Raw genomic sequence first — 92,847 nt, 5'->3', positions numbered from 1 at the left:
GCCGGCGGAGCCGTCGCGCAACTGCGCTGAACGCATGACGGGCGGCGTCGCCGCGACTCGATCTGCCTGCAGCGCTTGACTTGCGACGGCTGAGCAGACACGCGCTGAGGCGGTCCTCCTCCTGCGCCGGTGCCGCACCATGCTCGCCGCCCTGCTCGTCGTCCTGCCCGTCTTCGGCCTGATCGCGCTCGGCTATCTGGCGCGCTGGACAAAGCTCCTGCGCGAGACGACGGGCGAGGGCCTCTCCGACTTCGTCTTCGTGCTGGCCGTGCCCTGCCTGCTCTTCCGCACCCTGGCCACCGCCGACGTGCCGCAGACCCAGCCCTGGGGCTACTGGATCGCCTATTTCACCGGCCTCGCCATCGTCTGGGCGCTGGCCATGCTGATCGCGAGCCGCCTCTTCGCCCGCAAAGGGCCGGAACTCGTCGTCTCCGGCTTCGCAGCCGCCCAGTCCAACACGGTCTTCGTCGGCGTCCCGATGATCCTGAAGGCCTATGGCGAGGCCGGCGCCGTGCCGCTCGGCCTGCTGCTGGCGATCCACCTGCCCGTCACGATGACGGTCGCGACGCTGCTGGCGGAAGGTCGCGCGGCCTCTCCCGCGATGATGATCCGGCGACTCTTCACCCACCCCATCATCATCGGCATCATCCTGGGCATGCTGGCGCGTCCGGTCGTCGGGCAATTGCCCGCTCCGTTCTGGACGCTGATCGACCTGATTGCCGGCGCCGCGGTGCCCTGCGCGCTGATCAGCCTCGGCATCAGCATGCGCCGTTACGGGCTGGAGTCCGGGCTCGGGCTGCCGGTGGCGCTGAGCGCGCTCAAGCTCGGCCTGCATCCGCTGATCGTCTATCTTCTGGCGACGAAGGTCTTCGACATGCCGCCGCACTGGTCGGGCGTCGCGGTGCTGTTTGCGGCCTGCCCCTGCGGCATCAATGCCTATCTCTTCGCGGAGCGCTATCGCCAGGGCGTCGCCGACGCCTCCAGCGCGATCACGCTCTCGACGCTGATCTCGCTGTTCACCACGGCCGCCTGGCTGACCTGGCTGGGCGTCGGTTGACGCCGCTCAGCCGAAGCCGAGGTCGTGCCGGATCTGCGCCGCGGTGGCGCCCTCAGCCCTGAGTTCGGCCAGGCTGCGGGAGCCTCGGCTCTTGGCGAGCTTGCGTCCCTCCGCATCCGCCAGCAGGTCGTGGAAATGATAGAGCGGTGTCGGCAGGCCGAGCAGAAGCTGCAGCAGGACATGAATGTCTGTGGCGGCCTCGAGATCGCGCCCGCGCACTACATGCGTCACGCCCTGCAGCGCATCGTCGACGACGACGGAAAGGTGATAGCTCGTTGGGACGTCCTTGCGCGCCAGCACGACATCGCCCCAGCGCCGTGGCTGCGCGACGACATGCGTGACGCCGCCCAAGGCGTCGAAGATGCGATAGGCCAAATCCTCCCCCACCGCCGCCAGCGCGCGCTCCATGTCGAGCCGCAGCAGATGCGGCGCGCCCGAAGCGATCCTGCCCTCCGCCAGCCCCGCATCGAGGCCGCGGCAGCATCCCGGATAGAGCGGCGCACCATCCGGATCGACCGGCCAGGCTTCGCCCGTCTCCTGGGCCCGGGCGGATGCGGCGGCGCGCACCTCCTGCCGCGAGCAGAAACAGGGATAGACCAGGCGACGCCGGCGCAGCTCCTCGAGCGCGACGCGATAATCGCCGAAATGCTCGGACTGCCGCCGGACTTCGCCTGCGAAGGGGACACCCAGCCAATCCAGATCGTCACGCACCCCCTGTTCGAAAATGGGCGTGCAGCGCGCGCGGTCGATATCCTCGATGCGCAGCAGCAGGCGCCCGCCCATCAAGTGGGCGAGGCGCTCATTCGTCAGGGCCGACAGCGCATGCCCGAGATGCAGCCGCCCGTTCGGGCTCGGCGCGAAGCGCAGGACCGGCATTTTGGAGGCAGGAGGCGACGGCGGCATCTGTTCTGTCTAGAAGCACCGGGCGGGGCCGCCAAGCTCGATGGCCGAGCGGCAGGGGTCAGACCATCCTGCTGACAGCCCCGGTCGGCGGTTGCGGGCATCGGGGCAGAATGACGATCATCACCACGACGGCCGATCTCGAAGAGGGCATGGCGGCGCTCTGCGCGCGCGACCCCCGCTGGCTGCCCGTCATCGCGCGCACCGGCATCCCGCCGCTGCGGCGCCGGGAAGGCGGCTTTCCCGGACTGGCCGCCATCATCGTCTCGCAGCAGCTCTCGGTGGCCAGCGCGCGGGCCGTCTGGGCGCGCGTCGAGACGGTGCTGTCGCCACTGACCCCTGAACGCATCCTCGCGGCCGATGACGAGGCGATGCGGCTGTCAGGCCTGTCGCGCCCGAAGCAGAAGGCGATGCGTGCGGTGGCCGCGGCCGTCGTCGAGGGCCGGCTGCGTTTCGACCGGCTGGAGGCCGCGACGGCCGAGGAGGTCCACCGTCATCTCACGGCGGTCCCGGGCATCGGCCCCTGGACGGCCGACATCTATCTGCTGTTCTGCCTCGGCCGTCGCGACGGCTTCGCGCCGGGTGATCTGGCGATCCAGGAAGCCGCCCGGGTCGCCTTCGGCCTGCCGGCGCGGCCGGTTGCCGCCGCGCTCGAGGCGCTGGCCGAGCCGTGGCGGCCGTGGCGCGGCGTCGCCGCGCGGCTGCTCTGGGCCTATTACGCCGTGCTGAAGGCTCGCGAGGGAGTCAACGCCTGAACCCGGGTCAGCGCCCGAGCACCGTGAGCGCGCTCTGCGCCGCGCCGCGCAGGAAGGCCGTATCGCTCATCACCGTGACCAGCCGGGCCCCCATCTCGAGGAACCCCTTGGCGCGCTCGGCCGACTGGGCATAGATCGCGACCGGCTTCCCGACCGACGACGCCCGCGCCACGATATGGCGGATCGCCTCGTCGACCTCGGCCGAGAGCGGATTGACCTCCTTGCCGCCCGAAAGCGCGATCGAGAGGTCGGAGGGACCGACGAAGACGGCATCGATCCCCTCCAGTGCCAGGATGTCGTCGAGGATCGCCATGGCCTCGCGCGTCTCGATCATCGCGAAGGTGAGCGAGAAGCGGTTGGCCTCGCGCAGATAGCCGTTCTGGTCCAGCCCCGAGGCGCCGAGCCCGCCATAGCTGCCCCAGCTCCTCTCGCCCATCGGCGGGTATTTGGCATAGGCGGCGAAGGCGCGGGCATCCGCCATGGTGTTGATCATCGGCGCGATGACGCCCGACACGCCGGCATCGAACAGCCGCGACACGTTCTGGAACTCGCCGACGGGAATGCGCGCCAGGGCCGGCTTGCCGGCGGCGTTGATCAGCGGCACGGCCCGGATGACCTCGCCCAGCGTGATCGGCCCGTGCTGCATGTCGAGGGTGACGGCGTCGAAGCCCTCCTTGGCCAGCACGCCCGCGATCGCGGGGTCCTGAAGCCCGCACCAGGCGGAAACGAGGCTGTCTCCCCGGGCGAGGCGATCGGCGAGGGAGGACAGGACGGTGGGTGTGGCCATGGCGCGTTTCATCCGTTGCGGGCCCCGCTCTTGGCTCGGCCGGCGGGTGCGCCACGTTGGACCGGCCCGGGCCCCAAATGCAAACGGGCGCCCATGCGCCCGCTTCAATCACGCCCTGCGTTTGCGCGGGCTCGGGGGCTCGGGCGCCTCGGGCCCGCGGACCGTTCAGCGACCGGCCTGGATCTCCTCGGCCGCCCGGATCAGCAGTTCGCCCATCACCCGGCGGATCTCGTCGTCGCCGACCGAGACGCCGCCCGCCGCGAAGTCGCCGCTGACCTTGCGCAGCACGTCGTCGTCACCGGCTTCCTCGAAATCGGCCACGACCACCGCCTTCGCATAGGCGTCGGCGTCGGCGCCGTCCTTGCCGAGCTTCTCGGCCGCCCACAGCCCGAGCAGCTTGTTGCGCCGAGCGGTGGCCTTGAAGCGCAGCTCCTCGTCATGGGCGAACTTGTTCTCGAAGGCATCCTTGCGCTGATCGAAGGTCGTCATGCGGTAAAGTCCTTTGCGGGCAGGGCTGGAACGGCTCTGGGAGACACGCCGCCGCCATATAGGATGTCGCGCGGGAACAGACCAGTCCGAATGCGGATGCGGCGTGGCGAGCGCCAGCGGGCGGCGCGAAAAAGCGGCGGCGCGGAGCGGTTTGTTGCGTTTGCGGTGCAGAAGCGCCATATAGCGGGCGCACGGGCGGCCCTGCTGGGCGGCCCGCACATTGAGCCGGCCGGCAGCGCGGTCTACGCTGATTCCAACCTGGTCGGAATCAGCCCGGATTCGAGCTGGACCGGCTGACCAGGGGCCCAGATCCCGCCGCGGGGCGACCCGCGTCCAGAGAAAGGCCGACCTTTGGATTTCCTCAAGCCACGGTATATCCCAATGAATCGCCGCCGTCGCATCTACGAAGGCAAGGCGAAGGTCCTCTATGAGGGACCCGAGCCCGGAACGCTGATCCAGCACTTCAAGGATGACGCCACCGCCTTCAACGCCAAGAAGCATGAAGTCATCGACGGCAAGGGCGTGCTCAACAACCGGATCTGCGAGCACATCTTCTCCCACCTGAACGACATCGGCGTTCCCACGCATTTCATCCGCCGGCTGAACATGCGCGAGCAGCTCATCCGCGAGGTGGAAATCATTCCGCTCGAGGTCGTCGTGCGCAATGTTGCCGCGGGATCGCTCGCGACCCGGCTGGGGCTCGAGGAGGGCACGCAGCTGCCGCGCTCGATCATCGAGTTCTATTACAAGAACGATGCGCTGGGCGACCCGATGGTCTCCGAAGAGCACATCACCGCCTTCGGCTGGGCGACGCCCCAGGAAATCGACGACATCATGGCGCTGGCGATCCGCGTCAACGACTTCCTCTCCGGCCTCTTCCTCGGCGCCGGCATCCGCCTCGTCGACTTCAAGATCGAATGCGGCCGGCTCTGGGAGGGCGAGATGATGCGCATCGTCGTCGCCGACGAGATCAGCCCCGATTCCTGCCGGCTCTGGGACATCAAGTCCAAGGACAAGCTCGACAAGGATCGCTTCCGGCGCGACATGGGCGGCCTCATCGAGGCCTACACCGAAGTCGCCCGCCGCCTCGGCATCCTCGGCGAGAACGAGAAGCCCGGTCCGGCCGGCCCCCGGCTCGTCCAGTAAGCCCGTCGACGGCTGCCATGGATGACGGCTCGCAGCCGCGCCAGATCATCCGACGGGAGCGCCTGCGCTCCCGTTTTCGCATCATGGGCCCGCTCACGGCTGCGCTGATGCTATCCGGCTGCGCAGGCGATTTCGGCACAGGCGTCGCCGAGCTGCCCGCCGCGCAGGGCTGGCAGCCGCTCCCGATCGGCGGCTGGGTGCTGAACGACGGCATCGAGGCGCGCACCATGGTGGTCTGCCCGCGCGAGGCTTGCGCGCAGCAGGGCTTCGCCTCCGTCCTCGCCTTCTCTGGTCGCGAGGCGGACAAGATGGAGCAGGCCCTGCAGGCCGATCCGGAGCGCCTCGCCCGCCTGTTCGCAAAGCCGCCGGCCGATCCCGCGCGAAAGCCGGCCAGGCCGAAGTCCGCCACCGGCAAGGCGGATGCGCGGCCCAAGAGCACGACGCGCGTCAGCCGCTTCGAGGCCGAGGGCGCGAGCGGCCTCCTCGTCGAGATCCGCGCGAGGAAGGCGGGGACCACCGACACCGGCACCAAGAGCGCCGCGACCGCGATCCTGCATGGACGCGAGGGCGACCGGCTCGTGCTCGCCATCGCCGTCTCCGCAGAGGCCGAGAGCGCCCGCCGCGATGCGGTGGCCGCATGGCGCAGCCGCTGATTCACGTGAAACCGGCCATTCCGGTTGAGCCCGGTTCGATTCGCCGTTAAGGCAGCCGCAGAACGCCCTCTGGAGATCGCCATGAAAGCCCGCGTCACCGTCACCCTCAAGACCGGCGTGCTCGATCCGCAGGGCAAGGCGATCGAGGGTGCGCTGAAGTCCCTCGGCATCGACGGCGTCGGCTCGGTCCGCCAGGGCAAGGTCTTCGACATCGAGCTGGCGGGCTCCGACAAGGCCGCCGCCGAAGCGGCACTGAAGACGGCCTGCGAGAAGCTGCTCGCCAACACCGTGATCGAGAATTACCGCGTCGAGATCGGGGCGTGATCCGATGAAAGCCGCCGTCATCACCTTTCCCGGCTCCAACCGCGACGGCGACGTCGCCAAGGCGCTGAAGCAGGCCGGGGCCGAGGTGGTCCATGTCTGGCACGCCGACACCGACCTCCCGGCCGGCACCGATATCGTCGTCCTGCCCGGCGGCTTCTCCTATGGCGACTATCTGCGCACCGGCGCCATCGCCGGCCGTGCCAACATCATGGACGCGACCCGGGCGCACGCCGCCCGCGGCGGCTATGTGCTGGGCATCTGCAACGGCTTCCAGATCGCCTGCGAGGCGGGGCTCCTGCCGGGCATCCTGATGCGCAACGCCGATCTCAAATTCGTGTGCAGGCGCCAGCACCTCAAGGTCGAACGGGCGGACACCGCCTATACCAGCGCCTACGAGCAGGGCCAGGTCATCGACGTCTGCGTCGCCCATGGCGAGGGCAATTATGTCGCCGATCCGGAGACCCTCGCCCGGCTGGAAGGCGAGGGCCTCGTCGCCTTCCGCTATGCCGACGGGGAGGGCAAGGTCACGGCGCAGGCCAATCCCAATGGCTCGCTCAACAACATCGCCGGCATTTATTCGCCCGGCTTCAACGTGCTCGGCCTGATGCCGCACCCCGAGAACCTGATCGATTCGCTGACCGGCGGCACCGATGGGCGCGGCCTGTTCGAAAGCCTGATGGGCGGCAGAAAGGCGGCCTGACCGCGTCATTCCCGGGCGAAGCGGAGCGCAGACCCGGGAATCTCAGGCCGGAAGGCAGAACCGGAGACTTCGCGTCACGTCATGCTCGGGCCAAGCCCGAGCATGACGTCCCTGCTTCACTTGCCCGCCACCGCCCGCGCCAGCAACCGGCCGGCGCTCGCGGCGTCGAGCGGGCCGACATGCTTTTCGAGGATCCGTCCGTCGGCACCGATCACGAAGGTTTCCGGCACGCCATAGACGCCCCATTCGATCGCGGCGCGGCCTGACCGATCGACCCCGACGGCGGAATAGGGATTGCCGAGCGCGCCCAGGAACCGGCGAGCGTTCTCCGCCTCGTCCTTGTAGTTGATGCCGACCACGGCGACGCGCCCCGCCTTGACCTGCGGCGAATCGGCGAGCGCCACCAGGAAGGGATGCTCGACCCGGCAGGGCGCGCACCAGCTCGCGAAGACGTTGACGATGGTCGCGCGGCCGGCCGCGAGCTCGGCCATGCCGAAGGCGGGGACCGGGCGCCCGTCACGCTGCAGCCCCTCCAGCGCGGTGAGCGTCACGGCCGGCGCCGGCTTCCCGATCAGCGCGGAGGGCACCTTGCTGGCGTCGCCGGCGAAGAGTCCGACGAGGAAGACGACCGCCAGCGCGCCGAACAGGACCAGCGGCAGCAGGAACAGCAGCGGCGAGCGGCGGCGCGTCCCCTCCGCCTGGCCCTCGACCTTGTCCTCGGGTCGGCTCCCGGCTTGGCTCTCGAGCTGGCTCATGGCGATTCCCGTTCCGCGCGACGGCCGGCGCCACGTTGCTCGAGCTCGGCCAGCGCCCGCTTCTGGGCCCTGTGATCGAGCAGGACGGACGTCACGAGCCCGCCCAGCACGACTGCGACGGCGGCGTAGGACGCCAGGATGAAGCCGGCATGCGGCCCGAGCCCGCTCATGACCGATCGACCCTCATGCCGGCGCGCTCCCCGCCGCCAGACGGTCGAGCCGCTCGGCCTCCAGGATCGCCAGCGTCCGCACCCGCCGCCGCATGATCTCGGCGCGCATCGCCACCAGATGCAGCGTCAGCGCCATCAGGGTGAAGCCGACCGCCAGGATCAGCAGCGGCCAGAGCATGGAGGCGTGGATCGTCGGCCCGTCCAGGCGCAGCACCGAGGCCGGCTGGTGCAGCGTGTTCCACCAGTCGACCGAGAACTTGATGATCGGCACGTTGACGAAGCCCACCAGCGTCAGGATCGCCACCGCCCGCCCCGCCTGGGACGGTTCGTCCAGCGTCCGCCACAGCGCCATGATGCCGAGATAGATCAGGAGCAGCACCAGCATCGAGGTCAGCCGGGCGTCCCAGACCCAGTAGGTCCCCCACATCGGCTTGCCCCAGAAGGCGCCGGTGAGCAGGCAGATCAGGGCGAAGGCCGCACCGATCGGCGCCGCGGCCTTCTGCGCGACATCCGCCAGCGGATGCCGCCAGACCAGCGTCCCCAGCGCCGAGAGCGTCATCATCGTGTAGAGCATCATGGCGAGCCAGGCGGCCGGCACATGCACGAACATGATGCGGATGGTCTCGCCCTGCTGATAGTCGGCGGGCGCCACGAACCAGGCGAGATAGAAGCCCACCGCCAGCAGCGCCCCCGCCACGCCCGTCGACCAGGGCAGCAGCACGGCGGAGAGGCGCATGAAGCGCGTCGGATTTGCGAGATCGATCAGGCCTGCCATGTCATCGCATCATGCTCGGAGCCTGCCCCCAAAGCGGCCGACGCAGCCTTATCAAGGCGCGCCAGCCGCAGCAATCCGCTTGCCGGCCATGCGACATCGGGACGTCCGGCTCTTCCGACATCCGGCCGTCGGCGCCTGTCGGACGGGCTCGCCCTGTCCCGATGACGCCCCCCGGCGTCCAACCCGGGATCGGCTCAAAAAACCGGCGGCCGTGCCGATCACTCTTCATGCGACGGCTAAGGGACTGAGGCAATTGATATATCGTCGACGCACGGTTGTCCGGTTCTGATCCGGTTGTTAGGCTCGGCCAACGTCGGAAAGGACTGGTCATGACGCGGCACCTGCCGGAGGACATCCTGCGCGAGGTCGAGACGGCGGTTCGTGCCAAGGCAGGCCAGTCGCGCGTGCTCGATGTCGATGCGACGGCGAAAGAGATTATGGGCCGCCATGGCTGGCCGGATCTCGAGATCGGCACCCTCGCCGCCAGTGTCGCGCGCCTCGCCAGCCGGTATGGCTGCGCCGTCCAGCTCGGTGGCCAGCGCGCCGACAGCGGTCGCAACACGGCTTGCTGACGGGCTACTGCGACTGCCGCAGCGCTGCCGCTGCAGCCAGCGTCCCGACCACGATCGCCGCCAGCGACAGCGCGCACAGGATCAGGAACGGCGTCGCGAACGGAATCGTCCCACCCAGCGCCGCGTTCGACGCCGAGACCCCGAAGATCAGCACCGGCACCGTCAGGGGCGCCACCAGCACGGGCAGGATCAGCCCGCCGCGCCGCAGGCTCGCCGTCAGCGCCGCCGCGCCCGCCCCGATGAAGCTGAGCGCCGGCGTGCCGACGAGCAGCGTCGCCGCGACCGGCAGCATCGCCCCGCCCGGCAGCGCCACCAGCAGGCCCAGCAGCGGCGCGGCCAGCGCCAGCGGCAGTCCCGTCGTCAGCCAATGCGCCAGCCCCTTGGCCAGCACGGCGAGTTCCAGCGGCAGCACGGACGCCCGGATCAGGTCGAGCGAGCCATCCTCTTCGTCGCCCTGGAACAGCCGATCGAGCCCGATCAGCATCGACAAGAGCGCACCCAGCCACAGGATGGCGGGGCCGATCCGCGAAAGCAGGTTGAGATCCGGCCCGAGCGCGAAGGGCACGAGCACGACGATCGTCAGGAAGAAGACCAGCGCGAGCTCGCCGCCGCCGCCGGCCCGGGAGGCCAGGGCCAGGTCACGCTTCAGGATGGCGAGGAAGGCGGACGTCATGGCCTCCCTCCCGTCATTGCGAGGAGCGACAGCGACGAAGCAATCCAGGAGCCATGGAGCGCGGCGTCTTCCCGGATTGCTTCGCTACGCTCGCAATGACGGGTGGAGGTAGTCATGGCCCGATCCTCACATCGCGCACACCGTCGAGCCCGAGCGGACCATGCGTCGCGGCCAGGATCGCCCCGCCCTGCGCCAGATGGTCCCGCATCAGGCCGCTCAGCATGGCCTGAGCCGCGGCATCGAGCGCCGACATCGGCTCGTCCAGAAGCCAGATCGGCCGCCTCGCGACGAGGAGCCGGGCGAGCGCGACGCGGCGGCGCTGGCCGGCCGAGAGATAGCCGACCGGCAGCGCCGCGACATGGGGCAGGCCGACCGCGGCCAGCGCCTCCACCGGCGAGAGAGACGCCTCCCCCAGCAGCGCCTGCGCGAAGACCAGGTTCTCCTGCGCCGTCAGCGCCGTCTTGAGCCCGTCGCGATGACCGACGACATGGCTGACCTCGACCGGCGCGACCTCCTCGAATCCCTCGATCTTGATCGTGCCCGCATCCGGCCGCAGCCGCCCGCACAGCATGGCGAGCAGGCTCGACTTGCCGGCCCCGTTGCGCCCCGTCAGCGCGATCGCCTCGCCATTGCCGAGCCGGAAGCCGAGATCGGAAAAGATCAGGCGGCCGCCGCGGCGGCAGGCCAGCCGGTCGACGTCGAGGACGAGGGTGGGATAGGGCGGGCGCGTCAAGACAGGAGCATCTTCCGGAGCGTCAGGATTGCGCAAGAACGCGCTTCGTTCATGTAGCGGGCTTCTTGGAATTGCTCTATAGAGCCCGTGGCTACGCCGCACGCCGATCCGGCGCGGGGCTCGGGCACTCCCGGGGCGGCGCGCGCGACCTGCGCAATAGGCCTTCGATCTGGCGATCCCGCAAGGGTGTCCGCCGGTTCGCGACCGCAACCCCTTGATCAGGATCAGCCCGCATGGCTTCGCTCAACTCCTTCAAATGCCGCCAGACGCTCACCGTCGGCGACAAGACCTATGTCTACTACTCCCTGCCGCTGGCCGAACAGAACGGCCTGCCGGGGATCTCGAAGCTGCCCTTCTCGATGAAGGTGCTGCTGGAGAACCTGCTGCGCTTCGAGGATGGCCGCTCGGTCTTCAAGGCCGACATCGAGGGCTTCGTCGCCTGGCTGTCCGACAGGGGCACCGCCGGCAAGGAGATCGGCTTCCGTCCCGCCCGCGTGCTGATGCAGGACTTCACCGGCGTCCCCGCCGTGGTCGACCTCGCCGCCATGCGTGACGGCGTCGTGGCGCTCGGCGGCGACCCGGCCAAGATCAACCCGCTCGTGCCGGTTGATCTGGTCATCGACCATTCGGTGATCGTCGACGAGTTCGGCACGCCCAAGGCGCTGTCCCAGAACGTCGAGCTCGAATACGAGCGCAACGGCGAGCGCTACCGCTTCCTGAAATGGGGCCAGGGGGCCTTCGACAATTTCCGCGTCGTTCCGCCCGGCACCGGCATCTGCCACCAGGTCAATCTCGAATACCTCGCCCAGACGGTCTGGACCCGCAAGGAGACGATCGACGGCGCCGAGGTCGAGGTCGCCTATCCCGACACCGTCGTCGGCACTGATTCGCACACCACCATGGTCAATGGCCTGGCCGTGCTGGGCTGGGGCGTCGGCGGCATCGAGGCCGAGGCCGCGATGCTCGGCCAGCCGCAGTCGATGCTGCTGCCCGAGGTGATCGGCTTCAAGCTGACCGGCTCGCTCAAGGAAGGCATCACCGCCACCGACCTCGTGCTGACCGTCACGCAGATGCTGCGCAAGAAGGGCGTCGTCGGCAAGTTCGTCGAGTTCTTCGGCCCCGGCCTCTACAACCTGACGCTCGCCGACCGCGCCACCATCGCCAATATGGGCCCGGAATACGGCGCCACCTGCGGCTTCTTCCCGGTCGATGCCGAGACGCTGGAATACCTCACCACGACCGGCCGCAAGACCGACCGGATCGCGCTGGTCGAGGCCTACAGCAAGGCTCAAGGCCTGTTCGCGACGATCGAGACGGCCGATCCGGTCTTCACCGACACGCTGGAGCTCGATCTCTCAACCGTCCAGCCCTCGATGGCGGGCCCCAAGCGCCCCGAAGGCCGCATCGATCTGAACGGCGTCGCCAAGGGCTTCAAGGCGGCGATGGACACCGAATACAAGAAGGGCGGCGAGATTGCCCGCCGCGTCCCGGTCGAGGGCAAGGACTTCGATCTCGGCCATGGCGACGTCGTCATCGCCGCCATCACCTCCTGCACCAACACCTCGAACCCCTCCGTGCTGATGGCGGCGGGCCTGCTCGCCCGCAATGCCGTCGCCAAGGGCCTCACCGTCAAGCCCTGGGTCAAGACCTCGCTGGCGCCTGGCTCGCAGGTCGTCGCCGAATACCTCGCCAAGGCCGGCCTGCAGGCCGATCTCGACAAGCTCGGCTTCAACCTGGTCGGCTTCGGCTGCACCACCTGCATCGGCAATTCCGGCCCGCTGCCGGCGCCGATCTCGAAGGCGATCAACGAACAGGGCCTGATCGCGGGCGCCGTGATCTCCGGTAACCGCAACTTCGAGGGCCGCGTTTCGCCCGACGTGCAGGCGAACTACCTCGCCTCGCCGCCGCTGGTCGTCGCCTATGCGCTGGCGGGTTCCGTCCAGATGGACCTGACGACCGAGCCGCTCGGCACCGGCTCCGACGGCAAGCCGGTCTTCCTGAAGGACATCTGGCCCTCCAACAAGGAGATCCAGGACTTCATCGCCAAGAACGTCACGCGCGCCATCTTCGAGGCGAAATATGCCGACGTCTTCAAGGGCGACGCGCATTGGCAGGCGGTGAAGACCCCGGAAAGCCAGACCTATGCCTGGGAGGACGCCTCGACCTACGTCCAGAACCCGCCCTACTTCCAGGGGATCAGCAAGACGCCGACGCCGGTCACCGATATCAAGGGCGCTCGCATCCTCGGCCTCTTCGGCGACAAGATCACCACCGACCACATTTCACCGGCCGGCTCGATCAAGGCCGCCTCGCCCGCCGGCGCCTATCTCACCGAGCATGGCGTCGCGGTGGCCGACTTCAACCAGTACGGCACGCGCCGCGGCAATCACGAGGTGATGATGCGCGGCACCTTCGCCAATATCCGCATCCGCAACCACATGATGGGCCCCAACGGGCGCGAGGGTGGCTACACCATCCACTATCCGAGCAAGGAAGAGCTGCCGATCTACGACGCGGCGATGCGCTATCAGCAGGAGAAGGTGCCGCTGGTCGTCTTCGCCGGCGTCGAATACGGCAACGGCTCCTCGCGCGACTGGGCGGCCAAGGGCACCAACCTGCTCGGCGTCAAGGCCGTGATCGCGCAGAGCTTCGAGCGCATCCACCGCTCGAACCTCGTCGGCATGGGCGTCGTCCCCTTCACCCTGCAGGAGGGCACGAGCTGGGCCTCGCTCAACCTGAAGGGCGACGAAATCGTCTCGATCAAGGGTCTGGCCACGGTCAAGCCGCGCCAGATGCTCGAGGCCGAGATCACCTATGCCGACGGCTCGGTCAAGAAGGTGCCGATCCTCTGCCGCATCGATACGCTGGACGAGATCGACTACTTCAAGAACGCCGGCATCCTGCACTACGTGCTGCGCGGCCTCGCCGCCTGACGAAAGGCATCGGGTTCCCACTCGGGAGCCCGAACCCTTGGCGAAACTGGATTTTTGTTTCCAGAGATGGCCGGGCTCGCCCGGCCATCGATGCTTGGCGGCCGGCAAGGTTGTCCTCTCCCGTCCCCCGGTGTAAGGGGGCGTCACAGTCATCCTTTGGCGGGGGGCTTGGGGCAGGCGCAGGACGATCGTCCGCGCCCGGATGTCGTCCGCCTCCATCATCACGACGGGAGCACCCGCATGTCCGCCACATTCGAGACGGTCGCCGGAATCATTTCGGAGACCTGCGACATTCCGCGCGAGAAGATCACGCCGGAAAGCCATGCCATCGACGATCTCGGTATCGACTCGCTGGCCTTCCTCGACATCGCCTTCGCGATCGACAAGGCCTTCGGCATCAAGTTGCCGCTCGAGCAGTGGACGCAGGAAGTCAACGAGGGCAAGGCGCCCGCCGAGCAGTATTTCGTGCTCGAGAACCTCTGCAAGCGCATCGACGACCTCGTCGCCGCCAAGGCGGCCTGAGGTCCGTCATCATCATGATCACGGCCCTCATCCCGGGGCGCGGACGCGATGTCCGCGGCGCCTCGGAATGGGGGCCGTCCTGCTTTGTCGAGGGGGCGGCTTGAGCCCTGCCGGCTCAGCGTCTAGAGCAGAGCCGCGTCGAGGCCGGCTTCGACGCCCCGAGACCGACGATCGGAAGCGCATGCGCCTCGAATACTTCGACATGATCGACCGGGTCGTTACCTTCGAGCCCGGCGAGAAGCGGATCGCAACCCGCTCCACCGTGCCCGCAGCCGATGCCAGCCCGGTCTTCGAGGGCCATTTCCCCGGCCACCCGCTGGTGCCCGGCGTGCTCCTGACCGAGACGATGGCACAGGCATCGGGCTATCTGCTGCTCGCCCTCAACGGGCTGACGCAGATGCCCTTCCTGATGACGGTCGACAAGGCCCGCTTCCGCACCTTCGTCGAGCCGGATGCCGTGCTCGACATCGCCGCAGAACTCGTCATCGAGGGCTCGGGCTATGCCGCGACAAAGGCGCGCATCGTCATCGAAGGCAAGCCGATCTGCGATGCCGAACTGCGCTTCCGCCTGATGCCCTTCCCCGCCGACATGCGCAGCCTGATGGAGGCGCGCCTGGCCGCCATCGGCCTCGTTCCGGAACAGGCCCGATCATGAAGCACGACGTCGTCATCACCGGCATCGGCCTCGCCTCCAGCCTGGGCGAGGGCATCGAAGCCCATGCCGACGCACTGGCGACGACGCGGGCTCCCGTCGTCGACGCGACGAGCTTCGCGCCCTATCCGGTCCATCCGCTGAAGGCCCTCGAACTCAACCGGCAGATCCCGAAGAAGTCCGACCAGCGCCAGATGGAGCCCTGGCAGCGGCTCGGCGTCTATGCCGCCGGGCTCGCGCTCGACGGGGCCGGGCTGAAGGACGACGCCGAGGCCAAGGCTGCGCTTCAGGTCATCGTCGCCGCCGGCGGCGGCGAGCGCGACCATGCTGTCGATGGCGCCATCCTCACCGGCCTGCGCGGCGCCAACGCGCCCGGCGCCTTCCTCAACGAGCGGCTGATGGGCGATCTCCGCCCGACCCTGTTCCTCGCGCAGCTCTCGAACCTGCTCGCCGGCAATATCGGCATCGTCCACGGCATCACCGGCGCCTCGCGCACCTTCATGGGCGAGGAGCAGGCCGGGGTCGACGCGGTCCGCACCGCCCATGCCCGCATCGCCGCGGGGCAGGCTGAGGTCATGCTCGTCGGCGGCTCCTACAATGCCGAGCGGCAGGACATGCTGCTGCTGTTCGAGCTCGGCGGCTATCTGCGCCAGGGCGATTTCGCTCCCGTCTTCGAGCGCGAGTCTGCGCCGGGCCTGATCACGGGCAGCGCCTCGGCCTTCCTCGTGCTGGAATCGGCGGAACGCGCCGCCGCCCGCAGCGCCACCGTCCTCGCCCGGCTCGACGCCGTCGTCGCGACCCGTTCGAAGCGCCAGCCCGGCGCGGTCGAGGCGGCGCTGCGCGGCCTGCTCGCCGATCTCGGCCCGGTCGCCCCCGGTGCCCTCGCCGTCTCGGCCGCCACCGGCGTCGCTGGCGTCACCGCCGAGGAGGCGGCCGCGCTGGCGACCCTGCCGCAGGTGCGCCGCGTCGCGGCCGGCGATCTGCTCGGCCACGCGGTCGAGGCCGCATTCCCGGTTTCGGTCGCGCTCGCCGCCGCCGCCCTCTCGAAGGGCCAGGCGCGCGAGGCCATCGTCACCGGCGCCGGCCACTGGCGCGGTGAGGGCGCCGCCCGTCTGGTGGCCCCGTGAGGAACGTGCGATGAGCGAGACGACCCCCTCCAACCCGACTCCCGCCGCCGGCCACCGCGATTCCAGAGGCAGGCCCGTCGTCGCCGTCACCGGCCTCGGCATCGTCACCTCGCTCGGCCAAGGCAAGGACGCGAACTGGGAGGCACTCACCGCCGGCCGCTCGGGCATCCATGCCATCGAGCGCTTCCCGACGCAGGGGCTGCGCACAACGATCGGCGGAACCGTCGATTTCCTCTTCGACGGCCCATTCTCCGCCCCGCAGCTCTCCGAAAGGCTCGCCATGCTGGCCGCCGAGGAGGCTGTCGGCCAGAGCGGCATCGGCCGGGCGGGCGACTTCCCCGGCGAGCTCTTCATGGCGGTCCCCCCCGTCGAGATGGAGTGGCCGCAGAAGCAGGAACTCGCCGCGACGCTGGAGGGCGAGGTCGACTATCGCGGCCTGCTCAGCGCCGCCGCCTCGCAACGCTTCAAGGCGATGCACGAGATGTTCCTGTTCGGCACCGTCGCCGACCATGTCGCCGACGCCTTCGGCACCAAGGGCTCGCCGATCTCGCTCTCGACCGCCTGCTCGTCTGGCGCCACCGCGATCCAGATGGGCGTCGAGGCGATCCGGCGTGGCGATACGCCGGCTGCGCTCTGCATCGGCACCGACGGCTCGATCCATGCCGAAGCGCTGATCCGCTTCTCGCTGCTCTCGGCGCTCTCGACCCAGAACGACCCGCCGGAAGCCGCCGCCAAGCCCTTCTCCAAGAACCGCGACGGCTTCGTCATGGGCGAGGGCGCGGGCGCGCTGGTGCTGGAGGATTACGACCACGCTTTGGCACGCGGGGCGACCATCCTCGGCATCGTCGCCGGCTGCGGCGAGCGCGGCGACGGCTTCCACCGCACCCGCTCCAGCCCGGACGGCAAGCCCGCCATCCTCGCCATGCAGGATGCGCTGGCCGATGCCGGCCTGAGCCCCGACGATGTCGACTACATCAACGCCCACGGCACCTCGACGCCGGAGAACGACAAGATGGAGGCGATGAGCTGCGCCGCCGTCTTCGGCGAGCGCATGGCGCGCCTGCCGATGTCCTCCAACAAGTCGATGATCGGCCACACGCTGACGGCAGCCGGCGCGGTCGAGGCGGTGATCTCCTTCCTCACCATCGCGCATGGTCGCATCCCGCCGACGATCAACTACGTCACGCCCGATCCCGCGATCGCGCTCGATGTGGTGCCCAACGTCGCCCGCGACGCGCGCGTGCGGACGGTGCTGTCGAACTCCTTTGGCTTCGGCGGGCAGAACACCAGCCTCGTCCTGACCGCGGAGCCCAGCCGCTCATGACAAGAGTTCTCGTCACCGGCGGCGCCAAGGGCGTCGGCGCGGCCATCGTCCGGGCGCTCGCCGCGGCCGGCCACGATGTCGACTTCACCTATCGCGCCTCGGCCGAGCAGGCGCAGGCGCTCGCCGCCGAGATCACTGCCGCGCATCCCGGCCGCGCCGTCCAGGCCTTGTCGCTCGATCTCTCCGACAAGGCGGCGCTCGACGCCTTCTGCGAGGAGCGCGAGGGCGAGAGCTATTTCGGCCTCGTCCACAATGCCGGCCAGCCCTATGACTCGCTGGCCGCGATGATGGCGCAGGACAAGGCGGAAGCGGCCATGCAGGTCAATTTCTGGGCCTTCACCCGCCTCGCCAAGAGCCTGATGCGCGCCATGATCCGCGCCCGCGCGGGGCGGATCGTCGCCATCGGCTCGGTCGCGGCTTTGCGCGGCAATCCCGGCAACGCAGCCTACGCCGCCTCCAAGGGCGCGCTGATCTCCTATGCGAAGACGCTCGCGGTCGAGACCGGCAAGCGCGGCGTCACCGTCAACGTCATCGCGCCCGGCTTCGTCGACACCGACATGATGGCGCCCTATGCCGCCTATCGCGACAAGATGCAGGCGCAGATTCCGGCCGGCCGCTTCGCCAGGCCCGACGAGGTCGGCGGCCTCGCCGCCTTCCTGATGAGCGAACCCGCCGCCTACGTCACCGGCACCGTCATCCCGATCGACGGCGGCGTGACCGCGCAGCTCGGCGTCCACCGCTGAGAATCGACTTTCTCCGCCAAGCGACCTATTTTGGTTCGATCCGAACCGGAGTGAACCGCCATGACGGCTGCTTTCACGATTCGCCTCGACGACCAGATGATGGCGAAGCTAGACGCACTTGCCGCCGACACCGACCGTTCGCGCAGCTGGCTCGCTGCCAAAGCGATCGAGAATTACGTCGAACTCAACGCCTGGCAGATCGCCAGGATCAAGGACGGCATCGCCGAGGCCGACCGCGGCGAGTTTGCCAGTGACGAAGAGGTGGAGGCTGTCTTTGCGAAATACCGGGCTCAGCCGGCGTGAAGATCGTCTGGACCCGCCGCTCCTTACGTGAAATCGACGAGGCTTTCGCGTTCGTCGCTCGAGACAGTCCCGCCGCAGCGTCCGCAATGGTCGCCGCAATGGAAGCCGGGGCAGCGGTCTTGGCCGAGCATCCGGAGATCGGGCGTCCGGGGCGAGTGGACGGGACGCGCGAACTCGTCCTGTCGGGCTCTCCCTATATCCTTCCCTATCGCGTCCGCGACGGCTGCATCGAAATCCTGGCCGTGTTCCACACATCGCGAGCCTGGCCCGACCATCTTTGAAAGATTGACCTCACCATGCGTTCACTGCAACTTCACGGCGATCGGGACCTCCGTCTCGAGGAGATCGACCCGCCGCCGCCGCCCGCCGCCGGCGAGGTCCAGATCCGCATCCGCGCCGTCGCGCTGAACTATCTCGACGTCTGGGGCTTCCGCGGCATGGCCTTCGCCAAGCGCAAGATGCCGCAGGCGGCCGGCGTCGAGGCCTCGGGCGAGATCGTCTGCGTCGGCGAGGGTGTCACCGGGCTCGCCGTCGGCGACACCGTCACCGCCTATGGCGCCGAGACCTGCGGCCACTGCAAGGCCTGCCGCGAGGGCCGTGACAATCTCTGCGAGAACGTCGCCGGCATCATGGGCTTCCATATCGACGGCTTCGCCCGCGAATTCCTGAACAAGGCCGCCCGCCTCGTCGTCAAGGCGCCCTCCGGCGTCTCCTTCGAGGACGCGGCCTGCGCGCCGATCGGCTTCGGCACGGTCCAGCACATGCTGTTCGACAACGCCAAGCTCGAACCCGGTGAATCGGTCCTGGTGCATGCCGGCGGCTCCGGCATCGGCACGGCCGCGATCCTGATGGCCAAAGCGATCGGCTGCACGGTCTACACCACCGTCGGTGACGACGAGAAGGGCCGCAAGGCCAAGGAGCTCGGCGCCGATTTCGTCGTCAACTACAAGACCGAGCGCTTCGAGGGCGAGGTCCGCCAACTCACCAAACGCAAGGGCGTCGACGTCGTCTTCGAGCATGTTGGCGCCGACACCTGGAACGGCTCGCTCCTTTGCCTCAAGCGCGGCGGCCGGCTCGTCACCTGCGGCGCGACCTCGGGCGCGTCGGCGACGATCAACCTGATGCAGCTCTTCCAGCAGCAATACCGCATCACCGGCTCCTTCGGCTGCCGCATCGAGAACATCCGACAGTCGCTCGACAAGATGGCCGCCGGCATGAAGCCGGTGATCGATTCGGTGTTTCCGCTCGAGGATTTCGAAAAGGGGCTGGCGCGGCTGGAAGGCCGGCAGGTCTTCGGCAAGGTCGTCGTGACCTTCTGAAAATGCGACCGGTCGGCGCCGGCAAACCGGCGGCTTCGGCTGAAAACTTGACGAAACCGCCGTCCTGCCGCAAGTCGCGGCTCCAGCCCGGCCGTGCAGCCGGAGGGGTGCGAGGGGACCGGGCCGATCTTGAGACGCTTGAAAGCAATCGCCGCACGCGCCGGCGCGGCGGTGATGATCGGCCTGATCAGGGCTCTGTTCGGAGCACTTCGCCTGCTCGGCCCTGAACGCTCGAGCGACCTCGGCGGCTGGCTGCTGCGCACGGCGAGCCCGCTGATCCCGGTCAACCGCGTCGCGCTGGCCAATATCCGCGCGGCCTTTCCCGAGATGGCCGAGCCCGAGGTGCGCCGCATCGCGCGCGGCGCCTGGGAGAATCTCGGCCGCACCGCCGCCGAATACGCCCATCTGAAGACGCTCTTCGACTACGACTACCTCAACCCCGACGCGCCCTCGCGCGTCGAGGTCGAGGGCATCGAGCATTTCATCGCGCTGAAGGACGATGCGAAGCCCGGCCTGATCTTCTCGGCGCATCTCGCCAATTGGGAACTGCCGGCGATCTGCGCCCAGGCCTATGATCTCGACACCACCGCCGTCTTCCGCGCCCCCAACGACCCCGCCATCGCGGCCGTCGTCCACGAGATCCGGTCCGGTGCCATGGGCGGGCTGGCCGCCGCCAAGCAGGGCGCCGCCTTCGCCATGCAGGGCGTGCTCGAGCGCGACGGCCATCTCGGCATGCTCATCGACCAGCACTTCTCCCGGGGCGCCATTGTGCCCTTCATGGGCCGTCCGGCCCTGACCAACCCGATTCTCGGCAAGTTCGCGCGCCGCTTCGAATGCCCGGTGCATGGCGTGCGGGTCATCCGCCTGCCGAACCAGCGCTTCCGGCTGCAGCTGACGCCCCCGCTCAACCTGCCCCGCGATGCGCAGGGTGAGATCGACGTGCAGGGCGCGATGGCGATGATGACGGCCGTGGTCGAGGGCTGGGTCCGCGAACATCCCGAGCAGTGGCTCTGGATGCACCGCCGCTGGCGGCCGAACATGATCTCGGCCGCCGCCGTCGCGGAGGCGCCGGCCGTTGCACCATCGCCTGCTTTCAAGGCAACGTGATTTTGAAGTGAGACGAATGGGGCGCTTTGGTAACGCCTGAGATGTAAGGTCTCGCCGAGTTCAAGCCATGAAACGTTCCGCGCCCCTCCTGTCCGCCGCCGCCGCCCTGCTCGTGCTGGGCGCAGCCCCCGCGCGCGCGCAGGCGCCTGACCTTCAGCCCCGGGCCGTGGTCGAACTCTTCACCAGCCAGGGCTGCTCCTCCTGCCCGCCTGCGGACGCCCTTTTCGTCGAACTCGCGAAGCAGCCGGACGTCATCACCCTGACCCTGCCAGTGACCTACTGGGACTATCTCGGCTGGAAGGATACGCTCGGCAAGGACAGCTTCGCCAAGCGCCAGAAATACTATGCCAAGGCCCGCGGGGACGGACAGGTCTACACTCCCCAGGCCGTGATCAACGGCGCGGTGCATGTGGTTGGGTCCGACCGCGCCGAGATCGAGCGCGCCTCGAAGCATCCTCCCGGCGGCGGCTTCGTCGCGAAGCTCGGCGTCAAGGAAGAGGGCGGGCAGATCGTGATGACGCTCTCGCCCATCGGCGACGCGCAGGAGCGCACGGCCGGCGTCTGGATCGCGACCACGACGAAGATGGTCACGGTGCCGATCGGCCGCGGCGAGAACCAGGGCAAAACGGTTGCCTATGCCAATGTCGTGCGGGGCATGACGCGCATCGGCGACTGGGACGGCCGGCAGGCGACCCTTACTGCGCCGATCGCCGTCACCCAGGGGCCCGAGGTCGACAGCTACGTCGTGCTCGTTCAGGCCGAGCGGCAGGGCAAGTACGGAGCCATGCCGGCTGCGGTGCTCGCGGCGGCGCGCAGTCCGCGCTGAGCGGCGCTCACAGGATCACCACGTTGTTCGGCAGTTCGTCGATGTCGTCGGGCGAGCGCGGGGCATGGTTCGCCAGGACGGCGCCGATCGCGCGCACCGCGGTGACGATCCCCTCGCGCAGCCGGTCTTCGCGGCCCGCGAGCACGACCGCCTCGACGATGCCGTCCCACACTGCCTGCTCAACCCGGCCGTCGATGCCGCTGTCGGCGATGATCTCGGCATAGCGCTCCTGGATCGCGACGTAGAGCAGCACCCCCGTACGCTGCCGCGTGCGGCTCAGGCCCCGCGCCGTGAACTCGCGCAGCGCGACGTCATGGGCGCGTCTGCGCTTGACGAAGCCGGGCACGAAACGCCCGCCGCGGCCATACCAGAGCAGGCTCGCGAGCAGCAGCACGGCGCAGACGAGCTGGATCAGGAAGATCCGCGGCGCACTCGTCTCCGTCATCGCGAGCAGCGGCCAGGGCACCAGCAGCGAAAGCGTCAGCGCCATCGCCACCGGCACCATTCGGTAGCTCGCCGCCGCCCGGTCGATCATGACGACGATCTCTCCCGCCGTCTGGCCCTCGGCCTCGCGCACGGCCTCGGCAATGGCCTCCCGGTCCCGCTCGTCCATCACCAGTCTCCCGAAGCCCCGCCGCCGCCCGATGATCCGCCGCCCCCGGAGAAGCCGCCGCTCGAACCCGAGCCCCCACCGGATCCCGAGCTCCAGCTCCCGCCCGAACTGGTGCTCCAGCCGGAGCTTTGCGGCAGCGTCACCCAGCGCCCATTGCGCAGGCGGTGTCGGCGCGACGCGTCGGTGCCGCCGAACTCCCGGATGAAAGCCGCGACGATGATCAGGACCAGCGCCATCATGACCAGCATCGCGATGATGTCGACCGGCGATGTTTCGTCGCTGCGCACGCTCGCGCGGCGCTGCCACTCCTCGGCATCGCCGGCGAGGATGGTCACGATGGCGTCGACGCCGCCCTCGATGCCGCCGGCGAAGTCGCCCGCCTTGAACTTCGGCGCCACCGCCGTGGTGATGATGACCTTGGACAGCGCGTCGGTCAGCGCTCCTTCCAGCCCATAGCCCACCTCGATGCGGACCTTGCGCTCGCTCGGCGCGACCAGCAGCAGGACGCCGTTATTGGTCTTGGCCTGGCCGAGCTTCCAGAACCGGAACAGGCCGTTGGCATAGTCCTCGACGCTCAGCCCCTGCAGCGATGGCACCGTCGCGACGACGATCTGGTCCGAGGTCTTGTCCTCATGCGCCTTGAGCTTGGTCTCGATCCGCTGGCGCGCCTCGGCCGCGATCAGGTTCGAGCCGTCGACGATGCGGCCGGAGAGCGCGGGGTAGCTCGGGTCGGCGGCCAGCGCGAGCGAACCGAACAAGGCCGTCAGCAGAGCAAGGCACACAGCCGTCATTCTCGGGCGCAGCGAAGCGAAGACCCGAGAATCTCTCCCAAGAGATGCTCGGGTCGAGCCCGAGCATGACGGAGAGGTCAGCAGCATGGCCCGGACCCGTCGAACACCCTCAGAACTTCACAGCCGGCGGCCGCTCCGCTCCCGCCGTCGCGGCAAAGGTCTCCATCGCCTTGGCGCCCCAGAACAGCCGCGCCCAGATCACGCCGGGAAAGGTGCGGATTTCGGTGTTGAAGGCCTGGACCGCCTGGATGTAGTCGCGCCGCGCCACCGTGACCCGGTTCTCGGTGCCTTCGAGTTGGGATTGCAGCGCCAGGAAGTTCTGGTTCGATTTCAGGTCGGGATAGCGCTCGAACCGTGACCAAGAGCCGCCCCAGCGCGCCGCTGAGCTGGTTCTGCGCCTCCTGGTATTCCTTGAACTTGGCGGGATCGGTGATCGTCGAGGCGTCGACCTTGACCTGGCTCGCCTTGGCGCGGGCCTCGACCACGGCGGTCAGCACCTCGCGTTCCTGCGCCGCATAGCCCTTCACTGTCTCGACGAGGTTGGGAATCAGGTCGGCCCGGCGCTGATACTGGTTCTGCACCTCGCTCCAGCTCGCCTTGGCCTTTTCCTCCAGCGTCGGCACATTGTTGACGCCGCAGCCGGCCAGGACCAGCCCGAGCAAGGCCATGGCGACGACGGCCAAAGGCCGGCGGAGATTCGAGACGGACGAAAGCGACATGCCGGGCCCCCTTGGCACGATCGGGAAACAAAGACGTGCGGCGACCTTAACCGCGGCAGGGCAGCACTCCAAGCGACGCGAGGAGATGGCGCGGTCCCGCCGTTGCGCTAGGCTGGCGGCAGCACCCGTCATCGGATGATCGCCCCATGCCCCAGCTTCCCGGCCACCACCCCCGCATTCTGGCCTGCGCCCTGCTCCTGATGATGGCTGCACCGGCCACGGCTCAGCCGCTCGCCCCGGCGCCCGAGGCCGCGACGGGCAAGATCGCGAAAGCCACCGCCACCGCCCAGCGCTTCATGGTGGCCGCCGCCAATCCGCTCGCTGCCGCCGCGGGGCGCGACATCCTGCGCGCCGGCGGCAGCGCGGTCGACGCCGCCATCGCCGTCCAGCTCGTGCTGAACCTGGTCGAGCCGCAGAGTTCCGGCCTCGGCGGCGGCGCCTTCCTCGTTCACTGGGACGAGGCGGCCCGGCGCGTCATCACGCTCGACGGGCGCGAGACGGCGCCCGCCGCAGCGAAACCCGACCGCTTCATCGGGAAAGACGGCAAGCCGATGCGCTTCGTCGAGGCGGTCGTCGGCGGGCGTTCGGTCGGAGTTCCCGGCACGCCGAAGCTGCTGGAGGAGGCGCATCGCCGCTGGGGGAAACTGCCCTGGGCGCAGGTGCTCGCCCCGGCGATCAGGCTGGCGGAAGACGGCTTTGCGATCTCGCCGCGCCTGAACGGGCTTCTGTCCGGCGAAAAGAACCTGGCGAAGGACGCCCGCGCCGCCGCCTATTTCTACGAGGCTGACGGCCAGGCGAAGGCGGTCGGCACGATCCTTCGCAACCCGGCCTTCGCCGCAACGCTGCGCGCGCTGGCCGAACGCGGCGCGGGCGCCTTCTACGAGGGCGAGATCGCGCGCGACATCGTCGCGACCGTGACCGGCCACGCGACCAATCCCGGCGACATGACGGCAGCCGATCTCGCCGCCTACCGGGTCGAGGAGCGCGAGCCCGTCTGCGGCGCCTACCGCGTCTGGCGGATCTGCGGCATGGGCCCGCCGAGTTCGGGCGCGGTCGCCGTGCAGCAGATGCTCGGCATTCTCGAAACCCGCGAGCTCGGGCGGATGGGTCCCGGCGCGGAGGCCGCGCACTGGTTTTCGGAGGCCGGCCGCCTCGCCTTCGCCGACCGCAACCTCTATCTCGCCGATCCCGCCTTCGTCGGCGTCCCGCTGCCCGGGCTGATCGACCGCGATTACATCCGCTCGCGCGCCGGGCTGATCAGCCCCGAACGCTCGATGGGCCGCGCCAAGGCCGGCGAGCCGCCCAACAAGCGGGCGCAGCTGCTGGCCCCCTCGGAGGGCATCGAGAACGGCACCAGCCACATCTCGGTCATCGACGGCGATGGCAACGCCGTTTCGATGACCACCACCATTGAAGACGGTTTCGGCGCGCGGCTGATGACGGCGGGCGGCTTCCTGCTCAACAACGAGCTGACGGATTTCTCGTTCGTGCCGGAGGAGGATGGCAAGCCGGTCGCCAACCGCGTCGAGCCGGGCAAGCGTCCGCGCTCCTCGATGGCGCCGACGCTGGTCTTCGACGCCTTCGGCCGGCTCTATGCCGTCGTCGGCTCGCCCGGCGGCAGCCAGATCATCGGCTATGTCGCCAGGACGCTGGTCGCCCTGCTCGACTGGAGGATGGACCCGCAGGCCGCCGTCGACCTCGGCAATTTTGGCAGCCGCAACGGCCCCACCGAACTGGAAAAGGGCACCGAAGCGGAAGCCTGGAAGGCGGCGCTCGAGGCGAAGGGCCATGAGGTCCGCCTGCTGGCGATGACCTCGGGCATCCAGGCGATCGTCAAGACGCCGGAAGGCTTCGTCGGCGGAGCGGATGGGCGCCGGGAGGGTGTGGCGATCGGGGATTAGCGAGGGGCTGTGTTGCCTGAAACGCGCATCATGCTGGACGCAGCTAAGCCGAGATTCGGCACGACCGGGCGATCTCGCTGGAAAAACAGCATGCTAGCGAAGCGGTAGCGCCTGGTCATGCCCGGTCTGACCGGGTCAGACCCTGCCGGTCAGACCGGCACGCGCCGCTCGCCGCCCGCGCTGCGCCCCGCGATCAGCCAGTAGACGAAGCCCGTCGCGGCGCCGACCAGCACGAGCCCGCCGAGCACCTGCACCTCGGCCCCGGTCGGTGCACGCGCCAGCCCGAGCATGCCGAGCGGCAGCAGCGCCGCGAGCAGGCCGGTCAGCCCGCTCTGGATCAGGCCGCTGCGCAGCGAGAACAGCTCGCAGGCGACGGCGACCAGGACGACCGGCGCGACGATGATCGCGAAGCCCAGCCGGCCGAGCAGCACGAAGGCGGCCTCGGCGGTCGGTCCCGGATCGATCCCCATGTCAGCCAGCCCGAACAGCGCGTCGAGCAGGCGCTCGAATCCGCCGCCGATCAGCAGCGCGAGGCCCGGCGAAACGACGCTCGCCATCATCATCGCCAGGAGGCCGGCGACCATCGCCATCACCAGCGCGAACGGAATCAGCAGGAGCCAGCGCAGCATCGGATCAACCGGCGCTCGCCGCGGCCGCCTCGTCCTGGTCCAGCATCAGCCGGGCCCGGGCGGAGAGCTTCTCGGTCTCGCTCTTGAGCTGGCCGCAGGCGGCGAGGATGTCGCGCCCGCGCGGCGTGCGCACCGGCGAGGCATAGCCGGCGCGGAACACGATCTCGGAAAAGCGCTCGATCCGGTCCCAGTCCGAGCATTCGTATTTGGTGCCGGGCCAGGGATTGAACGGGATCAGATTGATCTTGGCGGGGATGCCCTTGAGCAGCCGCACCAGCTCACGCGCCTCGGCGTCAGAATCGTTGACGCCCTTGAGCATGACGTATTCGAAGGTGATGCGCTTCGCGTTCGACACGCCCGGATAGGTCCGGCAGGCCTCGAGCAGATCGGCGATCGGGTATTTTTTGTTCAGCGGCACGAGCTCGTTACGCAGATCGTCGCGCACCGCATGCAGCGAGATCGCCAGCATCGTGCCCATCTCATGGCCGAGCGGGCCGATCTGGGGCACGACGCCCGAGGTCGAGACGGTGATGCGCCGGCGCCCGAGCGAGAGCCCCTCATTGTCGGAGATGACGTCGATCGCGTCGCGGACCCCGTCGAAATTGTAGAGCGGCTCGCCCATGCCCATGAAGACGATGTTGGAGACGAAGCGCCCGCCATCCTTGGGCACGAAGGCGCCGCCCGGCGCACTCCGATTCGGGAAATCGCCGAGCCGATCGCGCGCCACCATCAGCTGCGCCACGATCTCCTCGGTGGTGAGGTTGCGCACCAGGCGCTGCGTGCCGGTGTGGCAGAAGGTGCAGGTCAGCGTGCAGCCGACCTGGCTGGAGACGCAGAGCGTGCCGCGGTCGACCTCGGGGATGTAGACGCATTCGATCTCGGCGCCGCGGTCGCGCGGGCCGGTCGGCGCCATCCGGATCAGCCATTTGCGGGTGCCGTCCGTCGAGATCTGCTCGGCGGTCACCTCGGGCAAGTCGAGCGTGAAGCGCTCGGCCAGGGCGCCGCGAAGCCCCTTGCCGATCGTCGTCATCTCCGCGAAATCGCGCACGCCGTAGTGATAGATCCAGTTCCAGAGCTGGCCGACGCGCATGCGCCGTTCCTTCTCGGGGATTCCGATCTCGGCCAGCGCCGCGGCCAGCCCGGCGCGCGTGCGCCCGACCAGCGAGGGCCGCTGCAAAACGGGTTCGGCCGCTGGCGCGGCGGGCTCTAGAACGGAAACGGTCATCGGAACTCTGGCTCGGGGCAGGCGGTCGCGGCCCGCATTGGGCCGGGCTCATAGCACGAGAACGCGCGCCAGAGAAATCGCCGGCCTATTTGCAGGCGTCTTCGGCGCGCTTCACCGTCTGGCTCATGCCGGCGAGCGAATACTTGTCGGAGGTCGGATTGCCGCGCTTCGACGTGCCCTTCACCTCGAGCCCGGCACCCTTGCGCAGCGAATCGAGCATGCGCGGCTCCTCGGCTGGATTCTTCAGCCACATGTTCTTGCCCTTGGCGACCAGCGCGAAACGCTCGGAACCGATGATCGCCTGGTGTTCGACATCTTCCTTGAGATCGAAATTCATCACGAAGCTGATCTCGTTGCGCACGCCCTCGGCCGGGCGCGTGGCGACGAAGAGCAGGCCATCGACATCCTTGAGGTTGGCCGGCATGCGGCTTTCGGCCTTCGACAGGGCGTAGCAGACCTTGGAACGGCCCTGCTGCGACGAGAAGGCCTGCCACTTGCCGGCCGTCTCCAGCAGCATCGCCTGGCCCTGGCCGGCGGCGGCGGGCGCAGCCGCGGCGGCCGCGGGGCGGCCGCGCTGCTGCTGGGCCTGGGCGGCCGGGGCGAGGAGTGCGGCACCGAGGCAGCCCGCGAGCAGCGTCGGCAGGAGGAGGACACGGCGCGAGGCGGGAACGCCGGAACGGAAAAACGAACTGATCATGGCCGCCATCAATCATTAAAAATCTTAACACTGCCTTTACCACCCGTTGACGGGCGCGATGGCTGGGGCAGGCGGATAGAGTGCCACGATCCTGGCGAAAATGCGAATGGCGACGCCGGCCGCATCCGCATTTCGAACACTCCTGTCCCATGGCACAATCCTGCGAGAGGGCCGCGAGCCCCACCCGAGGTGGAGAACGATGAAGGCATTGCTCTGCGAGACGCACGGCCCGGCCGAGACGCTGGTCATCCGCGACATCCCCGAGCCTCAACCGGGCCCGGGCGAGATCGCGATCGCGGTCAGGGCGGCCGCGCTCAACTTCTTCGACACGCTGATCATCGAGAATCGCTACCAGACCAAGCCCGCGCTGCCGTTCTCGCCGAGCGCGGAATGCGCCGGCACGGTCGTCGCGCTGGGCGAGGGCGTCGCCGGCTGGCAGGTTGGCGACCGGGTCGCCGCCTGGCTCGGCTATGGGGCAGCCCGCGAGCGTGTCGTCGTCCCGGCCGAAAACGTCATTCCCATTCCCGACGGCCTCTCTGATGCACAGGCGGCGGGCCTCTTCGTCACCTATGGCACGGCCCTGCACGGGCTGATCCAGCGTGCGGGGCTGAAGCCTGGGGAGACGCTGGCGGTGCTCGGCGCAGCCGGCGGGGCGGGGCTCGCCGCCGTCGAAATCGGCGCTCTGCTCGGGGCCCGCGTGATCGGCTGCGCCTCCTCACAGGATAAGCTCGCCCTGGCGCGACGGCACGGTGCCGCCGAGGGCATCGACTATGGCCGCGAGGATATCCGCGCCGCGCTGCGCCGCCTGACTGAGGGCCGCGGCGTCGACGTGCTCTACGACACGGTCGGAGGCGATCTCGCCGAGCTGGCGCTGCGCTCGATGGGCTGGGAGGGGCGCTATCTCGTCGTCGGCTTCGCCGGCGGCGGCATTCCGAAAATCCCCCTCAACCTGCTGCTGCTGAAGGGCTGCGACCTGCGCGGTGTCTTCTGGGGCGATTTCGTGCGGCGTCAACCGGACGCCCAGCGCGCCAATATGGAGCGGCTGCTGGGCTGGGTCGCGGAGGGTCGGATCCGCGCCCATGTCCATGCCGAGATTCCGCTCGAACGCTGGACGGAGGCCTATGCGCTGATCGGCGACCGCAGAGCCCAGGGCAAGATCGTCCTGACGCTGTGACGCAGCCTCAAAGCTCCGCCATCGCCTGCTTCGCCTTATCGCGATGCGCGGGCGTGATCGAACTCGCGACCGCCGCCAGCGCCGCCGCGATCACCGCCGCATCGTCGGTGAAGCCGAGCAGCGGCATGATGTCGGGCAAAGCATCGAGCGGCAGCACGAAATAGCCGAGCGCCGCGAGCAGCGTCATCCGCACGCGCCGCGGCGTCGCCGGGTCGCGGGCGCAGATCCAAGCCGCCAGCAGATCCTCCGCGAAGGGGATGCGCCGGGCGACGCGCTTCAGCCGGCCGAAGAACTCCGCGCCGAAGCGGGCCTCGTCACGCAGGCTCTTGCGGATCTCCGCCATTTCCTCAGGGGAGAAGCGGGAGGTGAAACCGTCGGTCATCGGGCCCCTCCTCAGGGCGCTTGCAGAACCCCACCATGCCGCTACGCGGCGGGTCCTGCCATGTCGAAAGATGTGGCCCCATCGCAGCCGGCTGCAAGAGGTCTGCCCAGCGGGCGGTGCAAAGAAACAGCCTTGGAGGATGTCTCCTCGGCCATTAACGCTGGAACCGTCGCATCAGATCCGGGAATACGCCATGCAGATCGATCCCTCCGTCGCCGCGATCGTCACCGGCGGGGCCTCGGGCCTCGGCGAGGCCACGGCCCGCATGCTCGCCGCGCAGGGCGCCCGCGTCGCGCTGTTCGACCTCAACGCCGAGCGGGGAAAAAAGATCGCCACCGAGATCGGCGGCCTCTTCGTCCCCTGCGACGTCACCAGCGAAGTCTCGGTCGACGAGGCGCTGGCCACGGCGCGAGCGGCCCAGGGCGTGGCCCGCATCCTGGTCAACTGTGCCGGCATCGCGCCCGGGCGCCGGATCGTCTCGAAGAAGCGCGAGACCGGCGAACTCGTCGCCCATGACACGGCCCTGTTCGAGAAGGCGCTCGCCATCAACCTGACCGGTACCTTCCGGATGCTCGCAAAATCGGCGGCGGCCCTCGCCGGGCTCGACCCGGTTACGGCCGATGGTGGCCGCGGCGTCTTCATCTGCACCGCCTCCATCGCCGCCGAGGACGGCCAGATCGGCCAGGCCGCCTATGCTGCCTCGAAAGCCGGTGTCGCCGGCATGACGCTGCCGATCGCGCGCGAACTCGCCGCCTCCGGCATCCGCATCATGACGATCATGCCCGGCCTGTTCGAGACACCGATGTTCGACGGTCTGCCCGAGGAAGCCCGCGCCTCGCTCGCGATCTCCGTCCCGCACCCCTCGCGGCTTGGCAAGCCGGCGGAATATGCGGCCTTAGTGAAGAGCATCATCGAGAACGACATGCTCAACGGCAGCGCGATCAGGCTGGACGGAGCGCTCAGGCTGGCTCCGCGATGAAGCAATCCTGGAGAAATGTGGGGCCGGGCAAATCCGCGCCTGCTGGGGCTTCACCGAGGCCGTAAAGGCTTTCAAAGGCGGCCGCATCGAACAAGGCCGCGGGTGCGTCGAGCGCCAGCTTGCCGTCGCGGAGCGCAACGACACGATCCGCGAAACGGCGAGCATATTCGACCTGATGGAGAGCGCACAGCACGGCGATCCCATGCTCCGCTGCGATGTCGCGCAAAGAGCCCAGCACACTTTCGGCCGAGCGGGGATCGAGGCTGGAGACGGGCTCATCGGCAAGCAGGATGGTCGATTCCTGAGCCAGGACACGTGCGATCGCGACGCGTTGCTGCTGGCCGCCGGACAATGAGTCCGCGCGCTGGTAAGCCTGTGCGAGCATTCCGACACGGTTGAGGCACGACAAGGCGCGCTGTCTTTCAGACGCGGGAAAACGACGCGCCACGACACGCCAGGTCGCGACGTGGCCGAGGCGTCCCGCCAGCACGTTGTCGATGGCCGACATCCGGCCGATCAGATTGAATTGCTGAAAGATCAACCCGATATTGCGGCGCAGCCTGCGCAATTCACGGCCTCGCAGGTCGGCAAGATCACGACCGGCAACCATCACGGAACCGGATTCGGGCGATACCAGCTTCGAGAGACAGCGAAAGACCGTCGATTTGCCGGCACCCGACGGCCCCAGCAGCGCGACGAATTCGCCGGGCTGAAGCGAGAACGAGACAGCATCGAGCGCCAGCATGCTGCCATAGCGCTTGGTGACGGAATCAAGCGCCAGAGCAGGCGTCGAACCGGTCATACAAGCCTCCGGCGCGCAATGGTGGAAATCTGGTCGATGACCGTGACCATGACGAGCACGATGACCGACAGCGTCAGCAGCTTCTGAAAATCGAGCAGGTCGATCGCAGCCTTGATCTCGATTCCAATGCCGCCGGCGCCGACGATTCCGAGGATGGTCGAGGTCCGGACATTGGCTTCCCAGACATAAAGCGCGACCGAGGCAAGGTTGGGTAGCACCGACGGCAAGACCGCATAGCTCACGACCTTGACCTGATTGGCTCCCGAAAGCGCGGCCGCTTCCAACGGAGCGCGCGGTAAAGTCTCGATGGCCTCGGCATTGAGCTTGGCGATGACGCCGATCGAATGGACGATCATCCCGAGAACGCCGGCAAACGGCCCCAAACCCACGGCGGCGACGAACAGGATCGCAAAAACGACCGTGTCGATACCGCGGCAGGCATTGATCAGCCAACGGATCGGCATTGCCAATCTCGGAAAGGGTGTGACGTTCGACGCGATGAAAATCGAAAGCGGGAAAGCCAACGCGGTCGCGACCACCGTACCGACGGTGGCGATCGCCACCGTCTCGAAAGCCCGCATCAGGAAGGCGTCCCAGTCGGTCAGATAGGGCGGCCAGGCTGTCGCAGCCCAGGCCCAAAGCCGCGGCAGGCCGCGCGCCAGTGCGACGGGATCGATCTCGGCGACCCGCACGCATAATGCGAAGAAGCCGAGCAGGCCGAGCCCGAGCGCGGTCCGGCCGATCATCGGCCATGTCCACAGCACCAACGGCGGCTCGCCGTAAGTGCCGTCGCTCAAGCGGACGGGTTGGGCTACCTGCGCCATGGCCAAATCCGCACGCGATGCCGCTCAGGACGCCCGGATCGCGCCGAGTTCGCGACCCATCGTTTCGAGACCCTGATAGGCAGCGTGGGTTGCGGAGACGAAGCCGTTATAGGGCCAGGGCAGCAAGGCTTTTTCTGCCTCCGTCAACCCACTCAGAGCAGCCTGAAACTGCTTGGCCCGTTCTTCCGCAAAGCCGCGCGAGACCACGACGCATTCATTGGGCAGTGGCTCGGATTCCCAGACGACCGTGTTCGACGTGTCCTTGATCGTGCCGTTGCGGATCATGGTGTTGCGATGCGTGTCCCACCCGGTAGCGAGATCGACCTGGCCGTTGATCGTCGCCATTTGCGCGGCGGCTGCGGAGGCGCCTTCGGCGTAGCGGCCAAAAAAGCTGCGCGGATCGATACCGCGTCCCTTCAGAAAATGGGTTGGCACCAGCCAGCCGGAGGTCGATCCGACATCCAGCATCTGCATCGACAGGCCCTTGGCATCATCCGGGAATTTGCTGAGGGCCAGCCCGGGGCGCGCCACGATGATGGCCTTATAGGTCGGCAGACCATTGACCAGCATCGTATTGATGATGCGCGCCTCGCCGCGAACCTTCGCGATGACATACCCCCAGGGTCCCATCTGGGCGATGTCGATCTGCTCATTGGCCAGGGCGGTTGCAATGCCGGCCCAGTCATTGGCGACCGTCAGTTGCAGATCGGCCCCGATCTTGTCGGCGACCAGCTTGTAGATGGGCTCCCAGACCCGCCGGGTATCCGACTGCGTGGGCTGCTGCGGACCGAGACCCACCTTCAGCACAGGGCGTGACTGGCTGACGGCACGAGATGCGAGCGCCGGAACGGCCATCAGGGAAGCGGCGGCGAGCAGGGCATGACGACGGGAGATGTTTGGCATGGGACGACCTCGATCGACGGGTGAGCACGCGCAAGATTATGCTCGGCTCAATGTCAAATGAATGACAATTGAGTTTAGCTCAAAAATTTGCTAAAGCTCGGCTGTGGCGCGACAGGTTGGCGCCACAGCAAAGGAGCAAAGGTGGATTCACCACTCGCCCGTTTGAACGCGTCGCTCCAGCACTTGCCGCGCACGGCCCGGCGCATCGCGAGCGTAATTATCAGCGATCCCGACAGGGTCATCACCATGACCGTCAGCGAACTTGCCGAGGCGGCGGAAGCCAGCGAAGGCAGCGTGATCGGCCTGTGCCAGCAGATCGGTGCTGGAGGGTTTCAGGATCTCAAGATTGCGCTGGCCAAGGACATCGCCGCAGGCCGCTCGCTACTCCACGAGGATATCAGCCCGGGGGAGAGCAGCGATGATGTTCTGCGCAAGATCGCAGCCAGCCACATCATGGCGATCCAGGACAGCATCGCGGTATTGGATACGGCCGCGATCGACTGCGCAGTCGATCTGCTGGCCGGTGCGGAGCGTATCGAATTCTATGGCATCGGCACAGCCGCCCCGATTGCTGACGATGCGGCCGGCCGCTTCCTGCATCTTGGACTCCCAGCCAAGAGCGTGACCGATTCACATATGCAGGCGGTCAGCGCCGGCTTTGCCGGTCCGAAGGTGACGACCGTCACGATCTCTCATTCCGGGCGCACGCGCGACACGCTGGATGCAACGCGGATTGCGCGAACAGCCGGGGCGCGCACCATCGGCATCACGAATTATGGCCGCTCTCCGCTCCAAGCCTGGTGCGAAGTTTGCCTTTTCACGGCCTCCAAGGAAACACACTACCGGATGGAGGCGCGATCAAGCCGCATCGCGCAGATGCTGGTGATCGATGTGCTGTATGCGCGCCTCGCACTGCGGAACTGGGACCATTCGCTGAAAGCGATTGCGCGCTCCTACGATACGCTGGCGACGAAGCGTCTGCCGCCGGGTTAGACTGATCCGGAGCGGCTTTTATTCGCCCGCCTTCGCCGCCTTGATCTCGTGCTTCAGGATCAGTGGCGTCTGGGCGAGCGCAAAGACCATGGTCAGCGGCATCACGCCCCAGACCTTGAAGGCGACCCAGAAATCCTGCGTCTGCGTGCGCCAGACGATCTCGTTCAACGCCGCCAGAACGAAGAAGAACAGGCCCCAGCGCAGCGTCAGCTTGCGCCAGCCCTCCTCATCGAGCTGCATCACCGATTCGAGCACCAGCGCCAGCAGCGAGCGGCCGAAATACAGGCCCCCCAGCAGCACGCAGCCGAACAGCGCGTTCACGATGGTCGGCTTGACCTTGATGAAGAAGGCGTCGTCCAGCGCGATGGTGAGCCCGCCGAAGACGGTGACCACAACCGCGTTCACGATCGCCATGCGCGGCAGATAGCCCATCAGGATGCGCGACACCGCCAGCGCCACCAGCGAGGCGACGATGAAGATGCCGGTCGCGACGAAGATGCGCCGGTCAGAGGCCACGCCGAAGAGCCGGTCGCCATAGGAATTGGCGAAGAAGAAGATCGCGAGCGGCCCGAATTCCAGCGCCAGCTTGAGCAGAGGATTGATCGGCCTGCCCTTCGCCGCGGGGGGCTGCGCCATGCTGTCGCTCATCTCGTCCTGCCTGTCTGCACCGGCGGCGTCATGCCGCGAGCTGTCACGCCGCTTCGTCCAGTCCCGACACCGCGCGGGCGAAATCGCGCGCCGAGAACGGCTCCAGATCCTCGACGCCCTCGCCGACGCCGATGAAATGCACCGGCAGGCCGAATTTCGCCGCCAGCGCCACCAGGATGCCGCCGCGCGCCGTGCCGTCGAGCTTGGTCATCACCAGCCCGGTCACCCCGGCCGTATCGCCGAAGGCCTCGACCTGGCTGAGCGCGTTCTGGCCGACGGTGGCGTCGAGCACGAGCAGCGCTGCATGGGGAGCCTCCGGATCGAGCTTGCGGATGACGCGGACCACCTTGGCGAGTTCGTCCATCAGCCCCGTCTTGTTCTGCAGCCGTCCGGCCGTGTCGACCAGCAGCACGTCGGTGCCGGTGGCCTTCGCCTTCTGCAGCGCCTCGAAAGCGAGCCCCGAGGCGTCCGCCCCCTGGTTGCCGGAGACGACCTCCGCCCCCGTGCGCTCACCCCAGACCTTGAGCTGCTCAATCGCCGCCGCGCGGAAGGTGTCCCCCGCCGCCAGCATGACCGACCGGCCCTCCGCCCGGAATTTGGCCGCCAGCTTGCCGATCGTCGTCGTCTTGCCGGAGCCGTTGACGCCGACCATCAGGATCACGAACGGCTTTTTCGTGGCGTCGATCACCAGCGGCTGGGCCACCGGCGACAGGATCGCCTCGACCTCGCGCGCCAGGATCGCCTTCACTTCGGAGGGCTCGATCTGCCGGTCGTAGCGTCCATCGCCGACGGCCTTGGCGACACGGGCGGCGGTGGCCAGCCCGAGATCGGCCTGGATCAGGATGTCCTCGAGGTCTTCCAGCGTGCCCGCATCGAGCCTGCGCTTGGTGAAGAGGTCGGTGATGCCGGTGGTCAGCGCCGAGGAGGTCCGCGACAGACCCTCGGTCAGGCGCCGCCACCAGCTCCGCTTGGGCTCGGGTGCAACCATTGGCGCAGGGACCGGCGCGCTCAGGACGGGCGCAGCCTGGACGGGAGCCGGCTCCGGCATTGCGAGCGGCAGCGGCGCGGCCTCGCCGGTCAGCAGTTCGGGCGCGATCGCCGCCTCCGCGAGCGGAGCCTCCGGCGGCGCCGCATCCGGCGTCGGGGGGGACGCGGCCGGCTCCGGCTCGCTGCCGAACAGCCTGGAAAAGAAGCCACGCTTCTTCGGTTCGTTCTCGCTCATCATTCTTCCCGTGGCCTTGTCGCGCAGCGGCTCGTGCTTGCGCGACAGGATGGCCTTCGCTAGCGCAATGCCATGACCACGCCCGACCGACCAGAAATTTCGCAAGCGAGCCCGGGCGCGCACCATCCCGAATCGCCGCGTGACGAGCCGCCGCTGCCCTTTCCGCTGCTCTACCGCGACGCGATGATGCTGGTCATCGACAAGCCGGCTGGCCTGCCCTCGCATCGCGGCCCCCAGGCCAAACGCCGTGTGATCCCCGTCCTGACCGACCATCTCGACGCGCTGCGCTTCGGCCTGCCGCGCCGGCCCGAAGCCGCGCACCGGCTCGACAAGGACACCTCGGGCTGCCTGATCCTCGGCCGCCATCCCCGCGCCATGGCCGAGCTCAACCAGATGTTCCGCGACGGCGGGATCGCCAAGAGCTACTGGGCGATCGTTCAGGGCGGTCCGGCCGCCGAGTCCGGGCTGATCGACCTCGCGCTCGCCAAGCGGGCACCGGATCGTGGCTGGTGGATGAAGGTCGATCCCGACGGCCTGCCCTCGCAGACGCGCTACCGGGTGATGGGGCGCGGACTGGGCGAAGCCGGCCCGCTCGCCTGGCTCGAGCTGGAGCCGCTGACCGGCCGCACCCATCAGTTGCGGGTCCATTGTGCGGAATCGGGCTGGCCGATGCTGGGCGACGAGATCTATGGCGAGGCCCCGCGCGAAGGCGGGCCGGGCCTGCAGCTTCACGCCCGCTCCGTCACCGTGCCGCTCTATCGCAAGAAGCCGCCGATCCGGGTCGAGGCGCCGCCGCCCCCGCACATGCTGGCCGCGCTGCGGGCCTGCGGCTGGAGCGGATAGCGCCTGAAGCTACTGCCGCAGCGCATCCATCGCATGGGCGAGGCGGACGTCGAGTTCCGTCAACCCGCCCGCATCATGCGTCGCCAGCGTCACCTCCACGGTGCGGTAGACGTTGAACCATTCGGGATGGTGACCCATCGCCTCGGCCAGCAGCGCGACCCGCGTCATCCAGCCGAAGGCTTCGCTGAAATCGCGGAAGACATAGCGCTTGGTCATGGCTTCCCGCCCTTCGACGAGTTTCCACCCGGTCAGCGTCGTCAGCGCCTCCTGCAGGGCATCGGGACCAAGGCGCTTGGGCATGGTCATCTCCGCTGATGGTCTGCCCGCATCGGCCGGTTCGGATAGGACGGGCCGAGCGGATAGGCCGCCTCCAGCACATAGGGCCCGCCGCCGACCGAATCGCGCGACGACATCAGGGCGAGACGCCGCGCCGTGAAGCTGATCGGCCGCACGATCGGGTGCAGGCTGAGGAAATGCGCGACGTCGAGCGGGGAGGTGTCGCGCAGCCGCGCCAGCGTGACATGCGGCACGAATTTGCGGGCCTCCGCCGGCAGGCCGAGACGGCGCATCAGCCGCTCGAGATCGGCCTGGAGCTCGGTCAGCCGCGGCGTCGGCTGGACCCGCGCATAGACCGCGCGCGGCTTGTCGCCGCCGAAGGTGCCCAGCGCGTCCAGCGTGACCTCGAAGGGATAGGACTGGATGTCGCCGAGGAAGGCGTCGACATCATTGGCGGTGCGCCGGTCGACATCGCCCAGGAAGCGCAACGTGATGTGGTAATCGGCCGGATCGATCCAGCGCGCCCCGGACAGCCCGCCCCGATGCGGCGTCAGCGCCGAAGCGACCTCGGCGGGAATCTCAAGCGCTGTGAACAGCCTCGGCATGCCGAATCAGTGCCAGTTTTTTGTGACTCTGGCGAGACGAAATGCCGGGCAGGCGCTACCCGACAGGGCAGCGCCTATGAAACCGCTCAGGGGCAGGGATTGCCGACGAGCTGGTGGATCGCGTCGATCCCGGCCTCGACCTCCGGCGACAGCCTGACCGCGATCGAGGCGATGTCGGTCTTGAGCTGCTCCATCGAGGTCGCGCCGATGATGTTTGCGGCGACGAAGCTGCGCGAATTGACGAAAGCCAGCGCCATCTGCGCCGGGTCGAGCCCGTGCTCCCGCGCCAGCGCCATGTAGCGCTTGATCGCCTCCTCCGCGCCCGCAGTCTGGTAGCGCTGGCCGCGATCGAACAGCGTCGTGCGCGCACCGGCCGGCCGGGCTCCGTCGAGATATTTGCCGGTCAGGAAGCCCTGGCCGAGCGGCGAATAGGCGAGCAGCCCGACATCCTCCCGGATCGCGATCTCGGCCAGTGCCGTCTCGAAGGTGCGGTTGAGCAGGTTGTAGGCATTCTGGATCGACTGCACGCGCGGCCCGCCGCGCGTTTCGGCGTCGCGCACGAAACTCATCGTGCCCCAGGCGCTCTCGTTGGAGAGGCCGAGATGCCGGATCTTGCCCTCCTTCACGATCTCCGCGAAGGCGTCGAGCTGCTCGGCGATCGGCGTCTCGTCCGCCGGACGCTCGAAGGCGGCCTTCGAGAACCGCGTCGGGTTCGAGCCCCAGGGCATCGGCCGCTCGGGGAAATGGATCTGGTAGAGGTCGATATAGTCGGTCTGCAGCCGCTTCAGGCTCTTCTCGACCGCCTCGCGGATCTGCTTGCGCGTGACACGCGTCGGGCTCTTGTCGTCGCGGAACCAGGTGTTGGCGCCGCGCCCGCAGATTTTAGAGGCGAGGATGACCTTGTCGCGGTTGCCGCGTGCCTTGAACCAACTGCCGAGGATACGCTCCGTCGAGCCTTGGGTCTCCGCCTTGGGCGGAATCGAATAGAGCTCGGCCGTGTCGAAGAAGTTCACGCCCTGGTCGAGCGCGTAATCCATCTGCGCATGGCCCTCGGCCTCGGTGTTCTGTTCGCCATAGGTCATGGTTCCCAGGCAGATCACCGAGACCTCGAGATCGGTGCGGCCGAGACGGCGATATTCCATGGCGAAGCAACTCCGGAAGCGGCGGGCGAAGGACGCGCGTCGAGCAGATGGGGAAGGCGGTCGGACGGGCGAACGGCCCGCGGGAGGTCAGGACTTGGCCGGCAGCGTCGCGAGGAAGCGCTCGACCGTCGGCAGGATGTTGCGGACGATGACGCGGACGCCCTCGGCCGTGGGGTGGAGCAGATCGGGCTGGTTGAGCACACGGTCGCCCGCGATGCCCTCCAGGAAGAAGGGGTAGAGCACCAGCCCGTGGGCCTTCGCAAGCTCGGGATAGATGCTGTCGAAGCGCGCTGCATACTCCGTGCCGAGATTGCGCGGGGCATACATGCCGGCGAGCAGCACCGGGATGCCGCGCGCCTTCAGCCGGGTGATGATCGCCTCCAGGCCCTTGCGCGTCGTCGCCGGATCGAGCCCGCGCAGGGCGTCGTTGGCGCCGAGTTCGAGGATGACGCCGTCAGTGCCATCCGGCACCGACCAGTCGACCCGATCGAGCCCGCCCTGGACGGTGTCGCCGGAGACGCCGGCGTTCACGATCTCGACAGCGTGCCCCTTCGCCCGCAGCGCCTGCTCCAGCACGGGCGGGAAGGCGGCACTGGCCGGCAGATTGTAGCCGGCGGTCAGACTGTCGCCGAGAGCGACCAGTTTGAGCGTGCGCGCCGCGGCGGAACCGGGGCTCGGGGGCGGAGTCTGGGCCATGGTCGCGACCGGCAGCAGGGAGAGACAGAGCAGAAAAGCGGCGCAGAGAGATTGGATAAGCGCGAGACGGCGCCCATATCGCGGCTCTGGGGCACGACATGACGGCTTGCCCGGCTCGGGCCGTGTTTGGCTGCGAGCAGGGTCGCTGATGGATATCGAAGTCAGGATCATTGGATGATGAGCGATACGCGCGTCCCGCCGACGGATCAGCCGGCGATCGAATTGCGGGATGTCGAGCTTAGTTTGGGGCGTGCGGCCGCCCGCGTCCATATCCTCAAGGGTGTTTCTTTGTCGCTGGCCTCCGGCCAGGCGACCGGGCTCGTCGGCCCCTCCGGCTCCGGCAAGTCGACCCTGCTGATGACGATGGCGGGTCTGGAGCGTCCCGACAGCGGCATGGTCAAGGTCGCCGGCCAGGATCTCGGCGCCCTCGACGAGGACGGGCTCGCCGTCTTCCGCGGCCGCCATATCGGCATCGTCTTCCAGTCCTTCCACCTCGTCCCGACCATGACGGCGCGCGAGAACGTCGCTTTGCCGCTGGAACTCGCCGGCGTCGGCGACGCCTTCGCCCGGGCCGAGGCCGAGCTGCGCAATGTCGGCCTCGGCGACCGCATGCACCACTACCCGGCCCAGCTGTCGGGCGGCGAGCAGCAGCGCGTCGCCATCGCGCGGGCCGTCGCGCCGGACCCCGCCATTCTCGTCGCCGACGAGCCGACCGGCAATCTCGACGAGAGCACCGGCCGTTCGATCGTCGATCTGATCTTCGCCCTGCGGCGCGAGCGCGGCGCGACGCTGGTGCTCGTCACGCACGACCTCTCCCTGGCCGCACTCTGCGACCGCACGGTGCGGCTGCGTGCCGGCCGGATCGAATCGACCGGCCCCGCCCCGGCCGCTGCGGATGTGGCGGCGCTCTGAGATGCACGGCACCGTCAAGCCTCTCCCGGCGTCCCCGTCCGGCGCCCCGCTGATCGCACTCGCGCTGCGCCTCGCCTGGCGCGATCTGCGTGGGGGCTTTCGCGGCTTCGGCGTCTTCATCGCCTGCCTCGCGCTGGGCGTGATGACGATCGCCGCCGTCGCCTCGGCCTCGCGCGGCCTGACCGAGGGCCTCTCCCGCGAGGGCCGACGCATCCTCGGCGGCGACGCCGCCTTCGGGCTGATCCACCGCGAGGCGACGCCGCAGGAACTGGCTTTCCTCACCGGTCGCGGCACGGTCTCGACCATCGCCACCATGCGCGGCATGGCCAATGCCGGCGACAAGGGGGCGGCGCTCGTCGAGATCAAGGCCGTGGATGCAGGCTATCCCGGCATCGGCGAGTTGGTCACCGAGCCGAAAGCACCCGTCGCCGATCTGCTCGCGGCGCGCGACGGCGTCTACGGCGCCGTCGCCGATCCCGTCCTGTTCGGCCGTCTTGATCTGAAGCCGGGCGACACCGTCCTGGTCGGCTCGGCGCGCGTGCAGCTTCGCGCCAATCTCGTCTCGGAGCCCGACAAGATCGCCGCCGGCGTCGGCTTCGGCCCGCGGTTGCTGATCTCGCAGGAGGCGCTGCGCGCCACCGGCCTGCTCCAGCCCGGCAGCCTCGTGCGCTGGACCTACCGCGTCGCCCTGCCGCCACAGGCCTCGGGCGATGCCGATCTCGCGGCCCTGATGGCCGATGCCGGCACGCGACAGCGCGACGCCGGCTGGGAGATCCGCTCCCGCGCCAATGCCAATCCCGGCTTCCAGCGCAATCTCGAACGCTTCACCCAGTTCCTGACGCTCGTCGGCCTGACCGCCCTGCTGGTCGGCGGGGTCGGCGTCGCCAATGCGGTGCGCCGCTTCGTCGAGGCCAAGAAGCTCGATTTCGCCACCATGAAGGCGGTCGGCGCCACCGGCGGCCGCGTCGTGGCGATCCACCTGACCGAGGTGATGCTGGTCGCGGCGCTCGGCACCGCCATCGGCCTGGCTCTGGGCGCCGCCGCCCCGTTCGCGCTCGGCGCCGCACTGACCTCCGTCCTGCCGGTTCCCTTCGAACCGACACTGGCGCCCGGCGAACTCGGCGTCGCCGCGTTGTACGGGCTGCTCACGGCGCTGGTCTTCGCCATCCTGCCGCTCGGGCGCGCCCATGACGTCCCGGTCTCGGCGCTGTTTCGCGACCAGATCGCGCCCGATGCCCGCCGCCCGCGCGCGATCTATCTCGCCATCTGCCTGCTCGCGGTCGCCGGGCTCGTCGGCGTCGCGCTGCTCTTCGCCTATGACCGGCGCGTCGCGCTGATCTACATCGCCGTGATGACGGGCATCTTCCTGCTGCTGCGCGGCGTCTCCTGGGGGCTGATGGCGCTGGCGCGCAGGCTGCCGCGGCCGAAGAACCCCTCGCTGCGCATGGCGCTGGCCAACAGCCACCGCCCCGGCGCGCTCACCCCGTCGCTCGTGCTCTCGCTCGGACTGGGCGTCGCCCTGCTCTCGGCGCTCGCCTTCATCGACAACAGCCTGACCCGGCAGCTGACACAAGCGCTGCCGGAGAAGGCGCCAAGCTTCTTCTTCCTCGATATCCCGAACGCCGAGTCCAGTCGATTTGACGCGCTGCTGCATCAGGAGCGGCCGGGCGCCACGCTGACCCGCGTGCCGATGATGCGCGGCCGCATCGTCTCGATCAACGGCGTCCGCGCCGAGGACATCAAGGCGAGCGAACAGGCCGCCTGGATCCTCGATGGCGACCGCGGCATCACCTATGCGCAGGCGATCCCCGAGGGTTCCCGGGTCGCGCAGGGAGAGTGGTGGCCGGCCGATTATCGCGGCGAGCCGCTCGTGTCCTTCGACGCTCAGATCGCCGCCGGCATCGGCCTGAAGATCGGCGACAGCCTCACCGTCAATGTGCTCGGCCGCAACATCACGGCCCGCGTCGCCAATCTGCGCACCGTCGAATGGCGCTCGCTCGGTATCAATTTCGTGATGCTGTTCTCGCCCAACACCTTCGCCGGGGCACCGCATACCAACCTCGCCACGATCACGCCCGCGGCCGACAGCGCCGCCTCGTCCGCCGGAACCGACGCCACGCTCCTGCGCCGGCTGGCCGTGGAATTCCCCACCGTGACCGCCGTGCGGGTGAAGGACGCGCTGGAGGCGGTCAACACCATCGTCGCCCAGCTCGCCACCGCGATTCGCGGCGCATCCGGGCTCGCCATCGCTGCCAGCCTGCTGGTCCTGGGCGGCGCGCTCGCGGCCGGCCAGAGGGCGCGACTTTACGACGCCATGATCCTGAAGACGCTGGGCGCCACGCGGCGCTTCATACTTTCGTCGTACGCCCTTGAATACGCGGCCATCGGCCTCGTCTCGGCGCTGTTCGGCGTTGTCGCAGGCGCTCTCGCCGGCTGGGGCGTCGTGACGCAAGTGATGAAGATCGAATTCGTCAGTGACCCGACCGGCGCGTTACTGGCCGCGACTGCCGCGGTCGGCGTCACCGTCCTGTTCGGGCTCACAGGCACGCTGAAAATACTGTCCAAAGCGCCGGCTTCTCACCTGCGCAATTTGTGATGACTAGCTGAGAAAGACTCACGATAAACATTACGGGCCTGTCAATTTGCATGAAGGGTGCGGCGCGTTTCTATGGAGGCCGCCGTTTAACCATGGTGCCCCCTTGTAAGAACAGGCGAAGCCCCTCATATTCCCGGCATCGCCACCGTTGTGCGCGACGACCGGCTTCCGCCCAGGCGGCGCCGGTCCGGAATCAACGTCAGGGGAAACTCGCTCCATGAGCAACTTCGACCGCAATGCTCCAGTCTGGGGTGCCGGCCGCGCACAGCAGACCAGCGCCGTCGAGATGGATCAGGGCCTGCGCTCGTTCATGCTCGGCGTCTACAACAACATGTCGATCGGTCTGGCCATCACCGGCCTCGCCGCGATCGGCATCTCCATGCTGGCGATCGCCGGCGTCTCGCCGACCGGCAAGGTCACGGCGCTGACTCCGCTCGGCCAGGCGCTCTATCTCAGCCCGCTGAAGTGGGTCGTGATGCTCGCCCCGCTCGCCTTCATCCTGTTCTTCTCGTTCAAGGCGGAGAGCATGAGCTCCTCGTCCGCGCGTGCCATGTTCTTCGCCTTCGCGGCGGTGATGGGCGTGTCGCTGTCGTCGATCTTCGTGGTCTACACGGGTGAATCGATCACCAAGGTATTCTTCATCACCGCCGCGACCTTCGGTGCGCTGAGCCTCTACGGCTACACCACCAAGAAGTCGCTCTCGGCGATGGGTTCGTTCCTGATCATGGGCCTGATCGGCTTGGTGATCGCCTCGGTGGTCAACATCTTCCTGCAGTCCAGCGCCCTGTCCTTCGCCGTCTCGGCGATCGGCGTGCTGGTCTTCGCCGGCCTGACCGCCTGGGATACCCAGCGTCTGAAGGACATGTACCTCTACTCCGACATGAACCCGGAGGAGGCTGCGAAGCTCTCGGTGAACGGCGCGCTGTCGCTCTACCTGAACTTCATCAACATGTTCCAGATGCTGCTCTCGCTGTTCGGCAACAAGCAGGAGTGACCCGCCGTCCTGCCCTCACCGGGCAGGCATGCGAAAACATCGAGCCCCGGCCTCTCGGCCGGGGCTTTTCTTTTGGGCTCGCGCAGGGACAATCGCGGCATGACAGCGCCCGAGATCCGCCCCGCCACAGCGGCCGACATCCCAGCCATCGCCGCGATCTACGGGCACGCCGTCCGTCACGGCACGGCCTCCTGGGAGCTGGAAGCCCCCGACGAGGCCGAAATGCTGAAACGATTCGAGGCGATCGGCGCCGGCGGCTACCCCTATCTCGTGGCCGAGCGCGACGGACGGGTGCTGGGCTATGCCTATGCCAGCGCCTACCGGCCCCGCCCCGCCTACCGCGCCACCGTCGAGAACTCGATCTACATCGCGCCCGACGCCCAGGGCGAGGGTGCCGGCGGCGCGCTTCTCGACGCACTGATGGAGGCCTGCGCGAGCCGCGGCTTCCGCCAGATGATCGCCGTCATCGGCGACGGCACGGGCGCGTCGATAGGCTCGCGGCGCCTGCACGAGCGCGCCGGCTTTCGCCTGATCGGCGTGGCCGAGAAGGTCGGCTTCAAGCATGGCCGCTGGCTCGACCAGATGCTGATGCAGAAGGAACTCGGCGAGGGCGACCGCACGCCGCCCCCGGCCTGACCGTCCGGCCCCGAATCAGCCGACGACGCTGAGCTTCTTGTCGAGAACCCGCAGCACGCGCGACAGCTCCGCGCCGCGCTTCAGCACCAGCCCCGTCGCCGCGACGACCGAATAGGCACCCTGCCGCTTCGCCAGAGCGGGATCCTTGACGATGCGGTAGAGCGGCACCTCCGAGGAGCGCCGATAGACCGAGAACTGCGCCTGATCCTTGAGGAAATCGATCGCGTAGTCGCGCCATTCGCCGGCCGCGACCATGCGGCCGTAGAGATTGAGCAGTTCGGACAGCTCCTTGCGGTCGAACGTCACCGTCGCCGGCTTCGCTGCGACGGGGAAGGGGATCACCCCGCTGGCCGCCTGCGATTGCGGCGTCTCGCTTTCGCTCATTGCGCCTCCCGATGGCCGCACCATAGCGGCCTCGATGCCCAGCATTCGATGATGCCCGCCCGATGCTGCGCTGGCAAGCAATCGGCGGCGCGTGGCCTGCAGCGCGGGATCGGACCGGCGCGGCGCTCTCCGCCATCACGGCTTCGTCAGCGTCGCCGTATTTTCGCCGCGTTCGGGCCAAGCCCGCGCCCTGTTGCTTGGTTGGTATGTCGGTGTTGCCTCGACGGCCCGGCTTCGCCGATCTTCGGTTTGTCAGCCCCCCAGCCCCCCGCGGATCGTGCGGGGCCGGGCCAGTTCAATCGGGGCCAACTCAGCGGCTGGCGTTTTGCGCCGGCCGTTTTTCTTTGTCGCGACCGCCCTTTTACCGGGCCTGCCGGTGATATTCGGCGTTGGGGCGCATGTCGACGGCCGAGGCCATACGGTTCGACATGTTGTAGAAGGCGGCCACCGCCGAGACGTCCCAGATGTCCCGCTCGCCGAACCCGACCGCCCGCAGGCCTTCCCGATCGCTCTCGCCGACGAGATGGGGAGTCTCCGTCAGCTTGACCGCGAAGTCGAGCATGGCGCGGTGACGCGCCGACAGATCGGCGGCGCGGTAATTCATCGCCATCAACTCGCCCAGCACCGGGTCCTGCGACAGCTGCCGCACCGCGGCCCCATGGGCCGTGAGGCAATAGTAGCAGCGGTTCACGCTCGACACGGCGACCGCGATCATCTCGCGTTCGAGCTTAGACAGCCCGGACGGGGCCAGCATCAGGTCGTTGTAGAAGGCGGCGAACGCCGAAAGCTTGGCGTCGTCATGGGCATAGGCCACGAGCACGTTCGGCACGAAGCCGAGCTTGTCCAGGCATTTGTCGAAATAGGCCTGATTCTCCGCGCAGAGCGCCCCCGGCGGCAGATCGAGCGCCATCGCCGGAGGGGCGACATCCTGTGGCACTGGCCTCTCCCCGGGCTTCGGTTTGTCATGATTGGCCGCCATGGTTACGTCCTGTCGTGTCGCACCGGTCGTCGCCCGGCGCTGCGCTGCAATTGAAAGGCGCCCCAGCCTATGTCATCGCTGGGACAAAATAACAGGGGTGGACCATGGGCAAGCGCGTGACCAATGCGACGGCTGCCGCCGTTTCCGCAATCGAGAGCGCAGCAGCCGACCACCCCGGAGCGATGCCGCCCGAATTTCCGCGCCTGCTCTATGGCCGCGCCGTCGTGGAGGATCTCGAGTCCCTTCCGGCCGACCTGCTGGCCCGGGCCGCGGCCGCGGCCCATGCGCATCTGCTGGCGCCCCGCGCATCCCAGGCGATCAATCTGCGCTTGCGGGACGAAGTCTTCGACAGCGATGGCCGGCAGCGACAGGTCACGATTCTCGAGGTGGTCAACGAGAACAAGCCGTTCCTGCTCGATTCGACGCTGTCCGAGCTCGCCGAGCAGGGCTATGAGCCCCGACTCGTCTCGCACCCGATCCTGGCGGTCGCCCGCACCGCCGACGGCGCCTTCCTCTCGCTGGCCGGCGAGGCGGCGGGCCGCGCTCCCGAAGGCACGCGCCGCGAAAGCCTGATCCAGATCGTCCTCGAGCGGATCGATTCGCCCGAGGCACGCGACCGGCTCTGCGCAGGGCTGGAGCGCGTCTACGCCGATGTCGGACTGGCGGTCGAAGACTGGGCGGCGATGCGCGGTCGAATCACCGAGGTGATCCAGGCCTATCGCGGTAACCCGCCGCCGCTGCCGGAGGATGAGGTCGGCGAGGCGCTGCAATTCCTCGAATGGATCGCCGGCGACAACTTCACCCTGCTCGGCATCCGCGCCTATCGCTTCCCCAACGGCGATGCGGCCGCCGATCCGATCGAGGGCTCCGGCCTCGGCATCCTGCGCGATCCCGCGGTCAAGGTGCTCCGCAAGAATCGCGAGATGGTCACCGTCACGCCGGAGATCCGCGCCTTCCTGGCCAAGCCCCAGGCGCTGATCATCACCAAGGCCAACGTCAAGAGCCGTGTCCACCGCCGTGTCCATCTCGACTATGTCGGCGTCAAGCTGTTCACGCCGGACGGGCGGCTCGACGGCGAACTGCGCATCGTCGGCCTGCTGACCTCGAACGCCTATACCGGCAGCGCGCTCGCCATCCCCTATCTGCGCCTCAAGGTCGCGCGCGTCGCCCGCAATATCGGCTTCGACCCGGCGAGCTACTCCGGCCGTGCCCTCTACAACGTGCTCGACGCCTATCCACGTGACGAACTCTTCCAGATCGACGCCGCGACGTTGGAGAGCTTCGCGCTGTCGATCCTCCAGCTCACCGAACGCCCGCGCATCCGCGCGCTCGCCCGCGTCGACGAATTCGACCGCTTCGTCTCGATCCTCGTCTTCATTCCCAAGGACCGCTACGATACCCGGGTGCGCCGCCGCGTCGGCGAGTTCCTGGCGCGCGTCTATCAGGGCCGCATCTCGGCCGCCTATCCGGCCTATCCGGAGGGGCCGCTCGCCCGCACCCACTACATCATCGGTCGTGACGAGGGGAAAACCCCGAAGATCGACCGGCCCACGCTGGAAGCCGGCATCACCGCGATCGTCCGGACCTGGAGCGACGGGCTGAAGGACGTGCTCGATACGCAGCGCTCCGGCCCCGCCGCCCGCGCACTCGCCGAGCGCTATGCCGAGGCCTTCGGCGCCGCCTATCGCGACCGCTTCTCGCCCACCGAGACGCTGGCCGATATCGACCTGTTGCAGAAGCTCTCGGCCGATCGCGCGCGGGCCGTCGATCTCTACCGCCGCGAGGGCGATGGGCCGACGCGGGCCAACCTCAAGGTCTTTTCCCGGGGCGCGGCGATCTCTCTCTCGGCACGCGTGCCCGTGCTGGAAAACATGGGCTTCCGCGTCGTCAACGAGCGGACCTACAACATCACGCCGCAGCCGGCCGCCGGCGAAGCCGCCGACTCCACCCGCGTCTGGCTCCACGACATGACGCTGGAGCGCTCCGACGACGGTGAGATCGATGTGGCCCGCCTCGGGCCCGCGCTCGAAGCGGCGATGATGGCGCAGTTCCGCGGCCTGGCCGAGTCGGACCGCTTCGACCAGCTCGTCCTGGCGGCGGGCCTCGCCTGGCGCGAGGCCTCGCTGCTGCGGGCGCTCGGCCGATATCTGCGCCAGGTCGGGGCCCCCTATGCGCAGGGCTACGTCGCCGACGCGCTGGCCCGTCATCCGGCCATCGCAGCGGGCTTGGTCGCGCTGTTTTCGACCAAGTTCGACCCCCGGCTCGCCGACAACGATCGCCAGGCGCAGATGCTGAGCGGCCGTCAGTCGATCGAGACCGCGCTCGACGCCGTCAGCAGCCTCGATGAGGACCGCATCCTGCGCCGCCTCGTCAATCTGATCGACGCCGCCCTGCGGACCAATTTCTTCCAGATCGGCGCGGACGGGCAGCCGCGCGGCACGATCTCGATCAAATACGACTGCGCCAGGGTCGATTCGCTGCCGCTGCCGCGCCCGCTCTACGAAATCTTCGTCTACTCCCCGCGCGTCGAGGGCATCCATCTGCGCTTTGGCAAGGTCGCCCGCGGCGGCCTGCGCTGGTCCGACCGGCCACAGGATTTCCGCACCGAGGTGCTGGGCCTCGTCAAGGCGCAGCAGGTCAAGAATGCGGTGATCGTGCCCGTCGGCGCCAAGGGCGGCTTCGTGCCCAAGCATCTGCCGCCGGCTTCCGACCGGGCCGCCTGGTTCGCCGAGGGCACCGAGAGCTACCGCATCTTCGTGCGCACCCTGCTCGAACTGACCGACAATCTCGATGGCGAGACGGTGATTCCGCCGGCCGACACCGTGCGCCATGACGGCGACGATCCCTATCTCGTCGTCGCCGCCGACAAGGGCACCGCGACCTTCTCCGACACCGCCAACGCGCTCTCGCTGGAGAAGCACCACTGGCTCGGCGATGCCTTCGCCTCGGGCGGCTCGCAGGGCTACGACCACAAGAAGATGGGCATCACCGCCCGCGGCGCCTGGGAGGCGGTGAAGCGCCATTTCCGCGAGGTCGACATCGACATCCAGACGACGCCCTTCACCGTAGCGGGCGTCGGCGACATGTCGGGCGACGTCTTCGGCAACGGGATGCTGCTCTCACCAGCGATCAAGCTGGTCGCCGCCTTCGACCACCGCGACATCTTCCTCGACCCCGATCCTGACCCGGCGAGGTCGCTGGCCGAGCGCCAGCGCCTGTTCGACCTGCCGCGTTCCTCCTGGCAGGACTACGACAAGAGCCTGATCTCGGCCGGCGGCGGCGTGTTCTCCCGCCAGGCCAAGAACATCCCGCTCTCACCGGCCGTGCAGGCCCTGCTGGGGCTGTCGAAGGCCGAGGTCTCGCCGCCGGAGCTGATGACTGCGATCCTGAAGGCGCGCGTCGACCTGCTCTGGTTCGGCGGCATCGGCACCTATATCCGCGCCTCTGACGAGAGCGACGCGCAGGTCGGCGACCGCGCCAATGACGCGATCCGCATCACCGGCGGCGAGGTTGGTGCCCGCGTCATCGGTGAGGGCGCCAATCTCGGCGTCACCCAGCGTGGCCGCATCGAGGCCGCCCGCGCCGGCATCCGCCTCAATACCGACGCGATCGACAACTCCGCCGGCGTCAACACCTCCGACGTCGAGGTCAACATCAAGATCGCGCTCGCCGGCCCGGTGCAGGACGGCCGGCTGCCGGAAGAGGCCCGCAACACGCTGCTGGCGCAGATGACCGACGAGGTCGGCCAGCTGGTCCTGCGCAACAACTATCTGCAGACACTGGCGCTCTCCCTGACGGAAGCCCGCGGCACAGGCGCGACGCCGGGGCTGCGCTATCTGATGCAGACGCTGGAAGCGCAGGGCCGGCTCGACCGCACCGTCGAGTACCTGCCGAGCGACGCCGCGCTGGCCGAGCGCGAAAAGCGTGGCGAGGCGCTGACGCGGCCCGAACTCGCCGTGCTGCTGGCCTATGCCAAGCTCGCCCTGCACGACGCGCTGCTGGAGTCCGACGTTCCCGACGACCTCTATCTCAACAGCGAGCTGGTCCGCTATTTCCCGCAGGCCCTGCGCGAGCGCTATGCCGGCGACATCGCCGGCCACAAGCTGCGCCGCGAGATCGTCGCGACGCAGCTCGCCAATGCCATCGTCAACCGCGGCGGGCCGACGCTGGTGCCGGTCCTGTCGGCGCTCACCCATGCCGAGATCCCTGCGATCGCCGCCGCCTATGCCGTGGCGCGCGACGCCTTCGACCTGATCTCGCTCAACGGCGCGATCGACGCACTCGACGCGAAGCTCTCCGGCAAGGTCCAGCTCGCGCTCTACGGCGCCGTTCAGGACCTGCTGCGCGACCGCATGGGCTGGTTCCTGCGTCGCGGCGCCGCCAAGCCCGGCACCATCGAGGCGACGGTCTCGCATTACCGCGCCGGCGTCACGGCCCTGGCCGAGACCCTCGAGACGCTGCTGCCGGAGGTCCAGGCCCAGGCCCGCCAGGCCCGCATCGCCGTGCTGACGGCGGAAGGCGTGCCCGCGGCCCTCGCTGCGCGCATCGCCAGCCTGCCGACGCTCGCCCAGGCGACGGAGATCGTCGACATCGCCGGGCAGACCGGCGGCGACATCGCCTCCGTCGCCGCGATTCATTTCGGCGTCGATTCGATCTTCGGCCTGTCGGCCCTCGCGGCGGCCGCTGCCGCGGTACCGGCCACCGATGACTACGAGCGGCTCGCCCGCGAGCGGGCGATCGAGACGCTGTTCGATGCCCAGGCCGGCCTGACCCGCGAGATCGCCGCCGGTGGCACGGGTCTCGACGCCTGGCAGGAGGCGCGCCGGGCCGACGTCGACCGCACCCGCACCACCGTTCAGGCCATCGCCGCCTCCGGCCTCTCCCTGCCGAAACTCATGGTCGCCGCCGGCATGCTGGCCGATCTGCCCCGCAAGAGCGCCTGAGCGCACGCCTAACCGAAAGCCCAGCGATGACAGAGTCCTTCACCGAAACCGCCACCCGCATCGACCCGAAGCTGCTGGAAATCCTCGTCTGCCCGCTGACCAAGGCGACGCTGGAGTATAATGCGGCGACGCAGGAACTGATCAGCCGCGCGGCGAAGCTCGCCTACCCGATCCGCGACGGCATCCCGATCATGCTGCCCGAGGAGGCCCGCCCGCTGGACGAGTGACAGGCGTCACGCCGGTGATCCTGTTTCACGGGAAACATCCTGTGCAGATCTGTCCCCGAATGGTCAGAGCGCCTCGCCGCGGAGCAGGCGCGGCGGCGCGCCGGCGACACCCGCCGCCTCGCGGATGAAGAAGCGCTTCAGCCCCGGCAGGCGGTCGACCAGCCCCAGGCCCAGATCGCGCGCCAGCCGCAGCGGCGTCGCGTCATTGGAGAACAGCCGGTTGAGCCCGTCCGTGACCGCACCCATCGCCACCGTGTCGAAGCGGCGCGCCCGCTCATAGCCTTCCAGCACGTCGGCCGCGCCCGGATCGAGCCCGAGACGGGCGGCATCGACGATCACCTCCGCCAGAGCTGCGACGTCCTTGAGGCCGAGATTGAGGCCCTGGCCTGCGATGGGGTGGATCAGATGGGCGGCGTCCCCGAGCAGGGCCAGGCGCTCGCCGACGAAGCGGCGCGCCACGCCGAAGCCGAGCGGATGCGCGCTCACCGGGCTCTCCAGCGCGATTTCGCCGAGTTCGAGCCCGAAGCGCCGCTCGATTTCCGCCAGAATGCCCTCCTCGTCGAGCGAGAGCAGCGCCGGCACGTTCTCGTTGCGCTCGGTCCAGACCATCGACGAGCGGTGGCCGAGCCGCCCGCCATCGCTGAGCGGCAGGATGGCGAAGGGGCCCGACGGCAGGAAATGCTCAACCGCCCGCCCGCCATGCGGCCGCTCATGGCCGATCGTCGCCACCAGCCCCGACTGGCCATAATCCCAGCCGACCCAGCCGATGCCGGCCTGCTCGCGCAGTCTGGAGCGGGCGCCGTCGGCGGCGACGAGGAGCCGCGCCCGCAGCGCTTCTCCTCCCGCGAGCACGACGCTGACACCCGCATCGTCGCGGTCGAAGCGCGTGACGCCCTCGCCCCGAAGCACGACGCCCGCCTCGCGGCAGGCTGCGGTCAGCGCCTCGATCAGCGCCCCGCTGCCGACCATATGGGCGAAGGGCTGACCCGGCTCGACCTCTCCGTCGAAGGTCAGGAAGACCGGGCGCACGACGTCGCCGCTGCGGCTGTCTGACACGACCATCTCCGTCATGGCCTGGGCGCCGTCCGCGATCTTGTCCCAGATGCCGAGCGCCTGGAGCATCGCCTGCGCCGCGGCGGCGACCGCATAGGCGCGCGTATCGGGGCGTGCCGGGCGTGCGAAGGCCGGATCGGCGACGATCACGGCGAAGCTGCCGCCGAGCGCCTGCTTCAGCGCGAGCGCGAGCGAAAGCCCGGCAATGCCGCCGCCGGCGATGACGATCGCCTCGCCCGGCCCTGTCTGCTCGCTCATGCGCCATCCTCCTCATCGCCACGGGAGCGCGCGACCCTGCCGCCTTGACGATCCGGGACGGGCCGGTGCTGATGCGGCGGAACCGGTGGCTGCTGTGCGCGCAAGCCGGCCGCACCGTCAACCCGCCCGCCGCCAGAGCCTGTCGACCATGTCCCAGATCAGCGACTCCCTGATGTCGATCCTCGACCTCGAGCCGCTCGAGCGCAATCTGTTCCGGGGTCGCAGCCCCCGCGTCGGCTGGCCGCGCGTGTTCGGCGGGCAGGTCATCGCGCAATCCCTCTACGCCGCCTGCAAGACGGTCGAGGGCCGCCAGCCGCATTCGCTGCACGCCTATTTCCTGCTCGGCGGCGATCCCGAAATCCCGATCATCTACGAGGTCGACCGGCTGCGCGACGGCCGCTCCTTCACGACGCGGCGCGTCCTGGCGATCCAGAAGGGCGAGGCGATCTTCGCCATGTCCGCCTCCTTCCAGGTCGAGGAGCCCGGCTTCGAGCACCAGATGCCGATGCCCGATGTTCCCCCGCCGGAAGATCTGCCCGACCGCGACGCGATGAGCCGCGACATCCTGCCCAACATGCCCAAGGCCGTGCGGGCCTATTACCAGCGCGAGCGGCCGATCGAGATCCGCCCCGTCGAACTGCGCCGCTATGCCGGGACCGGCGAGGCGATGGAGCCACGCTTCCATGTCTGGATTCGGGCGATGCAGCCTCTGCCGGACGATCCGGCGATCCACCAGTCCGTCCTCGCCTATGCCTCGGACCTGATGCTGCTGGATTCGAGCCTGATCGCCCATGGCACGACCGTGTTCGACCCGCAGGTCCAGGCCGCCAGCCTCGACCATGCGCTCTGGTTCCATCGTCCCTTCCGCGCCGATGACTGGCTGCTCTATGCGCAGGACAGCCCCTCTGCCTCGGGCGCGCGCGGGTTCTCGCGAGGATTGGTCTTCGACCGGCAGGGCCGGCTCGTCGCCTCGGTCGCGCAGGAGGGCCTGGTCCGGCCGCGCCCCGACCGCGCCTGACACCATTTTAGGCAAACGCCAACAAATTCATCATCCGCTCGATTTCTGAGCAGGTTGCCCGCGCTGGAATCACTCCCGCGCGGCGATTCCTGATGCGTGCCGCCTCTCCCCCACCCCAACCCGCCAGTTGGCACGGGCCTTGAATTGCGTCCGACGACGCGCCGCGATGACAGGCGCGCGAGGCGCAACAGGATCGCCGGGGCTGACTTCCAGGCGGCGGAACGGGGAAACCCAACAATGAAGATCGTGATGGCTATCATCAAGCCGTTCAAGCTGGAGGAGGTGCGCGACGGGCTCACCGCCATCGGCGTGCACGGCCTGACCGTGACCGAGGTGAAGGGCTATGGCCGCCAGAAGGGCCATACCGAGATCTACCGTGGCGCCGAATACGCCGTGAGCTTCCTGCCCAAGATCAAGATCGAGGTCGCCGTATCCGACGAGTTGGTCGGCAAGGTGATCGAGGCGATCACGGCAGCCGCCCGCACCGGCCAGATCGGTGACGGCAAGATCTTCGTATCGTCGATCGAGAAGGCCGTGCGCATCCGCACCGGCGAGACCGACGGCGACGCACTCTGATCACACGCGATCCTTCAAGGAGTTCCCCGATGACGTTGAAGACCTCTCTCCGATCCGGGCTGGCTGGATTGGCGTTCGCCGCAACCAGCGCCGGATTTGCTTTCGCGCAGGCGACGGCCGAAGCGCCCGCAGCCGCGGTGCCCAACAAGGGCGACACGACATGGATGCTGCTGTCGACGATTCTGGTCCTGCTGATGGTCATGCCCGGCCTGGCCTTGTTCTATGGCGGCCTGACGCGCAGCAAGAACATGCTCTCCGTCCTGAGCCAGGTGACGGCCACCGCGGCCCTGATGTGCATCGTCTGGGTCGTCTACGGCTACAGCCTCGCCTTCACGAGCGGCGGTTCGATGACGAGCTTCATCGGCGGCTTCTCGAAGAGCTTCCTGGCGGGAGTGGCCCCTGACTCCACCTCGGACACCTTCACCAAGGGCGTCGTTATTCCGGAATACGTCTTCATCTGCTTCCAGATGACCTTCGCGATGATCACTCCGGCGCTGATCATCGGTGGCTTCGTCGAGCGCATGAAGTTTTCCGCAATTCTGCTGTTCGTCCTCCTCTGGAGCACCTTCGTCTATTTCCCGATCGCGCATATGGTCTGGCACAGCGAGGGCTATCTCTTCACTCTCGGTGCACTCGACTTCGCCGGTGGCACGGTCGTTCATATCAATGCCGGCATCGCGGCGCTGGTCGGCTGCCTCCTGATCGGCAAGCGCATCGGCTACGGCAAGGAACTGATGTCGCCGCACTCGCTGACGATGACCTATATCGGGACCGCTCTGCTCTGGGTCGGCTGGTTCGGCTTCAACGCCGGCTCCAACCTGGAAGCGACCGGCACGGCCGCGCTGGCCATGATCAACACCTTCACCGCAACCGCCGGCGCGGCACTCGGCTGGCTCTTCATCGAGTGGATGGTCAAGGGCAAGCCTTCGCTGCTGGGCATGCTGTCGGGCATCATCGCCGGCCTCGTCGCCGTCACGCCGGCCGCCGGCCTCATCGGTCCGATGGGTGCGATCGTGCTGGGCGCCATCTCCGGCGTGGTCTGCTTCTTCTTCTGCACCTCGATCAAGAACGCTCTGGGCTATGACGACTCGCTCGACGTCTTCGGCATCCATGGCGTCGGCGGCATCATCGGCTCGATCGGCACCGGCATCTTCGTCGCTCCGGCGCTCGGCGGCGTCGGCGTCGCCGACTACGCCATGGGCGCGCAGGTCTGGAAGCAGTTCGTCGCCGTCGTCATCGCCATCGTCTGGTGCGGCGTCGGCTCGCTGATCCTGTTCAAGATCGTCGACGTGGTCGTCGGCCTGCGCGTCGCTCCCGACGCGGAGCGCGAGGGCCTCGACATCGCCGAGCACGGCGAGCGCGCCTACCACGCCTGAGAACAGGCGCCTGGTCGGGCGAACCGGCCTTCTCGACACCATCCCCGGCGGGCGACCGCCGGGGATTTTTCATGGGCGGCGATTGTCCAGGGGCCGGGGCCGGCGACCACACCGCCGGCGCCAAGGTTAAGCGTGTCTTAACCTCGGCTTCCTAACGTGGTCGCAACGGCCGATGCGACGCGGCCCGCAGTCCTGGATGACGGCCCAACCCCGCATGCGCACGATCCGACGCTCCTCCTCGCTGATGGACCGCCTGCCCGATCCGGTGCGGGAGTTCCTGTCGCGCCGCGCCAGCGAGATGGTCGGCCTCGCGCTGCTGGCGTTGATGGCGGCGGTTGCCCTGTCGCTGGCGACCTGGTCGGTCGACGATCCCAGCCTCAACAACGCCACCAGCGGCGCCGTCGCCAACTGGCTCGGCCGGCCCGGCGCCATGGTCGCCGATCTGCTGATGCAGCTCATCGGGCTCGGCGTCATCGCGCTGCTGTTTCCGCCCCTGATCTGGGCGCTGCGACTGGTCCGCTTTCACATCTTCGACCGCGGCGCCCTCAAGCTCGGCCTCTGGATCGTCGCCGTCGCCGCCACCGCTGCGGTCGGCAGCGCCCTTCCGGCGACACCGCGCTGGCCCCTGCCCACCGGCATGGGCGGCGTCATCGGCGACGGTCTTCTGTTCGGGACGCGCAATCTCGCCGGCATCGCCGGCAATGCGGTCGGCGGGCTCGTCGGCTTCCTCTATGCCGGCATTGCCATTCTCGCCGTCACCGCGGCCGCCGGCTTCGGCTTCGTCGGCGACGAGGACCCGGTCCTCGACGAGGACGAGGCCGACGAATCCTGGTCGGAAAGCGAGGACCGCCGCGACGACGAGCCCGGCATCGCCGTGATCCTCGTCGGCTGGCTCGCCCATGGCGCCATGGCCCTGCGCGGCATGATCCTGCGCCGCCTGCCGCAGCCGCCCAGGACCGCGACCGAGGGCGCCGGCTCACCCGCAGCCGCACGCTCCAGCGTAGAGCACATGGCCGCCGGCCGCGTCCGGCGCGAGCCCCAGTTCGGCGAGGGGGCAAGCCCGGCTTCGGCGGCGCGTCCCGGCGCTCCGCCCTTCTCCCCGGCCCCGCTACCGCCGCTGCGCGGGCCACGGGCGGCACCCGTCGACGACGTTCCCTTCGACCTCGACGACGACGAGCCGCTCGACCTGCGCGACCTCAACGCGCCGCGCGTCACCGCGCCGGCGCCGGGGCCCAAGCCCGGCAAGCGCATCCAGCGCGAGGCCCAGCCCTCGCTGCTCGACCGCGACGAGTTCGAGCTGCCGCCCCTGACCTATCTCTCCGAGCCCCGCAAGCTGCCGGCGAACGCCATTTCGACCGACGCGCTCGAGCAGAACGCCACGCTGCTCGAAGGCGTGCTCGAGGATTTCGGCGTGCGTGGCGAGATCACGCAGGTGCGCCCCGGCCCTGTGGTCACGCTCTATGAACTGGAGCCGGCTCCCGGCACGAAATCCTCCCGGGTGATTTCGCTGGCCGACGACATCGCCCGCTCGATGAGCGCGATCTCGGCGCGCGTGGCGGTGATTCCCGGCAAGAACGCGATCGGCATCGAACTGCCCAACGCCAAGCGCGAGACGGTCTTCCTGCGCGAGCTTCTGGCGAGCCAGGATTTCGAGAGCTCCAAGCACAAGCTCGCTCTGGGGCTCGGCAAGACCATCGGCGGCGAGCCGGTGATCGTCGATCTCGCCAAGATGCCCCATCTCCTGGTCGCCGGCACGACCGGCTCGGGCAAGTCGGTGGCGATCAACACGATGATCCTGTCGCTGCTCTACCGGCTCAAGCCCGAGCAGTGCCGGCTGATCATGGTCGATCCCAAGATGCTGGAATTGTCGGTCTATGACGGCATCCCGCATCTGCTGACCCCCGTCGTCACCGACCCCAAGAAGGCGGTCGTCGCCCTGAAATGGGCGGTGCGCGAGATGGAGGAGCGCTACAAGAAGATGTCGAAGCTCTCGGTGCGCAACATCGACGGCTTCAACGCCCGCGTGGTCGAGGCGAAGGCCGCCGGCGAGGTCATCACCCGCACGGTCCAGACCGGCTTCGACCGCCATTCCGGCGAGGCTGTTTACGAGGACGAGGTCATGGACCTCGAGCCCTTGCCCTATATCGTCGTGATCGTCGACGAGATGGCCGACCTGATGATGGTCGCCGGCAAGGAGATCGAGGGCACGATCCAGCGGCTCGCCCAGATGGCGCGCGCGGCCGGCATCCATGTCGTGCTGGCGACGCAGCGGCCCTCCGTCGACGTCATCACCGGCACGATCAAGGCGAACTTCCCGACGCGCATCTCCTTCCAGGTGACGAGCAAGATCGATAGCCGCACCATCCTGGGCGAGATGGGCGCCGAGCAGCTGCTGGGCCAGGGCGACATGCTCTACATGGCCGGCGGCGGTCGCATCACCCGCGTCCACGGCCCCTTCGTCTCGGATGCCGAGGTCGAGAAGGTCGTCGCCCATCTCAAGACGCAAGGCCGGCCGCAATATCTCGACGCCGTCACCTCCGAGGAGGAAGAGGCTGCGCCCGAGGGCGAGGACGGCGCGGTCTTCGACAAGACCGGCATGGGCCAGTCCGAGAGCGAGGACCCTTACGACCAGGCGGTGGCGGTGGTCCTGCGCGACAAGAAGGCCTCGACCTCCTACATCCAGCGCCGTCTCCAGATCGGCTACAACCGCGCCGCCTCGATCATGGAGCGGATGGAGAACGAGGGCATCGTCGGCCCCGCCAACCACGCCGGCAAACGCGAAATCCTCGTCGAAACCGGCAGAGCCAGGGAAGACGAGGATTGAAAGCAGGACTGAGGGCAGCGCCAGCCCTTGTCGTTGCACGTTCCCGTCCTCAAATTGCCATCAGGCCGCTGCAACCTGCGGCATGACTTTGCGTTATCTGTCCGGGCGCGGGGTCGAAACGCGACCGGCCAGCGAGGCGCCACCGCCACGATGGTCGACAGGTCCGACACGGGCCGGCGCGACAGAATGGAGCAAGGCCTGCCGATGACGCTGATCCCGACCCCCAGGGCCAAGGCTGCGATGCTGATATGGCTCGGCTGCGTCGCGCTTCCGTCTTCGCTGCTGGCGCAGCCGCTCCAGATCCTGCCGCCGAAGCCTGCGGTTTCCCGGCCCGCCGCCAGCCGTCCCCTGCCGCTGCCACCCGTCCGGCCTCCCGGCCTTGGGCTGCCGCGCGTCGCGGAGGCGACGACCGCGCCGCCGGTCAGCGCAGCCATCGTTCCCGCAACGGAGACGACGAGAGCCCCGGCGCCGGCTCGCGCGAGGGCGGCAGCGCCCGCGACCCGCGAGGAGGCGATCGAGCGGCTGAACGCCTATCTCAACAGCTTCACCACCCTGCAGGGCAACTTCATCCAGCATGCCGCCGACGGCCGACGGCTGGAGGGGCGCATCTATATCCAGCGACCGGGCAAGATGCGCTTCGAATACGAGCCGCCCGCCACGATCGAGGTGATCTCGGATGGCACCTCCGTGGCCGTGCGCGACAAGCGCCTCGCGACACAGGACATCTACTCCCTCGGCCAGACCCCGCTGAAGTTCCTGGTGCGCGAGCGCATGGATCTGGCCCGCGAGGGCACGATCACCGGCGCCGCGATCGATGGCGACGTGCTGACGCTGCGGCTGGAGGATCGCTCGACGCTGGGCGGAACCTCGAAGATCGCGCTGAAATTCGATCTGACGGCGAATGTGCTGCGGCAATGGGTCGTCATCGATCCGCAGGGCTACGAGACCACCGTGTCGCTCTACAATCTCGACACGCAGCGCCGGCCCGACGCCAAGAATTTCGTGATCGACTACCAGCGCAAGCTCTGACGCGGGACGGGAGCCCGATCGGGCGTCTTGCCTTTTGCGCGCCAGCGGATGAGTTTCCGGCACCCTTCTCGCCGGACGACCTCAGTGCAACTCACCGTCACAAGCTGGAACATCAACTCGGTCAGGCTGCGCATCGGCATGGTCACCGATTTTCTCGGCCGCCATGCGCCCGATATCCTCTGCCTGCAGGAGACCAAGACGCCGGACGAGCAGTTCCCGGCCAAGGCCTTCGAGAAGGCGGGCTATGTCCACCAGGCCTTCATCGGGCAGAAGGGCTATAACGGCGTCGCCATCGTCTCGAAGCTGCCCTTCAGCGAGCGCGACGCGATGGCGATGTGCGGTCGCAACGACGCCCGGCACATGACCGTGGTGCTCGATGCCGCCGCTGGTGCCGCCGCGGGCATCGCGATCCACAATTTCTACATCCCCGCCGGCGGCGACATCCCCGACCCCGCGAAGAACGAGAAATTCGCCCACAAGCTCGCCTTCCTCGACGAGATCGGCGCCTGGAACGTGGCGAAACGCCCGACCGACCGTCCGGCAATCCTCGTCGGTGACCTCAACATCGCGCCCTATGAGCACGATGTCTGGAGCCACAAGCAGCTCCTCGACGTGGTCAGCCACACCCCGATCGAAACCACGACGCTGGAGCGGCTTCGCTCCGAAGGCGGCTGGACCGACGCGGCGCGCCTGCTGCGGCCGGAACCGGAGAAGCTCTACAGCTGGTGGAGCTACCGCGCCGCCGACTGGGAGGCGTCGGATCGCGGCCGCCGGCTCGACCATATCTGGCTGTCGGACGCGCTGAAGCCGACGCTGCGCGACGTGACCTTCCTGCGCGAAGCCCGCGGCTGGGAACGGCCCTCCGACCATGTCCCGGTCACGGCGACGCTGCAGCTCTGAGGGAGCTCAGCCCCGGTCGATCGCGACCAGGGCCTCCCGGACCGCCGAGAGCTGGTCGACGAAGCCGCGCAGCCTGTCGCTGATCGCCGCTGCCACGGCCTCCGCCGAGGCAGGCGATTCGGCCAGGACGCGGCGCATCACGCTGCGCGACAGGCGCATCACCTGCGTCGGCTCGCGCGCGATCGCCGTGACCGGACGCGCGACCGCCGTGAACAGGGCCATCTCGCCGATCAGGGCGCCGGGCCCGACGATCTCCTGCGCCGGCTGCCCGTCCTCGCGGCTGTCGAGCGCGACCGCCCCCGAAATCACCAGCACGGCGCCATCCGAAGGCTCGCCGACGCGAAACAGCACGTCGCCCGCCCTCAGGATGCGACTCTCCGCCGCAAAGGCGACCAGCCTCAGCGCATCGCGCTCCATCAGGCCCAGCAGCGGCTGCCGGGCCAGCAGGGCGATGTCGTCGTCGAGGGCCATGTCCTAGGGGTTGAGCCGGTAGCCGCCGGCATCCGTCACCAGCAGGCGGGCATTGCCCGGGTCGGGCTCGATCTTCTGGCGCAGCCGGTAGATATGCGTCTCGAGCGTGTGGGTGGTGACCTGGCTGTTGTAGCCCCAGACCTCCTGCAGCAGCACCTCGCGCGCGATCGGCTTGCGGCCGGCCCGGTAGAGGAAGCGCAGGATCGCGGTTTCCTTCTCGGTCAGCTTGGTCTTCGAACCCTTCTCGCTGACCAGCAGCTTGGAGCCGGGGTGGAAGGTGTAGGGACCGACCTGGAAGACCGCGTCCTCGCTGGCCTCATATTGCCGCAGATGCGCGCGGATCCGCGCCAGCAGCACGGCGAATTTGAACGGCTTGACGACATAGTCGTTGGCGCCGGCTTCCAGCCCCAGCACCGTGTCGGCGTCCGAGCCTTGGCCGGTGAGCATGATCACCGGGCTCTTGAAACCGTTCTTGCGCATCAGTTTCACCGCCTCGCGCCCATCCATGTCGGGCAGGCCGACATCCATGATGGCGAGGTCGATGCGTTCCGCCTGCACCGCCTTGACGGCGCCGGTGGCCGTACCGGCGGTCGAGAGCTTGAACTCGTCATAGAGCGCGAGCTGCTCGGCGAGCGCGTCTCGCAGGGTCTGGTCGTCGTCGACCAGAAGGATATGATGCACGGCGGGCATGGGGGATCGTTCGCACGAGAAATGACGTGTTACCATGAGCCCGCTGAATCGCGACCGCAAGTCACGCGCAATGGAATTCCCGTGAGAAACCGTGATCGGACAGGCTTCCGCCTGCCTCCAGGACGCCCCCGCCTGCTCTCGAGCCTGCGTGTCTTCGCCTCGGTCCGCGACCGCAGGAAGGGCTTTCTGGTCGCCGGTGGCGCGGTCTTTCCCTGCGCGCTGGGCCGTTCCGGCATCGGCACGCTCAAGCGCGAGGGCGACGGCCGGACGCCACGCGCCGATCTGCCGCTGCGCCGGGTGCTCTACCGCGGCGACCGGATCGGCCGCCCGCTCAGCCTGCTGCCGCTGCGCAGGATCGCCCCGCGCGACGCCTGGTGCGACGATAGGGCCGACCGCCGCTACAACCGCCTGATCGACCGCCCGCCCCGCGAAGCCGAGGAACGCCTGACCCGCGAGGACCATCTCTACGACGTCATCGTCGAACTCGGCTGGAACGACGCCCCGGTCGTCCGCGGGCGCGGCAGCGCGATCTTCTGGCACCTCGCCCGGCCCGGCTTCACCCCGACGGCGGGCTGCGTCGCGGTCGAACGTCATGTTTTTGCGAAGGTCCTGCCCCGGCTGGCACGACGCTGCGTGATGCTGGTCATATAGATCGCGCCGGATTATGGAGGCTGCGAGCACCGTCTCGGCCCTCTCCAGGCACCGTCCGACGGCCATGCGGGCACCGTCCCGCACCCGTCACGGTTTCCAAGCTCGAGACTGTCATGACCGACACCCCCCTCCGACACCCTCCGTTTCGGCCGGATCGCCGCCACCATTGCCGTCGGCGACGTGGCGCGCGCCTGCGATTTCTATGTCGGCGCGATCGGCTTCAGCAAAGCCTTCGAGAATGGAGAACCCGTCGGTTTCGTCATCCTGAAGCGCGATGCGGCTGAACTGCATCTGACGCTGCAGCGCAACCACAGGCCGGCACCGTTCACTGTAGCCCATATGCTGGTCGAGGACATCGACGCCCTCCATGCCATCATCCGGGCCCGCGGCCTGCGCATCGTCAAGGGCCTGCGCGACAAGGACTATGGCCTGCGCGCCTTCGTCTTCGAGGATCCCGACGGCAACCGCATCGACGTCGGCGAGCGGATCTGACGCAAGCTCTCCTGCCCGGGCCTGCAGCCGGGCAGGAGGGCGCAGGCCCTATCCACGCGCGCCGAAGATCGCGCTACCGACGCGGACATGCGTCGCCCCGAGCTGGATCGCCGCCTCGTAATCGGCGCTCATGCCCATCGACAGGCCGCGCAGGCCGTGGCGCGCCGCGATCTTCGCCAGCAGCGCGAAATGCGGCGAGGGTGGATCCTCGGCGGGAGGGATGCACATCAGTCCCTCGATCACCAGACCGTGATGGACGCGGCAGCTCTCGAGGAAGGCATCGATCGCAGCCGGGCTGACGCCGCCCTTCTGTGGCTCGTCACCGGTGTTGACCTGCACATAGAGGATCGGCGCCCGGCCACTGCGCGCGATCTCGCGCGTCAGCTCCTTGGCGAGGCTCTCGCGGTCGAGCGAATGGATCGCGTCGAAGAGCTCGACCGCCTCCCTCGCCTTGTTCGACTGCAGCGGCCCGATCATATGCACCTGCGCATCAGGGAAGCGCTCTTTCAGCGCCGGCCACTTCGCCTTCGCCTCCTGGACATAGTTCTCACCGAAGACGCGCTGGCCGGCTTCGAGCACCGGCAGGATCGCCTCGGCCGGCATCGTCTTGGACACCGCGATCAGCGCCACCGAATCGGGATCGCGCTCGACATCGCGCGCGGCCCGCGCGATCGCCGCCCGGGTTTCCCTCCATCGCTTCACCGTATCGCTCATCGCATGCCCTCGTATGCCCGGCGCGGCGTTGACCGCGCCGCCTCAATGGTGTCCTAGTCCCGGCACCTCCGATGATGCAAGAATAGCCCGCTGCCATGGCCGTCGAACGCTACAATCCCAAGGAATCCGAGCCGAAATGGCGCGCCGTCTGGCAGGAGCGCAAGCTCTTCGAGACGCGCAACGTCGACCCGCGGCCGAGCTACTACGTGCTCGAGATGTTTCCCTACCCGTCGGGCCGCATCCATATGGGCCATGTCCGCAACTATGCGATGGGCGACGTGGTCGCGCGCTACAAGCGCGCCAAGGGCTTCGCCGTGTTGCACCCGATGGGCTGGGACGCCTTCGGCCTGCCGGCGGAGAACGCCGCCAAGCAGAAGAACGTCCATCCGCGCGAATGGACCTACGCCAACATCGCCGCCATGCGCACGCAGCTCCAGTCCATGGGCCTCTCGCTCGACTGGAGCCGCGAGCTCGCCACTTGCGACCCGTCCTATTACCGCCACCAGCAGAAGATGTTCCTGGACTTCCTCAAGGCCGGGCTCGTCGACCGCAAGACCGCGAAGGTCAACTGGGACCCGGTCGACGAGACCGTGCTCGCCAATGAGCAGGTCATCGACGGCAAGGGCTGGCGCTCGGGCGCGCCGGTCGAGATCCGCGAGCTGACGCAGTGGTTCTTCAAGATCACCACCTTCGGCCAGGAGCTGCACGACGCGCTGGAGGGCCTGACCCGCTGGCCCGACAAGGTGCGGCTGATGCAGAAGAACTGGATCGGCCGTTCGGAAGGGCTGCTGGTTCGTTTCGCGCTCGAGTCGAAGGCCGTCGAGGCCGATGAGATCGAGGTTTACACGACCCGGCCGGACACGCTGTTCGGCGCGAAGTTTCTCGGAATCGCGCCCGATCATCCCGTCGCCAGGATGGTCGCCGCGAAGAGCCCTGCCCTGCAGGCCTTCATCGAGGAGTGCAAGCGCACCGGCACGGCCCAGGAGAACATCGACAAGGCCGAGAAGCTCGGCTTCGATACGGGCCTGCGCGTCGCGCATCCCTTCGATCCGTCCTGGACGCTGCCGGTCTATGTCGCGAACTTCATCCTGATGGAATACGGCACCGGCGCCATCTTTGGCTGCCCGGCGCATGACCAGCGCGACCTCGACTTCGTCAACAAATACGGCCTCGGCAACACGCCGGTCGTGGCGCCGGAAGGCGTCGACCCGGCGGGCTTCGTCATCACCGACACGGCTTATGTCGACGACGGCCGGATGATCAATTCGCGTTTCCTCGATGGCCTGACCATCGCGCAGGCCGAGGAGGAAGTCGCACGGCGCCTTGAGAACGAGAGCCGCGGCAATCGCCCGGTCGCGGCCCGCAAGGTCAATTTCCGCCTGCGCGACTGGGGCGTTTCACGCCAGCGCTATTGGGGCTGCCCGATCCCCGTCATTCATTGTTCCGCCTGCGGAACGGTGCCGGTCCCCGATGCCGACCTGCCGGTGAAGCTGCCCGACGATGTCTCTTTCGACCGGCCGGGCAACCCGCTCGACCATCACCCGAGCTGGAAGCACGTCGCCTGCCCGCAATGCGGCGCAGCCGCCCGGCGCGAAACCGACACGATGGACACCTTCGTCGACTCGTCCTGGTATTTCGCCCGCTTCACCGATCCCTGGCGGACCGAGAGCCCGACCGACCGCGCCGTCGTCGATCGCTTCCTGCCCGTCGACCAGTATATCGGCGGCGTCGAGCACGCGATCCTGCATCTGCTCTATTCGCGCTTCTTCACCCGCGCGATGAAGGCGACCGGCCATGCCGGGCTCGACGAGCCCTTCGATGGCATGTTCACGCAGGGCATGGTCGTCCACGAGACCTATCGCGACGCGGACGGCAACTGGGTCGAGCCCGGCGATGTCCGCATCGAGACCGAGGGCAGCGAGCGCCGCGGCTTCCACGTTGAATCCGGCGCGCCGATCGAGATCGGCGCGATCGAGAAGATGTCGAAGTCGAAGAAGAATGTCGTCGATCCCGACGACATCATCGCCTCCTACGGGGCCGACACCGCGCGCTGGTTCATGCTGTCGGATTCGCCGCCGGACCGGGACGTGATCTGGACCGACGAGGGCGTGCAGGGTGCTGCGCGCTTCGTGCAGCGCCTCTGGCGGCTCCTGAACGAGATCGCCGAGCGGACCGGAAACGCCGCCGCCGCGCCCGAGGCGATCGGGGAAGCCGCGCAGACGCTGCGCAAGGCCACCCACAGAGCGCTGGATGCCGTCGGCAACGACATCGAGCGGCTCGCCTTCAACCGCTGCATCGCCCATGTCTACACGCTGACCAATGCGATCGGGAAGGCGCTTGACGCAGCTGCAGAAGCTGCAGCCCTTCCGGCCGACATGGCCTTCGCCCTGCATGAGGCCGGCGTCGTGGTGACCCAACTCGTCGCGCCGATGATGCCGCATCTCGCCGAGGAATGCTGGCGGGTGCTGGGCCAGCCCGGCCTCGTCGGCGAGGCGCCCTGGCCCGTCGCTGACGCCTCGCTGCTCAAGGACGACAGCATCGTCCTGCCGGTTCAGGTCAATGGCAAGAAGCGCGCCGAGGTGACCGTGCCGGCCGATGCGGATATCATCGCCGTCGAGGCGCTGGTGCGCGCATCCGATGTCGTGACGAAGGCGCTTGACGGCCGCGCGATCCGCAAGATCATCGTGGTGCCCGGGAGAATCGTGAATGTCGTCCTCTGAAACCGGCCAGCGCCACACCCTGCTCGGACGCCGGCTCATGCTCGCGATCGCCCTCTCGGCCGCCGCCGCCGCCGGAGGCTGCTTCCAGCCGCTCTACGCCGAAAACACCCGCTCCATCACCGGCGGCAGCGTCAAGGACACCTTCAAGGAGATCGAGGTCCCCGAGATCAAGGGGCTGATCGGTCATTATCTCCGCAACGAACTCGTCTTCGAGCTCGATGGCGGCAACGAGCCGGACCGCGCCAAGCGGCTGACATTCCAGACGCAGATTTCCGAGGCGATCGAGGTCGTGACCGTCGACTACGCCAATGGCCGGGCCGATTCCGCCATCCTCGTCGCGACCGCGAACTGGACCCTGACCGACACGGTCTCCGGGCAAGTCGTCTCGAAGGGCAGCAACGTCGTCCGTGCACCCTATGAACGCTCCTCGCAGCGCTTCGCCACAGTCCGCGCAGCGCGCGACGCCCAGATCCGCGCGGCGAAGAACCTCGCCACGCTGATTCGCGGGCAGATCGCCGCCGACCTCGTCGCCGGCTGAGCGGATCAGGACGCCGCATGGCCTCGATCAAGGCGCATGAGGCGGATCGCGCGCTCGCCCGGCTCGACCCAGCCTATCGTCTCGTGCTGATCTACGGCCCCGATGCAGGCCTCGTCTCGGAGCGCGCGAAGGCTCTCGCCCGGGCCCATGTCGACGATCCCGATGACGCCTTCCAGCTCATCCGGATGAGCGGCGACGAGATCGCCGGTGACCCGCTGAAGCTCGTCGACGAAGCCAACACCATCGGGATGTTCGGCGGCCGGCGGGCGATCCGCGTCTCGCCCACCACCAAGATGCTCCTGGGTGCCGTCGAGCCGCTGCTGGCCACCCCCTCGCAGGATGCCATCGTCATCATCGAGGCCGGCGATCTCCAGCGCACCAATCCGCTGCGGACCGCCTGCGAACGCGCACGGACCGCGCTGGCCGTGCCCTGCTATGGCGACGCCGCGCGCGATCTCGGCACCATCATTGACGAGATGGTCCGGGCCGCGGGCAAGAGCATCGACCGCACCAGCCGTGACCTGCTCGCCGGCCTGCTCGGTGGCGATCGTCAGACCTCGCGCCGGGAAATCGAGAAGCTGCTATTGTATGTCGGCGACGATCCCGCGATCGGCCCGACTCATATCGAAGCCATCGTCGGCGACACCGCCCAGCGCGAGCAGGCGATGCTGGTCGACGCGGTCTTCGCCGGGAAACTGCCCGTCCTCGACCTCGCACAGGCCAAGCTCGCCAGCGAAGGGCTGGATGCCGGCGTCATGCTCGGCGCAGTGCTGAGGCACGCTCTCGCCCTGCTGAAGGCCCGGCAGGGGGTCGATGCCGGCCGCAGCGCCCGCGACATGGTCGCGGCGATGCGCCTGCCCTATCCGCGCATCGCCACGACGGAGGCGGCGCTGTCGGCCTGGACCACGCAGAAACTGATGGAGGCGGTGACCCTGCTCGGCAATGCCACGCTCGCGGCCCGCCGCGACGGCGATCTCGGCCGGGCCGGCGCGACGCGGGCGCTGTGGACGCTGGCGCGCCACGGCCGCGTGGCCGGGCGCGGGGAATAGCCGCTCAGTCCTTCAGGCGGCGGCAGAGCGCGTCTAGCTGCTCGAGCGTCTTGTAGCTGATCTTGACCTCGCCGCTGCCATTGGCGCGGTGGCTGATCGAGACAGACAGACCGAGCGCCTCTTCCAGCGCCTTTTCGACCGCCCGCGTATCGGGGTCCTTCTCGACCCGCGGCTTCGTCGCGATGCTCTTGGTCTCGCCGCGCGACTCCTCCTGGACGATGCGCTCGATGTCACGCACGCTCAGACCCTCGTCGACGATCTTGCGCGCCATCAGTTCCGGGTCCGAAACAGACAGCAGCGCGCGGGCATGGCCGGCCGACACGGCGCCGTCACTGACCATCTGGCGCACGGAGGGCGGCAGCTTCGACAGACGCAGCGTGTTGGCGACATGGCTGCGACTCTTGCCGATCACGCGCGCCAGATCGTTCTGCGTGTAGTTGAATTCGGCGATCAGCTGCTCATAGCCCGCCGCTTCCTCGATCGCGTTGAGATCGGTGCGCTGTACGTTCTCGACGATGGCGATTTCGAGCGCCTCGCGATCATTGGCCTCGACCAGGATGACCGGGACGTCGTGCAGACCGGCCCGCTGGGCCGCCCTCCAGCGGCGCTCACCGGCGATGATCTCATAGGCATCGAGCATGCCGACGATCGCCCGCACGATGATCGGCTGCAGGATGCCGCGCTCACGCACGGACGCCGTCAACTCCTCGAGATCCTCCTCGGCGAAGCTGCGGCGCGGATTGCGCGCGCTCGGCCGCAGGAACTCGACCGGGACGCGGCGCTGGCCGCGGGCCCGCTCCAGCGCACCGATCTCCTCGCCGACATCGCCGATCAGCGCTGCCAGACCCCGGCCCAGGCGCGAACGCCCCTGTTCTTCGGCCATCGCCATCATTCAACCTCTGGTCAATGCTTCAGGCCGCCGCGCGCAGCGCACGCTCGCGGCGGATCACTTCGGACGCCAGCTTCAGATAGGCCTGCGAGCCCGAGCAGCGCAGATCATAGAGCAGCGCCGGCTTTCCATAGGACGGCGCCTCCGACACCCGCACATTGCGCGGAATCACCGTCTCATAGACCTTGTCGCCGAGGAATTCGCGCACATCGGCCATGACCTGTCCGGACAGGTTGTTGCGCGGATCGTACATCGTCAGCACGACGCCCTGGATGATTAGGCGCGGGTTGAGCCCGGCTCGAACCTGCTCGACGGTCTTCAGCAGCTGGCTCAGGCCCTCGAGCGCGAAGAACTCGCATTGCAGCGGCACCAGCACGGCATCAGACGCCGTCATCGCGTTGATGGTGATGAGGCTCAGCGAAGGCGGGCAGTCGATCAGGACATAGGTCAGATCGGAGCAGCGCTGGTCATAGACCAGTTCGTCGATCGCGTTCTTCAGCCGATGCGCCCGGTCCTTGGAAGAGGCGATCTCGAGCTCGACTCCGAGCAGATCCAGCGTCGAGGGCGCCAGGAACAATCCGGGAACGGCGGTTTCCTGCATGGCCTGGCCGAGCCCGACATCGCCGCAGAGCACGTCATAGGTGGAGGATTTGCGGCTGCGCCGGTCCACGCCCAGCCCGGTCGAGGCGTTGCCCTGCGGGTCGAGATCGACGATCAGGACCTTTTCGCCGATCGCAGCCAGGGCCGTGCCGAGATTGATCGCCGTCGTGGTCTTGCCGACGCCGCCCTTCTGATTCGCGAGCGCCAGCACGCGCGGGCGGCGCGGCATCGGGATAGGCGTAAGATCGGTCATGGATCGGCCCGTTTCTCGGCTGCGCGGACCATCAGGATCCGGGCGGCCCCATCCGTCACGGAGGAAACCGTTGAGGCCTGAATCTTCCAATATCTGGACGACTCCGTCAATTCCGCATCTAGATGTTGTCCCTTCGGAAAGAGTCCGAGGGTGCCTGTTCTCAACAGCTCTTTGCACCAGTCGAGCAGTTGCGGCAGTGGCGCCAGCGCCCGCGCCGTCACCACATCGACGCGCCCGGTGAAACCGCCGATCACATCCTCGATCCGGGCCGGATGCACCGTCACCGGCGCCCCGGTCAGCCGCGCGGCATGGCGCAGAAAGGCGCATTTGCGGCTGTTGCTCTCGACCAGATGGATGCGTCCGCCCTCGACCTCGGCGAGGCAGATGCCGATGACCAGGCCGGGGAAACCCCCGCCGGAGCCGAGATCAAGCCAGGTTCGGGCGTCGGGCGCGAGCCTGAACAGCTGGAGGGAGTCGGCGATATGCCGCATCCAGACATCGGCGAGCGTTGTGCCGGACACGAGATTTTTGGCCGCTTGCCAGCGCGCGAGCTCCGCCACCAGCAGCGAGAGCCGCTCCTCTGTTTCACGTGAAACAGGCGTCAAGCGCAAAGCGCGGGCGCGGTCCGAATTATCAACAGACATGGCGTGGTTATCAACAGTTCCGTCAGGAGACCGCGAGGGGAGTGGCCCGTTTCCGGCGGGCATGCGCCGCCAGCAGCGTCAAAGCGGCCGGAGTCATCCCCTCGATGCGGCCGGCCTGGGCGATATCCGCCGGCCGCTCGGCCGTCAGCTTGGCCTTCAGTTCGTTCGACAGGCCGGAGATCTTATCGAGATCGAGATCATCCGGCACCTTCAGCGACTGGTCGCGCTGATAGGCCGCGATCTCGCCGGCCTGGCGGTCGAGATAGACCGAATAGACCGCATCCGCCGTGACCCGCGCCACCACGCCGGGCGCGAACTCGCCAAGCTCCGGCCATATCGCGGCCAGATGCTCGAAGCCGATATCGGGATAGGAAAGAATTTGATAGGCGCTGCGGCGGATGCCGTCGCGATTGATCGCGACCCCCGCGGCCTCAGCCTGTTGCGGCGTGAACGTCAGCGCCTGCAGCCGCGACCTCAGCGCCTCAATGGCTTGGCTCCGCTCGGTGAAGGCGCCAAGGCGCTCCGACCCAACCACGCCCAGTTCGGCCCCCAAGGCCGTCAGCCGCTCATCGGCATTGTCGACGCGCAGCGAAAGCCGGAACTCCGCCCGCGAGGTGAACATTCGATACGGTTCCGTAACGCCGCGCGAGACGAGGTCGTCGACCATGACACCGAGATAGGAACTGGTGCGCGGCAGCACCATCGGCTCGGCACCGCCCGCCATCCGCGCAGCGTTCAGCCCGGCCAGCAGCCCCTGCGCTCCGGCTTCCTCATAGCCGGTGGTGCCATTGATCTGGCCGGCGAGGAACAGCCCACCGATGGCGCGCGTCTCCAGCGTGTTCCGGAGCGCGCGCGGATCGACGAAATCATACTCGATCGCGTAACCGGGGCGCAGCATCGCCGCCCGCTCCAACCCCGGGATCGTCGCCAGCAAGCCACGCTGGACGTCCTCGGGCAGCGAGGTCGAAATCCCGTTGGGATAGACGGTATCGTCGTCCAGTCCCTCCGGTTCGAGGAAGATCTGGTGCCCGTCCCGGTCGCCGAAGCGGCCGACCTTGTCCTCGATCGACGGGCAATAGCGCGGCCCCCGCCCCTCGATCTGCCCGGAGAACATCGGCGCGCGGTGCAAATTGGCCCGGATCATCTCATGCGTCGCCAGCGTCGTCCGCGTGATCCCGCAGGCGATTTGCGGATTGGTGATCGCCGTCGTCAGCGCCGAGAACGTCTCCGGCGGGTCGTCGCCGGCCTGCATCTCCAGGGCCGCCCAGTCGATGGTGCGCCCATCGAGCCGCGGCGGTGTGCCGGTCTTCAGCCGCCCGAGCGGGAAGTCATGGCGGGCGAGGGTGGCCGACAGCCCAACCGACGCCGCCTCGTCGACCCGCCCGGCCGGAATCCGCGTTTCGCCGATATGGATCAGGCCCCGTAGGAAGGTGCCGGTCGTCAGCACGACCGTTCCGCAACCGAATCGAAGACCATCCGCGAGGATGACGCCGGCGACGCGCCCCTGCTCGATGTCGAGGTCGAACACGTCTCCGGCAACGATAGAGAGGTTGGCCTGGGCGGAAAGGAGGTCCTGCACGGCCGCGCGATAGAGCTTGCGATCGGCCTGGGCGCGCGGTCCGCGGACGGCGGGGCCCTTGCGGCGGTTCAGCATACGAAACTGGATGCCCCCCCGGTCGGCTGCCCTGGCCATGATGCCGTCCAGCGCGTCGATCTCGCGCACGAGATGGCCCTTGCCGAGACCACCGATCGCGGGGTTGCAGGACATCACGCCGATCGTGTCGAGGCGATGCGTGATCAAGGCCGTGCGCGCGCCATAGCGGGCCGCTGCCGCAGCCGCCTCGACGCCGGCATGGCCGCCGCCCACGACGATGACGTCGTATCGGTTTTCGATGGGGTTCTGCGACATGACATGTCGCTATCGAAGCCCCGGCGGGGGGTCAATCTCTATCGGAGATCGGCGCTGCTGGCCTACTTGCCAATGCAGAAGCCCGCGAAGAGCTGATCCAGCACATCCTCGATGTCGACGCGCCCCAGCAGGCGCTCCAGCGCACGCACGGCCAGGCGCAGATCCTCGGCGAGCAGCTCCGCCTGGTCATGGCGCCCTCCGATGGCACGCTGCAGCGCGCCGATCGCCTGGTCCACCGCGACGCGATGCCGCTCGCGCGTCAGCAGGGCCGGCTCGACCGCGCCTTGCCCGGCGAGGCGCTCGCCGATCAGGGTCAGGAGATCCGCGATCCCCTCGCCCGTCTGCGCCGACACCGGCACTTCGCCAGGCCGCACCGCGCCGGCGAGATCCACCTTGGTCGCCAGCGCGATGACACCCTCGCCGCCGTGAAGCCGATCCGGATCCGAATCGGTTGCTCGCAGGCTCAGAACCAAATCCGCCTTCTCGGCCAGCGCGCGCGCCCGGCGGACGCCCTCCGCCTCGATCGGATCGGTGCTGTCGCGCAACCCCGCTGTATCGATCAGCGTGACCGGCAACCCGGCCAGGTTGAGGCGGACCTCGATCGCATCCCGCGTCGTTCCCGCGATCGGGGAGACGATGGCAACGTCGCGACGGGCCAGAGCGTTGAGCAGGCTCGACTTGCCGGCATTGGGTGGTCCCGCCAACACGACGACGAAGCCCTCGCGAATGCGCTCGCCGCGCGCGAACCCGCCGAGAGCCTCGCGAAGCTGGGCCAGAACGTCGTTGACCGTCGCGAGCGCCCGCTCGGTCAGAGGGCCCGTGACATCGGCCTCGTCGGAAAAGTCGATCTCCGCCTCGAGCAGCGCCATCGCCTCGATCAGCGACCGCCGCCAGGTCGCGGCGGCGACGCCCAGCACGCCGTCCATCTGCCGCAGCGCTTGCCGCCGCTGCCATTCCGTTTCCGAATCGATCAGATCGATCAGCCCCTCGACCTCACTGAGGTTGAGCTTCCCGGCCTCGAAGGCGCGGCGGGTGAATTCCCCCGGCTCCGCCAGACGGATTCCGGGGAGGTCGCACAGCACCTGCAGCAGCCGCGCCAGCACGGCCGGGGCGCCGTGGATGTGCAGTTCGGCGACATCTTCGCCGGTGAAACTAGCCGGGGCGGGGAAGTACAGGACGAGCGCCTGGTCGATCGCCTCGCCGGCGGCGTCTCGCAGCGTGCGCAACGATGCCCGGCGAGGCGCGGGAAGGGGCCCGGCGATTGTTTCGATTGCGAATCGGACGCGCGATCCCGACAGCCGGACCACGGCAACGCCGGCGCGGCCGGCCGCCGACGACAGCGCTGCGATCGTCGGCAGATCATCGGGAGCGCTCATGCCGGACCCGTCGTCAAACCGGTACGGACGCGAATCGATCGGCGCCGGTGGATCAGGTGTTCATCGAGTCGAAGAAGTCGGCGTTCTGTTTGGTCTGGCGCAGCTTGTCCATCAGGAACTCGATCGCATCCTGCGGGCCCATCGGGTTGAGGATGCGGCGTAGGACGTAGGTCTTGGCCAGGACATCCTTCGGCGTGATGAGCTCTTCCTTGCGGGTGCCCGATTTGAGGATGTCGATCGCCGGGAAGATGCGCTTGTCGGAAACCTTGCGGTCGAGCACGATTTCCGAGTTACCAGTGCCCTTGAACTCCTCGAAGATGACCTCGTCCATGCGGCTGCCGGTGTCGATCAGCGCGGTGGCGACGATGGTCAGCGAGCCGCCTTCCTCGATGTTGCGGGCCGCGCCGAAGAAGCGCTTGGGCCGCTGCAGCGCGTTGGCGTCGACACCGCCGGTCAGCACCTTGCCGGAGGAGGGGACGACCGTGTTGTAGGCGCGGCCGAGGCGGGTGATCGAGTCCAGCAGGATCACGACGTCGCGGCCATGTTCGACCAGGCGCTTGGCCTTCTCGATGACCATCTCGGCGACCTGGACGTGGCGCGTCGCCGGCTCGTCGAAGGTCGAGGACACGACCTCGCCCTTCACCGAGCGCTGCATGTCCGTGACCTCTTCCGGCCGCTCGTCGATCAGCAGGACGATCAGGTAGCATTCCGGGTGGTTGGTCGTGATCGACTGCGCGATGTTCTGCAGCAGGACGGTCTTGCCGGTACGCGGCGGCGCGACGATCAGGGCGCGCTGGCCCTTGCCGATCGGGGCGACGATGTCGATGACGCGGGCCGAGAAATCCTTCTTGGCGGGCTCCGCGACCTCCAGCTTCAGTCGCTCGTCGGGATAGAGCGGCGTCAGATTGTCGAAATTGATCTTGTGCTTGATCCGCTCGGGATCCTCGAAATTGATCGTGTTGACCTTGAGCAGGGCGAAGTAGCGCTCGCCGTCCTTCGGGCTGCGGATGGGACCTTCGACGGTGTCACCGGTGCGCAGGCCGAATTTCCGGATCTGCGTCGGCGAGACATAGATGTCGTCGGGACCCGGCAGGTAGTTCGAGTCGGGCGACCGCAGGAAGCCGAAACCGTCAGGCAGGACCTCGACCACACCCTCGCCGAGGATCTCGGTTTCCCGGGCGGCGAGTTGCTTCAGGATCGCGAACATCAGTTCCTGCTTGCGCATGGTGCTGGCGTTCTCGACCTCGAGCCCCTCCGAGAAGGCGAGGAGTTCGGTCGGAGACTTGACCTTGAGGTCTTGGAGTTTGATTTCCCGCATGGGGCACCCGGATCGAAAATGTCTCGGCTCAGGCGGCCGGGACCAGGACGGTAAGGAAATGAACGACAGGCCCGGACGGACGGCGCTGGGGTTGAGCGCCACGAGCGGCTGCCAGGGCAGTCGGCTCACGAACCATCGACAACAGGGAGAACGCTGGAGAAGCGTACCGTCTGATAGCCGGAAACGCCGTCCGGCTCAAGCGGCAAACCGCATCGGCCTCAGAACGGCTTGACGATGACGAGAATGACGATGCCAACCATCAGCACCGCCGGCACCTCGTTGATGATCCGGTAGAAGCGGCCCGACTTGGTGTTGCGATCATTGGCGAAGTCGCGGACCCGCCCGACGAGATAGCCATGGACGCCCGAGAGCAGCACGACCAGCAGGATCTTGCCGTGCAGCCAGCCGCCTTTGAAGGCGAACGCATCCCAGGCGAGGTAGAGCCCCAGCACCCAGGTCACGATCATCGCGGGGTTCATGATCCCCTTGAGCAGCCGCCGTTCCATGACCTTGAAAGTCTCGGACTGGGCCGAACCCGGCTCGGCATCGACATGGTAGACCATTAGCCGCGGGAGATAGAGCATCCCGGCCATCCAGGAGATCACCGCCAGGACATGGACCGCCTTCAGCCACTCATACATCGCGAACGCGCTCCGTCATGCCCGCTGCGGTCAGCCACGCACCGCGGCCAGCAGCCGCTCGACATGCGCGATCGGGGTGTCCGGCAGAATGCCGTGCCCGAGATTGAAGACGAAGGGCCCCTTGCCGAAGGCTTCCAGCACGGCCGCGATCTCGCGATCCAACTCCGGACCACCGGCACGCAGCACCAGCGGATCGAGATTGCCCTGGACGGGCACGAGCGACTGGATCTCGTCGCGGGCGAACCCACGATCGATCTCCGATTCCAGGCCGACGGCATCGACGCCCGTCCCGTGCACATAGGCCGGGATCAACCGCCCCGCCCCTCGCGGGAAGCCGATGATCCTCGCCTTCGGGTGCCGCGCCCGCACACCGTCGACGATGCGCCGCGTCGGCGCGATGCACCAGCGCTCGAAATCCGCCCCGCCCAGCGAACCCGCCCAGCTGTCGAAGATCTGCACGGCATCGACCCCGGCCTCGATCTGGGCACAGAGATAATCGATCGAGGTCGCGACGATCCGGTCGATCATCAGCCGGAACAGCGCTTCATCGCGGGTGAAGAGCTCCTTCGCAGGCCCCTGGTCGGGCGTGCCGCGGCCCGCGACCATATAGGTCGCCACCGTCCAGGGCGCACCACAGAACCCGATGAAGGCCGTCTCCTTCGGCAGCGAAGCGCGGACACGACGCACCGTCTCGATGACGGGGTCGAGCACGGAAAGCCCCGCCTGCCTGTCGATCTCGGCAAGCCTGTCTCGGTCGGCGACGGGCTCGAGCCGGGGACCTTCACCCTCGACGAACCAGAGCTTCTGTCCCAGCGCCTGCGGCACCACGAGAATGTCGGAGAACAGGATCGCGGCATCGAAGCCGAAGCGCCGGATCGGCTGAAGCGTGACCTCGGCGGCCCATTCGGGATTGTAGCAGAGGCCGAGGAAACTCCCGGCCTTGGCCCGGAGTGCGCGGTACTCGGGCAGATAGCGCCCGGCCTGGCGCATCATCCAGATCGGAGGCGTCGCCAGGGTCTGTCCGGAAAGGGCCCGCAGGAAGGCAGGCTCGGCATGCGTCGTGAGGCTCATCGGCGATCCATCCCCCATCTCTCTTAAATAGATTTCTAGAGAGAGAATCTTCTTTTTTGACTCTTGGATGGGGGCAGATAGCCCGACGCAATCCGATCCACAACCTGTCCACAGGTGTCCAGCCTGAGGCAGGCGAGGCGCGCTGTCCACCCGGCTAGCGTTAACGGTTTGTTAACCCGTGCGAATCGCGACCGCCCATCGGCGCGCCAAAATGATTCACGTGAAACACTGCCACCACGCCCCACAGCCCCTGGCCTGTTAACGAATCATTAGGGTTATACAGACCTTAACGCCGCCGCTCTCCGGGCGCCGATTTGTCCACATTGCTCCCCAGGTAACCCGCGACCACGAGCGCGCTGTCCCTGTCGCTGGCCGGACCGCCGGAAGGTCCTGCGGATTTGCTTTGGCGGCCCGCCGGGCTAGAGGTGGCTGACCGCGTCATGGCCCCGGGGAGCCCCGTGCACCGCAATTACTTTCATCTCCACCTGGTGTCGGACGCGACCGGCGAAACCCTCATCGCCGTCAGCCGCGCCGCCGCGGCCCAGTACGAATCGGTGTCCGCGATCGAGCACGTCTATCCGCTGGTCCGCTCGGAAGCGCAGCTCGCCCGCGTCCTGGCGGAGATCGAGGCCTCGCCGGGCGTCGTGCTCTACACCCTGGTCGAGCCGGAATGGTCGCAGCGGCTGGAGAATTTCTGCCGCGAGCTGGGCTGCCCTTGCCTGTCGGTGCTCAACCCGGTGCTGGCGCTCTTCCAGTCCTATCTCGGCCAGGCCTCGGCCCCGAAGCCGGGCGCACAGCACGTTCTCAATGCCGAGTATTTCCGCCGCATCGACGCGATGAACTACACGCTGCTGCATGATGACGGCCAGCTCGGCGGCGATCTCGAGAGTGCCGACATCATCCTGGTCGGCATCAGCCGGACCTCGAAGACGCCGACCTCGATCTACCTCGCCAATCGCGGCATAAAGACCGCCAACATCCCGCTGGTGCCGAACGTGGCACTGCCCGCCGAGCTCGAGCATGTCCGCAAGCCGCTCATCGTCGGCCTCGTCGCCAGCCCCGATCGCATCGTCCAGATCCGCCAGAACCGGCTTCTGTCGCTCCGGGCCGACGACGAGACGCCCTATGTCGATCCCGCCTCGGTGGCCGACGAGGTCGCCCAGTCGCGCCGGCTCTGTGCCCGCAAGGGTTGGCCGGTGATCGACGTGACCCGTCGCTCGATCGAGGAGACGGCAGCCTCGATCCTCGATCTGCTGCGCGACCACCGCATGAAGTTCATCGCGACATGATCGCGGCCTCGGGCCTCTGGCTCTCACCGCAACCGTTGGTGCTGGCCTCGGGCAGCCTCACCCGGCGCGACATGCTGAGGGCCGCTGGCATCCCCGTGGAGACAGCGAAGCCGTCGGTCGACGAGCGGGCGGTCGAAACGCCCTTGCGCGCCGCCGGGGAATCCCCGGCGCGGATCGCTCGGGCCCTCGCCGTCGCCAAGGCCTCGGCTGTCTCGGCGCTGCAGCCGGACAGGCTGGTGCTGGGAGCCGACCAGACGCTGGCCTGCGCGGGCGAGGCCTTTCACAAGCCGGCGGACCGTGCTGCGGCGGCGCGGCAGATCGCCGCTCTGGCCGGCCGCGATCATGAGCTGCACAGCGCCTTCGCGCTGGTGCGGGGTGGCAAGGTGCTGGCCGAAGGTCACCAGGCCGCCAGGCTCACCATGCGCCCGCTGACGCAGGGCTTCATCGAATCCTATCTCGACACGGTTGGCGATGCGGCTTTCTCCAGCGTCGGCGGCTACCAGATCGAGGGCCTGGGCGCGCAGCTCTTCGAGCGCATCGAGGGCGACCATTTCACCATTCTCGGCCTGCCGCTGCTGCCCGTCCTGGCGGCGCTGCGCGATCTCTCCGTCCTTGCCCGCTGAGTCCCAATATCCATGACACCGCGCTGCTTTGTCCTCGGCCATCCCGTCGCCCATTCGCGCTCGCCGCTCATCCATGGCAGCTGGCTCGCCGAGCATGGCCTTGCTGGCAGCTATGAGCGCGTCGATGTGGCGCCTGCCGATCTGTCGGCCTTCGTCGGGAGGCTGCGTGCCGGCGAGTTCACCGGCGGCAATGTCACCGTCCCCCACAAGGAGGCGATGCTGGGGCTGGTGGACCACGCCACGGACGCGGCCCGCGCCATCGGCGCGGTCAACACGCTATGGCGCGAGGGCGAGCGGATCTGCGGCGACAACACCGACGTCTCGGGATTCCTCGCCCATCTCGATGCCACGGCGCCGGCCTGGGACGGGCGCGTCGGGACGGCGCTGGTGCTGGGCGCCGGCGGCGCCGCCCGCGGCATCGCCTTCGGGCTCAAGGGTCGCGGCATCGGCCAGATCATCCTCGTCAACCGCAGCCGTGCGCGGGCCGACGAGCTGGCGGCTGCGCTCGGCAAAGGTGTCGAAGCGGCCGACTGGACACGGCGGGACGCGCTCGTGGGTGAGGCCGATCTGGTGATCAACACGACGGCGCTCGGCATGCACGGCCAGCCGCCGCTGGAGATCGACCTCGCGCGCCTGCGCCCGGGCACGATCGTCGACGATATCGTCTATGTTCCGCTGAAGACGCCGCTGCTGATCGAGGCGCAGCGCCGCGGCGGCATCCCCGTCGACGGGCTCGGCATGCTCCTGCACCAGGCGGTACCGGGCTTCTCGCGCTGGTTCGGCGTGACGCCGACCGTGACGCCGGCGCTGCGGGAGCGGCTGGAAGCCGATATCCTCGGCCACTGATTCGCAGGGCGAGCCCGCCTCGGGCTCCGGGACGCGGCACGCCATGACCTTCATTCTCGGCCTCACCGGCTCGATCGGCATGGGCAAGTCGACCACCGCCGGGCTGTTCCAGGCGCGCGGCATTCCGGTCCACGATGCCGATGCGACGGTCCATGCGCTCTATCGCGGCCGGGCCGCGCCCCTGATCGCGGCGGCTTTCCCCGACGCCGTCCCCGACGGCGCGGTGGACCGGCCGCGCCTCTCGGCCGCCGTGCTGGGCAAGCCGGAGGCGATGGCGCGGCTGGAGGCGATCATCCACCCGCTCGTGCGCGAGGAGGAGGAGGCCTTCCTGCGCCGCTGCCGGGAGAGAGGGCAAGGCCTCGCCGTCCTCGACGTGCCACTCCTTCTGGAGACGGGCGGCGAGGGGCGATGCGACGCGGTGCTCGTGGTGAGCGCGCCGGCCGAGGTGCAGCGCGCCCGGGTTCTGGCCCGCGCCGGAATGACCCCCGAGCGGCTCGACGCCATCCTGGCCCGTCAGATGCCGGATGCGCGGAAGCGTGCACGGGCCCATTTCATTGTGGACACGTCGCGCGGCGTTGTGGCGGCAGGCCGGCAGGTCGGGTCTATCCTGGCTGCGCTTGCCGGGCGTCCGGGCCGGGGCGGGCGAGGGTGGACCGACGACCATGCGTGAGATCGTTCTCGATACCGAGACCACCGGCGTCGAGGCACTGGGCGGTGACCGCGTCGTCGAGATCGGCTGCGTCGAGCTCGTCAACCACTGCCCGACCGGGCGCAGCTTCCACAAATACATCAATCCCGAACGGCCGATGTCGGAGGGCGCCTTCAAGGTCCACGGCCTGTCGGACGCCTTCCTCGCACCGCAGCCCGTCTTCGCTGCCATCGCCGACGAGTTCGCCGGATTCATCGACGGCGCGCGTCTGGTGATCCACAACGCCGCCTTCGATGTCGGCTTCCTGAACATGGAGTTCCAGCGCATCGGCCGTCCGCCGATCGAGTCCTCGCTGGTCGTCGACACGCTCTCCATGGCCCGCCGCAAGCATCCGGGCGCCTCCAACAGCCTCGATGCGCTGTGCACGCGCTACGGTATCGACAACAGCCGCCGGACCCGCCACGGCGCGCTGCTCGACGCCGAGATCCTGGCGGAGGTCTATATCGAGCTGATCGGCGGCAAGCAGGCGTCGCTGGGGCTGGGCGCGGGGGAGGCCGGCGGCAACGGTCTGGCGCCGATCCGGATCGAGCGGCCGCAGCGGCAGCGCCCGCTGAAGCCGCGGCTGGACGAGGCCGCCATCGCCGCTCACGAGGCCTTCATCCGCTCGCTCGGCAAGAACCAGCTCTGGCGCGGCTATCTCGGCATCGCCGAGGAGGCCTGACGCCTCCTCAGTCGCCCTTGCGACGCAGCGCCCGGCGCGACGCCATGTTGAGCGCCTCCACCGTCGCCGAGAACGCCATCGCCGCATAGATGTAGCCCTTGGGCACATGGGCGCCGAAGCCCTCCGCGATCAGCATGCCGCCGATCATCAGCAGGAAGCCCAGGGCCAGCATCACGATGGTCGGGTTCCGCTCGATGAACAGCGCCAGCGGGTCGGCCGCCAGCAGCATGACCAGCACGGCGACGATGACCGCGATGACCATGACCGGGATGTGGTCGGTCATGCCCACGGCAGTGATGATCGAATCGATCGAGAAGACCAGGTCGAGCAGCAGGATCTGGAAGATCACGCCGCCGAAGGTGACCGCTGCGGCGCGGCCGCCGTCGAACACGTCCGGCCCGTGATTGGGATCGACCTTGTGGTGGATTTCGACGGTCGCCTTCCAGACCAGGAACAGCCCGCCGCCGATCAGGATCAGGTCGCGCCAGGAGAAGGCCTTGCCGAAGACCGAGAAGATCGGAGCGGTCAGCTGCACGATGATCGCGACCGTGCCGAGCAAAGCGAGTCGCAGGAACAGCGCCAGACCGATGCCGATCTTGCGCCCGCGCGAGCGCTGTTCCTCCGGCAGCTTGTTGGTCAGGATCGAGATGAAGATCAGGTTGTCGATGCCGAGGACGACCTCCATGGCGATCAGGGCGCCGAGCGCAGCCCAGACGGCGGGATCGACGGCGAGCGTCATCAGATAGTCCATCTGTCCTCCGGCCACGGCTCGATGGGACGGGCTGCGGTCAGCCATCCGTCGGGATTCAGGGGGCGGCGGCGAGCGCTGGGCACCCTGGCAGGGCAAACCTGTCGGGAATACCCGGAGGGCGCAAACGAAAAAGGGCCCCGCAGGGCCCTTGGTCGTCACGGCATGGGTCGCGGCTCAGGCGAGCGGCTCGCCCTGCTGCGTCTGGAACTCCTGCATGCGCTGCTGATACAGCGCCGCGAAGTCGATCGACGGCACATAGAAGGGCGGGAAGCCGCCGCCCTGCACCGCTTCCGCGATGATCTGGCGGGCGAAGGGGAAGAGCAGGCGGGCGCAGTCGATCACGAGCACGGGATGGATATGCTCCTGCGGAATGTTCAGGAGCCGGAACACGCCGCCATAGCTGAGATCGAAGGCGAACAGCATCTCGCCGTTGAGCTCGGCCTTGCCCTCGAGCTGAAGCACGGTCTCGTAGTCGTTTTCGCCCAGCGCGCTGCTGGAGACGTTGACCTGCAGCGACATCTGCGGGCCTTCCTGGGCCTGCTGCTGGCCGAGCGCACGCGGCGCCTTCGGGTTCTCGAAGGAGAAATCCTTGGTGTACTGGATCAGGGCGCTCATGCTCGGCGCTGCGTCTGCGGCACCGTTGCCGTTGCCGTTGGGAAATTCGTTGGCCATCGGTCCCATCGCTTTTGGCTGGCTGTCTCGGGAAGTCCGCACCCGTCCGAGGCCTTGGACTGCGCTCTGCACTCACGCAACGGCGCGGGCGTCGGCTATCATGGTCCAAAGCGCCGCACAAGAACTCGCCTTCACAAGCAGGGGGGTGGATGTTACGAGCCTAGGTCACCATATGACGCGTGACGGCGCTCCCACGCGGAGATGCTGGTCCTGCAATACGACTGGAGCCTCAGGTCAGCTTTCGATGCAAAATTCCTTCGACATGACGACTCTGGTCTTCCTGGCTCTGGCCGTTTTCGTCGCCTGGAAGTTGCGCTCCGTGCTCGGCCAGAAGACCGGCAGCGAGCAGCCGCCGACCGATCCGTTTTCCCGCCGCGAGACGCCGCCGGTTCGGCCCGACCAGGCCGCGCCCGCCGATGCGCGTCGCGACAACGTCATCCGTCTGCCCGGCGCCGCCAATGATCCGGCCGCGGCCGCACCCGTGGCCGACCGCTTCAAGGACATCGCGCCGGAAGGCTCGCCCATCCTCGCCGGCATCGAGGGCATCATCAAGCTGGAGCCGGGCTTCGATCCGCGCGAGTTCCTCGGCGGCGCCAAGGCCGCCTACGAGACGATCGTCACCGCATTCGCCCGCGGCGACCGCAAGATGCTGAAAGGGCTGCTCGCCAAGGAGGTCTATGAGGGCTTCGAGCAGGCGATCACCGATCGCGAGAAGCGCGGCGAAAAGGCCGAGTCCAGCTTCGTCTCGATCGACAAGGCCGACATCACCGCGGTCGACGTCAAGGGCAAGACCGCCCAGGTCACCATCGCCTTCGTCTCGCAGCTGATCAGCGTGACGCGCGACGCCCAGGGCACGGTCGTCGACGGCAGCGCCGAGGCGGTCTCCGAGGTCAACGACATCTGGACCTTCTCGCGCCAACTCGGAAGCCGCGACCCCAACTGGCTCCTGGTCGCGACCGAATCCGCGGCGTGATCCGTGGCGCCGGTCTCGCACTGGCGCTCCTCGCGGCCTGCGCGACACCCCTGACCGCGATGGCCACAACGGCTCCACCTCTCCCGCAAGGCTCCCTGGCCGAGGCTCTGACGCCTGCTCAAGTGCCGGGCTGGGCCGGAGACGATCACCGCATCGTCCTCTCGCTCTTCGCTGCAGGCTGCCAGGCTGAGCCGCCTCTGCGCGCGGCCGTTCCCGTTCCTGCTGCCCTCCTTTCCGCTTGCGCCCAGGCCCGGCGTCTCCAGGCCGCCGGTCCGGTCAGTGCCGCGGCGGCCAGGCAGTTCTTCGAGACGCAGTTCGGCTTCTGGCGGATCCGCTCCGCACCGGGAGCGACCGGCTTCATGACTGGCTATTTCGAGCCGGAATTCGAGGGCTCGCTGACCCGCTCGGCGGCGTTCCCGACGCCGCTCTATGGCCGCCCGCCGGAGCTGGTCACCCGCATGCCCGGAGACGACTGGCCCGGCCTCGATGCCGGATTGTCGGCTGCCCGCCGAACGGACAAAGGGTTCGAGCCTTTTCCGGATCGCACGGCGATCGAGACCGGCGCGCTGGATGGGCGTGGCCTTGAAATCCTTTGGATGCGCGATCCCGTCGATCGCTTCGTGCTGCAGGTCCAGGGCTCGGGCCGTATCCGCCTGCCCGACGGAAGCGTGACGCGGCTGGTCTATGCCGGCCGCAACGGCCATGCCTATACCTCGCTCGGCCGCGTCCTGAAGCAGCGCGAGGCCATCCCGCCCGCGCAGATGACGATGGACCGGCTGATCGCGCGGCTGAAGGCCGATGCCGATTTCGCCCGCGACCTGATCCGGCTGAACCGCTCCTTCGTCTTCTTCGCCCGCCGTGACGACCTGCCGCCCGAAAGCGGGCCGATCGGGGGAGCGGGCCTGCCGCTGACGCCGCTGCGCAGCATCGCCATCGACCGCGGCATCTGGCCCTATGGCCTGCCGGTGTGGATCGACGCGACGGTGCCGGGTGAAGCCGGTGGCGAGGAGCGGCTGGCGCGCCTGATGCTGGCGCAGGACACCGGATCGGCCATTCTGGGCCCGGCGCGGCTCGATCTTTTCGTCGGCTCCGGGGCTGCGGCCGGCCACCGCGCCGGGCTGATCCGCCACCCCGTCGACTTCATCATCCTCTGGCCGCGCGATCCCGGGCCTTAAGCATGCGGTCGCGGCGGGGGCGGACATTGTCGGAGGCCGATCTCGCGCTCTGGCGCCAGGTCGCGCGCTCCGTGACGCCGCTGCCGGGCCGGGCGCCGGTCGAACCGGAACCGCTGCCGGCGGTGCCGCAGATCGTCGCCGAAGAACCGCAGCCCGCAGCGGGTGTCGTCCCGGGGCGTCCATCCGCCGCCAAGCCCGCCCCGCCGCCGCCGCTGGCTCCGCTCGAAAACCGCCTGCGGACGCAGCTCCGGCGCGGCCAGCAGGGTGTCGAGGCCGTCATCGATCTTCACGGCATGCGGCAGGACGAGGCGCACATGGCTCTGCGCGCCTTCCTGCGCCGCGAGCAGGGACGCGGCACCCGTCTGGCGCTGGTCGTCACGGGCAAGGGCGCGGCCGGCACGTCGCTGTTCGGTGACGAGCGCGGCGTGCTGCGCCGGGTCGTGCCGCACTGGCTGCGATTGCCGGACTTGCGCCCGCTCGTCGTCGGCTTCGAGGAAGCGCAGCAGCGCCATGGCGGCTCCGGCGCTCTTTATGTGCGGCTGCGTCGCGCCCGCGAGGCCGGGCCGTGACCCCGTTCGGACAGCGTGTGCGCGCGCTGCGGGAGCAACGTGGGATGACCCTGGCCGAGATGGCGAGCGTGCTCGGCGTCACCCCGGCCTATCTCTCGGCCCTCGAGCACGGCAAGCGTGGCCGCCCGACCTTCACCCTGATCCAGGGCGTCATCCATGTGCTCGGTGTGATCTGGGACGAGGCGGACGAACTGGTTCGGCTCGCTGATCTCTCCCATCCGCGCGTCGTGATCGACACCGCCGGCCTCGAGCCCGAGGCGACCCTGGTGGCGAACCGGCTCGCCCGCGACATCGGCGAGCTCGACGCCGACGACCTCGCTCGCCTCTCGACGGTTCTGGACGAAGCCCTCGCAAGGCGCGGCCGCCCCCGGGGCGCGGCTTGACCCGCATCGCCATGGATGCGACAGGCCCCGCCACACACCCGATTTCCCTTCCGAAATTCCCCATTTTACGAACAACAACGGGCTTCTCATGACCAGCACGCGCACCGACGTTCTCGCTCTCGGCAACGCCATCGTCGACGTCATCGCGGCGGCGGAAGAGGATTTCCTGGCGAAACACGGCCTCACCAAGGGCGCGATGGCCCTGATCGACGAGGCCCGCGCTGAATCGCTTTATGCCGCCATGGGGCCCGGCAAGGTCATCTCGGGGGGCTCGGCCGCCAACACCATCGCCGGCCTCGCCTCCTTCGGCGGCAAGGGCGCCTTCATCGGCAAGGTCAAGGCCGACGAACTCGGCAAGCTCTACCGCCACGACCTGACCTCGCTCGGCGTCGCCTTCGATACCCCGGCGGCGACCGAAGGCCCCGCCACCGCGCGTTCCTTCATCATCGTCACGCCCGACGGCGAGCGCACGATGAACACTTATCTCGGCGCCTGCCAGGGGCTCGGCGTCGCTGATGTCGATGCCAAGGCGATCGAGAATGCCGACATCATCTATCTCGAGGGCTATCTCTGGGATCCGCCGGCCGCCAAGGACGCCTTCCGCAAGGCCTCCGAGATCGCCCACAAGGCCGGTGGCAAGGTCGCGATCACCCTGTCGGACTCCTTCTGCGTCGACCGCTACCGCGACGAATTCGTCGGGCTCATCCGCAACCGCATGGTCGATATCGTCTTCGCCAACGAGCACGAGCTGAAGAGCCTCTACCAGGCCTCCGCCTTCGAGGACGCGCTGGCGGCGCTGCGGCAGGAGAACATCCTCGCCGTCGTCACCCGCTCGGAGAAGGGCGCGCTGGCGGTCACGCCCGAGGGCGTCATCGAGGAGCCGGTCTTCCCGATCGAGCGCCTCGTCGATGCCACCGGCGCGGGCGATCTCTTCGCCGCCGGCTTCCTCTTCGGCCTGACCTCGGGTCGTGAGGTCCGCGATTCGCTGCGGCTCGGTGCCCTCGCCGCGGCCGAGATCATCAGCCATGTCGGCGCCCGGCCGGACGTGAACCTGAAGGTGCTCGCGGGGAACGAAGGGCTTTTGTGAAAGCTCGGCCGCGCTGCGAGTCCAGCGCGGGGAACCCTCTCCCGTAGGGAGAGGGTAGGGTGAGGGGTCGGCCGTTTGACGCCTTGGCGCCACCTCACAGCCGTTTCTCTGACGCATGCCGCGTAAACGGGTCCAAGGGTCGACACCTCACCCCTACCCCTCTCCTTACAGGAGAGGGGATCCCGCGCCCCTCAATACAGCGTCGCCCGGACCCGCTCGGGCAGCGCCTTGTCGTAAGCCTCGCCATCGAACGTTTCGACCGCGGCATTCCGCGCCGTGATGTCGCGCAGGATGGTGCCCGCGCTCGGCACGCTGCTGCGGTCGACATGCCGCTCGGCGTTCCACAACTCCGCCCGGACGACCGCGCGCGAGCACTGGAAGTAGACGCTCTCCACCGTGACCACGATGACGCAGGCCGGGAGCTTTCCGGCCATCTCGAAGCGCTCGCACAACTCTGGGTCGCCGGAGAGGGCCGCGACTCCGTTGACGCGCAGGGTCTCGCCGTAACCGGGGATCAGGAAGAGCATTCCGATTCGCGGATCGAACAGGATATTCTTCAACGAATCCAGACGGTTATTGCCTCTTCGGTCGGGAATCAGCAGCGTTTTCGCGTCCCGGACCGTGACGAAGCCCGGCTGATCCCCGCGCGGTGAACAATCCAGCCCGTCCGGACCGTTGGTCGCGAGCACGAAAAACGGAGAGGCCGCGATCAGCGCGGCATAGTTCGCATCGACATGGTCGATCTCCTTGGCGATCGAGGCCGGCGCGACCGGGTTGAGATACAGCGCCAGCAACTGCTCGGCAGAGGTGATCGCGTGGGTGTTCATGTCTGGCTCCGGATCGGGTGCGATGCGAAAGTCTGACCGAATGGCTGATCGCGCGGTGGCTGGTCGAGCCCCCTCATGCCAACCGATCAGGAATCGGCTTGAGATCGTAGACGGACCAGAAGAAGAGGTCTGCATGATGCTGATCTGCACAGAAGTTCGTCACCTCCTGGATCAGACCGTCGGAAAACCTGAACACGAGGCACCAGGTCATATCGATACCCTCACCGGCATCGCTCCACCCACGATGATGATCGACCACGAAATCACCCTGCTCGGCGACCATCACAGGCTCTGCTTTAAAGTTCGCCCGCGCGAGCTGATCGAAGAACGCGAGCACCTCGTCGATTCCGCGCTTTTCGCCCGAAAGAGGATGGTGTCCGGGAATGCGCCAGATGATGTCGGGGGCCATCACTTCGGCGACCGCTGCGACATCCTTTGCTGCATAGGCGGCGAAGAACGCTTGGATTTTTCCGAGATTCGTCATGTCTGACCGCTCCTGTGTCCTGATTGTGGAACCACTGGCGAATGACAGCGCCTCATGAAGCCGGCCGCTGTCGAGCAAGGCCCAACTAAATCGCCTCACCGGGGCTGGCGGCGATAATAGGCCATACAAAAACGCCCCGCATCGTCTGATGCGGGGCGTCTGTTGTTTCACGTGAAGCTCATCGCCTCACAGGCGGCAGATCACTCGGCCGACTGCTTCTCGCGGCTCTTCTCGGCGTCGCGCTGCGCCTTGAGCTTCTCGGTGAGGTCCTCGCCGGTCTCCTGGTCGACGACCTTCATCGAGAGGCGGATCTTGCCGCGCTCGTCCTGGCCGAGGAACTTGACCTTGACCTTGTCGCCTTCCTTGACGACGTCCGAGACTTTCTGGACGCGGGCCGCGGCCAGCTCCGAGATATGGACCAGGCCGTCCTTGGCGCCGAAGAAGTTCACGAAGGCGCCGAACTCCATGATCTTCACGACCGTGCCGTCATAGATCATGCCCGGCTCGGCCTCGGAGACGATCGACTTGATCCACTTGATCGCGGCTTCGATCGACTTGCCGTCGGCCGAGGCGATCTTGATGGTGCCGTCGTCCTCGATGTTGACCTTCGCGCCGGTCTTCTCGACGATCTCGCGGATGACCTTGCCGCCGGAGCCGATGACTTCGCGGATCTTGTCGACCGGGATCTTCATCGTCTCGATGCGCGGGGCATACTCGCCGAGCTGGCCGCGCGCGGTCGACAACGCCTTGTTCATCTCGTCGAGGATGTGGTCGCGACCGCCCTTGGCCTGGTCGAGGGCGACCTTCATGATCTCCTCGGTGATGCCGGCGATCTTGATGTCCATCTGCAGCGAGGTGATGCCCTCGGCGGTGCCGGCGACCTTGAAGTCCATGTCGCCGAGATGGTCCTCGTCACCCAGGATGTCGGAGAGCACCGCAAAGCGCTCGCCTTCCAGGATCAGGCCCATGGCGATGCCCGCGACGGGAGCCTTCAGCGGCACGCCGGCATCCATCAGCGCCAGCGAGGTGCCGCAGACGGTGGCCATCGAGGAGGAGCCGTTCGACTCGGTGATCTCCGAGACGACGCGGATCGTGTAGGGGAACTCCGACTTCGCCGGCAGCATCGGCCGGATGGCGCGCCAGGCGAGCTTGCCATGGCCGATTTCGCGGCGGCCGGGCGAGCCCATGCGGCCGGCTTCACCCACCGAATAGGGGGGGAAGTTGTAGTGCAGCAGGAAGGTCTCCTTGTAGGTGCCTTCCAGCGAGTCGATGAACTGCTCGTCGTCGCCGGTGCCCAGCGTGGTCACGACCAGCGCCTGCGTCTCGCCGCGGGTGAACAGGGCCGAGCCGTGGGTGCGCGGCAGGATGCCGGCCTCGGCGACGATCTTGCGGACCGTCTTGAGGTCGCGGCCGTCGATGCGGACGCTGTCGTCCAGGATCATCCAGCGCACGACCTTGGCCTGCGCCTCCTTGAACTGGCTGCCGACCTGCTCCTTGGTGAAGGTCGTGACGCCGTCCGGGGTCTCCGAGATCAGCGAGGCGACCTTGGCCTTGGCGGCATCGAGAGCCTTGTAGCGCTCGGCCTTGGTGCGGATCTGGTAGGCGGCGCGGATGTCGGCGTCGACCAGCTTGAGCACGGCGTCGAGCACGACGGAGTTGTCGGCCGGCGTGTAGTCGCGCGGCTCCTTGGCGGCCTTCTCGGCCAGGCGGATGATCGCGTCGATCACCGGCTGGAAATGCTTGTGGCCGAACATCACGGCGCCGAGCATGATCTCCTCGGAGAGCTGCTTGGCCTCCGACTCGACCATCAGGACGGCGTCGGGCGTGCCGGCGACGACGAGGTCGAGCTGCAATTCCTTGATCTCGTCGACCAGCGGGTTGAGCTTGTAGGCGCCGTCGAAATAGCCGACGCGGGCGGCACCGACCGGGCCGGTGAAGGGCACGCCCGAGAGGGTCAGGGCGGCGGAGGCGGCGACCATCGCGACGATGTCGGGGTCGTTTTCGAGATCATGCTGCAGCACGGTGCAGACGACCTGCGTCTCGTTGCGGTAGCCCTCGACGAAGAGCGGGCGGATCGGCCGGTCGATCAGGCGCGAGACCAGCGTCTCCTTCTCGGTCGGGCGGCCTTCGCGCTTGAAATAGCCACCCGGAATGCGGCCGGCGGCGAAGGTCTTTTCCTGGTAGTTCACGGTCAGCGGGAAGAAATCGATCCCCGGCTTCGGCGATTTGGCGGAGACGACGGTCGCGAGCACGACGGTCTCGCCATAGGTGGCGAGCACGGCGGCGTCGGCCTGGCGGGCGATCTTGCCGGTCTCGAGCACGAGCTTGCGCCCGCCCCACATCAGTTCTTCGGTCTGGACATCGAACATGGATTTTCTTTCGGATCGGATGCGACCCGCCTTCGCGTCCCAAGCCCATGGGCAAGACGGCGAAGCGCTCGGTTCCGGACGGTCACGATCCGCGCCCGAGCGCTCGGCGATCCTGCCATGGGCGAGAGGCGCCCGGCGGGTCATGCGGCAGGCCGCCCCATGCGGCTGCCGCGTTGGAGAGGGGCTTGTGCCGCACCATTGCGGCGAGCCCCTTTAACGAAAGCGCCCGGAGCGGAACCGCACCGGGCGTTGGCGTCAGCGGTCGATCAGCGGCGGATGCCGAGCTTTTCGATCAGCGAGCGGTAGCGCGGCTCGCTCTTGCTCTTGAGGTAGTCGAGCAGCGAACGACGCTGCGAGACCATCTTGAGCAGGCCACGACGGGAGTGGTTGTCCTTGGTGTGCGACTTGAAGTGGCCGGTCAGGTTGTTGATGCGCTCGGTGAGGATCGCGACCTGGACTTCCGGCGAGCCGGTGTCGTTCGGCTTGGTGGCATGCTCTTTCATGAGCGCGGTCTTGCGCTCGGCAGTGATCGACATCGTGTGATCCTTCGGTTGGGTGTTGATCTGGCGGGCGCCAGCCGGGATGTCGTCCAGCAGGGTCCGAAGCCCGCGATCCGCCTCATCGCGGAGGGGTCGCGCAGCCGGCCGAGAAGGCCGGTTGGCGGCGGTATACACGAAATGGCGGCAAATGCCAGCGTTCCGGCCGGAACCTGTGATGCGGCCGGCCGTTGCAGGAGTCGGGTCCAACAGCAGGTGTTGCGTCATGCGGAATTCGGACAAGGATCGCCTCATCACCGCGCTGGCCGCGCAGCTGCGGGCGGAACGCCAAACGCGCGAGGCGCTCGCCGCCGTCGTCGCCAGCGGCCAGATCGACCGCGAGGTGCTGCTTGCCATCCTCGAGGATCCCGTTCCGGCCCCCTCGCGCGAGGATCTCGTCCGCGCGGATGCGCTCTCCCGCCGGCCGCATCTCGCGGCGAGGGCCGCCTGATGGCGCCGCGGCCCGCCTGGAAAGGCTATCTCAAGCTCTCGCTCGTCTCCTGCGCCGTCGAGTTGACCGGCACAACCGACCACAGCGAGAAGGTCTCGTTCCGCATCATCAACCGCAAGACCGGCAACACCGTGAAACGTCATTATGTCGACGGGGTCACCGGCAAGCCGGTCGAGGATGATGACGAGGTCAAAGGCTACGAGATCGGCGATGACGAGTATCTGCTGATCGAGGAGGAGGAGATCGACGCCGTCCAGATCGAATCCTCGCACACCCTCTCGATCGAGCATTTCGTCGACCGCGCCGACATCCTGCAGATCTATTTCGACACGCCCTATTACGTCACGCCCTCCGACGAGGTCTCGGAGGAGGCCTTCGCCGTGATCCGCGAGGCGATGGCGCGGCAGAAGAAGGCCGGTATCGCCCGCATCGTGCTCTATCGGCGCGAGCGGCCCGTGATGATCGAGCCCTTTGACAAGGGGCTGCTGCTGACGACGCTGCGCTACGACAAGACCGTGCGGAAGCCCGACGAGATCTTCGGCGATCTGGGCAAGCCGAAGATCGATTCCGAGCTGATCGACCTCGCCACCCACATCATCGATAAGAAGCAGGCCGCCTTCGACCCCTCGGGCTTCGAGGACCGCTATGAGAGTGCCCTGCTGGAGCTGATCCAGGCCAAGCAGAAGGGCAAGAAGCCGCCCGTGGTGCAGGCGGCCGAGCGGCCCGCCAATGTCGTCAACCTGTTCGACGCGCTGAAGAAGAGTCTGGCCGGGGACGACGAGGCCGGTGGAGACGAGCCCGCGGCTTCCAGGGGCAAGAAGGCCACGGCCTCCGGCTCGTCGACACCGAAATCCGCGGCGCGCGCCAAATCTCCTGCCAAGCCCGCCAAGGCCAAGAAGAGCGCCTGAGGTCCTGGGAGGGGTGAATGGGCGGCCTCGACGTCTATCGCGCAAAACGGGACTTCACCCGCACCAGCGAGCCGCAAGGGACGGCCGGGCCCAGTCGGGCGGCCAAGGCTCAGGCCCGCAAGGCCGATGGCGGCGCCTTCGTGATTCACAAGCACGCCGCCCGGCGCCTGCATTACGATCTCCGGCTCGAGCATGACGGCGTGCTCTGGTCCTGGGCGGTGACGCGCGGGCCGAGCCTCGACCCCGACGAAAAGCGGCTCGCGGTCCATGTCGAGGATCACCCGCTCGACTATGGCAGCTTCGAAGGCACGATCCCCGAGGGGCAGTACGGTGCCGGCTCCGTGATCGTCTGGGACGAGGGCCGCTGGGTCCCGGAGGGCGATCCCGCCTTCGGCCTTCACAAGGGCCATCTCTCCTTCATGCTGGAGGGCCACAAGCTCGCCGGGCAATGGCATCTCGTGCGCCTGAAGCCGCGCCGCGGCGAGAAGCGCGACAACTGGCTGCTGATCAAGGTCGACGATGCCGCCGCGAGGCATAACGAGGATATTCTCGAAACCGCACCGAACTCCGTCGCCTCGGGCCTGAGCATCGAGGACATCGCCGCCGACCAGGCGTCAGAGCCGAAGGTCTGGGGCAAGACGAAGCGGCCGGGCACGAACGACGTCAGCGAAGCCGGCCGGCAGCTCCAGACCGGGCCGAGCCCGAAGGCCTCACGGGCCGCGAAGTCCAACACAGCTCCGAAAACAGGTCGCAAGACCGCTCCCAAGGCGCCGCAGCGCGATGCCCTGCCGGATTTCGTACCGCCCTGCCTGGCGACGCTGCAGGAGAAGCCTCCGGCCGGCGAGCGTTGGCTTCACGAGGTCAAGTTCGACGGCTACCGCCTGCAGGCCCGGGTCGAGAACGGCACGGTGCGTCTCCTGACCCGCTCGGGGCTGGACTGGACCGACCGCTTCGGCGCGACGCTGTCCGAGGCGCTCGCCAGGCTGCCCTGCGAGGCGGCGCTGATCGACGGCGAGGTGGTCGCCCTCGGCGAGAGCGGCGTCTCCTCCTTCGGCGCCCTGCAGCAGGCGCTGTCGGAGGGGCGCCCCGGGGCGCTGGTCTTCTACGCCTTCGACTTGCTGCATCTCGACGGGCAGGATCTGCGCACCGATCCGCTGCTCGCCCGCAAGGAGCGGCTCGTGGATCTGCTGCGCGGGGCCGAGGAGTCCGGCTCCCTGCGCTACAGCGAGCATTTCATCGAGCCGGGCCAGACCATGCTGCGCCACGCCTGCCGGATGGGGCTCGAAGGGGTTATCTCCAAGCGCGCCGACGCGCCCTATCGCAGCGGCCGCGGCCGCGACTGGGTGAAGTCGAAATGCACGCTGCGGCAGGAATTCGTCATCGCCGGCTATGTG

Annotated in this window: 97 protein-coding genes and 2 pseudogenes (2 of these 99 only partly in view); 55 read left to right on the top strand and 44 right to left on the bottom strand. The window is 68.1% G+C overall.

Features of this window, described 5'->3' with window-relative positions; all coding sequences use genetic code 11:
- Positions 1-30, top strand: the end of a protein-coding gene (locus tag SJY11_RS03685) for a M23 family metallopeptidase (protein ID WP_376985088.1). The gene continues 1,998 nt to the left of window position 1, outside the view; the window shows 30 of its 2,028 coding nt (coding positions 1,999-2,028); the start codon falls outside the window, past its left edge; it ends in the stop codon at positions 28-30.
- 109 nt (positions 31-139) lie between these two features.
- Entirely contained in the window at positions 140-1,057 is a 918-nt protein-coding gene (locus SJY11_RS03680; protein ID WP_376985087.1) for an AEC family transporter, read from the top strand.
- Positions 1,058-1,063: 6 nt separating this feature from the next.
- Here SJY11_RS03680 and gluQRS read toward each other — a convergent pair whose 3' ends face one another.
- On the bottom strand, positions 1,064-1,960 hold the full coding sequence (gene gluQRS, locus SJY11_RS03675; protein ID WP_376985086.1) for a tRNA glutamyl-Q(34) synthetase GluQRS: 897 nt from the start codon (positions 1,958-1,960) through the stop codon (positions 1,064-1,066).
- Positions 1,961-2,070: 110 nt separating this feature from the next.
- Here gluQRS and SJY11_RS03670 point away from each other — a divergent pair, with 110 nt between their 5' ends.
- Positions 2,071-2,712 carry a DNA-3-methyladenine glycosylase family protein gene (locus SJY11_RS03670; protein WP_376985085.1) on the top strand — a complete coding sequence of 214 codons (642 nt, stop codon included), beginning with the start codon at positions 2,071-2,073 and terminating at the stop codon, positions 2,710-2,712.
- Positions 2,713-2,719: 7 nt separating this feature from the next.
- Here the strand turns inward: SJY11_RS03670 and SJY11_RS03665 are convergent, their stop codons facing one another.
- Entirely contained in the window at positions 2,720-3,499 is a 780-nt protein-coding gene (locus tag SJY11_RS03665) for an HpcH/HpaI aldolase family protein (RefSeq protein WP_376985084.1), read from the bottom strand.
- Between the two features lie 165 nt (positions 3,500-3,664).
- On the bottom strand, positions 3,665-3,988 hold the full coding sequence (locus SJY11_RS03660; protein WP_326911037.1) for a DUF1476 domain-containing protein: 324 nt from the start codon (positions 3,986-3,988) through the stop codon (positions 3,665-3,667).
- Between the two features lie 90 nt (positions 3,989-4,078).
- Between SJY11_RS03660 and SJY11_RS03655 the strand changes: the two genes are divergently transcribed.
- The 5 genes from SJY11_RS03655 to purQ all read left to right on the top strand — a co-directional run bounded on the left by SJY11_RS03655 (position 4,079) and on the right by purQ (position 6,811).
- Positions 4,079-4,285, top strand: a complete 207-nt coding sequence (locus SJY11_RS03655; protein ID WP_376985083.1) for a hypothetical protein — start codon at positions 4,079-4,081, stop codon at positions 4,283-4,285.
- 54 nt (positions 4,286-4,339) lie between these two features.
- Positions 4,340-5,134, top strand: coding sequence for a phosphoribosylaminoimidazolesuccinocarboxamide synthase (gene purC / locus SJY11_RS03650; protein ID WP_326910935.1), 795 nt, complete (start codon positions 4,340-4,342; stop codon positions 5,132-5,134).
- Positions 5,135-5,151: 17 nt separating this feature from the next.
- Positions 5,152-5,787, top strand: a complete 636-nt coding sequence (locus SJY11_RS03645; RefSeq protein WP_376985082.1) for a hypothetical protein — start codon at positions 5,152-5,154, stop codon at positions 5,785-5,787.
- An 81-nt stretch (positions 5,788-5,868) separates the two neighbouring features.
- Positions 5,869-6,111 carry a phosphoribosylformylglycinamidine synthase subunit PurS gene (gene purS / locus SJY11_RS03640; RefSeq protein ID WP_326910939.1) on the top strand — a complete coding sequence of 81 codons (243 nt, stop codon included), beginning with the start codon at positions 5,869-5,871 and terminating at the stop codon, positions 6,109-6,111.
- Positions 6,112-6,115: 4 nt separating this feature from the next.
- On the top strand, positions 6,116-6,811 hold the full coding sequence (gene purQ / locus SJY11_RS03635; RefSeq protein WP_376985081.1) for a phosphoribosylformylglycinamidine synthase subunit PurQ: 696 nt from the start codon (positions 6,116-6,118) through the stop codon (positions 6,809-6,811).
- A gap of 116 nt (positions 6,812-6,927) precedes the next feature.
- On the opposite strand, the gene SJY11_RS03630 is transcribed toward purQ, so the two are convergent.
- Genes SJY11_RS03630 through SJY11_RS03620 form a run of 3 tightly spaced genes read right to left on the bottom strand, consistent with a single transcriptional unit; the run spans position 6,928 to position 8,511 of the window.
- Entirely contained in the window at positions 6,928-7,566 is a 639-nt protein-coding gene (locus SJY11_RS03630) for a DsbE family thiol:disulfide interchange protein (protein WP_376985080.1), read from the bottom strand.
- Positions 7,563-7,736 (bottom strand): heme exporter protein CcmD, encoded by a 174-nt coding sequence (ccmD, locus tag SJY11_RS03625; protein ID WP_326910945.1) that lies wholly within the window; start codon positions 7,734-7,736, stop codon positions 7,563-7,565. The genes SJY11_RS03630 and ccmD overlap by 4 nt, the downstream gene beginning before the upstream one ends.
- Before the next feature lie 13 nt (positions 7,737-7,749).
- Positions 7,750-8,511: a heme ABC transporter permease gene (locus SJY11_RS03620; protein ID WP_376985079.1), complete on the bottom strand. Its 762-nt coding sequence runs from the start codon at positions 8,509-8,511 to the stop codon at positions 7,750-7,752.
- A 329-nt stretch (positions 8,512-8,840) separates the two neighbouring features.
- Between SJY11_RS03620 and SJY11_RS03615 the strand changes: the two genes are divergently transcribed.
- Positions 8,841-9,083: a hypothetical protein gene (locus SJY11_RS03615; protein WP_376985078.1), complete on the top strand. Its 243-nt coding sequence runs from the start codon at positions 8,841-8,843 to the stop codon at positions 9,081-9,083.
- Positions 9,084-9,087: 4 nt separating this feature from the next.
- Here the strand turns inward: SJY11_RS03615 and ccmB are convergent, their stop codons facing one another.
- Together ccmB and ccmA are read right to left on the bottom strand one after the other, a co-directional pair.
- Positions 9,088-9,756 (bottom strand): heme exporter protein CcmB, encoded by a 669-nt coding sequence (ccmB, locus tag SJY11_RS03610; RefSeq protein ID WP_376985077.1) that lies wholly within the window; start codon positions 9,754-9,756, stop codon positions 9,088-9,090.
- A gap of 112 nt (positions 9,757-9,868) precedes the next feature.
- Positions 9,869-10,489 (bottom strand): heme ABC exporter ATP-binding protein CcmA, encoded by a 621-nt coding sequence (gene ccmA, locus SJY11_RS03605; RefSeq protein ID WP_376985076.1) that lies wholly within the window; start codon positions 10,487-10,489, stop codon positions 9,869-9,871.
- Positions 10,490-10,722: 233 nt separating this feature from the next.
- Between ccmA and acnA the strand changes: the two genes are divergently transcribed.
- The 11 genes from acnA (at position 10,723) to SJY11_RS03550 (ending at position 21,345) form a co-directional block, all read left to right on the top strand.
- Positions 10,723-13,422, top strand: coding sequence for an aconitate hydratase AcnA (acnA, locus tag SJY11_RS03600; RefSeq protein WP_376985075.1), 2,700 nt, complete (start codon positions 10,723-10,725; stop codon positions 13,420-13,422).
- A gap of 240 nt (positions 13,423-13,662) precedes the next feature.
- Positions 13,663-13,944 (top strand): acyl carrier protein, encoded by a 282-nt coding sequence (locus tag SJY11_RS03595; RefSeq protein ID WP_054143474.1) that lies wholly within the window; start codon positions 13,663-13,665, stop codon positions 13,942-13,944.
- A 181-nt stretch (positions 13,945-14,125) separates the two neighbouring features.
- Complete coding sequence (locus tag SJY11_RS03590; RefSeq protein WP_376985074.1) at positions 14,126-14,599, top strand: 3-hydroxyacyl-ACP dehydratase FabZ family protein; 474 nt, start codon at positions 14,126-14,128, stop codon at positions 14,597-14,599.
- Positions 14,596-15,723 carry a beta-ketoacyl-ACP synthase gene (locus SJY11_RS03585; protein WP_376985073.1) on the top strand — a complete coding sequence of 376 codons (1,128 nt, stop codon included), beginning with the start codon at positions 14,596-14,598 and terminating at the stop codon, positions 15,721-15,723. The genes SJY11_RS03590 and SJY11_RS03585 overlap by 4 nt, the downstream gene beginning before the upstream one ends.
- A 10-nt stretch (positions 15,724-15,733) precedes the next feature.
- Entirely contained in the window at positions 15,734-17,047 is a 1,314-nt protein-coding gene (locus tag SJY11_RS03580; RefSeq protein WP_376985072.1) for a beta-ketoacyl-ACP synthase, read from the top strand.
- Positions 17,044-17,790: an SDR family oxidoreductase gene (locus SJY11_RS03575; protein WP_376985071.1), complete on the top strand. Its 747-nt coding sequence runs from the start codon at positions 17,044-17,046 to the stop codon at positions 17,788-17,790. The genes SJY11_RS03580 and SJY11_RS03575 overlap by 4 nt, the downstream gene beginning before the upstream one ends.
- Positions 17,791-17,850: 60 nt before the next feature.
- On the top strand, positions 17,851-18,093 hold the full coding sequence (locus SJY11_RS03570; protein WP_376985070.1) for a CopG family ribbon-helix-helix protein: 243 nt from the start codon (positions 17,851-17,853) through the stop codon (positions 18,091-18,093).
- Positions 18,090-18,374, top strand: a complete 285-nt coding sequence (locus tag SJY11_RS03565) for a type II toxin-antitoxin system RelE/ParE family toxin (protein WP_376985069.1) — start codon at positions 18,090-18,092, stop codon at positions 18,372-18,374. The genes SJY11_RS03570 and SJY11_RS03565 overlap by 4 nt, the downstream gene beginning before the upstream one ends.
- A 15-nt stretch (positions 18,375-18,389) precedes the next feature.
- The gene (locus SJY11_RS03560) at positions 18,390-19,412 is read left to right on the top strand and encodes a zinc-binding dehydrogenase (protein ID WP_376985068.1); all 1,023 of its coding nucleotides are present in this window, start codon (positions 18,390-18,392) and stop codon (positions 19,410-19,412) included.
- Between the two features lie 129 nt (positions 19,413-19,541).
- Positions 19,542-20,519: a lipid A biosynthesis lauroyl acyltransferase gene (locus SJY11_RS03555; RefSeq protein WP_376985067.1), complete on the top strand. Its 978-nt coding sequence runs from the start codon at positions 19,542-19,544 to the stop codon at positions 20,517-20,519.
- Between the two features lie 67 nt (positions 20,520-20,586).
- Positions 20,587-21,345: a DUF1223 domain-containing protein gene (locus SJY11_RS03550; protein WP_376985066.1), complete on the top strand. Its 759-nt coding sequence runs from the start codon at positions 20,587-20,589 to the stop codon at positions 21,343-21,345.
- 7 nt (positions 21,346-21,352) lie between these two features.
- Here the strand turns inward: SJY11_RS03550 and SJY11_RS03545 are convergent, their stop codons facing one another.
- The 3 genes and pseudogenes from SJY11_RS03545 to SJY11_RS03535 form a co-directional block, all read right to left on the bottom strand.
- On the bottom strand, positions 21,353-21,958 hold the full coding sequence (locus SJY11_RS03545; protein ID WP_376985065.1) for a TPM domain-containing protein: 606 nt from the start codon (positions 21,956-21,958) through the stop codon (positions 21,353-21,355).
- Positions 21,958-22,749: a TPM domain-containing protein gene (locus SJY11_RS03540; RefSeq protein WP_376985064.1), complete on the bottom strand. Its 792-nt coding sequence runs from the start codon at positions 22,747-22,749 to the stop codon at positions 21,958-21,960. Before SJY11_RS03540 ends, SJY11_RS03545 begins: the two co-directional genes overlap by 1 nt.
- Positions 22,750-22,858: 109 nt before the next feature.
- A pseudogene (locus SJY11_RS03535) lies at positions 22,859-23,468 on the bottom strand (LemA family protein).
- Between the two features lie 146 nt (positions 23,469-23,614).
- Between SJY11_RS03535 and ggt the strand changes: the two are divergent.
- Complete coding sequence (gene ggt / locus SJY11_RS03530; protein ID WP_376985063.1) at positions 23,615-25,369, top strand: gamma-glutamyltransferase; 1,755 nt, start codon at positions 23,615-23,617, stop codon at positions 25,367-25,369.
- A 149-nt stretch (positions 25,370-25,518) separates the two neighbouring features.
- On the opposite strand, the gene SJY11_RS03525 is transcribed toward ggt, so the two are convergent.
- From SJY11_RS03525 to SJY11_RS03515, 3 genes are all read right to left on the bottom strand, one after another.
- On the bottom strand, positions 25,519-25,998 hold the full coding sequence (locus SJY11_RS03525) for a hypothetical protein (RefSeq protein WP_376985062.1): 480 nt from the start codon (positions 25,996-25,998) through the stop codon (positions 25,519-25,521).
- 4 nt (positions 25,999-26,002) lie between these two features.
- Complete coding sequence (gene rlmN, locus SJY11_RS03520; RefSeq protein WP_376985061.1) at positions 26,003-27,223, bottom strand: dual-specificity RNA methyltransferase RlmN; 1,221 nt, start codon at positions 27,221-27,223, stop codon at positions 26,003-26,005.
- 85 nt (positions 27,224-27,308) lie between these two features.
- A complete protein-coding gene (locus SJY11_RS03515) occupies positions 27,309-27,920 on the bottom strand; it encodes a hypothetical protein (protein WP_376985060.1) in 612 nt (203 codons plus the stop codon).
- Between the two features lie 199 nt (positions 27,921-28,119).
- Between SJY11_RS03515 and SJY11_RS03510 the strand changes: the two genes are divergently transcribed.
- The gene (locus tag SJY11_RS03510; RefSeq protein WP_376985059.1) at positions 28,120-29,094 is read left to right on the top strand and encodes an NADPH:quinone oxidoreductase family protein; all 975 of its coding nucleotides are present in this window, start codon (positions 28,120-28,122) and stop codon (positions 29,092-29,094) included.
- A gap of 7 nt (positions 29,095-29,101) precedes the next feature.
- Here the strand turns inward: SJY11_RS03510 and SJY11_RS03505 are convergent, their stop codons facing one another.
- A complete protein-coding gene (locus SJY11_RS03505; protein WP_376985058.1) occupies positions 29,102-29,476 on the bottom strand; it encodes a YkvA family protein in 375 nt (124 codons plus the stop codon).
- A gap of 193 nt (positions 29,477-29,669) precedes the next feature.
- Between SJY11_RS03505 and SJY11_RS03500 the strand changes: the two genes are divergently transcribed.
- Positions 29,670-30,455, top strand: a complete 786-nt coding sequence (locus tag SJY11_RS03500) for an SDR family NAD(P)-dependent oxidoreductase (protein ID WP_376985057.1) — start codon at positions 29,670-29,672, stop codon at positions 30,453-30,455.
- Here the strand turns inward: SJY11_RS03500 and phnC are convergent.
- Genes phnC through phnD form a run of 3 tightly spaced genes read right to left on the bottom strand, consistent with a single transcriptional unit; the run spans position 30,436 to position 32,984 of the window.
- On the bottom strand, positions 30,436-31,257 hold the full coding sequence (gene phnC, locus SJY11_RS03495) for a phosphonate ABC transporter ATP-binding protein (RefSeq protein ID WP_376985056.1): 822 nt from the start codon (positions 31,255-31,257) through the stop codon (positions 30,436-30,438). The two genes, SJY11_RS03500 and phnC, sit on opposite strands and share 20 nt — an antisense overlap.
- Positions 31,254-32,081 carry a phosphonate ABC transporter, permease protein PhnE gene (gene phnE, locus SJY11_RS03490; RefSeq protein WP_376989244.1) on the bottom strand — a complete coding sequence of 276 codons (828 nt, stop codon included), beginning with the start codon at positions 32,079-32,081 and terminating at the stop codon, positions 31,254-31,256. The genes phnC and phnE overlap by 4 nt, the downstream gene beginning before the upstream one ends.
- Positions 32,082-32,105: 24 nt before the next feature.
- The gene (phnD, locus tag SJY11_RS03485; protein ID WP_376985055.1) at positions 32,106-32,984 is read right to left on the bottom strand and encodes a phosphate/phosphite/phosphonate ABC transporter substrate-binding protein; all 879 of its coding nucleotides are present in this window, start codon (positions 32,982-32,984) and stop codon (positions 32,106-32,108) included.
- Positions 32,985-33,125: 141 nt separating this feature from the next.
- On the opposite strand from phnD, the gene SJY11_RS03480 reads away from it, so the two are divergent.
- Entirely contained in the window at positions 33,126-33,977 is an 852-nt protein-coding gene (locus SJY11_RS03480; RefSeq protein WP_376985054.1) for a MurR/RpiR family transcriptional regulator, read from the top strand.
- Positions 33,978-33,995: 18 nt separating this feature from the next.
- Here the strand turns inward: SJY11_RS03480 and SJY11_RS03475 are convergent, their stop codons facing one another.
- Both SJY11_RS03475 and ftsY read right to left on the bottom strand, forming a co-directional pair.
- Entirely contained in the window at positions 33,996-34,613 is a 618-nt protein-coding gene (locus tag SJY11_RS03475) for a septation protein A (RefSeq protein ID WP_376985053.1), read from the bottom strand.
- A 55-nt stretch (positions 34,614-34,668) separates the two neighbouring features.
- Positions 34,669-35,847 (bottom strand): signal recognition particle-docking protein FtsY, encoded by a 1,179-nt coding sequence (gene ftsY / locus SJY11_RS03470; RefSeq protein WP_376985052.1) that lies wholly within the window; start codon positions 35,845-35,847, stop codon positions 34,669-34,671.
- 183 nt (positions 35,848-36,030) lie between these two features.
- Between ftsY and SJY11_RS03465 the strand changes: the two genes are divergently transcribed.
- On the top strand, positions 36,031-36,690 hold the full coding sequence (locus SJY11_RS03465) for an RluA family pseudouridine synthase (protein ID WP_376989243.1): 660 nt from the start codon (positions 36,031-36,033) through the stop codon (positions 36,688-36,690).
- A 9-nt stretch (positions 36,691-36,699) separates the two neighbouring features.
- Here SJY11_RS03465 and SJY11_RS03460 read toward each other — a convergent pair whose 3' ends face one another.
- The 4 genes from SJY11_RS03460 to SJY11_RS03445 all read right to left on the bottom strand — a co-directional run bounded on the left by SJY11_RS03460 (position 36,700) and on the right by SJY11_RS03445 (position 39,409).
- The gene (locus tag SJY11_RS03460) at positions 36,700-36,990 is read right to left on the bottom strand and encodes a 4a-hydroxytetrahydrobiopterin dehydratase (RefSeq protein WP_326911001.1); all 291 of its coding nucleotides are present in this window, start codon (positions 36,988-36,990) and stop codon (positions 36,700-36,702) included.
- Positions 36,991-36,992: 2 nt separating this feature from the next.
- Positions 36,993-37,571, bottom strand: coding sequence for an RNA 2',3'-cyclic phosphodiesterase (gene thpR / locus SJY11_RS03455; RefSeq protein WP_376985051.1), 579 nt, complete (start codon positions 37,569-37,571; stop codon positions 36,993-36,995).
- Positions 37,572-37,657: 86 nt separating this feature from the next.
- Complete coding sequence (locus SJY11_RS03450; RefSeq protein WP_376985050.1) at positions 37,658-38,713, bottom strand: aldo/keto reductase; 1,056 nt, start codon at positions 38,711-38,713, stop codon at positions 37,658-37,660.
- Positions 38,714-38,800: 87 nt separating this feature from the next.
- Positions 38,801-39,409 carry an arylesterase gene (locus tag SJY11_RS03445; RefSeq protein WP_376985049.1) on the bottom strand — a complete coding sequence of 203 codons (609 nt, stop codon included), beginning with the start codon at positions 39,407-39,409 and terminating at the stop codon, positions 38,801-38,803.
- Positions 39,410-39,583: 174 nt separating this feature from the next.
- Between SJY11_RS03445 and SJY11_RS03440 the strand changes: the two genes are divergently transcribed.
- The 4 genes from SJY11_RS03440 to SJY11_RS03425 all read left to right on the top strand — a co-directional run bounded on the left by SJY11_RS03440 (position 39,584) and on the right by SJY11_RS03425 (position 44,547).
- On the top strand, positions 39,584-40,321 hold the full coding sequence (locus SJY11_RS03440; RefSeq protein ID WP_376985048.1) for an ABC transporter ATP-binding protein: 738 nt from the start codon (positions 39,584-39,586) through the stop codon (positions 40,319-40,321).
- A gap of 1 nt (position 40,322) precedes the next feature.
- Positions 40,323-42,917, top strand: coding sequence for an ABC transporter permease (locus SJY11_RS03435; RefSeq protein WP_376985047.1), 2,595 nt, complete (start codon positions 40,323-40,325; stop codon positions 42,915-42,917).
- 217 nt (positions 42,918-43,134) lie between these two features.
- Complete coding sequence (locus SJY11_RS03430; protein ID WP_376985046.1) at positions 43,135-43,911, top strand: Bax inhibitor-1/YccA family protein; 777 nt, start codon at positions 43,135-43,137, stop codon at positions 43,909-43,911.
- A 99-nt stretch (positions 43,912-44,010) separates the two neighbouring features.
- Positions 44,011-44,547 carry a GNAT family N-acetyltransferase gene (locus SJY11_RS03425; protein ID WP_326911016.1) on the top strand — a complete coding sequence of 179 codons (537 nt, stop codon included), beginning with the start codon at positions 44,011-44,013 and terminating at the stop codon, positions 44,545-44,547.
- A 15-nt stretch (positions 44,548-44,562) separates the two neighbouring features.
- Here SJY11_RS03425 and SJY11_RS03420 read toward each other — a convergent pair whose 3' ends face one another.
- Together SJY11_RS03420 and SJY11_RS03415 are read right to left on the bottom strand one after the other, a co-directional pair.
- On the bottom strand, positions 44,563-44,931 hold the full coding sequence (locus SJY11_RS03420) for a DUF2794 domain-containing protein (RefSeq protein ID WP_326911019.1): 369 nt from the start codon (positions 44,929-44,931) through the stop codon (positions 44,563-44,565).
- Between the two features lie 361 nt (positions 44,932-45,292).
- Positions 45,293-45,841 carry a peroxidase-related enzyme gene (locus SJY11_RS03415; protein WP_376989242.1) on the bottom strand — a complete coding sequence of 183 codons (549 nt, stop codon included), beginning with the start codon at positions 45,839-45,841 and terminating at the stop codon, positions 45,293-45,295.
- Between the two features lie 173 nt (positions 45,842-46,014).
- Between SJY11_RS03415 and SJY11_RS03410 the strand changes: the two genes are divergently transcribed.
- Together SJY11_RS03410 and SJY11_RS03405 are read left to right on the top strand one after the other, a co-directional pair.
- Positions 46,015-50,853: an NAD-glutamate dehydrogenase gene (locus SJY11_RS03410; protein WP_376985045.1), complete on the top strand. Its 4,839-nt coding sequence runs from the start codon at positions 46,015-46,017 to the stop codon at positions 50,851-50,853.
- 26 nt (positions 50,854-50,879) lie between these two features.
- Complete coding sequence (locus SJY11_RS03405) at positions 50,880-51,080, top strand: Trm112 family protein (protein WP_376985043.1); 201 nt, start codon at positions 50,880-50,882, stop codon at positions 51,078-51,080.
- A gap of 63 nt (positions 51,081-51,143) precedes the next feature.
- Here the strand turns inward: SJY11_RS03405 and SJY11_RS03400 are convergent, their stop codons facing one another.
- Positions 51,144-52,391: a ubiquinone biosynthesis hydroxylase gene (locus SJY11_RS03400; RefSeq protein WP_376985042.1), complete on the bottom strand. Its 1,248-nt coding sequence runs from the start codon at positions 52,389-52,391 to the stop codon at positions 51,144-51,146.
- 148 nt (positions 52,392-52,539) lie between these two features.
- On the opposite strand from SJY11_RS03400, the gene tesB reads away from it, so the two are divergent.
- The 6 genes from tesB (at position 52,540) to xth (ending at position 60,114) form a co-directional block, all read left to right on the top strand.
- Positions 52,540-53,409: an acyl-CoA thioesterase II gene (gene tesB / locus SJY11_RS03395; protein WP_376985041.1), complete on the top strand. Its 870-nt coding sequence runs from the start codon at positions 52,540-52,542 to the stop codon at positions 53,407-53,409.
- A 237-nt stretch (positions 53,410-53,646) separates the two neighbouring features.
- The gene (locus tag SJY11_RS03390) at positions 53,647-53,985 is read left to right on the top strand and encodes a P-II family nitrogen regulator (protein WP_054141588.1); all 339 of its coding nucleotides are present in this window, start codon (positions 53,647-53,649) and stop codon (positions 53,983-53,985) included.
- 29 nt (positions 53,986-54,014) lie between these two features.
- Positions 54,015-55,361 carry an ammonium transporter gene (locus SJY11_RS03385; protein WP_376985040.1) on the top strand — a complete coding sequence of 449 codons (1,347 nt, stop codon included), beginning with the start codon at positions 54,015-54,017 and terminating at the stop codon, positions 55,359-55,361.
- A 214-nt stretch (positions 55,362-55,575) separates the two neighbouring features.
- Positions 55,576-58,185, top strand: a complete 2,610-nt coding sequence (locus SJY11_RS03380) for an FtsK/SpoIIIE family DNA translocase (RefSeq protein WP_376989240.1) — start codon at positions 55,576-55,578, stop codon at positions 58,183-58,185.
- A 204-nt stretch (positions 58,186-58,389) separates the two neighbouring features.
- Positions 58,390-59,214 (top strand): LolA family protein, encoded by an 825-nt coding sequence (locus tag SJY11_RS03375; RefSeq protein WP_376985039.1) that lies wholly within the window; start codon positions 58,390-58,392, stop codon positions 59,212-59,214.
- An 84-nt stretch (positions 59,215-59,298) separates the two neighbouring features.
- Positions 59,299-60,114, top strand: coding sequence for an exodeoxyribonuclease III (gene xth / locus SJY11_RS03370; protein WP_376985037.1), 816 nt, complete (start codon positions 59,299-59,301; stop codon positions 60,112-60,114).
- A gap of 6 nt (positions 60,115-60,120) precedes the next feature.
- Here xth and SJY11_RS03365 read toward each other — a convergent pair whose 3' ends face one another.
- Together SJY11_RS03365 and SJY11_RS03360 are read right to left on the bottom strand one after the other, a co-directional pair.
- On the bottom strand, positions 60,121-60,585 hold the full coding sequence (locus SJY11_RS03365) for a cyclic nucleotide-binding domain-containing protein (RefSeq protein WP_376985036.1): 465 nt from the start codon (positions 60,583-60,585) through the stop codon (positions 60,121-60,123).
- A 3-nt stretch (positions 60,586-60,588) separates the two neighbouring features.
- Complete coding sequence (locus tag SJY11_RS03360; protein WP_066733763.1) at positions 60,589-61,275, bottom strand: response regulator transcription factor; 687 nt, start codon at positions 61,273-61,275, stop codon at positions 60,589-60,591.
- A gap of 81 nt (positions 61,276-61,356) precedes the next feature.
- Here SJY11_RS03360 and SJY11_RS03355 point away from each other — a divergent pair, with 81 nt between their 5' ends.
- Together SJY11_RS03355 and SJY11_RS03350 are read left to right on the top strand one after the other, a co-directional pair.
- A complete protein-coding gene (locus SJY11_RS03355; protein WP_376985035.1) occupies positions 61,357-61,926 on the top strand; it encodes a L,D-transpeptidase family protein in 570 nt (189 codons plus the stop codon).
- A 138-nt stretch (positions 61,927-62,064) separates the two neighbouring features.
- Positions 62,065-62,418: pseudogene (locus SJY11_RS03350) on the top strand (glyoxalase superfamily protein); the annotation flags it as partial.
- 48 nt (positions 62,419-62,466) lie between these two features.
- On the opposite strand, the gene SJY11_RS03345 reads toward SJY11_RS03350, so the two are convergent.
- Positions 62,467-63,132: a YggS family pyridoxal phosphate-dependent enzyme gene (locus SJY11_RS03345; RefSeq protein WP_376985034.1), complete on the bottom strand. Its 666-nt coding sequence runs from the start codon at positions 63,130-63,132 to the stop codon at positions 62,467-62,469.
- A 95-nt stretch (positions 63,133-63,227) separates the two neighbouring features.
- Between SJY11_RS03345 and leuS the strand changes: the two genes are divergently transcribed.
- Genes leuS through holA form a run of 3 tightly spaced genes read left to right on the top strand, consistent with a single transcriptional unit; the run spans position 63,228 to position 67,439 of the window.
- Positions 63,228-65,852 carry a leucine--tRNA ligase gene (gene leuS, locus SJY11_RS03340; protein ID WP_376985033.1) on the top strand — a complete coding sequence of 875 codons (2,625 nt, stop codon included), beginning with the start codon at positions 63,228-63,230 and terminating at the stop codon, positions 65,850-65,852.
- Positions 65,839-66,390, top strand: a complete 552-nt coding sequence (locus SJY11_RS03335) for an LPS assembly lipoprotein LptE (protein ID WP_376985031.1) — start codon at positions 65,839-65,841, stop codon at positions 66,388-66,390. The genes leuS and SJY11_RS03335 overlap by 14 nt, the downstream gene beginning before the upstream one ends.
- 17 nt (positions 66,391-66,407) lie before the next feature.
- Entirely contained in the window at positions 66,408-67,439 is a 1,032-nt protein-coding gene (gene holA / locus SJY11_RS03330) for a DNA polymerase III subunit delta (protein ID WP_376985030.1), read from the top strand.
- Positions 67,440-67,443: 4 nt separating this feature from the next.
- Here holA and SJY11_RS03325 read toward each other — a convergent pair whose 3' ends face one another.
- From SJY11_RS03325 to hemE, 8 genes are all read right to left on the bottom strand, one after another.
- Positions 67,444-68,322, bottom strand: coding sequence for a ParB/RepB/Spo0J family partition protein (locus tag SJY11_RS03325; RefSeq protein WP_376985029.1), 879 nt, complete (start codon positions 68,320-68,322; stop codon positions 67,444-67,446).
- 28 nt (positions 68,323-68,350) lie between these two features.
- Positions 68,351-69,181 carry a ParA family protein gene (locus SJY11_RS03320; RefSeq protein WP_069053182.1) on the bottom strand — a complete coding sequence of 277 codons (831 nt, stop codon included), beginning with the start codon at positions 69,179-69,181 and terminating at the stop codon, positions 68,351-68,353.
- Complete coding sequence (gene rsmG / locus SJY11_RS03315) at positions 69,178-69,825, bottom strand: 16S rRNA (guanine(527)-N(7))-methyltransferase RsmG (protein WP_376985028.1); 648 nt, start codon at positions 69,823-69,825, stop codon at positions 69,178-69,180. The genes SJY11_RS03320 and rsmG overlap by 4 nt, the downstream gene beginning before the upstream one ends.
- Before the next feature lie 22 nt (positions 69,826-69,847).
- A complete protein-coding gene (gene mnmG, locus SJY11_RS03310; RefSeq protein ID WP_376985027.1) occupies positions 69,848-71,734 on the bottom strand; it encodes a tRNA uridine-5-carboxymethylaminomethyl(34) synthesis enzyme MnmG in 1,887 nt (628 codons plus the stop codon).
- 62 nt (positions 71,735-71,796) lie between these two features.
- On the bottom strand, positions 71,797-73,110 hold the full coding sequence (gene mnmE, locus SJY11_RS03305) for a tRNA uridine-5-carboxymethylaminomethyl(34) synthesis GTPase MnmE (protein ID WP_376985026.1): 1,314 nt from the start codon (positions 73,108-73,110) through the stop codon (positions 71,797-71,799).
- A 52-nt stretch (positions 73,111-73,162) separates the two neighbouring features.
- A complete protein-coding gene (gene rho / locus SJY11_RS03300; RefSeq protein WP_305691896.1) occupies positions 73,163-74,428 on the bottom strand; it encodes a transcription termination factor Rho in 1,266 nt (421 codons plus the stop codon).
- A gap of 218 nt (positions 74,429-74,646) precedes the next feature.
- Positions 74,647-75,069 carry a protoporphyrinogen oxidase HemJ gene (hemJ, locus tag SJY11_RS03295; protein WP_376985025.1) on the bottom strand — a complete coding sequence of 141 codons (423 nt, stop codon included), beginning with the start codon at positions 75,067-75,069 and terminating at the stop codon, positions 74,647-74,649.
- A gap of 30 nt (positions 75,070-75,099) precedes the next feature.
- Positions 75,100-76,140, bottom strand: a complete 1,041-nt coding sequence (gene hemE / locus SJY11_RS03290; protein ID WP_376985024.1) for a uroporphyrinogen decarboxylase — start codon at positions 76,138-76,140, stop codon at positions 75,100-75,102.
- A gap of 458 nt (positions 76,141-76,598) precedes the next feature.
- On the opposite strand from hemE, the gene SJY11_RS03285 reads away from it, so the two are divergent.
- Genes SJY11_RS03285 through dnaQ form a run of 5 tightly spaced genes read left to right on the top strand, consistent with a single transcriptional unit; the run spans position 76,599 to position 80,268 of the window.
- Positions 76,599-77,429, top strand: coding sequence for a pyruvate, water dikinase regulatory protein (locus SJY11_RS03285; protein ID WP_376989239.1), 831 nt, complete (start codon positions 76,599-76,601; stop codon positions 77,427-77,429).
- On the top strand, positions 77,426-78,052 hold the full coding sequence (locus tag SJY11_RS03280) for a Maf family protein (protein ID WP_376985023.1): 627 nt from the start codon (positions 77,426-77,428) through the stop codon (positions 78,050-78,052). Before SJY11_RS03285 ends, SJY11_RS03280 begins: the two co-directional genes overlap by 4 nt.
- Positions 78,053-78,064: 12 nt before the next feature.
- Positions 78,065-78,898, top strand: coding sequence for a shikimate dehydrogenase (locus SJY11_RS03275; protein WP_376985022.1), 834 nt, complete (start codon positions 78,065-78,067; stop codon positions 78,896-78,898).
- Between the two features lie 43 nt (positions 78,899-78,941).
- Positions 78,942-79,568: a dephospho-CoA kinase gene (coaE, locus tag SJY11_RS03270; RefSeq protein ID WP_376985021.1), complete on the top strand. Its 627-nt coding sequence runs from the start codon at positions 78,942-78,944 to the stop codon at positions 79,566-79,568.
- Positions 79,561-80,268, top strand: coding sequence for a DNA polymerase III subunit epsilon (gene dnaQ, locus SJY11_RS03265; protein WP_376985020.1), 708 nt, complete (start codon positions 79,561-79,563; stop codon positions 80,266-80,268). Before coaE ends, dnaQ begins: the two co-directional genes overlap by 8 nt.
- 7 nt (positions 80,269-80,275) lie before the next feature.
- Here dnaQ and SJY11_RS03260 read toward each other — a convergent pair whose 3' ends face one another.
- On the bottom strand, positions 80,276-81,019 hold the full coding sequence (locus SJY11_RS03260) for a TerC family protein (RefSeq protein WP_326905588.1): 744 nt from the start codon (positions 81,017-81,019) through the stop codon (positions 80,276-80,278).
- Positions 81,020-81,193: 174 nt separating this feature from the next.
- Entirely contained in the window at positions 81,194-81,691 is a 498-nt protein-coding gene (secB, locus tag SJY11_RS03255; RefSeq protein ID WP_376985018.1) for a protein-export chaperone SecB, read from the bottom strand.
- Positions 81,692-81,935: 244 nt separating this feature from the next.
- Here secB and SJY11_RS03250 point away from each other — a divergent pair, with 244 nt between their 5' ends.
- The 5 genes from SJY11_RS03250 (at position 81,936) to SJY11_RS03230 (ending at position 85,878) form a co-directional block, all read left to right on the top strand.
- The gene (locus tag SJY11_RS03250; protein ID WP_326905586.1) at positions 81,936-82,664 is read left to right on the top strand and encodes a Tim44/TimA family putative adaptor protein; all 729 of its coding nucleotides are present in this window, start codon (positions 81,936-81,938) and stop codon (positions 82,662-82,664) included.
- Positions 82,661-83,839, top strand: a complete 1,179-nt coding sequence (mltA, locus tag SJY11_RS03245; protein WP_376985016.1) for a murein transglycosylase A — start codon at positions 82,661-82,663, stop codon at positions 83,837-83,839. The genes SJY11_RS03250 and mltA overlap by 4 nt, the downstream gene beginning before the upstream one ends.
- 2 nt (positions 83,840-83,841) lie before the next feature.
- A complete protein-coding gene (locus tag SJY11_RS03240; RefSeq protein WP_376985014.1) occupies positions 83,842-84,408 on the top strand; it encodes a Smr/MutS family protein in 567 nt (188 codons plus the stop codon).
- On the top strand, positions 84,405-84,791 hold the full coding sequence (locus tag SJY11_RS03235) for a helix-turn-helix domain-containing protein (protein WP_376985013.1): 387 nt from the start codon (positions 84,405-84,407) through the stop codon (positions 84,789-84,791). Before SJY11_RS03240 ends, SJY11_RS03235 begins: the two co-directional genes overlap by 4 nt.
- Positions 84,792-84,879: 88 nt before the next feature.
- Positions 84,880-85,878 (top strand): adenosine kinase, encoded by a 999-nt coding sequence (locus SJY11_RS03230; protein WP_376985012.1) that lies wholly within the window; start codon positions 84,880-84,882, stop codon positions 85,876-85,878.
- Positions 85,879-86,069: 191 nt separating this feature from the next.
- On the opposite strand, the gene SJY11_RS03225 is transcribed toward SJY11_RS03230, so the two are convergent.
- From SJY11_RS03225 to rpsO, 4 genes are all read right to left on the bottom strand, one after another.
- Positions 86,070-86,705 carry a pyridoxamine 5'-phosphate oxidase family protein gene (locus tag SJY11_RS03225; RefSeq protein WP_376989238.1) on the bottom strand — a complete coding sequence of 212 codons (636 nt, stop codon included), beginning with the start codon at positions 86,703-86,705 and terminating at the stop codon, positions 86,070-86,072.
- A gap of 73 nt (positions 86,706-86,778) precedes the next feature.
- Entirely contained in the window at positions 86,779-87,189 is a 411-nt protein-coding gene (locus SJY11_RS03220; protein WP_376985011.1) for a nuclear transport factor 2 family protein, read from the bottom strand.
- A gap of 200 nt (positions 87,190-87,389) precedes the next feature.
- Entirely contained in the window at positions 87,390-89,558 is a 2,169-nt protein-coding gene (gene pnp, locus SJY11_RS03215) for a polyribonucleotide nucleotidyltransferase (RefSeq protein ID WP_376985010.1), read from the bottom strand.
- A 266-nt stretch (positions 89,559-89,824) separates the two neighbouring features.
- Positions 89,825-90,094 (bottom strand): 30S ribosomal protein S15, encoded by a 270-nt coding sequence (gene rpsO / locus SJY11_RS03210; protein ID WP_069053202.1) that lies wholly within the window; start codon positions 90,092-90,094, stop codon positions 89,825-89,827.
- Positions 90,095-90,320: 226 nt separating this feature from the next.
- On the opposite strand from rpsO, the gene SJY11_RS03205 reads away from it, so the two are divergent.
- The 3 genes in view from SJY11_RS03205 to ligD are tightly spaced (at most 17 nt apart) and all read left to right on the top strand, a layout consistent with a single transcriptional unit that may run on beyond the window.
- Positions 90,321-90,545, top strand: a complete 225-nt coding sequence (locus SJY11_RS03205) for a hypothetical protein (RefSeq protein WP_376985008.1) — start codon at positions 90,321-90,323, stop codon at positions 90,543-90,545.
- The gene (ku, locus tag SJY11_RS03200; protein ID WP_376985007.1) at positions 90,545-91,453 is read left to right on the top strand and encodes a non-homologous end joining protein Ku; all 909 of its coding nucleotides are present in this window, start codon (positions 90,545-90,547) and stop codon (positions 91,451-91,453) included. Before SJY11_RS03205 ends, ku begins: the two co-directional genes overlap by 1 nt.
- 17 nt (positions 91,454-91,470) lie before the next feature.
- On the top strand, positions 91,471-92,847 hold the 5' portion of the coding sequence (gene ligD, locus SJY11_RS03195; protein WP_376985006.1) for a DNA ligase D. 1,290 nt of this gene lie beyond the right edge of the window; 1,377 of the gene's 2,667 nt are visible here — the first part of the coding sequence; the start codon lies at positions 91,471-91,473; its stop codon lies off the right edge, out of view.

The organism is Allobosea sp. R86505, from assembly GCF_042466375.1.
Classification (GTDB): domain Bacteria; phylum Pseudomonadota; class Alphaproteobacteria; order Rhizobiales; family Beijerinckiaceae; genus Allobosea.
This window is presented reverse-complemented; position numbering and strand designations above follow the sequence as displayed.

What these genes read in the sequence shown, in the direction of transcription:
- SJY11_RS03680 (WP_376985087.1), top strand. Translation starts at nt 140, where the DNA reads ATGCTCGCCGCCCTGCTCGTCGTCCTGCCCGTCTTCGGCCTGATCGCG.
- gluQRS (WP_376985086.1), bottom strand. Translation starts at nt 1,960, where the DNA reads ATGCCGCCGTCGCCTCCTGCCTCCAAAATGCCGGTCCTGCGCTTCGCG.
- SJY11_RS03670 (WP_376985085.1), top strand. Translation starts at nt 2,071, where the DNA reads ATGACGATCATCACCACGACGGCCGATCTCGAAGAGGGCATGGCGGCG.
- SJY11_RS03665 (WP_376985084.1), bottom strand. Translation starts at nt 3,499, where the DNA reads ATGGCCACACCCACCGTCCTGTCCTCCCTCGCCGATCGCCTCGCCCGG.
- SJY11_RS03660 (WP_326911037.1), bottom strand. Translation starts at nt 3,988, where the DNA reads ATGACGACCTTCGATCAGCGCAAGGATGCCTTCGAGAACAAGTTCGCC.
- SJY11_RS03655 (WP_376985083.1), top strand. Translation starts at nt 4,079, where the DNA reads ATGCGGATGCGGCGTGGCGAGCGCCAGCGGGCGGCGCGAAAAAGCGGC.
- SJY11_RS03645 (WP_376985082.1), top strand. Translation starts at nt 5,152, where the DNA reads ATGGATGACGGCTCGCAGCCGCGCCAGATCATCCGACGGGAGCGCCTG.
- purS (WP_326910939.1), top strand. Translation starts at nt 5,869, where the DNA reads ATGAAAGCCCGCGTCACCGTCACCCTCAAGACCGGCGTGCTCGATCCG.
- purQ (WP_376985081.1), top strand. Translation starts at nt 6,116, where the DNA reads ATGAAAGCCGCCGTCATCACCTTTCCCGGCTCCAACCGCGACGGCGAC.
- SJY11_RS03630 (WP_376985080.1), bottom strand. Translation starts at nt 7,566, where the DNA reads ATGAGCCAGCTCGAGAGCCAAGCCGGGAGCCGACCCGAGGACAAGGTC.
- ccmD (WP_326910945.1), bottom strand. Translation starts at nt 7,736, where the DNA reads ATGAGCGGGCTCGGGCCGCATGCCGGCTTCATCCTGGCGTCCTACGCC.
- SJY11_RS03620 (WP_376985079.1), bottom strand. Translation starts at nt 8,511, where the DNA reads ATGGCAGGCCTGATCGATCTCGCAAATCCGACGCGCTTCATGCGCCTC.
- SJY11_RS03615 (WP_376985078.1), top strand. Translation starts at nt 8,841, where the DNA reads ATGACGCGGCACCTGCCGGAGGACATCCTGCGCGAGGTCGAGACGGCG.
- ccmB (WP_376985077.1), bottom strand. Translation starts at nt 9,756, where the DNA reads ATGACGTCCGCCTTCCTCGCCATCCTGAAGCGTGACCTGGCCCTGGCC.
- acnA (WP_376985075.1), top strand. Translation starts at nt 10,723, where the DNA reads ATGGCTTCGCTCAACTCCTTCAAATGCCGCCAGACGCTCACCGTCGGC.
- SJY11_RS03595 (WP_054143474.1), top strand. Translation starts at nt 13,663, where the DNA reads ATGTCCGCCACATTCGAGACGGTCGCCGGAATCATTTCGGAGACCTGC.
- SJY11_RS03590 (WP_376985074.1), top strand. Translation starts at nt 14,126, where the DNA reads ATGCGCCTCGAATACTTCGACATGATCGACCGGGTCGTTACCTTCGAG.
- SJY11_RS03585 (WP_376985073.1), top strand. Translation starts at nt 14,596, where the DNA reads ATGAAGCACGACGTCGTCATCACCGGCATCGGCCTCGCCTCCAGCCTG.
- SJY11_RS03580 (WP_376985072.1), top strand. Translation starts at nt 15,734, where the DNA reads ATGAGCGAGACGACCCCCTCCAACCCGACTCCCGCCGCCGGCCACCGC.
- SJY11_RS03575 (WP_376985071.1), top strand. Translation starts at nt 17,044, where the DNA reads ATGACAAGAGTTCTCGTCACCGGCGGCGCCAAGGGCGTCGGCGCGGCC.
- SJY11_RS03570 (WP_376985070.1), top strand. Translation starts at nt 17,851, where the DNA reads ATGACGGCTGCTTTCACGATTCGCCTCGACGACCAGATGATGGCGAAG.
- SJY11_RS03560 (WP_376985068.1), top strand. Translation starts at nt 18,390, where the DNA reads ATGCGTTCACTGCAACTTCACGGCGATCGGGACCTCCGTCTCGAGGAG.
- SJY11_RS03550 (WP_376985066.1), top strand. Translation starts at nt 20,587, where the DNA reads ATGAAACGTTCCGCGCCCCTCCTGTCCGCCGCCGCCGCCCTGCTCGTG.
- SJY11_RS03545 (WP_376985065.1), bottom strand. Translation starts at nt 21,958, where the DNA reads ATGGACGAGCGGGACCGGGAGGCCATTGCCGAGGCCGTGCGCGAGGCC.
- SJY11_RS03540 (WP_376985064.1), bottom strand. Translation starts at nt 22,749, where the DNA reads ATGACGGCTGTGTGCCTTGCTCTGCTGACGGCCTTGTTCGGTTCGCTC.
- ggt (WP_376985063.1), top strand. Translation starts at nt 23,615, where the DNA reads ATGCCCCAGCTTCCCGGCCACCACCCCCGCATTCTGGCCTGCGCCCTG.
- SJY11_RS03525 (WP_376985062.1), bottom strand. Translation starts at nt 25,998, where the DNA reads ATGCTGCGCTGGCTCCTGCTGATTCCGTTCGCGCTGGTGATGGCGATG.
- rlmN (WP_376985061.1), bottom strand. Translation starts at nt 27,223, where the DNA reads ATGACCGTTTCCGTTCTAGAGCCCGCCGCGCCAGCGGCCGAACCCGTT.
- SJY11_RS03515 (WP_376985060.1), bottom strand. Translation starts at nt 27,920, where the DNA reads ATGATCAGTTCGTTTTTCCGTTCCGGCGTTCCCGCCTCGCGCCGTGTC.
- SJY11_RS03510 (WP_376985059.1), top strand. Translation starts at nt 28,120, where the DNA reads ATGAAGGCATTGCTCTGCGAGACGCACGGCCCGGCCGAGACGCTGGTC.
- SJY11_RS03505 (WP_376985058.1), bottom strand. Translation starts at nt 29,476, where the DNA reads ATGACCGACGGTTTCACCTCCCGCTTCTCCCCTGAGGAAATGGCGGAG.
- SJY11_RS03500 (WP_376985057.1), top strand. Translation starts at nt 29,670, where the DNA reads ATGCAGATCGATCCCTCCGTCGCCGCGATCGTCACCGGCGGGGCCTCG.
- phnC (WP_376985056.1), bottom strand. Translation starts at nt 31,257, where the DNA reads ATGACCGGTTCGACGCCTGCTCTGGCGCTTGATTCCGTCACCAAGCGC.
- phnE (WP_376989244.1), bottom strand. Translation starts at nt 32,081, where the DNA reads ATGGCGCAGGTAGCCCAACCCGTCCGCTTGAGCGACGGCACTTACGGC.
- phnD (WP_376985055.1), bottom strand. Translation starts at nt 32,984, where the DNA reads ATGCCAAACATCTCCCGTCGTCATGCCCTGCTCGCCGCCGCTTCCCTG.
- SJY11_RS03475 (WP_376985053.1), bottom strand. Translation starts at nt 34,613, where the DNA reads ATGGCGCAGCCCCCCGCGGCGAAGGGCAGGCCGATCAATCCTCTGCTC.
- ftsY (WP_376985052.1), bottom strand. Translation starts at nt 35,847, where the DNA reads ATGAGCGAGAACGAACCGAAGAAGCGTGGCTTCTTTTCCAGGCTGTTC.
- SJY11_RS03465 (WP_376989243.1), top strand. Translation starts at nt 36,031, where the DNA reads ATGATGCTGGTCATCGACAAGCCGGCTGGCCTGCCCTCGCATCGCGGC.
- SJY11_RS03460 (WP_326911001.1), bottom strand. Translation starts at nt 36,990, where the DNA reads ATGCCCAAGCGCCTTGGTCCCGATGCCCTGCAGGAGGCGCTGACGACG.
- thpR (WP_376985051.1), bottom strand. Translation starts at nt 37,571, where the DNA reads ATGCCGAGGCTGTTCACAGCGCTTGAGATTCCCGCCGAGGTCGCTTCG.
- SJY11_RS03450 (WP_376985050.1), bottom strand. Translation starts at nt 38,713, where the DNA reads ATGGAATATCGCCGTCTCGGCCGCACCGATCTCGAGGTCTCGGTGATC.
- SJY11_RS03445 (WP_376985049.1), bottom strand. Translation starts at nt 39,409, where the DNA reads ATGGCCCAGACTCCGCCCCCGAGCCCCGGTTCCGCCGCGGCGCGCACG.
- SJY11_RS03440 (WP_376985048.1), top strand. Translation starts at nt 39,584, where the DNA reads ATGATGAGCGATACGCGCGTCCCGCCGACGGATCAGCCGGCGATCGAA.
- SJY11_RS03435 (WP_376985047.1), top strand. Translation starts at nt 40,323, where the DNA reads ATGCACGGCACCGTCAAGCCTCTCCCGGCGTCCCCGTCCGGCGCCCCG.
- SJY11_RS03430 (WP_376985046.1), top strand. Translation starts at nt 43,135, where the DNA reads ATGAGCAACTTCGACCGCAATGCTCCAGTCTGGGGTGCCGGCCGCGCA.
- SJY11_RS03425 (WP_326911016.1), top strand. Translation starts at nt 44,011, where the DNA reads ATGACAGCGCCCGAGATCCGCCCCGCCACAGCGGCCGACATCCCAGCC.
- SJY11_RS03420 (WP_326911019.1), bottom strand. Translation starts at nt 44,931, where the DNA reads ATGAGCGAAAGCGAGACGCCGCAATCGCAGGCGGCCAGCGGGGTGATC.
- SJY11_RS03415 (WP_376989242.1), bottom strand. Translation starts at nt 45,841, where the DNA reads ATGGCGCTCGATCTGCCGCCGGGGGCGCTCTGCGCGGAGAATCAGGCC.
- SJY11_RS03410 (WP_376985045.1), top strand. Translation starts at nt 46,015, where the DNA reads ATGGGCAAGCGCGTGACCAATGCGACGGCTGCCGCCGTTTCCGCAATC.
- SJY11_RS03405 (WP_376985043.1), top strand. Translation starts at nt 50,880, where the DNA reads ATGACAGAGTCCTTCACCGAAACCGCCACCCGCATCGACCCGAAGCTG.
- SJY11_RS03400 (WP_376985042.1), bottom strand. Translation starts at nt 52,391, where the DNA reads ATGAGCGAGCAGACAGGGCCGGGCGAGGCGATCGTCATCGCCGGCGGC.
- tesB (WP_376985041.1), top strand. Translation starts at nt 52,540, where the DNA reads ATGTCCCAGATCAGCGACTCCCTGATGTCGATCCTCGACCTCGAGCCG.
- SJY11_RS03390 (WP_054141588.1), top strand. Translation starts at nt 53,647, where the DNA reads ATGAAGATCGTGATGGCTATCATCAAGCCGTTCAAGCTGGAGGAGGTG.
- SJY11_RS03385 (WP_376985040.1), top strand. Translation starts at nt 54,015, where the DNA reads ATGACGTTGAAGACCTCTCTCCGATCCGGGCTGGCTGGATTGGCGTTC.
- SJY11_RS03380 (WP_376989240.1), top strand. Translation starts at nt 55,576, where the DNA reads ATGCGCACGATCCGACGCTCCTCCTCGCTGATGGACCGCCTGCCCGAT.
- SJY11_RS03375 (WP_376985039.1), top strand. Translation starts at nt 58,390, where the DNA reads ATGACGCTGATCCCGACCCCCAGGGCCAAGGCTGCGATGCTGATATGG.
- SJY11_RS03365 (WP_376985036.1), bottom strand. Translation starts at nt 60,585, where the DNA reads ATGGCCCTCGACGACGACATCGCCCTGCTGGCCCGGCAGCCGCTGCTG.
- SJY11_RS03360 (WP_066733763.1), bottom strand. Translation starts at nt 61,275, where the DNA reads ATGCCCGCCGTGCATCATATCCTTCTGGTCGACGACGACCAGACCCTG.
- SJY11_RS03345 (WP_376985034.1), bottom strand. Translation starts at nt 63,132, where the DNA reads ATGAGCGATACGGTGAAGCGATGGAGGGAAACCCGGGCGGCGATCGCG.
- leuS (WP_376985033.1), top strand. Translation starts at nt 63,228, where the DNA reads ATGGCCGTCGAACGCTACAATCCCAAGGAATCCGAGCCGAAATGGCGC.
- SJY11_RS03335 (WP_376985031.1), top strand. Translation starts at nt 65,839, where the DNA reads ATGTCGTCCTCTGAAACCGGCCAGCGCCACACCCTGCTCGGACGCCGG.
- holA (WP_376985030.1), top strand. Translation starts at nt 66,408, where the DNA reads ATGGCCTCGATCAAGGCGCATGAGGCGGATCGCGCGCTCGCCCGGCTC.
- SJY11_RS03325 (WP_376985029.1), bottom strand. Translation starts at nt 68,322, where the DNA reads ATGGCCGAAGAACAGGGGCGTTCGCGCCTGGGCCGGGGTCTGGCAGCG.
- SJY11_RS03320 (WP_069053182.1), bottom strand. Translation starts at nt 69,181, where the DNA reads ATGACCGATCTTACGCCTATCCCGATGCCGCGCCGCCCGCGCGTGCTG.
- rsmG (WP_376985028.1), bottom strand. Translation starts at nt 69,825, where the DNA reads ATGTCTGTTGATAATTCGGACCGCGCCCGCGCTTTGCGCTTGACGCCT.
- mnmG (WP_376985027.1), bottom strand. Translation starts at nt 71,734, where the DNA reads ATGTCGCAGAACCCCATCGAAAACCGATACGACGTCATCGTCGTGGGC.
- mnmE (WP_376985026.1), bottom strand. Translation starts at nt 73,110, where the DNA reads ATGAGCGCTCCCGATGATCTGCCGACGATCGCAGCGCTGTCGTCGGCG.
- rho (WP_305691896.1), bottom strand. Translation starts at nt 74,428, where the DNA reads ATGCGGGAAATCAAACTCCAAGACCTCAAGGTCAAGTCTCCGACCGAA.
- hemJ (WP_376985025.1), bottom strand. Translation starts at nt 75,069, where the DNA reads ATGTATGAGTGGCTGAAGGCGGTCCATGTCCTGGCGGTGATCTCCTGG.
- hemE (WP_376985024.1), bottom strand. Translation starts at nt 76,140, where the DNA reads ATGAGCCTCACGACGCATGCCGAGCCTGCCTTCCTGCGGGCCCTTTCC.
- SJY11_RS03280 (WP_376985023.1), top strand. Translation starts at nt 77,426, where the DNA reads ATGATCGCGGCCTCGGGCCTCTGGCTCTCACCGCAACCGTTGGTGCTG.
- SJY11_RS03275 (WP_376985022.1), top strand. Translation starts at nt 78,065, where the DNA reads ATGACACCGCGCTGCTTTGTCCTCGGCCATCCCGTCGCCCATTCGCGC.
- coaE (WP_376985021.1), top strand. Translation starts at nt 78,942, where the DNA reads ATGACCTTCATTCTCGGCCTCACCGGCTCGATCGGCATGGGCAAGTCG.
- dnaQ (WP_376985020.1), top strand. Translation starts at nt 79,561, where the DNA reads ATGCGTGAGATCGTTCTCGATACCGAGACCACCGGCGTCGAGGCACTG.
- SJY11_RS03260 (WP_326905588.1), bottom strand. Translation starts at nt 81,019, where the DNA reads ATGGACTATCTGATGACGCTCGCCGTCGATCCCGCCGTCTGGGCTGCG.
- secB (WP_376985018.1), bottom strand. Translation starts at nt 81,691, where the DNA reads ATGGCCAACGAATTTCCCAACGGCAACGGCAACGGTGCCGCAGACGCA.
- SJY11_RS03250 (WP_326905586.1), top strand. Translation starts at nt 81,936, where the DNA reads ATGCAAAATTCCTTCGACATGACGACTCTGGTCTTCCTGGCTCTGGCC.
- SJY11_RS03240 (WP_376985014.1), top strand. Translation starts at nt 83,842, where the DNA reads ATGCGGTCGCGGCGGGGGCGGACATTGTCGGAGGCCGATCTCGCGCTC.
- SJY11_RS03230 (WP_376985012.1), top strand. Translation starts at nt 84,880, where the DNA reads ATGACCAGCACGCGCACCGACGTTCTCGCTCTCGGCAACGCCATCGTC.
- SJY11_RS03225 (WP_376989238.1), bottom strand. Translation starts at nt 86,705, where the DNA reads ATGAACACCCACGCGATCACCTCTGCCGAGCAGTTGCTGGCGCTGTAT.
- SJY11_RS03220 (WP_376985011.1), bottom strand. Translation starts at nt 87,189, where the DNA reads ATGACGAATCTCGGAAAAATCCAAGCGTTCTTCGCCGCCTATGCAGCA.
- pnp (WP_376985010.1), bottom strand. Translation starts at nt 89,558, where the DNA reads ATGTTCGATGTCCAGACCGAAGAACTGATGTGGGGCGGGCGCAAGCTC.
- rpsO (WP_069053202.1), bottom strand. Translation starts at nt 90,094, where the DNA reads ATGTCGATCACTGCCGAGCGCAAGACCGCGCTCATGAAAGAGCATGCC.
- SJY11_RS03205 (WP_376985008.1), top strand. Translation starts at nt 90,321, where the DNA reads ATGCGGAATTCGGACAAGGATCGCCTCATCACCGCGCTGGCCGCGCAG.
- ku (WP_376985007.1), top strand. Translation starts at nt 90,545, where the DNA reads ATGGCGCCGCGGCCCGCCTGGAAAGGCTATCTCAAGCTCTCGCTCGTC.